Genomic DNA, 115,343 nt, shown 5'->3' with positions numbered 1-115,343 from the left:
GATATTCAGGCGCTTATAGTCGGGATAACTGCCCCCTTCTACATAACCGACCGAGCGAAACGCCAAATGCGCCGGGTTGCCGTTTTTCTCAGAGCAAGCCGCTTCACAGGCATGGCAGCCAATACAGTTATCAGCCGTAAAGTGAAACCCGTGCTGCTTGTTACGATTAGGGTTGTCACCCACAGTCGGGTTGTCGTTGATGTACATCGGCCGTTCTGCTGGCAGTTCGTTATTGGTCAGATCAAGCAGATCAATCTTCACTCCATAACGGTTTTCATCACTTACGACCGGGTCGTTAAGCTTTGCGTAAGGGCGCTCTTCTTCCCGAGTCGGGAAAATAGGCCGTGCTTCAGTATTCTTGGGTGCCGCATCTACGCCCATTTGATCAAGACGGTCACGTGCTTTTGTTAATAAATCGATCATCTTATCTCCTAGGAACAGTGCCTTAAAATGTTCTACGTTCAGCATTCAGTTGAGCAGCCAGTGCCTGGTCTACAGGTTCAATGCGCACAGCACATTGCTTAAACGCAGGTTGTCTTGAATGCGGGTCTAGCAAACCCAGCGAGACACGGTTTACGCAATCATGAAAATGAAATGGAATAAACACCATATTTCTTGGCACGCGGTGAGTCAGCTGTACCATTACTACGGCATCGCCACGGCGAGAGGCAATACGCACATAAGACTGGTGCTCAACCCCCAGATCACGCGCTGCATCAGGATTCATTTCCATATAGGGGGTTGGGCTGAACTTGTTACAGTTGCCGATTTTTCCGGTACGGGTTCGGGTATGAAAATGCTCAACCACCCGCCCACTGTTCATCCAGAACGGGTACTGCTCGTCGGGACATTCGTTATTGTCTCTGAATACAATGGGAATCAGGTTCGCTTTGCCGCTCTTGGTCTGGAAGTGGCCATCGGTATATAACCGCTGGTCTCCCTTTAAGCCTTCAGCCCCTTCTCGGAAAGGCCATTGAATACCCGCGGCCTGCTCTATTTTATCGTGACTCATACCCGAAATATCGAGGGTACGGCTATCACCTTTTGAGAGCTGTTTCATCTCTTCAAACGCACCTGCCGGGGTGTCAGGAAAGTGAATTTTTTCGCCATTCGGGAAGCGCTTGGCCATTTCTTTGAAAATCCAGAAGTCAGGCTTTGAATCGCCTTTTGGCTGAACAACCTGTCGCACGATATTCACTCGTCGTTCGGTATTAGTGAAGCAGCCCTCTTTCTCTGCCCAAACAGCTGCGGGAAAGTACATGTGTGAATATTGATTAGTTTCAACGTCTTGATACGAGTCCTGCACGACGAGAAATTCAAGTTTCTCCAGTGTTTTACGAATACGTGAGGTATTGGGCATTGAGGTCATCGGGTTGGTGGCCACCAGCCAAAGCCCTTTGATCTGGCCCGTTTCAATGGCAGGGAATATGTCAGTTTGCGCCAGACCGCGTTTTTCAGGGAAGAACTCTTTGTCGATGCCCCAAAAGTCGGCAATCTCCTGTCTATCTGCTTCATTTTCCAGATAACGATAACCTGGAAGGCCCGAGCAAGATGACCACTCTCGTGTGCCCATCGCATTGCACTGGCCGGTAATTGAGAGGCTTGTGCCCCCTGGTTTGCCGATGTTGCCGGTAATCAGGTTCAGGTTATTAATATCCACCACGCCATCTGAGCCATGAGTACTTTGGTTAATACCCATCGTCCAGATACTCATTGCCGCGCCCGCTTTGGCGTAAAGCCTTGCCACCGTGCGAATAGTATCTTCATCAATACCACAAATTTTTGAGGCCGCAATAGGGTTGTAATCTTTAACCAGCGCTTCAACCTCTTCGATGCCATTGGTATGGGCGTCTATATAGGCTCTATCTTCTAACCCTTCGTCCAGAATCACATACATCAGGCTGTTAATCAGCACCACATCCGTACCGGGTGTAATCGGCAGATGCATATCGGCAAATTGAGCCAGCATAGTGACGCGTGGGTCTACAACAATCAGCGGGAACTTGCGTTTTTCCAACGCCTCTTTAAGGCGCCAGTAAATAATCGGGTGCTGCTCAGGCAAGTTAGAACCAAACGCAATCAGACACTCGGTATGCTCAAAATCTTCATAACACCCTGGTGGGCCATCTGAGCCAAAAGAGCGCTTGTACCCAGATACCGCAGACGCCATACAGAGCGTGGTGTTGCCGTCGTAATTGTTGGTGCCTATGCAGCCGCGGGCGAGCTTGCCCAACGAATAAAACTCTTCCGTCAGCAATTGCCCGGTCGAAACAATGGCAAATGAGTCTTTGCCGTAGGTCTCTTGAATACGCTTGATTTCAGACGCGGTTTTGTCAAAGGCGGTATCCCAGTCTGTTTTCTGAAAGGCTTCATACGCTTTATCACGCATCAATGGAGCATCACCACGGCCTGCTGCGTCAAACAGTTCATGTTCAAAAATCCCCTTAATACAGAGCTTACCCCGGTTCACATCAGCCGCTGCATTACCTCGTGTCGCAACCGCTTTTCCTTCTGTATCAAGACCGACTTGAATAGAACAACCTGTTGAGCAGTAACCACAGGTGGTGTACTTCCATTCAGCAACTTGCTTGTCGAGTATTTTTATTGGTTTTCGATCTGTACGACCAAATAGCATAAATGCCCCCAGTGATAGAACGTAAAGCCTCTCAATAGTGCACGTTTACATGCGATCAATGGCCGCCTGCACCAAAATCATGCACACTATTATTTAACTTAATGTTTTATAAGCGTTTAATTTTTAACTAGGTAGCTATCAGCAATTAACGGGCCAGGCCATACGGGGCAAGGTATTTATAGAGATATCTGGCTGTAGAGACAGGTAGTAATAGACCCTGCGATATATTTGTTTCTACTCAAAACAACTGAAAAACGATAAACTAGCCGCCACATTTATTAACCATGCTGTCATGATCAACCGCAGAGTCGCATTAGGTGAGTACTATTTCTCCAGAACAGATCAATTTAGTCGTCGTACTCGGCCCTACCGCATCAGGTAAAACAGCTTTGGGGGTAAAACTCGCCCAGCGGTTCGCAGGCGAAATTATCTCGGCCGACTCAAGGCAGGTCTACCGGGGAATGGATATTGGTAGTGGTAAAGATCTTGAGGAATATGAACAGATTCCATACCACTTAATCGATATTGTTGACCCTGGTTATGAGTTTAACGTGTTTGAGTTTCAGAAGCGGTTTTGCGATGCCTTTGCTGAAATACAGCATAGAGATCACATGCCTCTATTAGTAGGGGGAACTGGCCTCTATTTAGAGTCAGTTCTCAGCCAGTATCAATTCACCGAAGTTGCAATCAATACCGAGTTAAGGGAAGCACTCGCAACTCAAAGCCATGAGTCACTGACTGCGCGGCTCAAAGCACTCAATCCCAAGCTACACAATACTACGGATTTGCTTGATCGAGAGCGTTTGGTGCGGGCAATAGAAATTGCAGAAGCAGAACGCCACTCCAAGCAACCGTCAGTCGCTCTGCCAGAAATAAGCCCCATTATTTTTGGCATTAAATGGGAGCGCGCTGTTTTAAAAAAACGAATTACTGAACGGCTCAAACAGCGCATGGAGCACGGGCTTATCGAAGAAGTCGAACGGTTACATCAGCAGGGTGTCAGCTGGGAGTCCCTGCACTTCTATGGCTTAGAGTACCGCTTCGTCGCCGCTTACCTTAAGGGTGAGTTAAATCGCAATGATATGTTTCAAAAACTCAACTCGGCGATTCATACGTTCTCAAAACAGCAGGAAAAATGGTTCAGGCGCATGGAACGTAAAGGCACAACCATTCATTGGTTAGATGGCGCATCTGATCCATACACCCAAGCCATAGAGATGCTTACTCCATAGAGCGACGGTCAACATGCAAGCCAGAGAGAACACAACCATATGCTAACCAAGATACTGATCACCCTTCTCATCATTGTTGGTACGGTGGTGTTTATTCGATATAAAAAGTCGTTAGAACAGCCTCCTCAAAGAGGAAGGACAACTCATACGATTACCATTCAACCCGAGACAGAAAAAAGCACCGACGCAAACATAAAAGTGATTGCAATTGCAGTGCTGTCGCTAACTCTGCTCACGGGTACCACAATGCTGTTTCTTAACTGGCAGGATGAGCACAGGCTTTACGACATCAAAATCGTTAACCCGCAAAGCGGCAGCACCGATACCTATCAGGCCTACAAAAAAGACCTTCACGGTAGAACGTTTATCACGATTACCGGGCAACAGATCACGGTATCGGATTTAGAGCGATTAGAGTTTATGGAAGTGGAAGATTAGTTAATCTTAAAGAAATATGTTTCCCCGCAGGCAGAAAGCGCTGTCATTATTCTGGCGGGGAAAGCGTCAAACAAAGACTATTTTGAACCCGATTCAGGGCGGTATTTAAGCTGTAGCCCCATTAAAAAATTGCGAAAGATCTGATCATGGCAATCACGATAGTGCTGATGGCCTGGCTTACGGAAAAACGCGCTTAGCTCATGCTTACTCATTTTAAGATTGGCCAAGTCCATAATCGCCAATACATCGTCACTTTGCAGGTTAAGTGCAATTTTCAGCTTCCTGAAAATTATATTATTGTTCAAACGGTTCTCTGGCACAGGCTTAGGCCCGTCTTTCTGGCCCCGCTTTTCAGTGATAAGTCCATTCAGGAAAATAGCCAGCTCTTTATCAGTCAACGGACAGAACGCTGGATCATCATCTTTCTTTAGCCATCGGGTGACCTGCGTGCCAGACACTTTATGATCAGCCAAGGCGAAAATAGCTACCATTTGGGGTTCATTAACATCCAGAGTGAAGCGCAGACGACGCAAGATATCGTTATTGGTCACAAATAAGCCCTGATTAGATTACGGCAACGTCCCCATGACCCGCCGCATAATTGAAGCGCTATTTTAGCAGACTTATAGTGGTGATTTCTCTACTTACTGTATAATGCAGCCAACGCGATTGAATAGAATTGATTACTTTAAGGTAACAGCATGAATTTAAAGCAAGAACTACAGCAACTTAATAATAAGTTAGACAAGACTCGCCGCAAATTTGTCGCTGCCGAGAAACGGTTTGATCAAGAAATCATTGCACAGAGCCGAATGGAAATTGCGGCGCTCACTAAACAGATTGAGTCACTTAAAAATGCCCAGGCCAACCAAATCAGCAGCAAAGGTGGCAAAATCAAGTCGATGGCATTTAGTCGACCGCTTACCAAAAGTGAACAGGCCGATATGGGTAAACTGAAAAAGTCGGTTAAGGGCCTGGTGGTTGTTCACCCTCTGACTGCGCTGGGTCGCGAGATAGGCGTCAGTGAAGTAACCGGCTTTGCCCCCAAGGCGTTTTAGCGCCTGGCAACCTATGCACCCTCCCCTGCCCCACACTCCGATATCGTTCTAATTTTTTACCCATATTTAACACCGCCCTTTGAACCGGTTTTGACTCAAAGGGCGCGCCCCTCTCAGGCCTAACTTTAATCATATTTTGAACATTAGCCCGCATTTCTGCACATAAAATCACATTGAATGTCATTTTTAGAAAATGTACACTATTTGCACAATTTTACTAAAAGCAACTCATGTAAAAATTGAACCCATAAAAAGAACGCACCCGTCATGAGCGAGTAGCGACCATAAAAATAAAAACAGTGTGACAAGGTATGAAAGAGACTCACTACAGTGCGTCAACTATCTATATGAATATGATGTCTGGTTATCTGAGCCGAAGTGGATTTGATTCACTTGAAAAAATCGCCTCAGATGCCAACATCCCGATAGCCAAACGAGGCAGAGTGCCGCTTCTAGAAATACTGCGGCTGGTTGATGCTGTCGCAGCGAAGACTCAGAACCCCGCCTTTGGGTTAGATATTGGCATTCAGATGCACCCCTCTGAGTACGGCATTATCTCCCATGCATTTATGAACTGTGGCAATTTGAATGAAGTCATGGATCTGACCATTCGATATACCCACCTGATTAACGATGCTTTTATATTAAACACCGAGAGAGGCAGCGGTAATGAACTGACACTGGTGTTGGAAACAGCCCATGACGAGCCCGGTCTGATACCGCTGATTGAACTGGACTTCGCGTCGATGCTGACCATGACCCGTTTTTTAGCGGGTAGCAAACACCAAGATGACGTTAAGCTATTGGAAGTCAGCTTTAAGCACCCGCCCCAAACCATGCCTGAGCATTACATTGCTCACTTCAAATGCCCGGTAAAATTCAACCAACCGACTAATTCGGTAAGCGTCGAAACCGCCGTATTAAAAACAAAAGTATATTCATCCGACCCTTATATTTTCCGCTATCTATTAAAGAAAATAGAAGAAATTGCAGAGCGCTTATTGGTGAATGTTCCGCTAAAAAGACGAGTATTTGACTACGTTGTCAAGCAGCTCCCCTATGGCGTCCCAAGCGTTGCGGATGTAGCAAAAGCATTCAATATGAGCCCGAGCACACTTAAGAAGCATCTGAACCAGGAAAGTGCCAACTTCACTGAGATCTGCGATGAAGTAAGAAAAGGCGTTGCCGTTAAGATGATCGCAGTTCGGAAAAAACCGCTAAAAGAGATCAGCAACTATTTAGGCTTTTCCAATTCCAGTACCTTTAACCGGGCATTTAAGCGTTGGACAAACATGAGCCCTTCCGAGTATCGACAAAAAAAGCAGTCTAGCGGGACAGGCAAGCAAGCACATACTCGACAGATGGAAGAGGAAGTATGACAAATATCCTCAGTATTGAATCTGTCTTACAAATGAAATATTGTAGCGATAGTGTTAGCCCCCTCCAATACATTCAAGTTGTATGTAATGTTTAAACAAATGCGACAATGGCAAAATGCCTTTACCATCACACTGATATTACTTTGTGTCGGCATTGGCATAGGCCACAATATAGAAGCGACGCTGGATTCAGACCACGGCGAGCACTGTAGCATTTGTATTTCAGGAAACAGCTCCCCTGCTGTTTCAAATCTGACCACGCCGCTGGATAACTTTGCCGCCGCCGCAATTATTAATACTGCGTCTACCTCCTCTGCGTACCAACGTCAGGAATGGCCTGGCTATGCCACTCGGGCACCACCACTGGTTTAGAGTCTATTAAGTCAGAGCAATAGGGAGCCTGGTCAAGAATTATCGCTGCTCAATATCGCGGTGTAATCAGCGACTGCATTGCTCTCTGTTGTTATTCGTTTTTAGGTCAAGAACGTTCAATGAATATTAAAAAACCAGGGTTACATCTATGAACAACCGATCAATCAGGGCACTATCCCCTGCTCTTCTGCTGCTAGCCAGTATTTCATCCACGGTATCTGCGGATGACCATGAGGAAACACACCGCCAGCACGATGCGCATGAACACGGGCACGCAACACTCAATCTGGTTCAGGAAGGCAATATCATCCAGCTGCAATTGGAGTCGCCCGCAGCGAATATTGTAGGATTTGAACATGCCCCCACCAACGAGCAAGAAAAACAAAGCCTGGAAAAAGCCATTAGCCTGCTAAAACAGGGACAAGCAATGTTTACCTTCCCAGCCACTGCAAAATGTGAGCAGGAAGAGGTAAACCTGGTGTCTGAACTCACTGAGCACGATGAGCACGATGAGCACGATGAGCACGATGAGCACGATGAGCACGATGAGCACGATGAGCATCATGAAGAAGAGTCACATGGCCATGAAGGCGAGGACGAGTCGCACCACGATGAAGCTGAGAGCCATTCCGAGTTTGAGGTGACATACCAGTTTTCTTGCGCGACCCCCGCTGCGCTTAATACGGTCAAGGTTATGATTTTCGAGCACTTCCCTCTCACCGATGAGATTGATGCTCAGATAGTGACTGATAAGCGCCAGTTCTCAGCGGAGTTGTCGTCAGAAGCCTCAACTATTCAACTTTAAGGCTTTATAGAAAGGTCTGCTTAGAGGCGTTGCACTATTTTTTGCTTCGCCTTTAACCTGTTAGGAGTCATGTGATATGCCCATTATTGAGCTAAATAATGTAAAGTACCGTTGGCCTGGTTCCTCTGAACCAGTCATCGATATTGATCATTTCTCGGTGAGCCAAGGTGATAAAGTGTTCCTTAAAGGCCCCAGTGGAACCGGGAAGTCTACCTTGCTCGGGCTCATTGCAGGTGTAAACTTGCCAGATAGTGGCCAACTCAAGGTGCTGGGCCGCAATATCAGCCAAATGAAAGGCTCCGAGCGAGACCATTTTCGAGCGGATCATATGGGTTATATCTTTCAAATGTTCAACCTGCTCCCTTACCTGTCTGTAACCGAAAATGTCTGCTTGCCCTGCCACTTTTCCAAGCAACGAAAAGGCAAGGCACTGGCCAACTCAGCAACCATTAAAGCTGAAGCGCGTCGTTTATTGCACGACCTTCAACTGGAGGGAGAGATCATTGATCGACCGGTGGTAGAGTTGAGCATTGGGCAACAACAGCGAGTCGCTACTGCCAGAGCCTTAATTGGACAACCCGAGCTGGTTATTGCTGATGAGCCCTCTTCGGCGCTGGATACCGACACCCGAGAGTCATTTATTAACCTGTTATTTAAGGAGTGCGATAGAGAGAACAGCACGCTCCTGTTTGTTAGCCATGACGACACGCTATCGCCACTATTTGATCATCAAGTTGCACTGGCCAACATTAACAAAGCCCGTTCAGGCGAAAAGGAGGGGAAATCATAGTGGCCATCATAAAACTTGCACTCAAAAGCCTCTATAACCGCCGAACAACGGCCTTGCTCACCGTCTTTGCCATCGCGATCAGCGTCAGTTTGTTATTGGGCGTTGAGCGGGTAAGGACTCAGGCGAAAGAGAGCTTCTCAAATACCATTTCCGGCACCGACTTGATTTTAGGCGCGCGCACTGGCCCAGTTCAATTATTGCTCTATTCAGTATTCAGAATTGGCAACGCGACCAATAATATTTCGTGGCAGAGCTATCAGGAGTTTGCCAACCATAAGTCGGTCAAGTGGTCAGTGCCTTTATCATTAGGCGACTCCCATCGTGGCTACCGTGTATTAGGAACCAATACCGATTATTTCAAGTACTACCAGTTTGGCCAACACCAGGCTTTGCAATTTTCTAGCGGCAAAGCATTCAGCTCACTTTTTGATGCCGTTGTTGGCGCTGAAGTGGCCAAGAAGCTCGGATATAACCTTGGCGATAAGATTATTATCGCACATGGAGCTGGGTCAACCTCATTTACCAAACATGATCAGATGCCGTTTACCATTACAGGAATACTGGCCCCCACCTCAACGCCAGTTGACAAAACGGTGCACGTAAGCCTCCCCGCCATTGAGGCTATTCATGTTGGCTGGAACAACGGCGCGCCGCCCATAGCCGGGTCTGTCGATAGCTCTCAACTTGATATTGAGTCATTGCAACCCAAAGTGATCACCGCTGCGCTAATGGGGCTCACATCCAAAATAAGGGTTTTTCAACTGCAGCGGGCCATCAACGAGTATAAACAAGAGCCTCTGCAAGCCATTATTCCGGGTGTTGCCCTGCACGAATTATGGAGCATGATGGGTATTGCAGAGCAGGCATTAGTGGTGATTTCCGGCTTTGTGGTGGCATCTGGTTTACTGGGAATGCTGACTATGATTCTGGCAAGCCTGAACGAGCGAAGGCGCGAAATGGCCATTCTCAGGGCGGTAGGTGCGAGGCCAGTACAGATTTTCTTATTGATGATCAGCGAGGCCGGTATCCTGGCATTAGTGGGGGCACTACTAGGCGTGCTAACCCTGTTTGGCCTGCTGCTGGCTGCCCAACCAATACTCCAGGCTAACTTTGGCATATTGATTACCGTATCAGCACTCACGGCATATGAGTGGCAGCTATTGGGGTTAGTCATCATGTCAGGACTTGTTATCGGGATTGTTCCCTCAATTCGGGCATACCGGATGTCTCTGGCTGACGGTATGACTATTCGGGTCTAACAAAATGAGTACATCAAATAAGCATAACCAGGGTGCAAGCGGCACCATCAACCAACATTCTAAAAAGGGCGTTATTGTGCGCAATACAAACTTATCACACATCGTAAACTACTGTCTGTGCCTGATATTAACCGGGCTGCTCACGCCACTATCAGCCAGCAGCTACGCAGACACCTTTAAAACCCTGCAATGGCAAGATTTGATTCCTGAAGAGACCATGGCAGAGATATTAAAGAGTGGCGGCGTTCGGATCAATCATAGCGGAGACGCGGCAGTGCAAGAGATGTCTCCTCTTCTTAACGCAGTGAAGGAAGAGCTCCATGGCCAGCAGGTAAGATTACCGGGTTTTATGGTGCCTCTTGGTGGAGACGAAAACAAAGTCACTGAGTTCTTGCTGGTTCCCTACTTTGGCGCTTGTATGCACACGCCACCGCCTCCCAGCAATCAAATTGTCTATGTTAACTACCCGACAGGCGTGCACCCGGACATGCTTTATGACCCGGTCTGGATAGAAGGGCCAATTAAGGTGGGTGAAGTAGAGAGCGAGCTTGCGGTATCAGGGTACAGTATGAAAGCGAAAAACGTTTCACTGTACAAAGAGACGCCCTGACAATCACTGGAGAAAATATCGCAGCGGGCCAAAGCTCCGTCACTCAGGTCATGGAAGGCTGGCTTAACAGCCCCGGACACTGCCGAAACATCATGAGCAGCCGTTATCAGGAGGTGGGCACAAGCAAAGTTGATTCAACCACAGCAGATTACCCAACCTATTGGACTCAGGTATTTGCATCACCGCGATAGGCGAGTCGGTATTCGTCATCCCTCTTGTAGCGAACTTGTAGCAAAGCCCGACTGTTCATCTCGCTATCGTCACACAAGTGTCATGTCTTGCCGTTTAAATAGATGACCTACTCTCATATTTAGGTTACACAGAAAAAATGGCAACAGAAGACACCGTTATTGAAAAAGAGATCAGTTGGTTATCCTTTAATGAGCGCGTTTTACAGGAGGCCGCTGACAAGAATGTCCCGATCATTGAACGAATACGCTTTCTGGGCATCTTCTCAAATAATATGGATGAGTTTTTCAGGGTCAGGGTCGCCAATGTTAAACGCATGATTCTGATCAATCGCGCTCATGGCGGAGATGAGAAAAAAGCGACGGCATTGCTGCAAAAAATTCAGACCAAGGTGCTCGATCTCACCCAACAGTTCGACACCATCTACCTTGAGGCCCTTAAAGGGCTAGCCCGACGCAATATATTTCTGATCAACGAACAACAGCTTACTGAAGATCAGGGCGTCTGGGTTAATAACTACTTCAAAGATGAGGTACTTAAGCACATAACGCCTATTATGTGCACCGACATTGTTGACTTAACCCAGGTGCTTGATGACGATGTGACCTACCTGGTTGTTGGCCTGTCAAACGAGCATGACACTCAATATGCGCTGCTTGAGGTGCCCTCAGAGGACGTTCCCCGGTTTGTCGAACTGCCCCGCGAAAAAGGTAAAAAGAAGCGCAGCATTATTATGCTGGATAATATTTTAAGGTATTGCCTGAATACTATTTTTAAAGGCTCATTCGAATACGATATATCTCAGGCGTATTCCATGAAGCTCACACGGGATGCGGAGTATGGCCTTTCTGATGACATAGACCAATCCTTACTTGAGAAAATGTCACTCAGTCTGAAGCAACGACTAACAGGCTCAGCCGTTCGACTGGTGCATGACCGTGAAATGCCTCCGGCCATGTTGCAGTTCATTATCAGCAAGGTGGGTATAGCCAATTACGATGCCGTTATTCCCGGTGGCCGATACCATAACTTCCGCGACTTTATAGGCTTCCCCAATATTGGTCGTTCGTATCTTGAACACGAGTCTCTTCCAGCACTGGAAAGCAAAGACTTCGAACGCTTTCCAACCGTCTATGAGGCGATTACTGAAAAGGACATCCTGCTCTACTATCCCTACCATAAGTTCCACCATTTTATTGAGTTCGTGCGGCAGTCTGCCTTTGACCCTAAGGTCAGGTCGATCAAAATCAGCATCTACCGCGTTGCCAAGAACAGCCGAATTATTCACTCATTAATCAACGCTGCCCGAAACGGCAAAAAAGTGATGGTAGTCGTTGAGCTAAGAGCACGTTTTGACGAAGAAGCAAACATCGAGTGGGCACGGCAACTAACTGAAGCCGGGATCAAGGTTGAATTCGGGATTCCAAGCTTAAAATGCCACACAAAGCTGTGCCTGGTTTCACGGCAAGAGAACGGGACTCTGGCCCATTATGCGCATGTAGGAACAGGCAACTTTCATGAAAAAACCGCTAAAATATACACCGATTTTTCCCTTTTCACCAAGCAGCCTGAAATCACCCGTGAAGTTGAAAATGTATTTAATTTTATTCGTTACAGCTACAAACAGTATGAGTTTAAGCACCTGATTGTCTCACCAAACGATACCCGTAAACGGCTTTACCAATTAATAGATCGCGAAATCGACCATGCCTCCCAGGGGCTTCGGGCTGAGATTATGATTAAAGTAAATAATCTGGTCGACAGGGGCATCGTCCACAGACTCTATAAAGCCAGCGCTGCCGGTGTTAAAACGCGAATCATCATTCGCGGCATGTGTACCTTATTGCCAGGCGTTCCGGGGCTCAGTGATAACATCAAAGCAATCAGTATCGTTGACCGCTATCTCGAACACCCCAGAGTTTCAGTTTTTCATAACAATGGTCAACAGGAGGTTTATATATCCTCCGCCGACTGGATGACTCGAAATATCGATAAACGGGTCGAAGTCGGCTGTCCTATTTATGATAACGACCTGAAACAGCGAATTATCGATATCCTGGAGATTCAGTGGTCAGACACCACTAAAGCGCGAGTGATAGACAGCCAGCAACAGAATCAGTATGTCGCCCGAGGCAATCGGCGAAAAATCCGTTCGCAGATCGCCATTTATGATTATTTGAAGAAGCTTGAATCAGCGTAATCAGGCTTAGCTGCGGGCTGCTTAAAAATAGCAACCCGCTTAGCCGCATATGATATCAACAACAAACACGGCTATAGCCAGCCCAGCTCACGAGCCTGTTGACTGAGTTCATCACGAAACTGCGGATGAGCCAGCAGAATCAGCGCCCTGGCGCGCTCAGGCAGTGACTTCCCTTTCAGGTTTACACTACCGTATTCGGTCACCACATAGTGTGTATCCATCCGGGTATCCGTTACGGCACTGCCTTTTAACTTTGGCACAATTCGGCTAATAGAGCCTCTTTTAGCCGTGGAGTGAAGCGCTATAAAGGAGCGACCATTCTCAGCCGCATAAGCCCCTCTGACAAAATCAAGCTGGCCCCCGGTACCTGAAAACGTCTGGCCATTTAGCTGCTCCGCATTAATCTGCCCTGCCAGATCCACTTCAATCGCCGCATTCACCGAGACCATATTTTTATTTTTTCGGATAATATTGGGGTTGTTAACCCATGATGCCGGGTAACCCACAACGGAGGGGTTGTCATCCATAAAGTCATACATCGCACGGTTACCAATAGCCAGGGTAAATACATGCTTATGCTGCATCCATGACTTCTTCTTGCCGGTAATAACCCCTTGCTGAATCAGTTTGGCAATCGCCGGTGAAAACAACTCAGAGTGTAAACCGAGATTTTTATGCTCACCCAGCAGACCTAATACGGAGTTAGGCACTCCGCCAATGCCCATTTGCAGTGTGTCGCCATCTTGAATATAGCCTGCTATCTGAGTAGCAATTTTTAAATCTGTCTCAGAGGTGCGCTGAGGATGTGATTCCATCAGCGGCTGATTGTTCTCAATTAAATAGTCTACTTCTGAAATATGCACCGTGCACTCACCAAAGGTTCTGGGCATATGCTCATTGACTTCAACAATAATTTTTTTCGCCTTACGAATGACGCTCGCGCCGTAGTCTGCATTGGTTCCCAAGCTAAAATAGCCATGCTTATCCATTCTGGAAACGGTCACCATAAAGCAGTCGGGGGATATATGTTCAGTCAGCATACGCCCGACCTGATGGAAGGTCGCCGGTATAAACTGCATACCATTCGGCACGCCCATCCGTTTGATGGCTTCTCGGTCATGGGCGCTCATAAAAATAGGGTGCGGGGTCACCATACTCTTCATTTCAGGCGATAGTAACGTATTCTTCAAAACCTCGGATCCATGCATGTAATAAATGCTAAGGGGCGGTATATCGTTGTTCTTAAGTGCTGCTGCAACAGCTGTCAGCAATCCGGGAGGCATCGCAACACTCATCCCTAAAATAAGATTCTTCACATCATCAAGCTGTCGTGCAGCATATAACGCACTAACGCATTTTCTGTCGTATTCCTGATAAATATTGGAGTTGTCGATAATCATTTGAATAGGCCCGGTTTGGTGTGCTCAGTAAGCGGTTATCAGCAGACTGTAGCGACCCAATACTCAAGCCCGATGAAGCTCTAGTGAACTTTTTATTAAATCGCAGATATTCAAACAGAAAATATCCTCATCACTGGCGGTAAAAAATCTGTAACCAGTGGGCATCATTTTTCATCCACACGGGTTCAGCTGTCATAAAAGTGTAATTGACTAGCGTCTATACCAAGCATATTATTTGTATATACACTTAGTAGCCGTTAAATGAGTAATTAGTTTGCTTTGAGTGATCCATACGATGACAAAAAAACAGCGCAAGAAGCCAGGCAAAAAAGACAGTCAACTGGTTATCCGTATTAATGGTGAAGAGCGGGATGAGTTTGTATCACTCTGTGAAGAATTAGATACCAGCGCAGCACGAGAGCTCAGAAGATTTATACGACAATTTGTCGCAGAACATAAAACCAGTGATTAAACCGTGCAATTCGCACACAACCCAAGGAGAATGTAAAATGGCAAAGCCGTCAAAAAAAGCAGTAGGAATCAAAAAAGAGATTAAAGCAAGAAAAGCAAAAATCGAGAAGCAGGAAAAAAAGCTGAAAAAGCTTAAAAAAGCACTGAAAAAAGCAGCATAATAGCGGTGTTCTGCCCGAATCAGGTGGAGCTAAAACACGCGTCTCCTGATTCGGCGTGAGCGACATAGCCGTGAAACTCACCTAGCCTTGGAGAACCTTAAAGTGGCAAAAAAAAACCAGAAGACACCAGAAAAGAAAATGAAAAAAGTTAAAGCAAAAGGCGATACCATGCTAAAAGAGATTAATGCCAAACTAAAATCCACTCAGAAAGATCTGCAAAAGCAAGTAGATGAGTTAACCTCACAGGTTAAGTCTCTCAGTAAAGACCCAAGCAAGCCTGCCAAAAAGCTACTCAAGAAACTTGAGAAGAGTTATCACAAAAAAGTAGCGAAGTTGCAGGATGAATTTGATGAGCGTATGGAATCTGTTCTGAAGCTGCAAGACAAGGTCATCGCCCAGCTTCCGACTGAGCTAGCCGAAAAGCTTAACCTCAAAGAGAGCCACACAGCAAAACCGGCAAAAAAAGCCTCTAAGACATCTGCGCCTAAAGCAAAGAAAAGCACCCCAGAGAGCACAACTAAAAAATCATCGCCAGCTAAAAAGGCTCCGGCTAAAAAAGCCCCGGCAAAGACTGCACCCGCCAAAACAGCTAAAGCGCCCACTATTGCTGCAATAAAAGGCATTGGCCCAGTAATTCAAAAGAAATTAGCCGCCGCTGGATTCACAAGCCTCGAAGACCTGGCAAACACACCAGCAGACAAAGCTCAGGCACTTAAAGAGTTTGAAAACACGCGCGGTTTTGAAACCTGGAAAGAGCAGGCCCAAGCGCTGTTAAACAAAAAGTAGCCTTCCAGGCAGTTACATATGGGCTAATCTGCTGAAAACTTTTGTGCGCATCAAGGCGAAGGATATACAGCAGGTTGCCACATATGTTGTTAAGAAAAAAACAATAAGATAGAGGCAATTTGAATGACCTCGCGACCTAAATTAAAAAGAAAATTCTACGAATCAGAACTCGAAAGACTCCAAATTGAGTTGGTAAAACTTCAAGAGTGGGTCAGGCATAAAAAATTGCGCGTTGTCGTTATATTCGAGGGTAGAGATGCAGCTGGAAAAGGTGGCTGCATTAAACGCATTGCCGAAAAGCTAAACCCTCGTGTATGTAGAATTGCCGCACTCCCCGCCCCCACTGACCGTGAAAAAACACAGTGGTACTTCCAACGCTACATTCAGCACTTGCCCGCTGGTGGAGAAATAGTGCTATTTGATCGCAGCTGGTATAACCGCGCAGGCGTTGAGCGGGTCATGGATTTTTGTACCGAAGAAGAGTATGTCGAATTCTTACGCTCCTGCCCTGAGTTCGAGCGAATGCTGATACGGTCAGGTACCATACTGATAAAGTACTGGTTCTCTGTCAGCGATGAAGAGCAGGAAAGGCGCTTTCAGGATCGGATATATCACCCAACCAAGCATTGGAAACTAAGCCCAATGGACTTGGAAAGCCGGGCACGATGGGTTGAATATTCAAAGGCAAAAGATGAGATGTTTGCCCATACCGATATAAAACAGTCACCTTGGTATGTCGTCGATGGCGACGATAAAAAACGAGCTAGGCTCAACGTAATATCTCACCTGCTTAATTCAATCGACTATGAAGACCTGTCACCCAAACCAGTTGAGCTACCTGAACGGCAGTCTGACATTGGCTATATAAGAAGCCCGAAAGAGAACCAAAGTTATATCCCGGATATATACTAATCCAGCACCGAATCAATTATCGGGCGCAGGGCGCCCTGGTACGAGGGTGCCCCGCGCCCGATCTCTACACTATCCCAACCAAACTGAATCCCAATGAGGATAATCGCTTATACTCTCAGCTATTCCAGCTCTTAAAGGATTCGCTACGATATAACGAGCAACATCAATCAACGCTTCATTCGTGCGAATTGCATGATCATAAAATCCGACATTCCAGATATCTAAACCCGAATATTTAGTAAACAATGATTTAATTCTTTGAGCCGCCTGAGAGATAGTGCCCTTATCAAGCTTTACCAACCAATGGATATGGTCTGGCATTACCACAAACGATAAGGTTTTGGTAAACCCCAGGTCTTCATCTGTTTTCATAATTCGAATAACAGACCTAGCGTGAGAGAAGTTACTAAAAACAGGTTGCCGACCTTTTGTCGACATCACTAAATGGTAAGCAAATCCAACTTGAGAATAGCGACCTATCTTAAGCTGAGAGTAGCCTTTTTCTGGTTTCACCGTTGAAATCCTTTTCAAGGTTTAATTATTTATCGGGCGCGGGGCACCCTCCAACAAGTGGCCCTATCCATTATGCAAGAACGTCAGGAGCCCGACGAAATTCCCGATCTTGTACGAGGGTGCCCCGCGCCCGATCAGGTCCAAGTACGAGGGTGCCCCGCGCCCGATCAAATCCCAATACGAGGGTTTCCCGCGCCCAATCAAGTCCAAGTACGAGGGTGCCCGCGCCCGAACAATTCCAAGTACGAGGGTGCCCGCGCCCGATCAAACCCAAGTACGAGGGTACCCCGCGCCCGATCAAGTCCAAGTACGAGGGTGCCCGCGCCCGAACAATTCCAAGTACGAGATGCCCCGCGCCCGACGAAATTCCCGATCTTGTACGAGGGTGCCCCGCGCCCGATCAAACCCAAGTACGAGGATGCCCCGCGCCCGATCAAATCCAAGTACGAGGGTGCCCCGCGCCCGATCAAACCCAAGTACGAGGGTGCCCCGCGCCCGATCAAACCCAAGTACGAGGGTGCCCCGCGCCCGATCAAACCCAAGTACGAGGGTACCCCGCGCCCGATCAAGTCCAAGTACGAGATGCCCCGCGCTCGATCCAAAAAAAACCAAAGTCGGTTTCCCGGCTTTGGTTTTTTGTAACGCTATAAGAGATTATGCGTTAGAGTCTAGCAGTGCATTTAACGTGTCACTTGGACGCATTGCTTTGGTTATTTTTTCAAGATCAGGGTGGTAGTAGCCGCCTAAATCGACATGCTGCCCTTGGTTAACCGTTAGCTCTTCGACAATTTTCTGCTCTTTCTCTTCAAGCTCTTTAGCTAGCTTGGCAAAAGATGCTTGCAGTTCTTTGTCATCTGTCTGCTCTGCCAACGCCTGAGCCCAGTATAGAGCCAGATAAAAGTGGCTTCCTCGGTTGTCGAGTTCACCTGCACGCCGTGATGGAGACTTATTATTCTCCAACAGCATACCTGTCGCTTTATCTAACGTTTCAGCCAGTATTTTCGCTTTAGCGTTATTCGTCTTGCCTGCAAGGTCTTCCAGCGAAACAGCAATTGCAAGAAACTCGCCTAGCGAATCCCAACGCAGGTGATCTTCTTCTACAAACTGCTGAACATGCTTTGGTGCAGAACCACCTGCGCCTGTCTCAAAAAGACCGCCACCTGACATCAACGGAACAATCGAGAGCATTTTCGCACTCGTGCCCAGCTCAAGAATCGGGAACAGGTCGGTCAGATAGTCACGCAGTACGTTACCAGTAACAGAGATGGTATCTTCACCGTGTCTCAAGCGCTCCATGGTGTAGCGAATAGCAATATCTGGCGTCATGATACGGATATCAAGACCTTCGGTGTCATGGTCTTTCAGGTAGGTCTTAACTTTCTTAATCATCTGGGCATCGTGACCACGATATTTATCCAGCCAGAAAATGGCTGGTAGACCTGTTGCCCTTGCGCGGGTAACCGCCAGCTTAACCCAGTCCTGTATTGGCGCATCTTTGGTTTGGCACATACGCCAGATGTCACCTTTCTCCAGGTTATCGTGCTGGAGCAGTACCTTGCCACTTTCATCTACCACACGAACCGATCCATCACATGGAAGTTCAAAGGTTTTATCATGCGAGCCGTATTCTTCAGCTTTTTGTGCCATCAAGCCTACATTCTGGACGGTTCCCATAGTCGTTGGGTCGAATGCATCATGGTGCTTACAGAAGTTAATCACTTCCTGGTAAATAGTGGCGTAGCAGCTATCAGGAATCACCGCTTTGGTATCTTTAAGCTTACCGTCAGTACCCCACATTTTACCGCCTACACGAATCATCGCTGGCATTGAGGCATCAACGATAACGTCACTGGGCACGTGCAGGTTGGTGATACCTTTTTCAGAGTCAACCATCGCGGTTTCTGGGCGCTCTTCATAGCAGGCTCGAATATCATCATCAATTTCATGGCGTAATGAGAAAGGAAGGCTTTCGATTTTCTCATAGACATTGCCCAAACCATTATTCGGGTTTACGCCAAGCTTCTTGAACGTCTCAGCATGCTTTTCAAACGCATCTTTATAATAAACGGTCACCGCATGGCCAAATACAATCGGGTGAGAGACCTTCATCATGGTTGCTTTAACGTGCAACGAGAATAGCAGGTTGGCTTTTCTTGCCCCTTCCATCTCCTCTTCAAGGAATTGACGCAGTGCTTTTGCGCTCATGAACATACTGTCAATGACTTCGCCTTCGAGCACCGGCACGCGCTCTTTAAGCACCTTCACATTTCCGTCATTGTCCACCAGCTCTATTCTGAGGTTACCGGCTTTTTCCATCACCGTTGAAATATCGCTGTGGTAAAAATCACCCTTGCGCATGTGAGCAACATGCGTTCGTGACGCCTGGCTCCACTTGCCCATTGAATGCGGATGATTGCGCGCATACTGTTTAACTGCTGCTGGCGCGCGTCGGTCAGAGTTACCCTCGCGCAATACAGGGTTCACCGCACTTCCCAGCACCTTGGAGTAACGAGCCTGAATCTCTGCTTCTTCTTCGGTTTTCGCATCTTCAGGGTAATCAGGAATATCAAAGCCTTGTTCCTGAAGCTCGGCAATGGCCTCTTTGAGCTGCGGGATAGATGCACTGATATTTGGCAATTTAATAATATTGGCATCAGGGCTGCCCGTCAGCTCACCCAGCTCTTTAAGAGCGTCAGGTACTTTTTGGTCTTCGCTTAATTTATCGGGGAATGCAGCCAGTATCCGTGCGGCCAAAGATATATCACTTGTTTCAACGTCAATGCCGGCTTCGGCAGTGAATCTATTAACGATTGGGAGTAAAGAGTAGGTTGCCAACGCAGGTGCTTCGTCGGTTTTGGTATAAATTATTTTTGATTTTTGTACTGTCATATTTTCCCCAATTTTATCGGTAGGATAACCAAAAAATTAATAAAAGGCGGCTTTTGGCCCCCTTCTGTCAACAGAGCGGTAATTTTCGTGGCGATAGTATACTGAAAAACGGCTCTAGACTGTAGCTTGAAGTATAGGAGTATTAACGTGCTTTTCCTACATTTTGATTACAACGCCGAATATAGGCTTTTTAAGCCCACTCAATCACATCAAACTGGTCATTGAGATGGCCGCGTCGTAAGCATTCATCGCGTAAGATCATTTAAGAAAGCAGCTTAGCCTATCACATTAGCTATCCAGCCGCTCTTTGACTTTAGTCAATAGGCCGTTGCCAGAGAGCGGCCATGGGGAGCATCCAACTATGCGGCTACAGCACACAACATCGGTGGTTTAGTGCACTTGATAGTGTTGTTGGCTCTGAGGAAGAAGTACGCCAGGCTAGAGGCCCAGCTCTACTTTATCAATGGCTCTAATTCGCGTCAGTTGCGGGCCGTCAAAGTACTGCGATCTGAGGCTGTTAAGCGATGCTTCATCAAGATTTGAAGCGCCCCCTGCGCTGGCGATCATGTTATTTAAGTCAACCCGATAAGACGCAACCAGCGCTCGCCACTGCGCCCTTTGCTGGTCTAGCGCACGAAGGTTTTCAGCCCCCTCTGCGCCATACGACCGCTCGCGTAGCGCATATATCTCTTCTTCGCTGGCCCCTTCAGCTCTCAGCGCTTTTTCTTCCGCCCGAACGTTTGAAACGAGGTTGGCGCGCTGGCTTGATTCAATAATCCAGCGGGGTGAGCTTTGGTCTAACTGGGTAAGTTGAAGATCTTTTTGTGAGGCTGATAGTGCGCTATTCGCGGAGATGCTGACCTTCGCCATCATGTAGTCGTCATACTGATCTTCTTGCTCAAAAAAACCAGTAACCGCCTCTTCTGGCAAAAAACCAAATCGAGACTCCCGGAGCACCCGCTTCATCTCTTTAACCACGTCCAGATCATACGTCTGGCTACCATAGGTATTAACAAACTGGTTTTTAATCACCGCCATATTGTTTCTATATTGCAGATAACCTTCAAGAAGGTCATTTGCCTGCGCTAATGCAATGCCATCCAACTGTTCAGATAGGTCATGCTGTATTCGGGTAATAATTCTATCCAGCGGCTCTTCACCAATTGCCGTCAAATAATACTCAAACAGGTTTTTAACCCTGTGATCTGCAATCAGCTCTTCATCTTCGTCAACGCCAAGAGCGGTAGGACGCGGCGTCCCCCTCAACGATAACGGCAACGTTTTAAAAAACAGCTCATCAGCCCCCGAGTACTCTTCTCTTTTATTAACCATCTCAGACAGCTTGGCAGGGTCAATGACTTGCTCAGCTGATTGATCATGCGTGGCGGGCTCGTCTATAACACTGTGTTCCGTCTTCTTATCGTCTGTGGCAGGTTCGCTCTGAAACGGCTGGCCATACAAAAAAATGAACGAGACCAACAATGCCAAAGTGGCAATAATTAAGGTAATCAACCCACGATACACCATCAAAACACCTCTGTTGCTCATCTTCATAACGGGAAAGGTCGTCTTTAGAACGCTAAAACAGAGGGCGTGTTAACACGCCCTCTGTCTATGGTTTGGTTATTATTGTTTATAGCCCGGCACTCTTCAGGCGGCGAGCGTGCTCAACATAGATAGGTACTGGGCTACTGGTAAACAAGCCACGCAACCCGAACATGCCGTTGATTTCATCGGCATGATTTAAGGTATAGTCATCTCGAATTACTTTACCCATATGCGATGAACAACGCCCTACCAGGCCATCATTCGCTTCGCTATGGGGGACGCCAGTCACCGCTAGAAAGGGGTCTGCCAGATCAAAAACGTTATAGTCAATCAATGGGTTATAGGTGCCACTCCAGGAGTAATAGCGAACCCCATTCACTTTGTGCGGTCCATCATTGACCGAGTAGTCTTTAACCCAGTTAGGCCACCACCACGAACCCGCGTTATATGTCGGTGTTGACTTACAAGAACCTTGTCGCAAACCTTGAGGGTGATCCTGATTAAACGCTAGCGCCCCTTCAGTATTGAGCGATTCTAAAGACCCCATCGCATTCTGCTGCTGCGACGTGTCGCCAGACAATGCCGCAAGCAGCGCGCCTACCGCATTCCCAATCGCTAACGCAGGCCCTTCAAGTGGAGAGTCTTTCAACAAGTCAGCAGTAGCAGAGCCGAAGTGAGGCGAGCCCACCGAGGTCACTGATGCGACCAGATCAGGTCTCACTGAGGCAACATAACGCGACGTTGGCCCGCCTTGGGAATGCCCAATCAGGTTGACTTTGGTTGCCCCTGTCGATGCGACAAGATCTTCCACATAGGCAAGTAGCTCTTCGCCTCGCGCCTCGTTGCTTTCATACCCGCTCACTTGAGGCGTGTATACCGCATTTGCACCGACATTCGATAACGCGCCTTTAACACCATAAAAATAGTCAGCCAGAATACTGTCAAACCCTGAAAGACCGTGAACCAATACAATGGGGTGTTTGGTTTGTCCTGAAGTATCTGCCTGAACCGTCAATGCCGCGCCAGCGATAGCCGCTGTTGCAACAAGGCCTGTGACTGCTTTTTTTATTCTCATCGTCTTATCCTTTCATTGCTGTATATCATTATTTTTATTTGAGTTTTATTGTTGATAACCCCAAAAGGGGCCGATTAGTGCCTTGAACTTTTTTTATTATTGTTCGGTCTCTGAAACAGTGTGATAGACGTAACTAACCACTAACAAAATGTAAAATATTGTTACAGCTACGATATATTAGATTGGTATTCAGGTGAGGTGAGTGCTTGAAATGTAGCTACAGAGATAACAAAAATATCTCTGCAGTCATAAAACTGATAATAGTGTCAGATTTTTCTCATCGGTTTTGCCCATTGTGGCAATGCTACGCGTGATACTCTTTCACAAATTGCTCTGTTATTTTTGCTGCCAACGCTTTACAGGCAGGCCCGGCATTTTCCATGGCCGATAGAATCAGGTAAAGCGGCAGTGACTTTCGCGCATCCATTACCAACGGGATACGCTTTAACTCGCCAGTTTTAAGTTCTTCTTCGATCAAATGTCTGGGGATAAAAGCAAACCCCAACCCTCGCTTTACAATTTTGATCGATGTAGCACTGTTACTGACTGTCCAGCGTTGCTCGGCCCCTAACCAACCTGCATCTTGCTGCCGTTTGATGCCGGTATCTCTAAAGACCACTTGCCTGTGCTGGCGCAGCTCTGGTTCAGTTACGCCATCTTTTAGTGAAAACAGAGGGTGATGTGGATGTGCGACCGGCAGCATTTCAACCTGCCCTATCGGTTTGCCAAGAAACCCGGGAGGGACTTTAGGTGACAAAACAATATCGGCCCGACGCTCCAGCAGGGCTTCATCGGTGCCCGATAGTGTCGTTTCAAGCACGACAATGCGAGTAGAAGAAGACTCTTTTGAAAAGGCCGCCAACGCCCTGATCAACGGATCAAGGTCTACCAGAAGGTCGACCGCTACCGTCACTTCAGGCTCCCAACCTTTAGCCAACAGCTGCGCAGACAACTCAACATTATCCGCCTCTTTCAACAGGTTGGTCGCTTTTCTATATAGAACCCGCCCAGCTTCTGTTAACACTGCCTTACGGCCCTGCTGTTCCAATACCGGAGTAGGCAGAAGCTCTTCCATTTTGCTAATTGTGTAACTCACACTTGATTGACTCTTGTTCAATATCTCGGCAGCTTTGGCAAATGACCCTTCATCAACCACGGCTTTAAATGCAGCCCACTGCTCAAGGGAAATTCTGGGTGCTCTCATTCTAGACTCCGGTCATTCAACTTTTATATCTAATATTTAAATCATTATCGACTAAATATCAACATATACCATCTAATTAACTAATATATTATAAACCTAATTCTTGGAGACAACTTAACCAAGCACTCCATTAATACAAACAGAGACAGATATAGGAGCCTCACTATGCACACGTTACTGCGACTCGATACGAGCATTTTTTCCGGACAAGGGGTTTCAACCCAGCTCTCAGATGCACTGCTTAGCCAGTTAAAATCGGCTAACCCGACACTCCGAGTTATTCACCGAAACTTTGCTGAACAGCCCGTTCCTCACCTTGATGGCATGTGGTTACAGTCTTTGATGGAGCCAGAGGAGACCCGTAGCGAAGCGCAGCATAAAATGGCCGACTTTTCTGACCAACTTATCAGTGAACTACAAGAGGCTGACACCCTAATCATAGGGCTACCGATGTATAATTTTGGCATTCCGTCGATGCTAAAAGCCTGGTTTGACCATGTCGCGCGTGCAGGAACCACCTTTAAGTACACCAATACCGGCCCGGTCGGTTTACTTGACGATAAAAAAGTCTATTTGGTAACAACCCGTGGCGGTATTCACAAAGACCAACCTAGCGATACTCAAATCCCGTTTGTAAAAACATTTTTGCAGTTCCTGGGGTTAACTAATATTGAGGTCATTTATGCTGAAGGGCTCAATCTGGGTGACGATATAAGAAATGCCGCGATTGCATCAGCAAAACAATCTATTGATAACCTAGTGGCTGCTTGAGCAGCCATCTCTTTCGCACCTTACGAGCGAGCGCATCGAATCTATTGTCGACCCTATTCCAGTCGCCCTTATCAAAGTCGACCATATTGAAGTTGATCGTATTAAATAGAGATGCGCTGCTCGGCGTACTCCGTTGGCGCACAATTAAACCAACGTTTAAAGGCTCTATTGAAACTGCTTTGCTCCAGAAAGCCGCAAAAACCAGCAATCTCTCCAATAGAGTGCCCTTCCTGCAATAAAAGATAGCTGGCGACATCCTTACGAACATCATCCACTATTTGCCGGTAACTCAGCCCTTTTTCAGTGAGCAGATAACGAATTTTTCTTACAGGAATCTCCAGCAGCTGTGCCACTCGATCCAAATCAGGAATTTCCTCAGGCAACCTGTCGAGGAGCGTTGAGCGAATCGCATTTTCGATATTAAGCGCTTGTACGTAATCGTCAATTAACGAGGTCGCCTGAGCTGTCATTAAGTCAGCCAATGAGTCATCACTGTCGATGAGCGTTTCATCTAACCAGGCACACGGGAAGATAATACTGTTCTCATCTGCGCCAAAGGTCACCGGGCAATCAAACAACTCGGCGTAGTCATCTTTGTTACCAAGGCATCGGTGGCTAAACGTCACCTCATGGAGTCTCTTTTGTGAAGAGAACAGCTGCTTCCCTATGCTAACCCAACCCGCGATGGCCATCTCTACTACCAGTGGTGATATGGGTATGGTGGGTCTCCAGATCAGGCGAACATATTCGCCTCTCTGCTGTTGGCAAATACTGCCTACGTCCCACACAACCGTTTCCAATTTGGCAAGACGTTCAATCGCTGCTTGTAGCGTGCTGCTTGCAGCAACCGCATACCCTATCAGCGGAAAGCTTTTTACTCGCAATCTAAATACTGCATTAATAGCCGTCAGTGGGTTTTGCTGGTGGTTATAAATAGTCTCTAAAAGACAGTTCACTTTAAAAAACGGCACACGATAATAACGGTCATTTTCCAGCCGCGTATTATCAATCATGCAGTGCTGAAGCAAACCGTTATCCACCTCTTCACGCAACGCAGAGCCCACATTAACCAGTAGCTGGTTAAGGTAAACCGCCGTAATACCATGGGGTTGTTTCATTGCGTCGGGTAACTCAATCACACTCATAGAAGCCTATAGGGTTCACTCACTATTAAATCTAGTCCAGAAACAAAACGAACGCTTGCCCGAATTGACAATATCATTTGTTCGTTAAGGCAATACCTCTGCTTAACCACATCTTATGATAACAATATCGATAACCCAACAAGATAAGAAGGTGATAACCATGCTGGGAATACCATTAGGGCTAATAACCGCCAACGCGACCGAGTGGGTGGTGCATAAATACGTGCTACATGGCTGGGGCAAAAAAAAGAACAGTTTCTGGCGTTTTCACTTATCTGAACACCATAAAAATGCCCGCAAACATCATTACATTGACCCGAGTTATAGCCGTTTCCCATTGGGAAATCATGCACAAGGGAAAGAGGCCTGGGCATTGATTGCCGGTTGCGTGATCGTCACCCCGTTGTTGCCCATCACGCCTTTTTATGTGGGTACGCTCTATTACTCCGCGTGGAATTATTACAGCAAACACAAGAAGTCCCATCAGAACCCTGAATGGGCAAAAGAGAACATCCCATGGCACTATGATCACCATATGGGGCCTAACCCTCATGCCAATTGGTGCATCACTCGCCCTTGGTTTGACCATTTAATGGGTACTCGGGAGGTGTTTTATACAAAAGATCAACAAACACCAGCTAAAGCCAAACCGGTTACCACAAACACTGCCTGACCTGAATGGCACTTACTTAAGATGCAGATTATTAAATAAATGGCTCTATACAGTGGATGTCTTGCTAATGTCTTCTAATTTTCTACTGAGCATAGAATCGGGCACAGGGCACCCTCGAACCAAGGACCTTAGTAAAATGTGTGGCTACAAAGAGGTAGGAGGGTGCCCCGCGCCCGATATAATGAATTATCATAAGCAGATGAGCAATATAGGGCTCGTAGCGGGACTGTACTGACTTAAGAAGTAACTTATTAAATTACATAAATGGTTCTATGCGATGGATGTCTTGCTAGAGATTGCAATTGTGGCAAAGCGAAAGGGGGGTAAAGGAGAATGGGCATCAGAGTAAGCTTAAGTAAGTGCCATTCCTGCCTGACCTAATACTTTTGTCGGCATCAATACGATAGAATGCGCCTCCAATCTGATAGCTCGATTAGAGGCCTTTATGGATTACGACTTTATTATTGATGAACAGTACCACCCTGTCGCACAGTTTTCGGTCGGCCATGAAGCCCTCGGCCTCTGGCTGACAGAAGAAATCGGGCGTGATAAACAAGCGATTGCAGAACTTCTTGATGTTATCCAGCAGCTTGAGTCCCGCGTTATCATGCATCATCACATCGAAGGTAAAGAGTTTCAGTTGCGCCTGAACGGCGAACAGGCTGAAGTGGTTGCGCTGGCACTTGAAATAGATATTGATGAAGAACTACCAGAAGACACCCAGCTATACGATCAGGAGTCTTACGCCGAATGCGGGATAGACGACTTTAAGCAGGCAGTATTAGACTGGCAGGCGTTTATTGGTTAAAAACGGTGATCAAGCCACTATTATTTACAACCACTCTTAGCGAGATAACAGAGATTCCAAAGTTAGGGAGCCTTTCAGCCCCCTATACAACTACTGCATTTTAGCTAATTAAACAGCCTGCCACGCAGCGGCAATTGACGTGTTGGCCTGTTCACGCTCTTCAGCTGAGAGGGTTATTTCTCCCCCGGCAGGCGCTCCAAACGAAGCCATGGCATCAACCAGCAGGTCAATACCTGCGGAATCAATCTGAGATGATGCAGTACTGACTTGATCAAGCTGATGTTGATCACCCGCAAACCAGTCATTAACGGCTATCTGGTCAGCAGAACCTAACACATCAATAACCAAACGATCCCCATCTCGACTAAACCACAGGTCTTCTTTTACAAAACCATCCATTAGCTGTAATACATCTTGGCCAGTGGCATCGTTTTGAGCAATAACATCACGCCCATCACCCGCCGAGAACAGGTAGGTGTCGTCGCCACTGCCGCCATCCAACAAGTCATCTCCCTGACCGCCGATGAGCACATCATTGGCTGCCAAGCCCAGTAACTTGTCACGAGCACTTGTGCCGGTTAGCGTTTCAGCTGAATCACTTCCCGTTATGTCGTTATAACCCGCAAAATTGAGTTGTAGCTGATCAATATTGGCACCACTGGAGCCTGTGGTGATTAACTTAATAGTGTTTTCACCTTCCAGCAGAGTGACTTGCAGTGATTCATTTTCCCAGTTAGTCCAGCTTCCGGTAGGGGCAAAAGCCAGAGTATCCACGGTTACGCCATTCACCTCCAGTTGCAGCGGCCTGTCCCCAAAGTGCAACGCATAACGAATATCCAAATCATAAAGCCCTGCGTTAGCCGTTACGTTGTAGCTAATTTCCCCTTCACCAATCATATCGACAAAGCCACTACCTTCATAACCTGCATTGTTGGTCGCTATCGCGTGACTGTTAAGCTCACCATCCTCGGCCTGAATAGTCATTGAGTCATAATTGTCTTCGGGTTGGCTGTTTACCCATACCGTAAACTGGTCGCTGGCTGTTTCTCCAGCTAAATCAGTGGCTGTTACAGTAATGTCAAGCGTTCCGACTTCCGCAGTCCCCGGTGTCCCTGTAAACGTTTGGGTTTGCGGATCAAAAGAGAGCCAACTGGGTAGAGCAGAACCATCAGCAAGTGTTGCGCTATAGCTGAGGTTGTCTCCCGCGTCGATATCGGTAAAGCTATCAGAAGGAAGAGTTAATGAGAAAGGCGCTCCCTCTACTGTAGTTGCATCAACCAGAGCCATATTGGCTACCGGCGCATCATTCACATTATCAACCGTAAGCTCAAAGGTTGTGGTGGTGCTATCAACCCCATCACTGGCGGTTACAGTGATATTATAAGTACCTACTTCATCGTTAGTCGGGGTTCCAGTAAATGTCTGTCCATCAAAACTTAACCAGCCAGGCAGTGCTCCGCTACCGGTTTCTGTTGCGGTATACGTCAGTGCATCACCATCGGCATCACTGAATGATGAGGCAGGAATGGCAAATGAGAAGGCAGCATCTTGAGTCGACGCCTGATCTGCCACGCCACCATTAACAGCTGGTGCACTATTAGCAACAACATCCATTGGGGTGAGGGTCAACTGGTCAATATTCGCGCCACTCGCCCCTGTAGTAATGAGCTTGATAGTGTTTTCGCCATTCACCAAGTTGACCTGTATTGATTCGTCAAGCCAGTTTGTCCAACTGCCCGTGGTGTTAAAGTCTAACGTATCAACTACGGCGCCATTGACTTCTAGCTGCAAAGGTCTGGAACCTGCTTCAAGCGCATAACGAATATCCAACCCATAACTGCCAGCAGTGGCGGTCACGTTATAGCTAATTTCTCCTTCACCGATCATATCAACAAACCCGCTACCTTCATAACCCGCTTTATTCGTGGCAACAGCATGGCTATTGAGTACGCCGTCTTCTGCCTGAATAGTAATAGGGTTAGTGGTTGGGGCCGATTGTTCATTAATCGTTACCGTGAATTGGTCACTGGCTGTTGCACCGGCCAAATCAGTCGCTGTTACGGTAATATCCAACACGCCCACCTCTGCAGCACCAGGAGTACCCGAAAAGGTTTGGGTTGCAGGGTCAAAGGTGATCCAACCTGGCAAAGCAGAACCATCACTAAGCATTGCGCTATAGGTAAGACTGTCACCCGCATCGATATCAATGAAGCTATCGGAAGGGATGGTTAACGAGAAAGCGGCTCCTTCAGTCGTGGTTGCATCAGCAAGAGCAATGCTAACTTTAGGCGCATCATTCACGTTATCTACGGTAAGTTCAAAGGTTGTGGTGGTGCTATCAACCCCATCACTGGCTGTTACAGTAATATTATAAATGCCTACTTCGTCGTTAGTAGGGATTCCGGTAAATGTCTGAGCATCAAAGTTTAGCCAAGAAGGAAGCTGAGAACCGTCGGATAAAGTAGCAGTATACGTAAGAGTATCGCCGTCAGCATCAGTAAACGCATCAACGGGCATAGAGACATTAACAACCGAGTCTTCTGTTACCGTCAAGTCATTCAAACCAGAAGCAACAACAGGTGCATCGTTTGTGTTTGAAACTGACAGCTCAAAGGTATCGCTGACCGCAGCTCCAAAAGTATCCGTTGCTGTCACCATTACGCTCAAGTTACCCACATTCTCATTTCCAGGCGTACCACTGAATGTTCGAGTGAAACTTTCAAAATCTAACCATGATGGTAGTTCCGAACCATCTGAAAGTGCTGCCGTATATCTAAGACTGTCTCCAGCATCGACATCTTTGAAGCTATTCTCAGGGATTGTCAGGCTGAACAACTGTCCTTCAGAAGCGGTTGCATCGAGTAATACCTGATTAACGACAGGTGCATCGTTAATATTTTCAACAGATATTTGGAACGTAGTATTAGCACTAGCCTGTCCATCACTAGCAATTACACGAACAGCTAAAACACCAACATCGTCATTATTGGGTGTACCGGTGAATGTCTGTCCATCAAAATTCAGCCATGAAGGCAGTTCTGAACCGTCCGATAAAGTAGCGGTATAAGTAAGAATATCGCCATCTGCATCACTAAACGATGAGGTTGGGATATTATACGAAAAGCCTAAATCTTGCGAAACTGCCTGATCAGCTAGCCCACCAGCAACTACTGGCGGATCATTAACAGTAACAGCAGTACCAATAACTTGTTCTAATTCCAATATCCGGCTTTCGATCAAGCCGCCATTGTCTATTTGATAACTAAATTGAGCAGGGCCGCTATAGCCGAGATCAGCAATAAATGTGAGTTGACCAACAACCATATCAATTTGCAAGTTGCCATGTTCAGCTCCACCAAAAGTGATGATTTCACCACTATCATTGGCTTTAGTAGCATCTAGGCCCAGCAACTCTTTAAAAGAGAGCGACAAAGCTGTTGACTCAGGGCGACCTTTAAACTTATTAAAATGAGCTACATCTAGTCGTGTGGTTGTTTCAACATTGGTCATATATTCTGTATCAGAGTAATTCCAGTATACGCCATCGGCAAACTGAATTCGCTCTATACGCATATCTTGGCTACGATCAAAGTGCCTGCTGACCTCTGTAGTTCCCCAAGCTCCAGCACCCAAGATAAGATTATTGACGTTTCGACCCACCGATACATCTGAGGACTTAATGCCATTCGAGTATTCTATAACATCGTTTTCTCCACTAAAGTCAGTAATTTGATCTCCCCCCGATGAAACTAAATAACGGTCAGAACCAGAGTCATCCATCATTTCATCAGCGCCTTGCCCTCCTATATAAACATCATTTCCGTCACCACCATACATTCTATCGCCAAGGTACCCAGCCACCAAAATGTCATGCCCGATTCCTCCACTAAGGCGATTTCCATAGTTACCGGTTGCTATAGGGTCTGCCGAATAGTCATAACTTACGCCAAAATCACCGTATAACGTATCATTGCCCCAACCACCATCTAGGTAGTCATCACCTCGACCGCCATAAAGAATATCATTTCCATCATTACCATAAACATCATCGTCGCCACCCAAACCATCTAGTGTTTCATCAATACTAGAACCAGCGATAACATCATTACCATCGCTCGCTTGGGAGACCAGTGATTTAATTTCGGCCGCAGAGATCACATCGCCATTGTCAAATATAAATTGATCTATCTCATCCTCTGGAGCTAACAGAAACTGCTGTATACTAATATAATCAGATGACCCGATCGAAACCCTCAAATCCCATCCAGCAGCTTTAAAACTAACGTCCGATACTTTAATTCCAGGGCCAAACTCTAACGTATTAACATCATCAGCGGTTCCTCCGCTATCATATATCCAATCTCTGGCGCCCCACTCATCTAGCCCTAAAGAATCACCTAGATTAAAAATATATTTATCGGATCCCGCCCCTCCGGACAAAATGTCTTTGCCCTTGCCTCCAATCAGTACATCATCCCCCTCACCACCATACAGGGTATCGCCCCCGCCCTTACCGTCCAAGGTACTACCGGCCTTATAGGCCCACATAACATCTTCCAGCTCTGTTCCCCTGTGTGCAAGTTCCTTAACTTTGTCTATTGACCATTCTGCACCACTAGCAAAACGTATTGTTTCAATCTGAAACCCGCTTGAGTCGTCCTCGCTAAAGTAATCTGGGATAACTACTCCCCCCCCCACCGTTGAGAGCCCATCTAGATACAAAGTGGAAACATTCGTCATCCTAACCCTAATATCCGACTCTAAAATTCCTTCGCTAAATTCAATAACATCAATATCCCCTGCCCCCTCCGCATTTTCAAAAACATAATCAATGCTAAAATTTTTATCGAACACATAGGTATCTGAACCAGCTCCGCCAACTAATCTGTCATAACCAGAACCACCATTAATGCGGTCATCTCCATTTTTACCGTAAATTTTGTCTGCACCAGCGAGACCATTAATCTGATCGTTGCGGTTGGTTCCGTAGATGGTATCATCTGCATCGGACGCACTCAGTAGCATCGCTATTATTGACTCGGTATCCCATACAGCACTTGGGTAGTCTTCAAAACGCACTTCATTAATTTGGTAGGAACCGGCGCCAGCACTTGCAGTAAAGTCATGTATTTTAATGTAAGGGACAGCACTGCCTTCCCCTACACTCATTGTCAAGGTATCGCCAGGAAGCTCAAGCACAATATCTGTTGGCGCAATCCCAGCGCCAAACACTATCTTATCGGTTTTACCTACTGCTATATCGTTATTATGTATCTCGTCAGTGTTACTCCCTAGTCCAAAATAGTATGTATCTGAGCCTTCACCGCCATACAAATGATCCCAACCGCTTCCGCCAGTGATAGTATCATCACCACCGAGGCCGTAGATCGAATCATTGCCGCCTCCCCCATCAATATTGTCCGCAGTGTCGAATCCAAGAATGGTCTCGCTACCTGCAGTTCCTCGAGTAATTTCCGATTTAATATCTGTATCTGCCCAGACTACGCCATTACCAAACTTAATAAACTCCATTATGGAGTCTCCACTTGCATCAGCAGAGAAATACGAAGGAATCTCGATTCTATCAGCAGTACCTATGACGCTCAGTATTAGAGATCCATCAGAGAGCGATGCCCTTACATCTGAGGCCTTTATTCCCTCCCCAAACTGGATTATATCAACGCTACCAATAGACGAGTCATAGTTATTGATAATATCCGCACCATCCCCCCTGTTAAAATAGTAGGTATCTGAACCTCCACCACCTTCTAGATAATCATTACCTTTACCACCATAAAGATGGTCATTACCCTGTAGCTCTGTTGGCAACTCACGGAAGAAATCTGCAACGGACTCTCCTCGAAAATATCTAGCTATAGGCCACTCACTGGCGTCAGTATGTCGATCCCCCCATAAGTGGTCATCACCGTCCTCTCCATATATCGTGTCATCACCGATCTCACCGAGAATCCAGTCATTACCTGAGCCACCCCAAACCTTGTCGTTATAAGTTTCCCCGGCAACCGTAGCAACAATAGCATTCGCCATTGGAGTCGTCATCGAATAAGCTATATCATCTTCGACCCAATGATGGCTCGCCAACTCTATTTTTGAGTCTGCATAAACAAAATCGCCTTCACTGCCTGTATATATAACATCAGCCCCATGTCCACCTCCTACATAATCAGCCCCGGAGCCTGTGCTAATCATGTCATTGTCTCGGTCCCCCGAAACATAGTCGCCACCAGCCCCACTGAAAATGATATCTTTACCATTCCCCGTCTCAGAGGGATACATATAGTCAGAGTTGGTAATTGCAGACTCTGTGTCACTAAATCCTATCCACTTACCCCCTGCGTCATAAACTAATTTGGCTTCAATGCCAAAATTTCCGGCAATATAGTCAACTCCACCTCCACCAAAAATTTGGTCGTTACCAATACCTCCATATAATGTATTGTTACCATTTTTACCATTGATAAAATCATCACCTGCTCGCCCAAAAAGATGATCTTCTCCACCTATTTGGTTAATCTCAGGATTGTCTGCAAGATATTGCTTAATCTCCGCTGGTAAAGCTGCATATGCAGCAGCCCACTCAGGAGAACTTTTGTGTACTCTGGCGCTATCGCCGCCAACTAGAATGTCATTGCCATTTCCACCCTGAAACCCAAAGTCCCCGCCTTCAATAAACTTGCCGTATTGGCGTGGAGGGATTTCTTCTAACTGATTCCATAACTCAGTGGCAACGGTAGCGTCATAAATAATTCCTTTCTGAGGGTCAAACCAGTCAGTACGGTGTTCAAACAAAGGTTGAAACACCTCGCTCGAACCTGGGCGCAACCCCAAACCGACATCAAACGCCCCATTAAGCACAGGCGGGATAGGCTCACCCGTTTCAATTCGTATACCGAACCGCTCATCCGCTAGACTCTTACTAAAGTCTTCAATAACGAGTACGCCATCTGAAGTATCACCTTTTAACGTGATATAAAGTTTGCCATCTTCAGAGAAATAGTAATGGTTTTTTTGCTCATCTTCATACAACTCCCCCTTGTCGTCTGTTTGTGTGAGCTTGGTGATCTTCTGGCCGTTTAACCTTAATTCATTCTTTCCCTGAGTGTCGCGAATCGTGTCATTGCCATCTCCGGTATTGTAGTAATAGGTGTCGTCTCCTTCACCGCCTTCAAGATAATCAACCCCTTTACCACCCGTTAAATGATCATTCCCTTTTCCACCATATAATTTGTCATGGCCATCCTTTCCATCAAACGTATCTGAACCATCTTCACCAAAGAACAAATCGTCATTAGAGCCACCTTCAAATGATTCATCCATATCATTGCCAAGATAGATACCCTTGGGTTCTCCACCCAAAATACCGGTGGTGGTAATAATTTCTAATTCGCCGTCTTCATGGTGGATAACAATGGCGTAGGAGTCATCAGTGAGCCCATTAATGTCCACTCCATCATTTTGAATGTTGCGGAATAGTAAGGCTAATGATCTTGCACTTATCCACTCTTCTGTCATGGTTCCTGTGCCCGTTTCTGGGTTATATAAATCCAGTTCACCGCTGGTGTTATGCTGATCAATATCAGCATTTAGAATAGCGAATGGGCTTAGTTCTTTAAGCGCGTGCCTGAATGCCATATTTGACTTGGCTCCGGCTACAAGATCATTTACGTAGAATGAGAATTCTTCTGAGGTTAGGGTTGGTGTTGGGCTAACTTCACCAGTCGTATCATACTCAGGGGACAGAGAAACGTACTCTAATTGTGGCTCTGCTGGGCCAGGGATTTTTGAAATGATCTCTTCTGGGGTGGTGGCATCACCGAATAACCAGTCTGAAACGACACTGCGGATCAAGTCGCGAGCCTCTGAATCAGTCGATCCGACCAAGTCTTTATAATAAGCTAATGCGCTACTCGCCCCAAAAATACCACCGGTAACAGCGCCCCCAATTGCAAATGAAGCAACAACTAAAGGAGCGCTAGTTCCTACAACTAACGCTGCAAGCGTACCCGCAATAACGCCTCCGGCTATTCCTGCAACTTCACCTCCAACAGTTTCGATTAACCAATCTTCCCAGACATCTACAGCGCCCGCAATATCACCCTTATCAGCGGCAGCCTCAGCTTCCTCCGCGGTGAACACAACACCAAGCACAGTCAATGGTAAAGCAATAGCTTTAAGGCCATTTGTCCAATTAATTCCGCTCAAAAAGCCTTTATTTGATGTCACCAAAGCTTGTATATCTGATGGTGAAGTAGCTAGGAAGTTCTTCAAATTTTGTGCTTGCTGAGCATTCAATATAGAGAGGTCTCCCGAAATAATCGGGATATCTACACCATTAACATTTTCTATGGTAATTTGAGTAGCGGCATTTGACACTTTTGTAAGAATATCCGAACGATAAAAAATGTTAGTCGCGTTGGTACTTTCAAACAACCCAGAGCCACCATTAATAGTGATTGAGTTCGATACGAAACTAGACAAAACCGCAGCATTGCTTCCGGTTTCTGCAGCTAAGCTTGCAAACTCTTCAATAGGAATACCGTCTACATTAAAACTCTGCCCGGCCTTTGTGAATTTGTTTAGCAACGCATCTAGTTCGGTTACAGAGAAGACACTTGCCGGGTCTGGCGTCTTGGGCAAGATAAGAGAAAAGTTGCCATCAGCATCTTCGATAAAGCGACGGGATGCGATATCCCAAAGTGAGTTATTACTTACGCGTGAGCCATTGACGGTATCCGTCCCGTAATAGGCCGCATCGAATTGATTGCTGTAAGCAACCTGTTGATCAATGCTCATATCGGAATAATCAATGAAAGGATCTGCTCCATTAGTTATCTCGTATTTGACAGCCATGATAATTGCTTCTTCCAACTCATCACTGTTCATTACTCTTCCAACATGGCTATCACTAATCATAATGCCATTGGGCGCTCCTCCATATTGTCCATTAACTCCTTTGGCAATATCATAGGCTTTTGTTCCATCAGGCGTAGCTCCACTGTAAAGTAGGTATGGTTGATTACCCCAACTCGAAGGATTCAAAAGTCCACCTGAAGTGCCTTCGAGTTTTACTAGAAGCTGATCAATGGTAAATGGCACGGCCCCTGGCTCACCTTTAACCACATCATCAATACGCTGCTGAATTTCATCAATCACTTTTTGGCTCAAGTCACTCATTACTTATCCTCCTTGAAGTAGTAATGGCCCCGATATAGAACTCGTATTGCTGCTTTAGCTTCCGCTATAACAACCTTTCGCTTATCTACATCTTCTATTTCGATAGGTTTTAAAACTCGACTCTTATCTTCAGTTTCAAGCACATATACTTCTCCATCAAGAAATAACACGATAGTTCTAAGTTCCAAAACATAGGTTAAGCGCGCTGCATAATAGTTGCGCTCCTTATCTATTACCCAAGAATCATCAGTCGATAACTCTCCGCGGGGGGTATTGTAATTCGTTGGGCGATCAGGTCTTGGCCCTTTCTTATGCTCTTGTATTTGCCATAATTCAGAATTATTTGGTGTTTCGTTAGCAAGATCATTTTGTATTCTTATGCAATTTTCTGGTGTTAATTTTTCTTTAACGTAACCCATTTGATTTTTCCTTAAAGGTTAATTAATTTGAGTTTCAAGCTAAGTAAAAAGCTTCAGATATATTCTCTAATGAGCTAGAAAATAGAGCTGATTCTTCTTCCCAGTCTATTATTGGCTTAGGTTATCCATTGCTTATCCTCCTTGAAATAATAACCACCTCGTAGCAGTACTTTTATTGCAGCTTTGGCTTCTTCTTTTACTCTGTCACGTTTGCTGATATCTTCTATTTGAAGAGGTTTCAAAACTCGGCTCTTAACTTCTGTTTCCAACAAATAAATCTCACCATCAAGAAACAACAAAATGCGTTTAACCTCAAAAACATATACAACCCATGCTGCATAATAATTTCGTTCACGATCAATAACCCAAGGGTCATTTGTTGATATATATCCAAAAGGTGTTTCATAGTCTTGAGGCACCCCTGGTTTTGGGCCGCGAATATGTGACTTATTCTGCCAAAGTTCTGGCATGACTGTTGGTAATTCGTTAGCCAAATCATTTTGTATTCTTATGCAATTTTCTGGTGTTAATTTTTCTTTAACGTAACCCATTTGATTTTTCCTTAAAGGTTAATTAATTTGAGTTTCAAGCTAAGTAAAAAGCTTCAGATATATTCTCTAATTTCAAAAAATAGATCTGACACTTTTTTCCTTCCCGCCATAAAGATGGTCGTTGCCATTCAGCTCCAATGGCAACTCGCGGAAAAAATCTGTAATAGACTCGTCTAGAAAATACGTAGTACGAGGCAGTTGACTCGGGTCTGTATGACGATCCCCCCATATGTGGTCATCGCCTTCCCCTCCATACAACGTGTCATCACCAACTTCACCGAGTATCCAGTCCTGACCAGAACCTCCCCAAACCTTATCATCATAGGTCTCGCCTGCTACAGTTGAAACAATTGCATTAGCCATTGGAATAGTAAACGAGGTTACAATGGAGTCTTCAATCCGTTGGTGATACGTAAACTCTATATTGGAATCGGCATAAACCAGGTCATCACCAGTCCCTGTGTAAATAATGTCAGATCCATGTCCTCCGCCTACATAATCAGAGCCGGCCCCAGAGCTGATCAAGTCATTGTCCCTGTCACCTGACACATAATCTTTTCCTGCGCCACTGAAGATAAGATCCTTACCGTTGCCAGTTTCAGAAGGGTACATATAGTCAGGATTCGTGATCGCAAGTTCTGAGTCGCTGAAACCTATCCACTTCCCCTGCGAGTCATAAATTAGCTTAGCGTCAAACGCAAAATTGCCAGAGATGTAGTCAGTCTCCTTGCCGCCAAAAATCTGATCATTTCCTATCCCCCCATACAAATAATTGTCTCCATCCTTTCCATCAATAAAGTCATCGCCAGCTCGTCCAAAAAGCTGATCGGTTCCTCCTATATAGTTTTGCCCTGGGTTATCCTTAAGGTAGTCCCTAATACTTTCGGACAGTTGGGCATAGGCAGCGTCCCATTCAGGTGTGCCTTTATATATAACTGAAGTATCTCCACCAACTAGGCTATCATTGCCATTTCCTCCTTGAAACCCAAAAGTTCCACCTCTAACGAAAAGGCCATATGGATTGCTACCATCTTTACCCCACAACCCTTTGGCCGCGTTTGCGTCATAAATAATTCCTTTCTGGGGGGCAAACCAGTCAGCACGGTGTTCAAACATAGGTGAAAACACCTCTTCCGAACCTGGGCGCAACCCAGAACCCACATCATGCGCTCCGTCAAGTATAGGAGGGGTAGGCTCACCAACTTCAATCTTTATTCCGTACTGCTCTTCCGCTAGGCTCTTGTTAAAACCTTCAACAGTGATCACTCCACCCGTAACATCGTCTTTTAACGTTATATAAAGCTTGCCATCGCCCGAAAGGTAGTAACGGTTCCCCTGATCGTCCAAATACAAATCTTCACTGTCATCAATTTGTGTAAGGTTGTTGATTACCTGTCCATTAATCTTTAATACATTCTGGCCCTGAGTGTCGCGAAGCGTGTCATTGCCATCGCCGGTATTGTAGTAATAGGTATCGTTGCCCTCACCCCCTTCGAGATAATCAACCCCTTTACCACCCGTTAAATGATCATTCCCTTTTCCACCATATAATTTGTCATGGCCATCCTTTCCATAAAACGTATCTGAACCACCTTTACCAAAGAACAAATCGTCATTAGAGCCACCTTCAAATGATTCATCCATATCATTGCCAAGATAGATACCCTTGGGTTCTCCACCCAAAATACCGGTGGTGGTAATAATTTCTAATTCGCCGTCTTCATGGTGGATAACAATGGCGTAGGAGTCATCAGTGAGCCCATTAATGTCCACTCCATCATTTTGAATGTTGCGGAATAGTAAGGCTAATGATCTTGCACTTATCCACTCTTCTGTCATGGTTCCTGTGCCCGTTTCTGGGTTATATAAATCCAGTTCACCGCTGGTGTTATGCTGATCAATATCAGCATTTAGAATAGCGAATGGGCTTAGTTCTTTAAGCGCGTGCCTGAATGCCATATTTGACTTGGCTCCGGCTACAAGATCATTTACGTAGAATGAGAATTCTTCTGAGGTTAGGGTTGGTGTTGGGCTAACTTCACCAGTCGTATCATACTCAGGGGACAGAGAAACGTACTCTAATTGTGGCTCTGCTGGGCCAGGGATTTTTGAAATGATCTCTTCTGGGGTGGTGGCATCACCGAATAACCAATCTGAAACACTTTGAATTAAGGTTCGTTTTCCTCCTTCTGTCTTTCCAACAAAGTCTTTGTAGTATTCCGTAGCAGTGCCACCGGCAAAGATTCCACCAGTTATAGATGCTCCAATCACTACAACTGCGGCTAACGGGGCGGCTACCGTTACTCCAGCAGCGGCAGCTACAGCAAGTGCAACGCCTCCTATTGAAGCACCAGCAGCCTCGCCAACCAGTGAACCAGCTGTATCAACAGCATACTCTTCGGCAATTTGGATTGCGAGTTCATGATCTCCTGCTTCTTCAGCTGCATTTGCTTCAAATGACATAAACATTAAACCAGCAATACTACCAACTATGCCCAGTTTGTTTAGAATCTTACCGCCACTTACAGCAACACCTTCACCAAAATCAAACGTGGACTTTGCCCAGTTTTTAAACTCTGTTTGTTTAGCTCCATCCATTTCACCAAGATTTGATGTAATATCGTTCAACAAACTTGGATTTGCTTGAATCCTTGCTAAATAACCGTCAGGAGTGAGGCTTAAATAATTAGAAGTATCCGTGGCTGACAAACCACTAATACTCACTTGTAACCTAGACCAAGAATTAATATGAGTAATTACATCAGCAATCTGGCTTGGAGATGATGAGGGATATTTTTCAAGAATATCACTGAGAGGAATACCATCAATTGAACCTATATTGCTGTTTGTTAAGAGCGCTGGTAATTCGCTTTGAACAAATACACTCAAATCACTAATATTATTTGGAGCAATAATTCTGAAATTGCCGACAGCCTCTTTAACATAATTTTCTGAAGCTATATCCCAGAGGGAGTTAGCGTTAGCAACCCTGGGAGCATCTGAACCTATTCCGTCTTTTCCGTGTAGAATAAGGTTTTGTTTTGTCTTTAATTCATCTAACTCCTCATATGTAGAAGGGTTAGCAAATGCATCCCCAAGAACATCAAGCTTAATTGCACGCATCAATGCTTCATTAAATACATCGCTATTTCTAAGAAGTTGACCTACATCACTACTCAGAATATCAACACCACCTCCAGTTTTTTTGATTGCCGCTGCCGCTTGCGATGCATAGACGGTGCGTAAGCGGTAATTAATTCACACCTTGCGGTAACGTTTCGTTCATGAGCAAAGTCGTTAGGTCCTGATTCCATGGCAGCAGTGCCTCCACGTCATTGACGTTTGCGACTAACGGTAACTGGGTAAACAGCTGCTTGAGATAAGCATAAGGCTCCAGTCCATTCGCTTTGGCTGTTTCGATAACACTATAAATTCGGGCGCTGGTATGGGCTCCTTTCGGGGTATCACTAAACAACCAGTTTTTACGCCCCACTACGAACGGGCGAATAGCATTTTCCGCAACATTGTTATCGATCTGTAGTTGGCCATCGTCTAAATATATGGTCAAGCGCGACCAGTATTTATCCATATAATGCAGGGCCTTTCCCAGTAAAGTGGTCGGTGGCACCGTCGAGACAGTTTTGTCTAACCATTTTCGAAGCTTGTCTATTACCGGTTTCGCTTTTTCCTGTCGCATTTGATAGCGGGTTTCCGGTTTCGCACTTTTATAAGCCCGTTCAAGTCCATACAGTTTACCGATCATGTCGATGGCAACATCAGCTTTTCCTCTGGTCTTGACTTTATTTTTAGGTTGCGCTTTTTTTGCTTCCATAAACTTGCGCCTAGCATGCGCCATACAGCAGAGCTGGGTAATACCTGGTTGTGACGCGACGGCATTATAGCCCTCATAACCATCGGTATGCAGGTAGCCTTGATAGCCGGACAACAGGCGCAGAGGTACCTGACCGGAACGACTCTGATCATAATCAAACAGGACAATACGTTGTTGTGGTGGCCCCGCAACCTGGACCCACATATAGGATTGACTACTGGCAGGTTTGTCCGGTTCTTTAAGAACCTTAACCACCGTTTCATCGCAATGAATGACGGGGCTCTCAAGCAATCGGTCACGCATTAGATTGATCAGTGGTTGCAGTAACTCACTGACACGGGTCATCCAGTTCGCTAGTGTCTGCCGAGGAAGGTGAATGCCTACACGATTGAACATGCCTTCTTGTCTGTAAAGCGGTAACGCATCCTGATACTTTGAGACCGCAACATGAGCCAACAATCCCGCACTGGCGTTGCTCTTTGGGATTGGTTGAGCTGGCTTGGTGGCTATTTTGATATTCCCCTCGCAGGCCTTGCAGGCATACTTTTTCTGAATATGCTGCAGTACGCGGATTTTGGCAGGAATGATATCAAGCTGTTCCGATGTTTCTTCACCCATTTCCGTGAGTTGACAGCCACAAGGACATTGAAGCTCAGATTCAGGAAGATCATAGATTACTTTAACGCGAGGCAGTTCAGACGGTAATGGTTTACGGCCACGAGTCTTGGCTTTAGTTTTAGTTTCAGAACTTGGGGTAGCTTCCGCATCGAGTTCAATAATAGGATCTTCTGCGGCTGCTTCAGCCTCATCAAAGAGTTCACCCTGACCCGGCGCTTTCTCGCTTTGCGAGGCAAATTTACGATGTAGGAACAGACGCCACTGCTCCTCTAGATGCTCCACACGAGCCTGCTTTTTATCCAACAGCACTTGTTGCTCTTGTACTAAAGCCTTAAGGCTTTCAACGTCGTCAGGTAGGTTGTCCGGGGTGATTTTCATGCCTGGTATTATACCCAAAATCGCTTAGATAACCGACTGATAATTCAGGGTTTGGTGAGGTCTATTGTTCCAAAGATCAAAGCCGTCCAGCAGCCAATTTAGCTCCTGGCCTGTCAGGTTAATAACATCTTCCCCCAGTTTTTTAGGCCACTTAAATCGCTCTTTATCCAAGCGCTTGTACCAGAGACAGAATCCATTACGCTCCCAGTACAGTATCTTAATTTTATCTCGCTGACGATTGCAGAACACAAATAGGGCTTCCTCGAATGGGTTCAGGTTCATCTCAGCCTCCACCAAAACTGCCAACCCATTGATTGATTTACGGAAGTCCACTGGCTCTCTATGCAGATAGACGGTAACCGACGAGTTATCAGGTCTCATCATAACAGCGGGCTACCCATCGTCATTTGTAATCTGAACTTGCCCCAGACAACAGAGCAAGAAAAAACGGGGGGTGGTTGCTTGCGAGGGACAGACTTTTGCGGAAGCGTGACGGTGGCTTTTGCAAAAGCAGCTGATGACGGCTCTGTTCGAATAACGCCCTTGCGTCGAAGCTCGTGTTTATAGCTATGAAACTGTGATACTTTTAAGTCATGTTGATCACAGTAGACCGGAGCTGTTAGTTTCTGCTGCTCACATTGTTGGATGTGATTGAGCCAGTAAGTTTGTTTCTCTGTTAATGCTGGTTTGCTCATGGTTTACCCCATCATTGGTGAGGTTTGAGCGTAATTGAACATCTGAGCTGATGTTAGATGGGGTTTATTGATCGCTTACGACGGTGCTGGGATCATCCAATATTGTTCCTGAATAAAGCAAATAAGTACTATCACTAGTAACGCCGTTAACGTTTGCTGATACATTTTTTACTATATCGATTAAATCGTCTAAGGTACGAGTATCGCCACCTGTAGCAAGTAGTTCTTCAACCTGATTAAGAGATAAAGACATTATCAAACCTCCCAATTGAATTCAGGAATTATTTCAAACTCAGGTTTACCAAACTCATTCAATGGTCCCTTACCAAAGCGCCCATAAACGACGAATGCTTGCATAAGCTCTTCTTCAATTTCCCCCCGCAGTTCAGCTACTAAGTTTGCCCCTCCTTTAATTGCAGCCTTATTTCCAAACAAACTATCAACATAAACTTCAAACCAACTCCCATCAATAAGCACAAAAAATCTAGAATACATTGTATCTGTACGTACAATTTCTGGAACTAAAAATAGATAATTGCCTACCTTCTTGTTAATAGCCCAGTTTTTTGAAAATTGGCCTTCTTTTCTTAAAAAGCTTAACAAGCTAAGCTTTTCAGGATCACTAATCGCGTCATCAATAATTTTATTCTGGTCTTCCAGTGATATAGGTTCTAATACGTAAGTCATCCTTCTCTCCACACTCTTCATAAAGTTGTATTTCAAATTAAGCAAAAAATCTCAGCTATATTCTCTGGTTAAAAAATAGAGCTGACACCTTTTTCATACAAGAGCTTTAAGCTGCTCAATCGTAAACTCTCTTTCAGATAATGCTTTTATTGCTTGATCATAAGTTATCGACATTAGCCTTTCCCCTCAATAAATTCAGGAGAAAACATATATTCAGGTTGACCACATTCGTTCAATGGGCCTTCACCGAACCGACCATAAACCTCAAAGGCATTAGTAATTTTTTGTTGTAAACTCGACAGTAACTCATGATTTAATCCTTCTAACCCACTAATGGTTGAGGGGCCAAACATGTTATCTAGCACAAAGCTATAGATTTCGTGATCGACAAAAATGCAAAATCGACAATTTTGCTTATCATCTCTGATTTGGTTGGGCGCTAAGAATAAGTAACTATTTGATTCATAATCTACGGCCCAGAATTTAACAAAGCGTTGTTCTTTCATTGCATGCGAAAATCGATTCTTGAGCTCCAAGTCCAAACTAAAGTCATCAAGGATCTTCTTTTGATCTTCTGCGGTTATAGGTTTTAGTTGGTAGGTCATCCTTCTCTCCAGATTCCAAATCAAATTACAAGTTAAATAAAAAATTTCAGATATACTCTTTTTACGCAAAAAAACAAATCTGAAATCTTTTTGCCTGTTGTTGAATTTCCGCTATAACTTGTTGACTTAAGTTACCCATTACATATCCTCCTTGAAATAGTAGCTGCCGTCATACAAAGCATCTATAGCTAATTCAGCTTCTCGTTTAACGTTTTTGCCCTTTTCAATGCCCTCAATTTGAAGCGGCTTTAGTACTTGACTCATAGGCTCGGTTTCAAGCAAGTGAATCTCACCATCAAGAAATAACACTATGCTTTTTACTTCCAATACATATGTCAATCGAACAGCATAAAAATTACGCTCACGATCAAACACCCAGTAATTATAATCGGACACAACCCCTAGCGGAGTTTCATAATCCGTTGGGACACCAGACATTGAACCTCGAACGTGTGCTTTCTTTTTCCAGAAGTCAGGTAAACCCTTTGGCACCTCATTCGCCAAATCATTCTGTATTTTTATGCAATTTTCTGGTGTTAATTTTTCTTTAACGTAACCCATTTGATTCTTCCATAAAGGTTAATTAATTTGAGTTTCAAGCTAAGTAAAAAGCTTCAGATATATTCTCTAATTTCAAAAAATAGATCTGACACTTTTTTCCTTCCCGCCATAAAGATGGTCGTTGCCATTCAGCTCCAATGGCAGCTCGCGGAAAAAATCTGTAATAGACTCGTCTAGAAAATACGTAGTACGAGGCAGTTGACTCGGGTCTGTATGTCGATCCCCCCATAAGTGGTCATCACCGTCCTCTCCATATATCGTGTCATCACCGATCTCACCGAGAATCCAGTCATTACCTGAGCCACCCCAAACCTTGTCGTTATAAGTTTCCCCGGCAACCGTAGCAACAATAGCATTCGCCATTGGAGTCGTCATCGAATAAGCTATATCATCTTCGACCCAATGATGGCTCGCCAACTCTATTTTTGAGTCTGCATAAACAAAATCGCCTTCACTGCCTGTATATATAACATCAGCCCCATGTCCACCTCCTACATAATCAGCCCCGGAGCCTGTGCTAATCATGTCATTGTCTCGGTCCCCCGAAACATAGTCGCCACCAGCCCCACTGAAAATGATATCTTTACCATTCCCCGTCTCAGAGGGATACATATAGTCAGAGTTGGTAATTGCAGACTCTGTGTCACTAAATCCTATCCACTTACCCCCTGCGTCATAAACTAATTTGGCTTCAATGCCAAAATTTCCGGCAATATAGTCAACTCCACCTCCACCAAAAATTTGGTCGTTACCAATACCTCCATATAATGTATTGTTACCATTTTTACCATTGATAAAATCATCACCTGCTCGCCCAAAAAGATGATCTTCTCCACCTATTTGGTTAATCTCAGGATTGTCTGCAAGATATTGCTTAATCTCCGCTGGTAAAGCTGCATATGCAGCAGCCCACTCAGGAGAACTTTTGTGTACTCTGGCGCTATCGCCGCCAACTAGAATGTCATTGCCATTTCCACCCTGAAACCCAAAGTCCCCGCCTTCAATAAACTTGCCGTATTGGCGTGGAGGGATTTCTTCTAACTGATTCCATAACTCAGTGGCAACGGTAGCGTCATAAATAATTCCTTTCTGAGGGTCAAACCAGTCAGTACGGTGTTCAAACAAAGGTTGAAACACCTCGCTCGAACCTGGGCGCAACCCCAAACCGACATCAAACGCCCCATTAAGCACAGGCGGGATAGGCTCACCCGTTTCAATTCGTATACCGAACCGCTCATCCGCTAGACTCTTACTAAAGTCTTCAATAACGAGTACGCCATCTGAAGTATCACCTTTTAACGTGATATAAAGTTTGCCATCTTCAGAGAAATAGTAATGGTTTTTTTGCTCATCTTCATACAACTCCCCCTTGTCGTCTGTTTGTGTGAGCTTGGTGATCTTCTGGCCGTTTAACCTTAATTCATTCTTTCCCTGAGTGTCGCGAATCGTGTCATTGCCATCTCCGGTATTGTAGTAATAGGTGTCGTCTCCTTCACCGCCTTCAAGATAATCAACCCCTTTACCACCCGTTAAATGATCATTCCCTTTTCCACCGTATAATTTGTCATTTCCATCCTTGCCATCAATTGTATCGCTTCCTCCACGAGCATATAGATTGTCATCGAACTCCTCTCCCTCAATTGTATTGCCATCAGCGTCTCCAAAAATAACTACTCGATCATGAGTCGTATGGCCTGGTGTTATATTCCCCACTTTTAATTCACTCTGCGAGAATTCATCCCAGTACAGTGTGATTTTTTCTTGGCTAGGATTATGTACAGTATCGCTTAAACTATTGGCTAAGTTTGCCTGTAAAAAAGCGGTTAAAAAAACAGCCTTATCAGTCAAGTATGACTCGCTATAGTTCTCTAGCGAAAGCTGTCCATCGCTGTTATGCGCATCGTACAAGTTACCCGTCGATATTATTGCAATAGGTAATGTATTCTCTAACGCATATCTAAACGCTAGGCCTTCATTGTTATCTAGCTTCGCAAGATCAATAATTTCTGACACTGAAAGGGAAGATAGGTCAATAATCTCAGCGATGCTACTGGACGCCCCCATGTCAGCTAAATAAATATTTAAAGCTGTCATTCGGTCAACATAATTTTGTTCGTTGCTTACAGGTTGAGGGTTTTCAACATTGAGGAAGAGTCTTTCCATTGACTTTAGGAAGCCTTCTATCCCCTTGTCTTCTTGGTTTGAGTAAAGAGATACTATTTGTTCTCGATCATTAACGCTTATGCCATTTGCCACATCCAGCAGTTGTATTTTATTGAGTATTTCTTGATGATAAAGAACCATATCAGAATTAATATAAGAGCCATTATCTAGAGCATGGGCCTGAAATACATTTGGGGGCACCTGATTTTCTAAAAACTCTGTATGTGCTGGCTGATTTGATTGAGTAAAGGCCCAAAGTGCTTCACGCGCTGCATACGCATCAGAGTCTGGAGACAGTCCGCTAATATAGTTTTCCTCCCCAAAACCGGGCAGGATAGAGAAAGGTAAATCTGGATCCATATCTTGTATGAACACTAAATGCCCAGTACTTTTGTCAAAAACTTTTAAAACCCCATCAGTAGACCCGTCGTCCTTAATATAATTTAACTCATCGAAATCATCATAGCGCTTACCTAGCTCCAGAGCTGAATATATTTCTGCGGATTCAAATGGACTTAATTCAGTAAAACCAGCCTTAAAGGAGTTGTAAGTTCCTTCACTCCATATATCATTCCAGCGCTCTAAGTATAGCAACGGCTCAGTGATGAATTGGATATTTCCAGGGAACAAGGAACCCATGAGTTTGCTGTCCCAAACTCCATGATCAGCCTCTTTCATATCCGTTTCGTTTATTATTCCGGTTCCGTCCCCTACAATATCATTTATTACTGCCTCTAATGTTGCTACGACAATATCCATAGAGAACTGGTCTAAAGTTAACTGATAGTGCTCAGAGTCTGCCAACTTAGCCAAATAATTACCTGTAACAGCCATCCCACCCCAGACCCCACTATAAGTGGTAATAGCTGCTTGAATAAGGACTTGCTTCTCACCGGTTAGCTCATATAACCTTAAGTAAAACCCGCCCCTATCTCCATCAGCAATAAAAGCAGAAAGTTCTTGAATGTGTTCTTCAGTAATTTGCTCTACAGGCATTATTTAATTCCATTTATTGTAAAAATTTACTAATTTCTAGGCGGACCAAATTGTCAATTAGTCCCCATTCGTTGTATCGCTCTTCAGTAATGCCAAACTCATAAGATACTGTTTGGTTAAATGAAGATCGAATCGAGCATTTTCCACCCTCAACACAGGCAATAAGGTACGGGAACTCCTTATTTTTTATCCAAAAGTGGTAATCGTAATAGCTCAAATCGGATTTGCCGTACTTTTCAAAATGAGAGTTTTCTTCCAGAAGTATTCCTGATAAATAATTTCTAGAATTTAAGTTGTTTTTACTGATAGGGGCCGGTGCTCCATAGATATTCAAAGTTAAAACTCTATTCTCGAGCGCTGTATTAATCTGGCTAATATTTCTAAATTTTTCTGACAGTTCATTTCTAAGTTTTTTGTAATGAGGCTTTAAAGGCTTCATTTCAGGATACAGATATTCCAATTCGATCTCCCTATACCCAAACAGTTCTTTGTTAAACGCTTCCCGGAAATAGGCATCCGGAATGCTAAAGGTTGAGGTATAACCGCCCCTCCCTACCTCCATAGTAATATTTCTTTCTGTGTAGAAGTGTACTGAAACAATAAGCCCAACGACCACTGCTAAGGTAATAATGAAACATCTATTTTTCATAATTTGATCCCTATACCTCCCCAGGCCCCATATAAGTCGTTATTTGAAAGGGCTTGAACTGAACTGAACCGGTCAGTTCATAATATTTATAATAGGCTTGGCCTCGATCCCCTGCATTTAAGTATCCTCTTATTTCATTTACATCTTCGATATTTAGGTCATTGACAGGCATTATTCCGAGTCCTTTTTGCAAACAAATGTTTCAATTAAAGATTGAATATCATCATTCAGTCTTTTGAACTTTTTAAGATGATTTCGTGAAAAGTTAAATTCAAACGTCATAGATTCACTATAAAACGTTTCTAGGGTACATCGATGACTAGTATTGCATTTGAAAACAGAAGAGTAGTTCTCTGGATTTGGGCTAACAAAATAATCGTCGGACTGGGGTAAAGCTTTACTATCCCCTGTATATTGCCATAACCCACTTTCATATTTTTCGAATACACTAAATTCACTTTGTCTCTTGAGTTTATCCTTACCAAAAAAATCCGAGTCCCAAAACTGATGAATAAAGTCTTCGCCATGAAGCGGTCTAAGGGTTAATAGTGATTTTTCGACCAACCATTCACGTTGCTTTTTCCTAGACCAATTTTTGTAATCAGGGTTTTTCTTGACAAACTCTTCTGCGTAGATATTCCAAGGCTTTAAGCTAGGGTAATGAAGTAGTAGGGTGATATCAGATTTGACGCCTCGACGAATATCTTTAGAGTAAAGGAAATAAGCCTCTGGAACGCATAAGTCTGTACGGCCAGCCTTTGGGCTATAAATAAAGAACTCAACGATATCCGTATCCTCACTATAACTTTTAGATATACCGGAGCTTGTAGGATAAAAATCTACTATAAAAAGGTTACCTATTAAGTAAATAATCCCACAAAGAAAAACTAATGCGCCGACAACTATTTTAATTTTTGAATTGCTAACCATGTTTACAGTTCCATATTTGTTATAAAGGCGTCAGATCTACTTGTCATAATCCTACCGCTCCCTCACACTCTCTTGCTTATACCTGAGTAACGGCGATAAAAAGTACTCTATCAGTCGGCGCTTGCCGGTCTTAATTTCACTAACGGCTGACATACCGGGCGTTAGTTTGACCCATCGGTCTTCTACTTGCAGGCCATCTTGATGTAGTTTGATTCTTGCACTGTAGACTAGACCGAGGTTTTCATCTTGTATTGCGTCATCTGAGATGGTCATTATCTCTGCATCGATCAAACCGTATTTGGTGAAGTTAAAGGTATCAATCTTCACTTCGGCTTTTTGGCCTTCATGCACAAAACCAATGTCTTTATTGAGTATGAGGACTTCGGCTTCCATTTCACTTTGTTCGGGTACGATCACCATTAACGGTTGTGCGGGTGTGACCACACCACCAATGGTATGTACGGCCAGTTGCTGTACTTGACCACTGATTGGCGCGGTAATTTTTTGTTGTTGATTGCGTTCAGTCGCTTTGATCAGCTCTTGCTGTAAACCCGCGATTTGCAGTTGGGTTTCTTGTAGCTGGGTGAGGTTGTTTTTACGTTGTTCGGAAATAAGGGTATCGATTTGGTTTTGGGTGGACTGTATCGAGGCTTCCAGCTGTTTATAACGGGCTTGCTGGACTAACAGGTCTTGCTCTTCTTCGATCAGTTCTTGTCGGAGTTCCAGGTATTGCAGTTTAGAGCCGTATTCTTTTTTACGCAGGGTATCAAGGGCATCAACCCGTTCTTGCAGTACTGGCAGTATACGTTGTTTTTTGGTGACTTCGGCCTGGGTCATCTCTTGCTCCGCGCTCTGTCTTGCTTGTTCACTTTTTAGTGCGTTGAGCCGGGCGGTGAGCTCGGCGCGTTGTTGATTCAGTAGGTTTTGTTGGGATGGGGTTAATGGATCTGGCTTCTGATCATTGGGTTTGTCGTGGTTGGCTAACCACTGCTCAAACGCTTGCAGGCGTTTTACGGTGGCTTGTTGTTCGTTCAGTTCATGGCTCAAACGCTGTACGTCGGCTTCTGTTTGAATTGATTCCAGGGTAATAAGTGGCTCACCCTGCTTTATGTACTGCCCTTCCCGCACATGGATCTGTTCTATTTTGCCGGCATCCAGCGGTTGTATCTGTTTGATATGTTCACTGGGGATGATCTTGCCACTGGCAACCGCGACGATATCCACTTTACCAAAGAAGGCCCACAACGAAGCAAGGGTAAATAAGATCACAATCGCCCAGATAATGGCTCGACCTGCGGCTGACGCGGGGGTTTGTTCGACTTCGATAGCGGCGGGGAGAAATTCCAGCATCTCTTTATCTGAGACTGTGGCCTCTTTGTTAAACAGGGACCAGCGGGAAGGTTTGGGCGCGCTGGCCGTTGAGATATTGGCAAGTTCAGCCATCAGGCGATCCCCCCTTCTGTTTCTTCTATTAATGGGGTGCTCGGTGTCACCGTTTTGGCCTCTTGGTTATCTGTTCTAATCGAGGGGATATGGCTTTGATGGCTATGCAGTTTGGCGTAGTAGCCTTGTTGATCGATCAGTTGGTCATGATGGCCACTTTCTACAATGCGCCCTTGTTCCACCACAATAATACGGTCTGACATGCGTACCGTTAAGAGGCGATGAGCAATCACAAATACCGTTCGGTTTTTACAGATGTCGCGCATATTGTCTTGAATAATCCGTTCAGACTCATAGTCCAAAGCACTGGTGGCTTCATCAAAGATAAGGATTTTAGGGTTGGTGATCAGTGCTCTGGCAATGGCGATACGTTGCTTTTGACCACCAGACAGGGAAGCCCCCTGTTCACCCACCACGGTGTCGTAGCCTTCGGGCAGCTGTAAGATAAAATCATGAGCACCGGCCAGTTGGGCGGCTTGAATGACTCGTTCCATGGGCAAACTGGGGTCAGCGAGGGCAATATTCTCTTTTACCGAGCGGTTAAACAGCACGTTCTCTTGTAGCACGACCCCGATTTGGCGACGTAACCAGGCGGGTTCGACCTGGGCAACATCGACCCCATCCACCAGCACTCGGCCTGCTTCCGGCACGTAGAGCCGCTGAACCAGTTTGGTGAGGGTGCTTTTACCGGAACCGGAACGGCCGACTATGCCGATAATTTCACCGGGGTTTACATCCAGCGAGAGGTCTTTGAGGATTTCAGGACGGTCGGGTTGGTAACGAAAGGTAATATGTTCCAGCGTAACCCGGCCTTTTAGTTCAGGCAGTGTGGTGCGGTTGGGGTTATGACCCGGTTCGGAGGGGGTGTTGAGAATGTCCCCCAGTCGGTCAATGGAGATGCTGGCTTGTTGAAAATCTTGCCAGAGTTGCACCAAACGTAATATGGGGGCGCTGACTCGACCGGCCAGCATGTTAAAGGCGATGAGCTGACCAACACTGAGTGAACCGGCGATCACCAACGATGCCCCGACCCAAAGAATCAGTACCGTCACCGCTTTGTTGATAAAACCTGCAGTTTGGCTCGCCACATTCCCCAGATTGGTGGCTTTGAAAGAAGCAGAAACATAGGCCGCTAGTTGCTCTTCCCAACGGCGTTGCATTTGCGGTTCAACCGCCATGGATTTGAGGGTTTCAACACCGGAGATCGATTCCACCAGAAAGGCCTGGTTTTCAGCCCCGCGTTTGAATTTTTCGTTGAGTCGGTTACGCAATATCGGGGTAATGGTAAGCGATAAGATGATGTAGAGCGGTATCGACCCGAGAACGATCCAAGTCAGGGTTGGGCTGTAATAATACATGACCGCGAAAAAGATCACTGTAAAAGCCAGATCAATTACGAGTGTGAGTGCAGAACCAGTAATAAATTCACGAATGGTATCCAGCTCACGGACGCGCGCCACGGTATTGCCGACCTGTCGGCTATTAAAGAAGGCAATAGGTAAACGCAGCAAGTGATTAAAGAGTTTTGAGCCGAGGGTGACATCCACTCGATTGGTGGTGTGCGAAAACACGTAAGTTCGCAGGCCATTAAGTACTACATCAAACAGCGAGATAACAATCAGGCCAAAACAGAGTACATCGAGTGTAGTTAAGCCTTGGTGGACGAGCACTTTATCAATAATGACCTGAAAGAACAGCGGCGTAATCAGGGCGAACAACTGAATAAAAAACGAAGCAATTAACACCTGGCCGAGTATTTTTTTGTATTTAATAATCGCCGGCACAAACCAGCTGATATCAAACTTCCCCGTCATCCCCGGCAACACTGAACGGCGTGTGACCATTAGCAGTCGCCCACTCCAACGCTCATTAAATTCTTCCTCGCTGAGCATTTCCGGTTTACCCACCAGCGGGTCTTGAATCAGCACCTTGCCTTCGCCCGCACGGGCTAGTACCACATATTGGCCGTTCTGATCTTCGGCAATGGCGGGCAGTGTGAGTTTGTCGAGTTTATCAATGCGGGCGGTCACCGCTTTGGCTTTTAGTTTGAGGTGACGGGTTGCGCGGATAAGAGCGGTTTCGTCGAGTGGTTTGTCGTGAGTACCAAACTGGTGATGGATTTGAGCAGGATCGGCGGCCACTTGATGAAAACGGGCGACCATGATGAGACAAGCCAGACCCGTATCGACGGATCGCTCATTTGAGTTCTGAGGCACAACAACATCCTTTTAATACCCTGTCCAAGCATTCTAGAGCCCTCTAGAACATCGCGCGGAACGGTAACAAAGAATGACGCACCGCTCAATAACACAAATCAAGCGACTGCTAGATCGGTGTAGCATTTTTTGATTTAAACGCCGAAATGCTGCATGGATGTCGCAGTTATTTTTCTAAACCATCCTGTTTTATGATGTAGGTCTCACTTGCATGTCAATCAGGCTATCCTCCCTCACAAAACCTTCACTCTGTTGAAACCAGTTTGTCATACTCTCTGGGCAAACTATTCCATTATTGGAGAGACGTTAAGCAGAGATGTTTATATGATCATTAAAGAACTAGAACTTAATCCCAAAACCGTTGCCGCGGTAATGAGAATGGAAGGCTATAAACAAAAAGATATTGCAAAAGCCATTGGCGTGACGACCCGAACGATTCAAAAGTGGTTTAAGTAGGGTTTTACACCACTGGGCTGTTACCCCACCAGTTTACCCCATTTCCGTAATCTGCCCATGCCAGCGTTAATGGTATAAGGTTGCAGCCCTATTGTTCGCTCATTCAAAAGGGAAAAAAGCAGCAGGCATGCGCCAATATCAGGTAAAAATAGATCGGCATTTTTTACTTTCTTCTTTGACACTTTGTTTGAGGTGATGCGTTATAGTGTGTACTACTGACTACAGCGAGATAATAACATGTCTACCACTATGACCATTCACCTCGACTCGGAGCTTAAGCAGGGTCTTGATCAACTTGCCGAAGCAACTCATCGCTCTAAATCGTTTCTGGCTGTTGAGGCACTTCGCGACTTTGTAGAGCTAAATGAATGGCAAGTTCAGGAAATAAAGTCTGCACTTACCGAAGCTGATAACGGCGATTTCGCTTCCGATAATGCGGTGCTTAACACACTCAATAAATGGGGAGTTAATGGAAGTTAAATGGCTAAATAAAGCCATTAAGAATCTTAATGATGAGGCTGAATACATAGCCAAAAGGCCCCTCCGCTGCTCAACTTGTAGTTAAACGTATTATCGCCGGAGTTGAAGCTTGCCTGAAAACCCCGCACCAGGGCATTCTGGGCGAATTCATGGCGCACGAGAGTTAGTCATTCCCAATACTCGCTATATAGTTCCTTATCGTGTCAGGCCGCGTTTGCATCGAATTGAAATCCTGAGAATTTTCCACACTTCACGCCGCCTTCCCAGGGGGGGGGGTGATAAACAAACGACTCAAAATATCCACTCATTGGCACTTTACCCTAACCACAGCCAAAGCGTGACCACCTGGCCGATCAACAACACACCACTGGTTATCTGCCAAAAGAGCATGGGGTTTCTCTCAAGAAAGGGCTGATTTCTCAGCCGCATAAACTGTTGGTTTGGGTGCCTCAAATCAAACACAAATTCCGACAGTGACTCGTAGCGCAATTCCGGCGATATATGCAGCGCTTTTCGCAGTGCGCCATCCATCCAGGCGGGTACCATTGGGTTGTAGCGATAGGCAGGCTCATACCTGAGACGTGAAAAATCCTGTGCACTCTCACAGCGTTCAAACGCTTCGCCAAACGGTAAATGGCCGGTGAGCATTTCATAGGTAATCATCGCGATTGAGAACAGGTCTGAGCGCACGCTGCCCGCCCGGCGCAATTTATACTCCGGCGCGGCATAAGTCGCGGTTCCTAATATGGTATCGCGTTCGAAGGGCGTGGCTATTTCGTTTACTCCTGCAACCAGGCATGAGCCAAAGTCGATTAACTTCGCTTCTCCCTCTTCGGTCAACACAATATTATCAGGCTTCAGGTCTTGGTGGAGGGTCTCCTTACGGTGCAATGACCTAACTCCTCTAACGACCTGCTCGATAATATCAAGCACCTGAGGCACGTCTCGACGAGAGGTATTTTTTATCCAGTCTGCCAGCGTATCGCCTTCTACATACTCACAGAGATAATACAGACATTGTCGCTTTCGCTCCTCTACTGGCACTTTCACCACATTGGGGCAGTCTATGCGACGCCCGATCCACTCTTCCATGATAAATCGTTCGATGTAGGCCGGGTCGTCTTCATAGTTTACGGAAGGCGTTTTCATCGCCCACTTTTTGTGGCTTTCGATATCCTCAACAACGTAGAGCTGACTGCGGTTACTAGCGTAGATTTCACCGAGCACACGATAGCCGTCTATCGACATACCCTTTTCTAAAAATGGGGGAAACGGCAGATCACTCAGTTTTTTATAAACATCAGCCGAGTTTGCATCAGCCAGTTGCTCAATGCGAATGATCTGGCAACTTAAGTTGTCATCACTCCCCGCCTCTTTAGCCATATCAATAAGCTGCTGGCAGGTTATCTCGACGTTAGTATCGGCTGTTTGCAGAGCTTTCTTAATCACTTTGGGAGACAAAAAGTCATGCACACCATCAGTGCTCAAAAAAAACAGGTCACCCTCTTCGACGGCTTCTGTTCGATAATCCACATCAAGCCGAATGTCCATTCCCATCGCTCGGGTAAGATAGGCTTTGTCTTTACTCACATGCGCACTATGATCACTGGTAAGCTGTTCAAAGTCGCCCCCCCTTAACCGATAGATACGGCTATCGCCAATATGAAAAAGGTGCGCCATCCGCGACTTGATTACCAAGATAGAGAGGGTGCTGATATAGCCCCTGTGCGCTTCAATAAACCGCTGCCCTTGTCCATATAACCAGCGATTTAACGCCGTCAGGACTTTTTGAGCTGAGGTTTTAACGGTCCAGGAGTCCGGGGTCGAGTAGTAGTCGTTGAGAAAGTTTTTAACACAGGTTTCACTGGCTTCTTTGCCTGCCTCAGCACTGCTAACGCCATCAGCAATAACCGCGACCATGCCCTTAATCGTCAGCGCTGGATCGTCAGGCATCATAATACCCAGACAATCCTCATTCTGATGCTTAGGGCCTTTATCCGTCGCCTGTCCTATTGCTGCGTTTAAACGACTACTTAAATGCATCAAAACTCCTCGGAATACAGTTCTATAAATTCAGCTCTATCAATTCTTCCCTACCAGCTCTGCTCTATCGACTCTTCCCTACTAGCTCTGCCTCTATCAACAGAGCAACCCCGGCCACCTCTCAGCGACAGGGGTTGTGACAGGCGTGATACCTTATTGACTAGGTCACTTCTATCAACTGTACCGAGCCATCTTCCATTACTTCTGTCATATGGCCTGAGGGCTCATCCAGGAACTGCACAAAGATGAAACAGACGGCTGCGGCTCCGGCAATAAACATAAAGAATGTCGATGCATCTACAAACGAAAGTACCGTTAAGAAGATCACTGCACCTACATTACCATAAGCGCCAGTCATACCTGCAATCTGACCTGTCATGCGTCGCTGTACAAGAGGCACCATGGCGAACACAGCCCCTTCGCCCGCTTGCACAAAGAAAGAGCAGCACATCGTCGCCACAACCGCTAACGGTATCAACCAGGCGCTATCAATCTGGCTAAGCACCATATAACCGATCGCCAGACCACAGATCAAAATTGACAGCGTTTTCTTACGACCAAACCGGTCACTTAACCAACCACCACCCGGCCGTGCAACCAGGTTCATAAAGGCAAAACCTGACGCCAATAAGCCAGCAGTCACAGCGGTTAACTCAAAGGTTTCCATAAAAAACAAAGGCAACATCGAAACAACGGCCAGCTCAGAACCAAAGGTAACAAAATAAGCCCAGTTCAATACTGCAACCTGCTTAAATTTATACTGCTGTAGTTCTGGTACACCATTTTTCAGATTCTCTTTGTTCACCTTGTAGATTTGGCTGGTCTGGAAAACAAACAGTGCAGCTAACCCAAAGTATATGGCATTGCTTGCAAAGTCACTGAGCAAGTTGATCTTTTCTGGCCCCAGCTTCCAGGTAAGCACCGCTAAAGCGATATACATTGGAATATTCATAGCCAGGTAGAAATAGAAATCTCGCTTGGATGTAACCTCTAAACCACCGGTCTTTTTAGGCTTAAAATAAGTTGACCCTTTAGGCGTGTTTCTAGCCACTTTATAAAAGAAAATACCATACAAAAATGCAACAGCGCCGGTGCACATTAGCGCATAACGCCATCCATCTTCACCGCCAATCAGTAGTGCCAGCGATGGCAGCAACATGGCGGCAGCAGCAGAACCGAAGTTACCCCAGCCGCCGTAGACACCTTCTGCAACCCCAACCGTTTTAGCTGGAAACCACTCACTGACCAAGCGAATACCGATCACAAAACCGGCACCGGTAAAGCCCATTAAGAAACGTAATAACGCCAGCTGCTCGTAAGTTTGAGCCAGCGCAAATGCGGTACAGACGACACCTGCGGCCATTAACAAACCGCTATAGATAATGCGGGGGCCAAATTTATCTACCAGCATTCCGATAAGAATTCGCGCTGGTATCGTCATCGCAACGTTCAAGATCATCAGCGCTTTCACTTGCTGACTGGTCAGATCAAATGCTTCCTTCATAAAAGCCAATAGTGGTGCATGGTTAAACCAGACCACGAAAGTAATAAAGAAAGCAATCCATGAAACATGCAACATGCGGATTTTTTTATCCGCAAAATTTAGTAGGTTGAGGCCGTCACCAGACATTGGGGTTCTCCATGTATTTATAAAGTAATAGGCACTTACCTACAAAATAGATGCCAATAACAAAATACGCTTAAGCTTCAAAGAGATACCCCTTATTAGATACTCCCAACCACTCCCTTATATCTATTCAAAGACCAGTTTGGTGCACCGAGTAAACGCGCCAAGCCCCAAAAGAGCGCAACCAAAGTGTGCGCGCTTACCTTCTTAATAATTATTTGCCCACATCAATCAACTCAACCGTGCCATCAGGCAACACTTCAGCGATCTGGCCTTTCGGCTCTTCCAGAAAAAGAATGATTAAACCAGCCACCACCGCACAACCAATAGCAATAACGGTAAAAAATGTCGTAGCATCTGACAACGAATAAACTAGCAGGAAGCTGGCCGCACCAACATTACCATAGGCACCAGTCAAACCTGCAATCTGCCCTGTTAAACGACGCTTGATCGTAGGCACCACACCAAAGGTTGCGCCGGCTCCTGCCTGAACGAAGAACGAGCAAAAAACCACGACAGCCATGGTAAGCCCCAGGCTCCATTCTGAATTAATTAGGCTCATACCCGCATAACCAATCGCAGAGCCAATGACCGTTATCAGCAGTGACTTCTTCCGCCCCACTTTATCACTAATATACCCACCCCCAGGTCTAGCAATCAGGTTCATCGCCATGAAACTGGAGGCCATTGCAGCCGCTATAGCAATCGAGACTTCAAAAGTATCAATAAAGTACAGTGGTAACATCGATACAACCGCGACTTCCGACCCAAACGTCACCATATAGGCCAGATTCAGCAGCGCAACCTGTTTAAACTTATAACGATGAATTTCCGGGATCTCGGTACGCAGGTTGTGTTTATTAACATTGTATATCTGGCTTACCTGATATAGATACCAAGCCCCCAACCCCAGCCAGATCATTTGAGCCACACTTTCAGAAAGCAGCCCAACGCCCGCGGGAGACAAGCGCCAGGTAATCACACCCATTGCCAGGAACATAGGCGCACACATAATCAAATACAGATAGAAGTCACCTTTGCTGGTCACTTCCATTGGGCCGAGCTTCTTCGGCGAAAAATAGGTCGATCCTTTGGGTGTATTACGAACTTTAATATAGAAGAATACCGCATACAAAATCGACACCACACCCGCCGAACCTGCCGCAGCGCGCCAGCCATCTTCGCCACCAAAGAAAGCCGCTAACGCGGGCAATATAAACCCGGCTGCCGCTGCACCAAAATTACCCCAACCGCCATAAATACCTTGTGCTGTGCCTGCTTGTTTTGCCGGAAACCATTCGGTAATCAGGCGAATGCCGATCACAAACCCTGCCCCCGCAAACCCTAACAAGAACCTGAACATCGCTAACTGTTCGTAGGTTTGCGCCAACGCAAAGCCGATACAGAATAACCCGGAAATAACTAACAACCCACTAAACATCAGCCGGGGGCCGAATTTATCCACCAGCATTCCCACTAATGTTCGGGAAGGAATCGTTAAGGCCACGTTTAGAAATAACAGCGCCTTCACTTCAGCACCAGTAAGACCAAACGCTGATTTAATCAGTGGCATTAGTGACGAATGACTAAACCACATAAAGAAAGTTATAAAGAAAGCGACCCACGAAAGATGTAGCGTCACGTTTTTTCGATCTGAAAAATTCAGAATATTTAGCTTATCAGCAGACATTCAGTACTCCTGCACCCAATAGTTTAAGTACCTGGGTATGAGCAAGCGCAGTGCCAGTTCCTGCAAGTCATCCAATAATATTTATAACTACCAACAAGGTAATATCAAAATATACTTCTCAATAAATATCTAAATAACCCCAAATCAGTGCAAATAGAAATTAAATCGTGCCCCACAATAAAAAATGCTCAGCGCACCAAAAAGGAGCATGCACTATTTTAGTGCTTACGCTTCATAATCGAGCTTTTTATTAGCTGTACCACACCATAAAAACCACCTGATAATTACAGCTTATTTATTTACTTTCAATAACTTAAAGGCTTTTTTATTTTACTGGCACAACTTGTGCAGTGAGTCTTTGCATTACATTTATAAATAGTTTCCAAAGATTCTGGAGAGACGAATGAGAGAAAAGCTGGTCGTAATCGGAAATGGTATGGCAGGTATGCGTACTGTAGAAGAACTACTCAAAATCGCACCTGAGAAATACGACATTACTGTATTTGGTGCTGAGCCATATGGTAACTACAACCGCATAATGCTCTCTCCTGTTCTTACCGGAGAAAAGACGGTTGAAGAGATCATGATCAATGATCTTGACTGGTATAAAGAGAACAACATTACACTTTATGCCGGTGCAGATAAAAAGGCTGTCGATATTGATCGTCGCAATCAAAAAGTCATTGCTGCTGATGGCACAGAAGCAGAGTACGACCGCCTTCTTCTTGCTACCGGTTCTAACCCTTTTATTATTCCCCTGCCCGGCCATGATCTGGATGGAGTAATCGCATTCCGAGATATCGCCGACGTCGAAACGATGCTTAATGCGGCCAAAGAGAAAAAGCACGCCATTGTGATCGGTGGTGGCCTGCTGGGGCTTGAGGCCGCGAACGGTTTGATGAAGCAAGGAATGGATGTCACGGTTGTCCATAACCTTGAAGTACTGATGAACCGTCAACTCGATGAGCCTTCTGCCAAGCTGCTGGAGCAGTCACTGGTGGAGCGCGGCTTATCATTCAAAATGAATGCAAACACCTCTGAGCTTAAAGCTGATGAAAACGGCCATGTTAAAGCTATTGCATTTTCCGACGGTGAAGAGTTACCGGCTGACCTCGTAGTAATGGCGGTCGGCATACGACCTAATATTGAATTAGCACAGAAAGTCGGCTTGCACTGCGAACGCGGTATTGTGGTTAACGACACACTACAAACCTTTGACCCTAAGATATACGCGATAGGCGAGTGTATTCAGCATCGTGAAGAGCTGTTCGGTTTGGTTGCACCTATTTGGGATCAGGCAAAAGTGGCTGCAAACCACCTGGCGGCATACGGCATTGGTATTTACCGCACTCAAGCGACATCAACAAAGCTAAAAGTAACCGGAATTGATCTATTCTCTGCTGGCGACTTTACCGGTGACGACGAAACTGACGAAATCGTCTTTCAAGACCCAAAGCGCGGTATCTATAAAAAAGTCGTATTGAAAGAAGACAAGATCATCGGTTCTGTGATGTATGGCGATACCATTGATGGCTCATGGTACTTCCAGCTGATGAAAGACGGCACCAATGTTGCCGACTTCCGCGACTCTTTGCTGTTTGGCCAGGCCCATATGGGAGACTCAGGCCACGCAGGCGTAAATGCTGCTGCGGATCTACCTGATTCAGCCGAGATATGTGGCTGTAACGGCGTCTGTAAGGGCGACATCGTAAAGGCGATTACAGAAGAAAACCTTTACACGCTAGACGAAGTTCGTGCGGCAACCAAAGCCTCTGCGTCATGTGGTTCTTGTACCGGTTTGGTAGAGCAGGTTATCTCTTCTACGCTGGGTGGTGACTACAACCCAAGTGAAAATGAAAAAACAATCTGTGCATGTACCAGTTATGGTCATGACCAGGTACGTGACGCAATTAAGCCAAATAACCTTAAGTCATTCCATGAAGTATCCGAATTCCTTGAATTTAATAATGCAGATGGCTGTCATGTATGCCGACCAGCCATTAACTACTACCTACTGGCAGCATGGCCTGGTGAGTACGAAGATGACATGACATCACGCTTCACCAACGAGCGTATGCATGCCAACATCCAGAAAGACAACACCTATACCGTCGTACCTCGAATGTTTGGCGGTGTAACAACAGCAGATGACCTGCGTGTTATTGCCGATGCAGCCGATAAATACGAAGTACCTATGGTTAAGGTAACCGGTGGTCAGCGTATCGATTTGGTTGGCGTTAAGAAAGACGACCTTATCCCGATGTGGAAAGATCTCAACGATGCAGGCATGGTATCCGGTCATGCATACGGTAAAGCACTTCGTACCGTTAAAACCTGTATCGGCTCTCAATACTGCCGTTTTGGTACTCAAGACTCAACCGGCTGCGGTATCAAGCTAGAAGAGATGACATGGGGCTCCTGGACGCCAGCCAAGTTCAAGATTGCAGTGTCAGGCTGCCCACGAAACTGTGCTGAAGCGACTATTAAGGATTTGGGCGTTGTAGCGGTTGATTCCGGCTGGGAAATCTATGTGGCAGGTAACGGAGGCATCAAAGTACGGGTATCAGACTTCCTGGTTAAGGTTTCAACCGAAGAAGAGGTTATCGAATACACCGGAGCCTTTATGCAGATGTACCGCGAGCAAGGCCATCACAACGAACGTACTGCCCCATGGATCGAACGCGTAGGACTTCAGTATATCAAAGACGAAATTGTCGAAAATGCAGAGAAGCGCAAAGCCTACTATGAAGGCTTCCTGTACTCGCAGAAATTCGCGCAAGTTGACCCATGGAAAGAGCGCGCCAGCGAAGGCGTTGATCAGCATAACTTTATTCCACTCGCAGAAGTGTAACCATTAGGTCAATTGATAGTCGGAGGCGATACACCTCCGATGCGACAAAACAGATTTTTTAGACTTTTCGAGAGATTACTACAATGAGTCAAACCATCGAAATAGGTAAATTAACCGATATTCCTAAACTCGGTTCACGTGTTGTTAAGACAAAACAGGGCGACATTGCTGTGTTCAGAACAATGGAAGATGAAGTGTTTGCACTACACGATCACTGCCCACACAAACAGGGTGCCCTATCCCAAGGTATAGTGCACGGCAAGTCTGTCACCTGCCCGCTCCATAACTGGGTCATTGGCTTGGATGATGGCGAAGCAAAAGGTCATGACACGGGTTGCACCAAGACGTTTGAAGCACGACTTGAAGGTGGCATGGTTTACCTTCTTCTGGAAGACGCTGAAAGCCAGTGCGCCTAGCAGATAAGCACCCTTTAAGATAAAAAATTCCGACCGCCCCTCTTTTGAGAGCAGTCAACGATCCCCCCGCCGACAGGACTCCTTGAGTCCTACGAAGCTCACACTCTCTTTGCTCCCAACTCTGGGAGTGTGACGCTTCACTCCAACCGGCCTGACAATAAACTCATGTAGATCAGTTATTTGTTATGATAGCTATCTATAAACTTTTGTAAGACAGAAGTGTAGAGTGAGCATTATGCAAAAAAAAGCCAAACAAACCACTGAGCTTAAAACAGCCGAGCTGAAAGAAGTCAGAACCACCTGCGCTTATTGCGGAGTGGGCTGCGGCATAAAAGCAACCGTTAAGGATGTTGAAAACCGCATCATTACCGTGAGCGGAGACGAGGAGCACCCATCTAACTATGGCCGTCTCTGTTCAAAAGGAACCGCACTGGCCGACACCCTCTCACTCAACGAACGGTTGCTCACGCCTATCTACCAAGGCGCTCAAGTAGGCTGGGATAAGGCAATCCAGAAAACTGCTGAACAATTTAGCGCAGTTATCGACCAACACGGGGCAGACGCTGTCGCTTTTTATATCTCGGGTCAATTGCTTACCGAAGATTACTATGTCGCTAATAAGTTGATGAAAGGATTTATTGGCAGCTCAAATATCGATACCAACTCCAGGCTGTGCATGGCCTCGCCAACCACGGCTCAAAAACGTGCTTTTGGCACCGATACGGTTCCCGGCTGTTATGATGATTTTGACCATGCAGAGCTCATTATTCTGACCGGCAGCAACACGGCCTGGTGCCACCCGATCATTTATCAGCGAATTAAAAAAGCCAAAGAAAATAACCCTGCATTAAAAATCGTCGTGATTGACCCCAGGGTCACCGACACCTGCGCAATAGCTGATTTGCACCTGCCCATTCATTCGGGCACCGATGGTTTTTTATTTACCGGTTTACTGTCTGCACTTGCCAGCAATAAGCAGTTAAACGAAGAGTATATAGAGCAACATGTCGATGGTTTTACAGAGACCCTGTCTGCTGCGCATCACAAGGCTTCAGAACATTCTAACGTTGCAAAAACCTGTGGCATTGATGAGGCCGATCTGGCAACGTTTTACCAGTGGTTTGGGGAAGCCGACAACGTCATCACTGCTTATTCTCAAGGTATCAACCAGTCAAGCTCAGGCACAGACAAGGTCAATGCCATTATTAACGTTCACCTTGCCACCGGTAAAATAGGCCGCGTAGGTGCTGGCCCGTTTTCGCTTACCGGGCAACCCAATGCCATGGGAGGGCGAGAAGTTGGTGGCTTGGCAAACCAGCTGGCCGCTCATATGGATTTCAGCGACGACAATGTTGACCGCGTATCACGCTTCTGGCGAACAGATGACGTATCTTCAGCTCCAGGGCTTAAAGCGGTAGACCTGTTTGATGCGATGGCCGATGGCAAAATAAAAGCGGTATGGATTATGGCCACCAGCCCGGTCGATAGCCTGCCTAATGCAAACAAAGTCAAAGCGGCATTAGCAAAGTGCGAGTTTGTTGTGGTGTCAGATTGCATGCAGCATACCGACACCACTCAGTATGCCGATATGCTGCTTCCCGCTCTGGGCTGGGGTGAAAAAGACGGCACGGTTACTAATTCTGAAAGACGCATTTCGCGGCAGCGCGCCATCCTCCCGGCCCCGGGCGACGCCAAGCCGGATTGGTGGATCATCACCCAGGTTGCCAGGGCAATGGGGTTCGAAGCGTCATTCCAGTTTCAATCAGCACACGACATTTTTAAAGAACACGCCCAACTGTCCGCATTTGAGAATACGCTTGATGCAAACAGTAAAGCGCTCAAGAAACGTGACTTTAATCTGGAACAGCTCGCTAACTTGAGCCACCAGCAATACGACGAGCTGACACCTGTTCAATGGCCCGTCACCCAGGCCGCGCCTAACGGCACCTCACGCATGTTTGAAGATGGTCACTTCTTTACCTCTACCGGTAGAGCACAAATGGTTGCCATCAATCCCAAACCACCGGAGGCACCGCTAAGCAAAGCATATCCTCTGGTGTTGAATACAGGCCGTATCAGAGACCAGTGGCACACCATGAGCCGTACTTCACTGGCCCCCCAGCTGAACAATCACAAAGCAGAACCGTTCGTAGAAATTCACCCGGAAGATGCTAAACAGTATTCGATCACCGATGGCGAGCTGGTGTTAACCAAAACGAGCTACGGTGAGATGATTGCCCGGGCCGAAGTAACCGATAACCAGAAACAGGGCAATGTATTCGTCCCGATGCACTGGACGGAACAGTTAAGCTCAAAAGGACGAGTCGGAGCCTTGGTCAACCCTGTAACCGACCCTCTATCCGGTCAGCCGGAAAGCAAACACACCCCCGCAACGATATTGCCTTACAAACCCCAGTGGTATGGTTTTTTACTCTCACGCCGCGCACTGGAGATCAACGGAGTTCAGTATGTGGTGAAAATTCGGGGTCAAAAGTTCTATCGTTATGAACTCGCCGCAGAAACGATGATCGATGATCTGTCTATCTGGGCCAGAACCCTACTCTGCGACAACAAAAAAGCAGAAACCGAATGGGTTGAGTACTCCGATATCAAACAACGTAAATATCGCGGTGCCCGCTTTTTGGGTGAGATGTTGGAGAGTTGCCTGTTTATATCCCCTAGCCTGGATCTGCCGACAAGAGGATGGCTGGCGGAGTTATTTAATAAAAGTCATGTTGAAGTTGATGAACGCATGGCCATGCTATCAGGTTCACCACCCGCTGGTAGAGAGGACTGCGGAAAAACAGTATGCGCCTGTTTCGGCGTTGGCGAAAACACCATTAAATCGGCAATAGCAGACAATGGGCTAACCACCGTACAGGGCATTGGTGAATGCATCAATGCTGGCACCAATTGCGGCTCTTGTATTCCTGAGCTTGAGAAGATATTGTCTAGCGCAACATAAAACATATCACTCAGCAGGTGCCTTTATGAGAGTCCTTCATACGATGCTACGGGTCGGTGACTTAGACCGCTCAATCGCCTTTTATACCGACGTATTAGGCATGCAGCTAATACGCAAATCAGAAAATCCGGAATACAAATATACCCTGGCATTTGTGGGTTACGGTGATGAAAGCCAGGGTGCGGTGATTGAACTGACCTACAACTGGGGGCAAAGCGACTATGACCTAGGCAACGCATACGGCCATATCGCGCTGGAAACCGACGATATCTATGCCACCTGTGACGCTATTAAAGCCAAAGGCGGACAAGTCACCCGTGAGCCCGGCCCGGTAAAAGGCGGCACAACGATAATTGCCTTTGTTAAAGACCCTGATGGTTACAGCATTGAGCTGATCAATAAAAAAGATGCAGGCAAGGGACTGGGGTAGTTTATACGCACATAGCATCTAGGAAAGCAGATGAAATTTAACCATATAGGCATACCAACCAAACAGAAGTTCGATGGTGAGATAGACCTGCCTCACTTAAAAATGACTGTGTCCGACCATGAAAACAACCCGTACGGCATTCAGTGGCAGAGGTATTGGGACAACGCGCCATACCCTGAACTTGTTAAAACCGTTCCGCACGTTGCTTTTGTGGTCGATGACCTGCAAAAAGAAATAGAAGGGAAAAATATAATTATTCAACCCAACTCGCCAAGTAAAGGTTTAATGGTTGCATTTGTAGAGGTAAACGGTGCCCCTATAGAGTTGATGGAGTATCAGGAAAAGTAAATGACCAAATGATGGAGAGGCTAAAATAACGCCGCCCGCTTGGGCGACATGCACCAGTGCCCCCTTGTCGATGGCAAAACCCGCCATAAGGGAGGCCCCACTGCCACCGGCTCATCAAACGTTTTCATTAATGGCCAACCTGCCGCTCGCGTAGGCGATATGGCTGTTTGCAATGGCCCGCCAGATACCATTGTCCAAGGTTCTTCAACCGTATTCATTAACGGCATGCCCGCCGCGACCATGGGGAGCGTAACCGCCCACGGTGGTATTGTTATCGGCGGTTCCGGTGATGTTTTTATTGGCGATGTCACGCCAGTGGAACCCTCACCTGCAGCTGAAGCGTCCTTTATTGATACACTGGTTGGCGGGGCCAAGGAGCTGCTTAATCAGTTTCTCAGAGAGAATGCGGCAATTCACGCGGAGTGGATGGCTGGCAGCGGCATTATTCAATATCAGGATCAGGCCACAGGCGAAATACTAAGCGCTGAGGAGGTTGCCTATCGCTATAAAACCGAAGGCCGGGATATGATTCCACTCAGCAATGAAACAGAGCAGGCAGCAGCAAAGAGCCTGCGCAACCTGCCGCAAACACCGGCGGTTGTATCTGCCATTACGGCGCTGGGTAGTCGGGGCAAATCACTGCTGCGCAAGCCTGATCAAATAATACTGGATATTGAGCAAGCCTTGCTAAACAGCCGCTCCAGCAGTGAGGCACTGGGCAAAGTAGGGATGGAGCAGGCCAAAAAACGTCAGGGTATCACCACAGACCCGCGCTATATTGACCGTTACCATGGGCCAGATGACCTTGCACTGGACAAAAGCGGTAAACTAGTTGAAATAGAAGCCAAAGGGAATAATAGAGACAGCCTGGCAGTCGCTAAAAACACCAATTTGGAAAGGCAAAGCTCGGAAAAGAAAAATAAACGCAGAGCTAAACTAATGACCAAACAAAAGCATAAAAAGGTCAATCAGCCATCCAATAGGCAAGGTGGCCCCTATGTCAATAGTGAAATTGAGCTCTGGAGTGAGATTATTCGTAGCAAAGGGCAAAAACGCCATTTGTCGACCCATACCAATACAGAGACCGGGCGGGTGCGAATACTGGAGCGGGACTCAAGAGGTAATGTCACAGATACTCTGGATGATTTTAATATAGAGAGCTTTGACAAAGTCAAACAACTGGTAATGGAGGCGTTTAAATAATGAAAAAAGCAGATCAGGAAGATATTGATTATTGGATTGAGGGTGATTTAAAAACCATTCGACAGTCTGAAGATGATTACAAAAGCGGGTGGTACAAGGAGCAGGATATCTCCTTGCAGAGTGTTTATTCTGGTACAGCTATGGATTATGCCGGTTTAGGCCGCGCGCGTTTTTTAAATGGCGAATCTCCGGAAAGGTTCAGGTACGAATTCTCAACCGCTGGCAAGTGTATGCTTAAATGCTTCAAAATGGCTTATGACGTCACAGACCCGGATTATGTCGGTGATACATCCCCCCCCCCGAAAGCGCCCAGCGCAGGGTATGGACAGGTAAACTGGGCGGCGGTCATGGAGACCAATGCCATTGACGGTTTTAACTACGCCTTAATGGGGGCTGACTTTGAGACCGCCAGAGCACTGGCCTACTGGTATCAGGACAGTAAAGATGGCAAAAAAATGGATGCAGTGGTCAACCGGTACACCTATGCCTACAAGCATGCCTTGCTGAATGAGCTGCAAAAAGGCCAGCGATTGTTAGAGAAAACCCTTCAGGAGTATGCCGAAAAACCCCCAAAAACGGGAGGGGATATGCACTATTTTACCCTTAGCATGACCTTGTACGGTATACTGAAACGGGATGAGGTTGTATTTAATGAAGGCCTGGCATTACAACTGAAGTTCTATAAAAAATCATACATCCCCGCAGAGGATTTATGGGGAACAGCAGAAGAGTTTATCTGCGACTATGCCGTTGCCCTCTCCAATCTGGCGCTTGATGCCGGGTTACGGGTCACTGTTGAACACGACCTTTTACCGAAGGGGCTGTTAATCGGTGGGCTGAACAAATCACAGGAAGAAGGCTAACGCAGTACTGCGCGCTTTTTCCACCAAACTGTAGCCTTGTATGCAGTGAGAAACGAACGGAATCAAGGTTTTCTTCTTAGCGCCTGAAATACCACTGAGGATAATCAAGATTCAGTGAATGACCTTGATTCCAGTCGTACCTCCTTTCATGCAAGGCTACATTAGCAATGTAGCTCTCACACCTGCCGCTGAGCAGGCAACACAGTCGCAACGGGATAGCGGCTACTCGCTTGTAAATTCCTGCCCCCCCTTCTACTATTGTGATAGAAAAGCCATCGCCTTGCTGTTTCGTGTTCCTCGAAAAGGTTCTCCCAACGAAAAAATGCGAGGAGAGTCATGAACGATGAAATCATACAACTTGCTACCGGCGCTTTTTTGGTCGCTTTATATTCATTTCGCCGATACAACACTCCTGAGTCAAACCGATACGCAACAACCATAACTCGCTTCAACCTTGTCTATCTTTGTTACCTGACGATTACGCTTACCGTATTTTTAGGTTTGTACCTCTGTGTTGATAATCTCAATAAATTAGATCCATCCCTTAGTAAACTGATTCCCGGCTTCCCTTCTATTTCAGCCGCACTCGAAGGCATCCCCCCGGCGATTGGCGCCACACTGATTCTAACGACAATGCTGCCGAGCATTCCATGGCTTTCTAAATTTGATAAGCGAATTCTTGAGCGTATGTGGGATCTGGGAAAAATACCTGCCTACATGATTGTTCGCATCGAAAAACTAAAGCGCTCCCACATCACAACGACCAGCCCATACCAAAAAGAGCAACTATTGAAGCTGGCTGATGAATGGGAGTATAGGCGCGAGTACTTGGTCTTTGAGCCGGACTCATCGGTCAATTATCAATGGGTTAAAGTTTCGCTGCTATTGCTAGAAATACGCAAACGCAACAACTCAAAATACCCTCGCTATAACCGCTATATCGAGATGCATAAGTCCGAATACGAACGGCTGTTCTTTGATATGCAAAGCCTGACCAAGAAGATGTCCAGCTATTTTCAGCTAATGGCGGAAGACCTGCCGGGCAATACCCGCTCAAGAAAAATGCAAAGGAACCTGTTTAGCACGATTGAAGATCGCCTCGACCAAATTGAAAAGTGGGTCATTGAGTTTTTGGTTCTGATGATTAACAGCTCAGAATTGAGCGAGAAGAAACGCGTCGAAGTCACAAGACAGATAGGCTTCGATGATGGCGGCGAGTCGATAAAAGACATCACGTTCTTTCAAATATTACAGCTTATGGTGTTGATTTTTGGTGGCTACTTTGGCCTGTCCATGCTTGATAATCTGGTAAGGGACCAAAGCCTATTATCAACATCAACCCTTTTTCAAACGCTGATAATGGCAACAACCTATAACATAGCCGTTTTTGCAGCGATTTACATGAATCGTAATTTTCGTAAACGATTTATTGTGAGTGACAGCTTTGCATTTGTTACTCGATTTTCTGCGGGGGTGCTGTCAGCACTTGGCTGGGTTATTTCAGTATTCGCGCTACGGACTCTACAGGCGTCTATCAATGACAGCGTGACCGACATAGCTGGCGCGATGGCAAGAACTTACCCATACGCCATTCAAAATTTCATACTAGGGTTTAGCTTAGCCTGGCTACTGGAGCTTGCCCATAAACCAGAACCATTAACTGAAGCCGTTCGACTCAGTAAATTCAGGGTCACGTGCTGCCTCAAGCTAGGCGCAATTATGACGCTGCTTTCGTTGCCTATCGTGTTTATGCTGTATCACGCCAAAGACCCCGGCTTCAGGCAGTCTTATATCGAATCGCTTAGCTGGCTGATGGAGATTATAAAAGCTGGCTCCATTGGCCTTCTGATAGGTTACTTTATCCCCTATTGGTATCAACTGAACAAATTGAACTCACCAATGCAGAGCCTGTTCAGTTTTCTTCGCTATTACCATGACAATATCTGCAAGGAAACCCGTCAATTGGAGCGAGGACAGTTAGAAACCATTCTGGTCAAAAACGCCCTGGTCGTTGCGCAGTGTGATGATCATCTACACCCGCTTGAGCTAAAAATCATTAGACAGCTTATCTTCCATCTGGACAGTTCACTAGACGATTTTTCAGGCAATATTGCTGAAGACATACTCAATAAAGTAATGGGCACAGAAGACAACGTTGCGGAATACGAGGCACCGGAAAGCAGCCTGAAAAGCCTCCATTACCTGCCGCATTTAAGACAAGTCATCATCTATTCGTTAGAGTCTGTGGCCTGGGCTGACGGCGTAGTAGAACACGAAGAAAGGGAGGTTTTACATGATATCTGCTCAGGCTCTATGAGGCACGCCTAGTCGATGCGAACCTGAGGCAGGTCGCGGCTATTGTACTATACTGACAACAACTGAACTGAAAACATCTGATGGTCGATTTCGGTACACAGGTTTGAGCGTCACAGGCAGTTCCTTATCACGCTATTCGCTAAGAGGAACCCAAAATGAAAGGTTACAATAAAAGAATCGTTATTTGCTGTGATGGCACCTGGAATGAGCCAGACAGTGAACCAACAAACGTGGTTAAGATTTTAAGAGGAATCCTCCCCGCATCCAACAACCATCATCAAGTCGTCTTCTACGATCAAGGGGTCGGCACGCAAGGCGGACTGGACAAGTATGCAGGCGGTGCTTTCGGCATTGGCGTGGCGAAGAATATCCTCGATGCATATCGTTTTCTCACCCACAACTACCAAACGGGTGACGATATTTATTGCTTTGGCTTCAGTCGAGGCGCTTATACCGTTCGAGCGCTAGGGGGGCTATTAAACACGATAGGCCTGTTGCCCAAGAATCAGTTGGAATCTCTGCCTCAAGCCTACGCATATTATCGTACCCCTCCTTCAGAGCGTGGCGTAAACCCGTACAAAAACAATCAACGGCCAGAGATTCTTATGATGGGGGCCTGGGATACGGTAGGTGCACTTGGGGCACCCACACCGTTATTGGGACGCCTGGTCAAGCGTCGCTGGGTTGGCTTTTTCGATACCAAACTCTCTAAACCGATTAAAAATGCCTACCAGGCGCTCGCCGTTGATGAAAGGCGTCCTCCATTTAAAGCAGATTTATGGACCGGCGAGATTGACGACGACCAGTGCGTTGAACAGCGATGGTTTGCAGGTGTTCACTCCAATATCGGCGGCGGTTACCCAAATACGGGGCTATCAGACCTGGCTTTACTTTGGATGATTGAAAAGGCCAAAAATCTGGGGTTGGCATTCGACGAGTCAAGCTTGAAGAATCTAAAGCCGAACAGCAATGGGAAGCTCTATAAGTCATATAGCGGATTTTACCGCTTATTGGAGAATATCAATGGAGAGTCAGGTCGCCGGGTACTTGATGGCGATGAAAATAATCCGCCGATCAATGTTCGCATAGATCAATCGGTATTTGATCGCCAGAGCAACAGAGAGGACTATGAACCAAAGAACCTGCTGCCAATTCATCACGCTCATCAAGATCACTACACCCGAGCCGTCGCTCGCCGTGAGTTCAACCGCGCGCTAACACCGGGACTGGTCGCAAATATTGAGTTTGGCACATCTTCTTCTCAAGGCGATGTGGTCGATATGTCTGAGGGCGGCATTCAACTTATCTACGATGGTGATATGAAAGGGCCGGTATCGGTTAGTTCACCTAAGTTCGACAAAAAGAGAGCCACCATCGCCTGGCATGAGGATAACCGGTATGGCCTTGCTTTTGCGGCATAACCCGTTTGCCCCAAGGTGTTGAAATGGCAACTTGCTAGTCAGAGCTTGCTAGTCATATAGTGGCTGAGAGGTAAGGTCTCGCCAGGCAGAGTAGTGGCTTAGGTAGAGGTTTCCTGTTAATTGCTGCAAAAAGTCACTGCGCTTGATTCTATCTAACACAGGCCCCTTCACTTCAGACAGGTGGAAGGTCATATCCGCATCTTTAAGGTACTGGTTGATTTCAAACAGACTTTCCAGTGCGCTTGCGTCAATATCATTAATCGCGCTGCACATCAGTATCAGGTGATTGGCTTTGGGGTTAGAGGCAACCAGCTCATTAACCCTGTCTTCAAGAAAACGCGCATTGGCAAAATACAGGCTTTCGTCAATTCGAAACGAAATAATTTCAGGGTCGGTAATAACTTCATGTCTCTCAATGTTTCTGAAGTGTTCTGTCTCGGGCACTCGCCCTAAAACCGCCACATGAGGGTGACTTGACCGGTACAAATGAAGCGCGATAGAGAGCAATACCCCACTGACAAGCCCCCACTCCACACCATTCAGTAAAGTCAGTAGCATCGTAAGCAGCAAGGCTGAAAAGTCCTTTCGGTTAAACGCCCAGGTACGTTGCATGGCTTTAAAGTCAAACAGTGACAGCACCGCCAGAAAGATCATCGATGCCAGCGTCACAATGGGTAGGTAGTAGAGATAAGGCGTTAAGAACAGACAACTGATCGCCATCCCTACGGCCGTAAATGCACTTGTAGCAGGCGTTTTGGCCCCTGCATTAAAGCTGACCGCGGAGCGGGAAAGGCTGGCCGCCACCGGAAAGGCCCCGGAAAGCCCTGCGGATAAGTTGGCAACTCCCAGGCTAATCGCCTCTTGGTCGGGGTTAATGCGCTGTCTCTGTTTGGTCGCAAAAGCCTGAGCAGCGGACAATGAACTGACAAAACCGATAATGCTGATCAGCAGTGCCGAGCTGAGAAGGCTTTTCCAGGTAGCCTGGCTCCACTCCATCTGATTGAGGTCAGGTAGTTGTATGGCGGGTAAACCTTGTGGAATCTGCCCCAGCAAGGCAACACCCTGGTGTTCAAGATCAAGCAATACTACAACCAGTATAGACCCCAGCATGGCCAGTATTGGGGCCGTTTTACTCAGGCTATCAGCTACAAACTCCGACGAGGAAAACCTCAACACCAACGCCCTGATTATTTTAGGCATAATAAACAGGAATGTGATCGAACAAAGGCCTAACAACAGGGTTGCAAGATGCGTTTGATCAACCAGCTTAACCGTCGACGCAATGACATTAAAAAAGCTTGCATTGTCGACCTCAATACCTAGCAGATTCCCTAGCTGGCTCGACGCGATAACGATAGCCGATGCCGAAATAAAACCAGTAACTACCGGGAAGCTGATAAAGTTCGTCAGAAAGCCTAGTCGGAAAAATCCAAACACCAGCAAAAACATGCCTGACATAAATGCCAACACAACGGCCCCCACAACCTGCTGAGAGGTAAACGGCTCAGGAAACGTCGCCGCTAACGCCGTAGCTGTCATAATCGAGGTGATCGCAAACGGCCCTACTGAAAGCGGCCCACTCGCCCCTAATAGCGCGTAGGCAAGCAGCGGCAATAAACTGGCGTATAAGCCCATCTGAGGCGGCAAACCGGCCAGCAGTGCATAGGCCAAAGACTGGGGGATCAGCATGATGGTGATAACCATTGCAGCGATACTATCTGCTACAAAGGTTGTTTTGTCATAGCGTTTAGCCCATTTCAGAAAAGGCAGACGCCGACTTAAGTCAGAATAACTCATGATGCATGACATAAACCTTGTTCGGTTTTAGCAAACTTATACAGGCCCGCTTCGCCTGCTATTTAAAATACATTATTTCTTTTTCGGTAAGATAGCGCCACTGGCCCACATCAATATCCAGCGTAATCTCACCCACCTTCTGTCGATGTAACGATACAACCCGATTTCCCACCGCTGCAAACATGCGCTTTACCTGATGAAATCTTCCTTCGGTGATCGTCAGTAGCACCTCTTTTGAGTTTATCGTTTCTAGCTTAGCAGGTCGTGTGATGGACTTTTCGCCTTGTAGTTGAATCCCCTGCTCAAACCTTAGCGCCACATCGTCTCTTATAGGGTCACGCAGGCCAACCCGGTACTGCTTTTTACACGCCTTCTTTGGGGTAATAATATTATATGACCAGCGACCATCATCGGTGAGCAATACCAGACCTGTGGTATCGGTATCCAGTCGACCCGCAATATGAAGGTCGAGCGCCCGCTCAACCTCAACGTAACGAAATACCGAAGGGTATCCTTCATCTACGTTTGAACAAATAGTATTAAGCGGTTTGTTAAGCATAATATAACGCGACGGCCTTGGCGTAAGCCGAACCCCATTAAGCGTTATATTATTGTTCTCATGCACCTGGATAGCCTCGTTTATTACCACACCGCCATTAACCTGCACGTTACCTTGATGAATCAGTGCAGTCGCTTCGGGGCGCAATAAATCGGTACTTTTACAGAGGAATCTATCTAAACGCATGTATTGGAGGGGCGAAAACGGTCGCTCTATCTGGACATTCTCTACCCGGCTTATGAACAGAGTAGAGAATAAACATGGGGAAAACGATCAGGTGAGTGCTTTATAGCTCTACGTTGTGATAAACGTTTTGAACGTCATCAACATCGTTCAGCATATCCATAAACTTTTCAAACATTTCAACATCATCACCTTCAATGGTCATGGTGTTGTGAGGCAGGAATTGAATCTCGTCCACATCAAAATCAACCCCTTCAAACGCATCCATTAATGCTTGCTTGGCCTTAAAGTAATCGGTATGAGGGGCAATAACGGTGATTTTGCCGTCTTCGTTTTCAATATCGATGACATCAACATCCGCTTCCATCAAGGCTTCAAGTGCTGTTTCTTCGTCCTCACTGGCGAACACAAAAATAGCCCCATGATCAAACATGTGACTAACACTGCCCTGAGTGCCGATTTTGCATTTTGTTTTTGTAAAGCACTGTCGAACATCACCAAATGTTCTATTTGGGTTGTCGGTCAAACAGTCAATAATGACCATGCAGTTGCCTGGACCATAGCCCTCGTAACGTGCAGGAGAGAAGTCTTCGCCACCACCCCCTTTGGCTTTATTGATTGCTTTTTCAATAACATGGCTGGGCACCTGATCTTTCTTGGCCCGCTCAATCATACCACGTAGCGCCAAATTGCCTTCCGGGTCTACGCCACCCGCTTTAGCACAGACATAGATTTCTCGACCATATTTACTATATACCTTGGCTTTAGCATCAGAGGTCTTAGCCATTGACTCTTTACGGTTTTGGTAGGCTCTGCCCATTAATCTGCTCCATCAAATAGTTTATTACGAACGCGTAGGGACACGCTGCACTCAAAATTTGCAACATATTAACATGTTTTAGCATCAAATCATGAGCAGGAAACAACCCCCCATTAATTATTGATCCCTAGTCAAAGCCCCTACTAATCAAATCCCCTAAAAGGTAACAATAAGACTTTTACCCTACCCCACCAGGCTAACTTCCTCGCTCTGAAGCTCTCGACTTTCCCCTACAGCGAGCCGAGGGTCTAGCAATAGCGGCCCAATACTTAGTCGATGCAACGCTAAAACCGGGTTTCTAAACCGGCCAAACATCCGCTTAATTTGATGGTAACGTCCCTCAGTTAAACTGACGTCTGCAACATAGTCGCTCACTATCTCAAGCTTCGCGGGTTTGGTGGTAATGTCTTCGTAAGCGAAGTACATCCCTTCATAAAATGCAGAGATATAGGCGTCAGACAATGGTTTTTCGAGTGTCACCCGATAGCGCTTTTCGACCTTGTTCTCGGGCGCCATTATTTTTCTGGACCATCGGCTGTCATTGGTCAACAAAAGCAAACCTGATGAGTTAAGATCAAGCCGTCCGACAATATGCAGGTCTGAGCCTGTAGCTTTATCCAGCAGGTCAATCACCGTTCGGTGCTGCTCATCCTTAGTCGCGCTGACGACGCCAGCGGGTTTGTTCATCATCAGGTACTTGGGCTTATTGGCCTGCAACACTTGTCCATCTAACGTTACATGAGAGAACTCATCAATAACCTGCTGGCTATCATTGATGGCAATTCCATTGATCGCTATGCGCTTTTGCGCCAACATCAATTTAACATCACGTCGATTGATCTCAAGATGAGCACTTATAAAACGGTCAATGCGTGTGCGCTTGGAGCGACGCTCAGTGATCAAAGGGTTTGCCCCGTAGCGCTTTTATTTTGCCGCGCAGCGTTTTACTGTCCATTCTCCGTGTTTGCGACCCTTTGCTTGGCTTGGTCGGACGCCTTGCTTTCTGCACAATACCGGCACTTCGAACTAGCGCCTGTAAACGCGCCAACGCATCTTCGCGGTTTTTTTCCTGGGTGCGATACTGCTGTGCTTTTATAATAATCACCCCCTCTTTGCTGATTCGCCGGTCTCGTAACGCCAATAACCGTTCCTTATAGAATTCAGGGAGGGATGAGTCATTAATATTAAAACGCAGGTGAATAGCTGAGGAGACCTTATTCACGTTCTGACCTCCGGCACCTTGCGCCCTGATAGCAGAAACATCAATCTCGTCATCAGGGATCGATATATTTGGGGTAATTTCTAACACTATAACGGCCCATGAAGTCTGGTTATCGTATACACTCTATTAAGCACATATGCTTTTAATGGAAGGCGCTGACTCCGACAATATAAAGAGCTGCGGCTTAACCTTCTTATCATACCAGCAGATTCAATTATTTTTACCTTAATTAGTTTATCTGGTAAATTTCGGCCTTATAAATCCTTCAGGAATAACAACACTGCCTATGTCGGTTACAGGACAATCAAAAGCCAAACCTTTACTTCATGGTAAGCGCGCCATTGTCATCGACGATATGGGGGCCGCCGTCGCTATCGGCCGTAATATGTTAATGTCGTTGGGTGCTAAACAGGTGGATACAGCCAATGACTACCAGTCTGCTTTCATGCTGCTGGCGCGAAAAAAGTACGACTTGGTATTGTGTGATTTCAACCTGGGGGCGGGCCTGAATGGTCAGCAACTGTTGCGAGACTTGAGACACATTGACCGGCTCAGCTATACCACCCTGTTTGTCGTGGTATCTGCGGAACGAACCAAAGATATCGTTCTGGGAACCATTGAGTGCGAGCCGGACGGTTATATCGCCAAGCCATTTACACAGGGCGACTTTATTCAGCGTATTACTCGCCTGGTTAATCAGCAGGCGGCCTTTAAAGCCTTCAACCAGGCGCTGGATAACAAGCAATATGCCGAAGCGTTTGCCGAAGCTGACCGAATACGGGCAGAGCAACCCAAATACAGCAATATGGCTTTACGCAAGAAGGCCGGCACACTTTATGAGTTAAAACGCTACGAAGGCGCATTGGAGCAGTTTGATAAAGCGCTGGAAAAGCATCCGTTAACCTGGGCGCAAATTGGGCGTGCCCGCTGTATCGCCGAAATGGGCAATACGGCACAGGCGATTGAAGAGTTTGAAGCCATCATCCAGAACAATGGCCTGGCGGTTCCAGCGATTGATAGCTTAGCCACTTGCCTGCTGCGTGAAGGGCGCAAAAAAGATGCTCAGGAAACGGTTGAGAAAGCGATTTCGCTCTCACCCATGAGTATTGAGAGGCAGCGCTGGCTCGGTGAGTTAAGCACTGATATTGGCGAACTTGAAACCGCCGTCAAAGCCAACCGTTCAGTACTTAAGCTTGCTCAGGGAACACTTAAGGAATCAGTCAAACAGTACGAAACATTTTCACGCACGCTGAGAAAAGCAATCGAAGCTGAGTCAGATAGCAAAATCATCAGCGAACGAATTCAGGATGGCCGACAAGTCATTAAAGAAGGTCTTCAGAAATTCGAAGACGAAGAATCATTAAAGCTTAACGATACCCTCTACAGGTCGCTCGACAAGTTCAAGCAAGGCGACAATGAAGAGACGATCGCCATTGTTGATGCGGCGATTGAACGTCACAAAGACTTGCTCACTCAAGAACCTTCATTGGTTATCGATATCGCTGAAACAAAGCTGTTAGCAGGCGACCGCCCCAGCGCAGAAGGTATGCTGAGAAAGCTTATCAAAGACCATAGTGGCAACAAGAATCTGGTCGATCAGGTTCAGTCTATCCTGGATATCCCGCTCCCCCACCATCAACGGGTGTTAATTACAGAAAAGAATCGTGAGGGCAAGCACCAATACGATGCTGGTGATTACGAAAAAGCGTTGTCGTCATTCCGAGACGCACTGACGCTATATCCTAACCATCCCTCTATTAACCTAAACGCTATTCAGGCAACGCTAAAGTTGATTGAATCAGGAGAGCGCAGCGAAAAAGCGCTGTATGAAGCACTGGAATACCTGAATGCCAGTGTGCCACTGGAGAAAGACCATCCTGAATATAGCCGTAAAGAGGCATTTCAAAACTATTTGGAAAAACGCACAAATAAGTAACGCCCTATTCGCACCATCTTCGCTTTAAGGATCCTCATTCCAACCCATGACCTACCTGTCGCTGTTTATCTCCTCATTTATCGCCGCAACACTGCTGCCTTTCTACTCTGAGGTCATACTGAGTGTTATGCTGGCAAATGGTGCTGAGCCTCTTTGGTTGTGGCTTAGCGCCACCTGTGGCAACACGCTGGGGTCACTGCTTAACTGGGCGTTGGGGCGTTACTTGCTCCATTTCCAGCACAAAAAATGGTTCCCGTTTAAAGCAGGCAGCCTTGAGAAAGCCCAAAACAGCTTCAACAAATATGGTTTATGGAGCCTACTGTTTGCCTGGTTACCTATTGTCGGCGACCCGATTACATTTGTTGCAGGCATCATGAAGGTTCGGATGCTGCCGTTTATAACTCTGGTATTTATAGGCAAAGGCATTCGCTACGGCGTTGTTATCTCCCTAACAAACAGCGTCATAACCTAACTTGCCCTTTTCCTGTGTACGTTTATTCATTGCAACCTATAAAGTAAAACAGACAGTCACTGGCTGCAATTTCCGCATTCGTTGTCACCATAAAGAGCTTGATCGGGTTTATAGAAAAAAGCTGATCTCCCCTACACTCAAAATACTCATGCAGCCGTTCATTGCCGTCATGATCTTTTGCTGTCAGCACGCTGAGCCCTTTATCACTCAGATAAGCCAACGGTTCTTCATGTGGCACCATACCATAGTTCAGCCGCTCTGCATTTTCGGGCAACGTGATATCTGCATCTAACTGTTTAACATTGGCGTACGCCGCATAGCTACCAGCTTCCAGTTCAAGACGTATAGGGTTGCGGAAAATATTAACCCGGTAATCAAGTCCGGGGTCAGCATAAACCGACTCTGCGGCGAGGTAGCGTGAGATACCCTCCTGTGCGACAAACTTTGCAGAGGCGTCAGACGCACCACCGCACTCAATGGTCACGGTAGGCACATCCGCCTCGCTGATCTCCATAATCGCCCCCAGCCTTAAGTCTGTGACAATCAGGTCATTAGTAAAGAGGGAGGTCAGCGCCAGGTGGTCAGCATCATCATTAATTGACACCCCAAACGCAGGGCCTGAGCCTGATGTATTGTGAAGATCAATTAACGCCTCGGGCTTAACCGAGTGAATAAGCTGTAATATGGCCCCAGCCACTTCACCTTGCTGGTCTTCAAAAGGCGGCTTAAAACAGCGATTAAGGTCTCGCATATCTGGTAATGTACGGTGGCTAAATACGGGCTCGGCCAGCGCAGCCTTAACTGAGCCAATAATAAACAAGGCATTCACCGCAGGCGTAGTGCCCGCTAAAAGATACTGATGAATGGCATAAATCCCGGAAGGTTCATTGCCATGTAATAGTGTGCATACCGCGCGCGTTCTGGAGCGATCCTTGCCTTCAACAAAGATCGCTGCTGGCCCTGATAGCCGGTGTAAAAATGACTCTACAGAAGAGCCAAAAAGTGATTTATCAGGGTTATGGATAATCTTTAACATATGACGTTACTTCACCCCTATTACATTGTCTCTGAATAAAACTCATTTTATCGGGCGCGGGGCGCCCGATTATTCTTTATAACCACTCATTTTGCCAAGGTCTTTGTAAGAGGGCGCCCTGCGCCCGATTCTATGTTCAGCAGAAAACTAGAAGATAACAGCAAGGCAGCCATTCGCCTATGATCCTATATAGTCTCACTCCATTCATGAACAGGCTGGTTGTTTCGGCTGTTATGGTAGTAGCGGTCTACCAACTCAATCAACGCTTGTTTTTTATCACACTGTTGTGACAGTTTTTCAAACATGTTGAGTTGCCATTTGGCCCCATTCACTCTTGCCTCCAGGCCATCTCTGATAACCCCGAGGTAATGATTTATATCGCTCTCTGCTACGCTAATACTGTGCAAGCCTTCTTCCGCCAGCACCAACATTGACTGGAGAATATCAACAACCGGCAGTTCTTTGAGGGTTCCCTCTGATGGTTCTGGCCAAAATAGCCTGGCCTCCAGCCCGTGCTTTGCCGCACGATAAAAATTATGTTCTGCGTAGCGAAACGGAAGGCCCGGCAGGATTTTATCTATATGGGGTTTGAGGCCTTCGATTAACCCGGTCATTAATGCGGCATTGGCAATCATATTCTCTACACTTGGCCCAGCGGGGAGCGATCTCATTTCAATTCTTAAATGACCGTCACCCGCAGGGTCATAGATCGGCCTGTTCCAACTCCAGACACTCCCCTGATGGAGCCTCAGTTCATCCAACGTTGGTGTTCCGCCTTGCAACACCTGTTGATGATTGTTTTCTGAACTGCAAATAGGCATCAATGGCTCAAACAAGTAAACATTTTCTGCAAACAGTTCGTAAATGTCTTTTCGTATCCAGCCATGCCCAAAAAACACTCTCGAGGGCAAACGCTGTGACAGCGGGTCGTCCATACGACAGTCAACCGATTGCTTGAACAGGGCAATTCGGGTCTCATGCCACAACCGTTGACCAAAAAAAATCGGGGAGTTGGCACCCAGCGCCAAGGCCAGAGGCGTGACTAACTGCGCAACATTGAATGCCGAGGCAAATTCATCGGGGTTAACACGGTAATGATATTGAAATGACGTATTTGCCCCCTCTAGCGTAACATCCTCCCAACTCAATTCGAGCGCGTCCTGCCCTGATATATTGATATGGAAGTCACTGCCACGCCTGTCTCTTAACGCATTTGCCAAAACATGATAACGGGGAATATCGGTGATCGCATCCATGCCAACATGCCGCTTTTCAAGTGTCGGCAGAATGCCAATAGGCAAGATACGCGCTTCATAAGGCTCTGCTGCCGCTGAGACCTTTTCGATAGCCGCGCTCATTGCCCGGCTGAGGTGCGAAAAAGGTTTGTCGCTACTTAAGACAGGAGGCAAATTATATTCAAGATTGAAACGATTCAACTCTAGCGTCAGATGAGGGTCTTGCAGTTCGTCTTGAAGTATCCTGTTGAGCGGCAGAGGCTGGCCTGACTGATCAATAATATACAGTTCAAGCTCTGCGCCATAAGAGCGGACACCCAGGCCAAAGCCCTGCTGATCCAATAGCGTTCTGAAGGCTGAAAGATTGTCAGCCAGGCGTTCATTAAACCGGGCATATTCTTTAGGGCTAAACTCACTTTTATCAATCCACTGTCCCATCTGCGAGATTCCTCAATAGCCTGCTTATAATGCTCCCTGCATTTAGTGTAGGCACTAATCTATGGCTGCTACTAGGTATTGCGTCAATTTTTCCTATAATTTTATAACCACCCCTTAACGTAACTCACAAAACACTGACGAAGCATGAATAACGCACAGGATAACTACACCACGCTGGCGACCTCCGTTGCGGTGTTAAAACAGGCCGTGCAGAGCTACGGCTTGGACTTTGATGCTATCTCGCTAAAAGCCGATATTCCCCCTTCTACCGTTTATGAACCGGGTAGCCGACTTCCAGTCAATAAGGTTCAGAAGATCTGGAAAGAAGCCTACAGGCAAACGAAAGATGATGCTTTTGGACTGACCTACGCGTCCTATTTTCAGCCCGCAGTACTGCATGGTTTAGGGCTCGCCTGGTTAGCAAGCTCTACACTGAAAGATAGCCTTAATCGCCTGGTTCGCTACCAGCGGGTCATATCAACACTCTGTCATTTCTCTATGAATGAGAATAAGGATAGTTACTGTATTGTCTTTGATCACCAGCCTCTCAATACTGAGCTGGAGTATATTTCAACGGATGCAGCTATCTGTAGCTTCTTTAAAATGTGCAGAATCAGTATGGGGCCTCAGGTTGCTCCCGCCTCCGTCACCATGAAACGCCCAAAGCCCTCGTGCCGGGATCGTTTTGACACTTTTTTTGGCATCAAGGTAGCGTTTGACTCACAGTGCAACAGTATCGTACTGGATAAAAAATACATGGAAACAGTACAACCTGCAGCAAATGCAGAGCTGGCAAGGATGAACGACCAAGTCGTCATTGATTACCTTAGAAAACTTAACAGCGACGATATTGAAGTTCAGGTTCAGTCAACACTTATAGAGCAGCTACCCAGCGGTGTTCCCAACCAGAAAGATACCGCATCAGCACTGAATATGAGCATCAGGAACCTGCAAAGACGACTTCATGAGCGCGGATCAAGCTTCAAACAGTTGTTGAACAAAACACGTGAAGAGCTGGCAGTTTACTATCTCAAAGGGTCAGAGAAGCCCATTATTGAGATTGGGTTTCTGCTTGGTTACGTCGATGCGTCCAATTTTGCCAGAGCATTCCGACGCTGGCAGGGCGTTTCACCACAGCAGTACCGCAAGGATCAGTATCAGAAAGACCACTCGGTGGCTCACCATGCTTAATAAAACAAAATAACCTATTGATAGTATGACGGTTGTCGTCAACTGACTGGCGATTGGCGCCTGGAGACCCGCACTCTTCTAACCCTCTTTATATGATATTCAAAGATCAAAAAGAGGAGATATATGATGAGTTCATTAAAATCCCGTTATCAAACCACGATAGACCGAGCCATTAGTTTTGTCGGCATAGGCCTCCACTCTGGCGAAGTCGTGATTCTAAAACTCAAGCCAACAACAGAGACTCGGGGCATTGTATTCAGGCGAATGGATCTGCCACGCCCCAAAAGAGAGATTCTTGCTCGTCAATACAATGTAAGCAATACCACTCTCTCTACAACGCTCTGCAACGACTTTGGCGCATCAATATCTACAGTAGAGCACCTTATGGCGGCACTGTATGGGTGCGGCATTGACAACATTATTGTTGAGGTTGACGGCCCTGAAATACCCATCCTTGATGGCAGTGCAAAAGATTTCGTTGTTAATATTGAACAAGCAGGAATAAGATTCCTTAAGAAAGAACGCTCGATATTATGGGTGCAACGCACCGTTGAGGTTCACGATGGGGATAAATCAGCGACGTTTGTGCCTAGCTTTACCCCCTCTTTTTCGGTCAGCCTGGACTTCCCTGATACCGCAATAGGTCAACAATCATACAGTTGTGATATGGGGTTCTCAGAGTTTAAACACCAGGTTGCCAATGCTAGAACCTTTGGTTTTGCAGAGCAGATAGACGCATTAAAAGCCGCGGGGTATGCCAAGGGTGGGCTACTGAGCAATGCCATACTGGTTGATAAACATAACATTATCAATAAGGAACCATTGCGATATAAAAATGAATTTGCCCGTCATAAAGTATTGGATGCGATGGGAGACCTGGCACTATCAGGCTACCCTATTATCGCCCGTTATCAATCACATAAAGGGGGTCATGACTTAAATCACAAATTAGTGTCAGCGTTGATGGAAGACCCAAGAAATTGGCGTCTCATGACCTATACCGAGTATACAGACCTTGTTGGACCAAGGCTCGTTGCGGAACGTAACTGGCAAGATTCCAGCACTCAGGTTGCTAGCAAAATGACAGGGAGAAGTAAGGTTTTACAGCATAAAATTTAAACACCAGAGAGTAAGAGGGAGTGCACGGGTTATGCAAGCGCTAAAGCAACTTGCATAACCTAGCTATCAGGATCATTTAACAGCACTTTCAGCTTTTCAATCCCGTCCAACCGGGTCACATCATCTCCCAATAGTTGCTCTAGTGCACTCACATCACAGCAGTGATTAAAGCCAACTGACTGTAGCTGAGTCGCAACTGATTCGGCCAGCGCATGAGGAATCCACTTTATCAGGCCTGGCAACCACACTGGAATCGGTAACGACTTGACCCGGTTTGTAATATTCTTTTCAGACCTGATCGCTGAAAACATTTGATTAAACGAAACAGGCTGTCGATAGGCTATATTGAGCGCACACCTGACCGGCTGCTCAGTCGCGTCATGTGAATTAACTTTTAAGCTAAGTGCCACCACGATTCGAGCATAATCTTCAACCGTAATCACCGAGTACTGCTGCTCTCCCCCGCCGACTCTAACCCCAAAACGGGATAACCACAGCAACCCCTGCATTAACAACGAATCAGCAGGCCCCAATATAAATCGGGGCCTTAAGCAAAATGCCCATTTGTTATCTCTCGACATCGCTTCTGTGATTAACTGCTCAGCTTGAGCCCTGGAGCGCTCTAGCGCTGTTTCAGGCTGAACAAGTTCCGATTCCAAGACCCGCTTGTTTGAACTGTTGCCCTGAATCGACAGCGTGCTTCCGTAAATCACCCCCAAAGTATTGGCATTACACTTTGATAATAAGTTATGGGTTCCAAGCACGTTCGTTTCATAAAAACCGGTTTTTAGGAAATCAACCTGCTTGATACCAAAATGAATAAGCAGATGAGGTTCTTCAAAAAACAAATTATCAGGAATATCTGGTAGATTACCCTCGACTACTTCAACAAAGTCTCGGGCGGAAAACGCCTTATCTTTTTTAACCAATGCACGAACAGCGACCGTTCCCGCTGGCAGCATAGCCAGCTGATCGAGAATAGCTTGACCGACATACCCCGTCGCACCAGTTAATACAACTCTTAGCATCTTAGAATTTCACTTTTTGTATTTATTTTTAGGGCTGTTTTAATAACGGATATACAAGTAGGCTGAAGCCTATTTGCACGATCAGCCTAGCTGACTATCGGCCTACCTGTACTATTATAGCCCTTTAAACCGGGTCAAATAAGGTTGCAGAATATTCCGTCCATTAAATTCAGCGCTTAAAACAGATATAAAGGTATAAACACCGACGAGCTTTCGGTTGAGAAAAACAAACTCTTTTGGCGGGATCTTAAAATATCGGTTAATCGCCGACATCGCTGCCCGCTTGGCAATCCGCGTCGGTAGATCACTTTGCTTCCATCGATACTCGCCCTGATCGTTCAGAGCATAGTCGGGGACTTCAACATCACCATCAGCCAAGGGTTCCAAAACAGCCATACAAACGCCGCCAAACTCTTTCAGCACTTTTTCCGGCCAATCATCGTGCATAAAATGTAGTTTAACACCACCAGAGACCACCCTGTCGAGATCCCGAATATACGACGCATAAATCATGTCACATACAGGGTCAATAAATGAGTCAGGGTATTTTTGCACGGCACCAAAATCGAGAAGAACGATTCTGTCATTGGCATGCTCTTCGTCTGCCAGGCGAATACGGTAGTTACCAAAGTTCGGGTCAGTTTGAATCTCTTTCCAGATAAACAGCTCTTTCAGAAACAACTCTAACGCGCCTTGTGCCAGCTTGTTCCGCCTATCTTGAGATAGCGACAAGACTTCATCACTTGATACCGACAGCCCAGGTTCATAAGATGTTGCCATTACATGAGGCGTTGAGTATTCGAGTAATATTTCTGGAACGATAAAGCGGTCGTCATCTTGCAGCATCTTACCGAATCGACGGGTGGTCTCTGCTTCGAGCGTATAGTCCACCTCGCGGTGCATCATCACTCTCACTTCTTCCAGCCATTCATCAAAATCCTGGCTGAACGACACCAGTTTTGCCAGCTTTAATAACTGCGCAACTGCATCCAAGTCTGAGTCAACCGCATCGGCAACGCCCGGATACTGTATTTTCAAACAGATTTGTTTTCCATCAGCCTTTCGTGTGGCCCGATGAACCTGCCCTAATGAGGCAGCCCCTATGGGCTCTCTGTCGATCTCCAGCTCAGTCAGGGTCTCTTCGCCTAGCTCAAAACGAAGCACCTTTTCGATCGCAGACCACTCCAGGGCAGTGGTCTGGTCTTCCAGTGTGTGCAGCGCTTCCGTCACTTCTACTGGCAAAAAGTGCTCACCATACAGCGCCATTACCTGGCCAATTTTGACCACGCTGCCTTTCAGCTTGCCAAGCTCCTTTACCAAAAAGTCAGCCTGCCGGGAGAGCATCTTTTTCCGGCGTTCCATCCGTTTGTCTTTACCCGTGAAAACATTCGCGGCAACATGTCCAGCCATTCTGGTGCTGGCAAAAAGACCTGCTTTGGTAAGGCTGAGCCGTCGTTCGAAACTCCCCGTTTTTATACGGGATACAGTGCTATTGGTTTTATCGTCTACCATCATTAACTAACTTCAATTATGTCCATCTATTAAGTAAGCGAAGGTCTCTATTAACTTACTTTCTCTCCATGAGCCTGTTTATCAGCATGGTAGGATGAGCGAACCATGGGCCCACTTGCAACATGCTTAAACCCCATCGCACGGCCTTTTTCAGCCAATAAGTCAAACTCGGCAGGCGTGACAAACCGTTCCAACTTGAGGTGATCTTTACTTGGCTGCAAGTATTGCCCCAGCGTCAGCATATCAACATCATGACGTCTCAGGTCTTCCATAACCTGTTCAACTTCAGCGATTTCTTCTCCGATACCCAACATTAATCCTGACTTTGTCAGTACCTGTGGCGCGCGCGCTTTATACTCTTTAAGTAGCTTGAGCGACCACTCATAGTCTGACCCGGGGCGCACTTTGCGATAAAGGCTAGGAACCGTTTCAAGGTTATGGTTAAACACATCAGGAGGGGTCTCTTGCATAATATCCAGCGCGATATCCATGCGCCCTCTAAAGTCAGGCACTAAAACCTCTATCTCAATGTTCGGACTCGATGCGCGGGTTTCTCTAATGCAATTTGCAAAGTGCCCTGCACCCCCGTCTCTAAGATCATCCCGATCAACAGAGGTGATTACCACATACCTCAGCCCCATATCCGCAATAGCTGTTGCCAGCTGAGTCGGCTCACTCTGATCTAATGGTTTTGGGCGACCATGGGCGACATCACAGAAAGGGCAGCGACGAGTGCAGATATCCCCCATAATCATGAACGTGGCAGTGCCACCACCAAAGCATTCCCCAAGATTGGGGCACGATGCTTCTTCACACACGGTGTGTAACTTATGCTTTCGGAGTTTTTTCTTTATATCATCAATTTTTGGCGTAGCCGGAACACGCACTCGTATCCAGTCAGGTTTACGTGGCATTTTGTCTGTCGCGATAACTTTAACAGGTATGCGAGCGACCTTTTCTGCGCCTCGCATTTTGACCCCCGTCTCGACCCGCCGTTTGTTGACTGCTTCGGCTTTCTCAGACGAAGTGGTTCCCGCGCCAGTACTATTTTCCGACTCTTTCATTGTTCAACTCGTTTGTTTGTTCTTGAGATTTAGACTGATCTTGAAACTCTGGTAACGTTTGGGCATGGCTCACTGACTCATAACCAAAGGCCGAAGCAAGCTTCAGTTGCAACACCTCTGCTACGGAGTCGACAAATTCTGAGCCTCTTTCGGAGCGTGAAGCCGTTGACTCAACTCTCTCCGCAACGCCATCCAGCTTACTAAGTTGCACCACCTCCATGCCTTTGTAGCCGCATGGGTTGATGCGTGAAAAGGGCTCCATATCCATATCAATATTTAGACTCAATCCATGAAAAGAGCGGCCTTTTCTTATTCTTAAACCCAATGACGCAATCTTCGCCCCTTCCACATACACGCCGGGTGCATCCTTACGCGCAGCAGCATTCACTCCATAAGCAGAAAGGGTGTCAATAATTGCATCTTCAATCAATGAGACCAAAGCACGAGCCCCCATATTCCGTCGTTTAATATCGACCATGATGTAGGCAACTAATTGTCCGGGGCCGTGATAAGTGACTTGCCCGCCTCTATCAACCTGCACGACAGGAATATCACCGGGCACCAAAATATGTTCAGCTTTTCCTGCTTGACCCTGAGTAAATACAGGAGGATGTTGTAACAGCCAGATTTCATCAACTGTGTGATCATTCCGGCTATCTGTAAACGACTTCATTGCATCCCATGCCGGTGTATAGTCGACAAGGCCCAAGCTGCGTACAAGAAGCTGTTTATTTAGCGAGACCAGGCTATTTTTATCAGACGCGTCAGAACTCATTCATTCACACCTAAATAACCATCGTCACTCGGCCGCTGGCTTTCAAATCCTTAAACAGGTTATCAAGCTGTTCTTTGCCCGTTGCGATGATCGATAATCTGACGGAGACAAAATTTCCATTGCGACTGGCGTTAATGTCTACTTGTTCAATATCCAGGTCAGGCGCGTGAACCGAGACCGTTTCAATCACAAACTCTTTGAAGTCAGGTGCAGCTTTGCCGATCACTTTTATTGGATAATCACAGGGGAATTCTATTTTAGGAGGTTCAGGCTGACTCATATCACTACACCTATATCTAATCAATCATGCTAACTTAATGGGCATTGTTACTGCCAATAACAAGTACGGTCTATAACAAGTACCGCTCTAACACACCGTGCGCTCAACATGTACTACAGTTAAGTATGGCTCGCTTTTGGCCTAACCAAATATCCGTTTTTTGTTGTCTTGGTAGCACTCGGCCATCTGTTGCCACAGTTTGCCGGGGCTCCCATTACCAATCACTTTGCCATTCAGCTCAATAACCGGCACCACTTCACGGGTGGAGCTGCTTATCCAGATTTCATCGGCATCTTCCAGAAATGCGGGCTCCATTACCATCTCTTTTAACGGCATACCGTGCTCCAATGCAAGTCGGATAATAATATCCCGGGTTATGCCCCCCAAAATATGCTGATCTTTTTCTGGCGTGTAGATTGTACCATTTTTAACAACAAAGACATTCGCCGCAGCACACTCAGTAACACGATTTTCCCGAATGAGTATGGCCTCTTGAGCCCCGGCATCACTTGCTTGCTGTTTTAAAAGGATATTTGGGAGCAATGAAATAGATTTTATATCACACCTATCCCATCGCGTATCCAGCACTGTAATCGCTTTGATACCCTTCGCCTTCGTGGCATCCGCTGCGAGCGGCGAATCAATTGGGCTTACCATGGCAAAAATAGTCGGTTTAACCTCTGAGGGGAACCCGTGATCCCTTTTCGAGTAAGCGCCCCGCGTGACCTGAAGATAAACAGAGACATCTCCCCCCCCATTGTTCTCAACGAGCATAGTTACCAAACTCTGCCACGCTGCTAAAGACATATCTACCGTCAGCCGAATCGCGTCAAGGCTTCTCTGTAAGCGTGCCAAATGACCATCTAGCCCAAATGATCTACCGCTGTAAAACGGTATGACTTCATAGACTCCGTCTGCAAACAGAAATCCTCGGTCAAGCGGAGATATTCGAGCCTCTTCCAATGGTAAAAACTCACCATTCAAAAATGCAACACTCATTATTTAACTCCTGGAAAACAAAAAGAGAGACCCTAGGGTCTCTCTGATACTCGCTACACGGGATACTACCAAAGTGACTAAGAGAAAAGCCCGATAAAGAATAGTTTTATCATATCCCATATCCGCTTGAAAAAGCCGCCTTCTTCAACAGGCTCTAGTGCAATCAGTGGCTCATCAACTACGAGTTCGCCATTAAGCATGACCTTAACTCGCCCAAATTCTTGGCCGGTACTCACAGGCGCCTTGATAACGCTATCTACATCAAGTACCGCTTCAAGGTTACCTTTCTGCCCACGAGGGATTGTAACAACAACATCTTTCGCTACACCAAGGTTAAGCACGTCAGTTTGGCCGGCCCAAACCTTGCTGTCGAGAAGCACTTGCCCAGTTTGGTATAGCTCATGAGTTTCATAGTAGCGGAAACCATAATTCAGTAGTTTTTGCGTCTCTCTTGCTCGCGCTTCTTCACTGGTAGTCCCCATTACGACGCTGATGAGCCGCATATCATCTCGTTTTGCCGAGGCAACAAGGCAGTATCCCGCTGCATCAGTATGGCCTGTTTTCAGCCCATCAACCGACTTATCTCTCCATAGCAAACGGTTGCGGTTCGGCTGACGAATATTATTGTAGGTAAAGTACTTTTCGGAGTAGAGCCCATATTGTTCTGGAAAATCCTGAATAATCGCTCGGGCCAAGCGAGCAAGGTCAAATGCAGACGAGTAGTGATCTTCAGATGGCAAGCCAGTGGCGTTTACAAAATGGCTGCCGCTCATACCCAGAATCTGGGCATGCTGGTTCATAATGTCCGCAAAAGCCCCTTCACTCCCTGCAATGTGTTCCGCAACAGCAACACTGGCATCATTTCCTGACTGAATAATAATACCTTTCAAAATGTCTTGCAGAGGCACTCGAGTCCCTTCTTTGATGAACATTTTTGAGCCACCCGTGCGCCACGCCTCTACACTAACGAGGACGTCATCGCTGGGTGAGATATTGCCTTGCGCCATCTCATATTCAACGATATAAGCAGTCATCATTTTTGTCAGGCTGGCAGGAGGCAGCTGCTCTTGGGAGTTCTCTTCAACAATGATCTCTCCGCTATTGGCATCCATCAGAATATAGGACTTAGCGGCAATTTGAGGCGGAGCAGGAATTAGCGCAGGCTGTGCTGTAGAATATCCGCTGACGGAGAGTAAAGCGGAGAACACAAAAATTAGAGGCCAGAGCAAGTTTGAAGTTTTCCGGGATAACATAGAACAGACTCAATTAGTTTAGTTTGACGTGAAGGTTTGCACCTCAACCCTGAAGTGCATGAACAACTGGAATGAAATACTACCCTATCCACGTATAGGATTCACCCCGTTCGCGTGATTACTCTTTTCTTACTAACGTATCACCCTTACCAACGAACGCACTAGCCTTACCAGCACGTTGATTGCTGAAACACTCGCTTATTTAGACATTATGACGAGGTAGGGCGTGTAATAATCATCGGAGAGCCCAGGTTGGACATGTTAAGCTGCTTTAACAGTTGCTCTGCTTGTTCCAGTTCGTAAAAAGGCCCCAAGCGCACGCGATGAAAAACCTTTGTTTCATCCGACGACGTTCTGACACCCGAGGAACTTACACTCGACGTACTGGCAAAGACGCCGCCTTTGGTCTCGGCATCAACACGTTGCTTAAGCCTGTGAGCGGCGGACGCAGTGGAAAACGCACCTACCTGAACGAAATAACCATAACCATCTGCCAACTCACTCTGGCGAACTACTTCACTGCCTGATGAGTTCGGGTCAGTCGGTGAGCTAACAGCCACCGGGGTGGAAGAAACGGGCGTAGTTTTGGCAGGGTACTTTGCAACAGATATCGCCTCGACCTCTACATTTGCGACGCCTTTATCGTAATAACCCAGCTTTTTTGCCGCCGCATAAGAGAGGTCAATAATTCGGCCTTCGTGAAACGGCCCGCGGTCATTAATTCTAACAATAACACTTCGCCCGTTATCAAGGTTTGTCACCTTGGCATAAGTCGGTAGCGGTAGTGACTTATGAGCCGCAGACATTTCGTACATATTGTACGTTTCACCGTTAGAGGTTTTGTGTCCGTGAAACTTGGCGCCGTACCAGGATGCCCCACCTCGCTCCCGGTATCCTTCCGCAGTAGGCAGTACATAATAGGTTTTACCCCAGACTTTATAAGGCGACTTGTTTCCGCCTCGGCTTTTGGGTTCATAAACCGGAATCGGGTCTGGGAGATCACTGACATCAAGCTCCACATCGGGAGCTGCATCACGATCCATACTGTATCGAGAAGGTGTAGAACACCCGACAACAAACAGTGCAACTAACAATACACTCAGCGCTTTAACGCTTACCCCGGCTATTCGCCCCTTTACAAGCACATCCATTAACAAAGTCTTCATCGCTATCAATTCAATTACTTCAACGCTTCTGACAACTGGTATACCGCCATTGCGTAAAGGTGACTATGGTTATACCGGGTGATCACATAGAAGTTATGCAGGCCGAGCCAGTACTCGGTACCATGTTTGCCTTCCAGTTTGAGTAACTTTCCTTTGGCAGCAGGATCAAAGTTATCCACTGGAGTAACACCCCACTTGGCCATCTCTTCAAGGGTATACTTTGGTTTTAGTCCTTTATAAAGCGCTTTTTCATAATCGGCACCGCTCACTTTCGCCAGCCCTGTAACCGGCTCTCCTTCAACCCATTTATGCTGTTTAAAATAGTTCGCAACACTACCGATTGCGTCAACAGGGTTATTCAGGATATCTGCCACGCCATCACCATCAAAATCCACAGCATAATGACGGTAGCTGCTCGGAATAAACTGGCCATACCCCATCGCTCCGGCATAGGAACCTTTGAGTTCTATAGGGTTAAACTTCTGTTCACGCGACAACAGCAATACATGCTCAAGCTCGCCTCTGAAAAATTTACTTCTTGGGGGGTAATCAAACGCCAACGTCGATAGCGCATCGATGACTCGATATCCACCACGGTTTTTACCGTAACGGGTCTCAACCCCAATAATGGCTGTAATGATGTTTTTCGGTACGCCAAACTCTTTTTCAGCCCGCTCCAGCGTCTCTTTGTGCTCAGCCATAAAGGCCTTACCCCGAGTAATTCTATCTTCAGTCAGGAAGATCTTGCGATACCCCTTCCATTCAAGACGCTTTTCTGCAGGTCTTGCGATTGCGTCCAGAATACTCTGTTTTTTCTCTGCCTGGGCAAACAGTGCTTCGATTTCGCGTTTGTCGAAGTTGTGCTTTTCAACCATTTCAAGCACAAAGGGTTTCACTGCCTCATGCTCCAGATAGTTGGCATTTGCCATGCCGGTCATTGCTACTGATGCCAGCAGCCCCAACACCGAGGGCTTCCAGGTTACCTGGAAAAGGTGAGTTAAATATTTATTCAACGTATCAATTCCTTTTTGTTGTTTTATCAATTAATTCAGGCGGCCAATCCATCAAAGTGGGTCTCAGGGACGAGCTTATCAGGATATTTAAACGAAAACGCTATTTATCGAGCATTTTCTTGTGGGTGTGGATAGACATTAGAACACCAAAGGCTGCCATCAGCGTCACGATCGATGTACCACCATAGCTTACCAAGGGTAACGGAACACCTACAACAGGCAAAATACCACTTACCATGCCTATATTGACAAATACATATACAAAAAATGTTAACGTTAAGCTACCTGCGAGCATTCTGCCAAAAGAGTCCTGTGCTTTTATCGCAATGTATAAGCCTCGTGCCACTATCAGCACATAGAGCGAAATCAGCAGCACGACACCGACAAAACCAAACTCTTCGGCGAGCACGGCAATAATAAAATCAGTATGGCTTTCCGGGAGAAAGTCTAGCTGGGACTGAGTGCCTTCCAGCCACCCTTTGCCAGTCATGCCCCCTGACCCTATGGCAGTCTTAGACTGAATAATATTCCAGCCGGAGCCCAGCGGGTCTTTCTCAGGGTCGATTAACGTCAGCACCCGCTGCTTCTGGTAGTCCCTCATGACAAACATCCACATAACAGGTACCAGTGCAGCTATCGACGCGATAAAGCCACCTACAAGCTTTCCACTAATGCCAGCCAACAGCAACACAAAGATGCCAGAAGCAGCTATCAGCAGTGAGGTACCAAGATCCGGCTGTTTAATAACCAGAACAACAGGCATAAAAATAAGTACCAAGGACCCCAGTACATGTTTGAATCGGGGCGGCAAATAGCGCTCGGATAAGTACCAGGCCACCATCATCGGAACCGCAAGTTTCATGAATTCTGACGGCTGAAAACGAGGTAAACCCGGCAACTGTAGCCAGCGCTGGGCTCCTTTTGCTCCCGTCCCCATCACCAAGACTGCCGCCAATGCAATCAGCCCCATAGCAAACAGCCAGGGAGCCCAACGGCGATACACGCTCGGGTCCAATTGGGCAAACACGATCATCACCACAAACGCGAGCATAAAACGCATCGCTTGCTTCTGTACATGAACCGCGCTCTCTCCACTGCCGCTATAAAGAACAAAAAGACCAACTATGGAGAGTATTAAAATAAGCACCATCAATATAGGGTCAATATGCAACCTGAATAACAAACTAGTTCTGTTTTTCAGGTGATAGTCCCCGCCAGGGAGTTGACGCAGAAATTCTTGATTAGCCATGATTATGAAGGCTCTCCGACGATACCAATTGAGGCTCTAACCGCTCATGGGCAGGGGCGAGGTCAAGCGTTGCGTCGCTAGCCGCACGTTCTTCCTGTTCTTGTTCAGGAAAGCCCAACACCCAGGCATCAAATACTTTCCGCGCTACCGGAGCCGCTGCACGACTTCCTCCTCCGCCATTTTCTACTATCACAGCAACCGCTATTCTAGGCGCAGTAACAGGGGCAAAACCAACAAACAACGCATGATCACGATGGCGTTCTGCCAATGCCTCGGCATCATATTCCTCGCCCTGCTTTATTCCGACCACCTGCGCGGTGCCTGTTTTCCCAGCCATTCTGTAGGGAGCATTTCTCGCACTGCCTCTGGCGGTTCCTTTTTTGCCATGCATAACGTCTTCCATCGAACCCAGAATGTAATCCCAGTCATCGGGGTTATTCAACATAACATCAGGCGGATCATTTTCATGCATGCGAGGAATTTCAATCTGCTCGTCCGGGTTAGTTCCTTCGGAGATTTTCAGTGCCAGATGGGGACGATGCCACCGCCCCCTATTAGCTAATACTGCCGTTGCCGTCGCGAGTTGCAGCGGTGTTGCAAGCATAAAGCCTTGCCCAATCCCCATATTTAAGGAGTCACCCGGAAACCATGGTAGCCCTTTGGTGCCCCTCTTCCATGCACGGCTGGGTAAAATCCCTTTCCGGTCTTCATCGATATCCACGGCTGTGCGACTGCCAATCCCAAACTTATCAAGGTAGAGTTCCATTTGGTCGACGCCTAGTTTAAACGCCATGCTATAAAAAAAGGTGTCGCACGACTGTACGATGGAGTCGTATAAGTCGACGATTCCATGACCGTATTTTTTCCAGTCACGATAGAAGCGCTTATCATTTTTTAGCTGATACCAGCCTGGGTCTCGAATCTTGGTCTGCCGATTAACCGTTGCAGTATCCAACCCTGCCAAACCAATAATGGGTTTGATAGTTGAGCCCGGTGGATACTGCCCTTTGAGCGCACGATTAAACAGGGGAATATCAAGCGAGTCGCGCAGGGCGGCATAGGACTTATGATCAATGCCTGTTACAAACAAGTTGGGGTCAAAGCTTGGTGTACTCACCAGCGCAAGAATGCCCCCAGTTGACGGTTCTATCGCGACCACCGCCCCCCGCTGACCTTGCATTGCATCGATCGCCACCTGCTGGAGACGCACATCAATACTCAGCGTAATATCCCGCCCCGGCACCGATGGCTGCTGGTCCAATACTCTTAACACTCGCCCTCGTGCGTTTGTTTCAACCGTCTGATGCCCCACTCTGCCATGTAAAACATCCTCATAGAACTTTTCAATACCGAGCTTTCCGATATAGTTAGTAGCAGAATAGTTGGTGGCATCAACCCGCTTGAGTTCTTTTATATTGATCCGTCCAACATACCCAAGCATATGGGCCATCATCTCACCATGCGGGTAATGTCTTACCAGCTCTGCTTCAACCTCAACCCCTGGCAAAAGGTGCCTCTGCACCGATAGTTTAGCGATCTCTTCTTCTGTGAGCTTGGATTTCAGCGGGACGGGTTCATAAGGCTTACGACGGTTTTTCAGACGTTTGTCAAAGTTCTTAATCTGTTCTTCGCTAAGCTCAATAATGCTGCCGATCTGTGCTATCGTCTGATCCAGGCTCTCAACTCTCTCTTTGACAATTGAGACACTGAAAACCGGCTGATTATCAGCTAGCAAAACGCCATTCCGATCATAAATGAGCCCTCTAGTAGGCGCTACGGACTGGAGCTGCATTCTGTTTTTGTCTGAGAGAGTCGTATAGTGGTCATAATCAACCACTTGAAGATAATAAACACGAGATACCAGGACGACCGCCAGCACGATAATAAAGAACATCGCGAGGATTGCACGGAAGGTGAATATCCGTTTCTCCTTGATGGGGTCCTTTAACATTCTACTAGTGTTCAATGTTTTGACCTGCGATGTTTAAACCTGTGATACTTCAGCGCGCTATTTTTCAACCGGGTAGCCTTTTGACCATTATTGTCTGTGGTAGGGGTGATTGCGCGTAATGCTCCAAGCACGATAGAGCTGCTCAGCGAGTAGTACTCGTACTAACGGGTGAGGAAGTGTTAAGGGAGATAACGACCATTGCTGGTCTGCCCTCGCCCGACAAGCATCAGACAGACCGTCAGGTCCCCCAACCAGCAACGCGACATTGCGCCCCCCCATTTGCCAGTTTTCTGCCTGTGAGGCTAACTTTTCAGTGCTCCAGTTCCGGCCATTGACCTCTAACGCAATAACATAGTCAGACGAGTCAACGGATGCAAGCATCTGCTCGCCTTCACGCTTGATAACCCGCTCAATATCAGCATTTTTTCCGCGCTGGCCCAAGGTTACCTCAATCAACTCAAGCGAAAACTCAGCCGGCATGCGGCGTGCGTATTCTGCATACCCTTCATTGACCCATGAAGGCATTCGAGTTCCTACCGCTATTAGTTTTATTTTCATGAGTCGACTACTTAATAGGTATTCAGGCTTGGGCCGCTATATCACTAAAACAGGGCTCATTCCGCAACAGCATCAGGCGCATCAATCCAAAACCGCTCAAGGTCATAGAATTCACGAGCGGCAGGCATCATCACATGAGCGACAATTCCGCCCAAGTCAACCAATACCCAATCGGCGCCTGCCCCACCTTCAATTCCGAGCGGCCGAATACCGTTGCTTTTGACCTCATCAACAATGTTATCAGCAATTGATTTCACATGACGGTTAGATGTTCCAGAGGCCACTATCATATATTCCGTAACGCTGGTTCGTTCTCTGACATCAAGTACATTAACGTCTTTGGCCTTCATATCATCCATCGCTTTTACTACGATGTCTTTTAACTGTTCACTTTGCATATAGTTTTCGTCTGGAAGAATCTTGTAAGCCCTATACTCACTGGACCAATCTCAAGTTCGACAGTTTACGTCCTCTGGGAGGTTAATATTAATTACTTGGTTTTCTAACCGTGATAGCCATACAGCTGATTATCACAAATATAACGCCAAACACGATCGGGTACCCAGTACCTGGCTGAATGCCCTTTCGCTATTGAAGTTCTGACTTTTGAGCTTGAAATATCGAGCTGAGACAGCTCTAGCGGCAATATATACCCCGCAGCACATTCAAACAATGATTCAATTTTTTCGGTTCTACAATTATTAACAAGATTATTCAGCTCACCGGAAGTGGATAACCTCCAGCCAGGCCGGCTTAGAACAATTATATGGGCTAGCTTTGGAATTTCCAGCCACTGGTGCCAACGGGCAAACCCGTTAAATGCATCTGCGCCCATCACCAGAACAATCGGTTCGTCATCGCCAAATTGCTGCCTCATCTCTTTCAACGTATCAACAGTATAGGACGGCCCCTGCCTGGTGATCTCACGCTGATCAACAATTAACGCTGCATCGCCATCAGTCGCCATAGTTAACATCTCCACACGTTGCTCAGACGTTGCCCCCGGTTCACCGCGATGAACCGGTTTATAACAAGGAAGCAGGTGAACATCCGCGCCTGTCACTGCCTCAACAGTCTGACAGTCTGGATTATTCACAGATGTTTGACAGGAACCAATGAGTTCGCTTAATTCCAGGGCCATTCTCAAATGCCCATGGTGCACCGGATCATAAGTGCCGCCCATAATAATCTTCATGGCAGGCTCTTATAACCAGGAGAGCGCAGTATCAAGCGACTCATATAGATAGCTAACTCTTAGTGCGCTCACTGGCGAATATGACCATCACCGAACACGACATACTTTTGCGATGTCAGACCATCCAAACCAACAGGTCCACGAGCATGGATTTTATCAGTTGAGATACCTATCTCAGCACCTAAACCATACTCAAAACCATCAGCAAAACGAGTCGATGCATTGATCATCACTGAGCTGGAGTCAACCGCAGTAATAAACTGACGACCACGAGTGTAGTTCTCAGTAATAATCGAGTCAGTATGGTGAGAGCCATACTTATTGATATGAGAAATAGCTTCTTCCATACCGGAGACGATTTTGATAGACAAAACCGGGGCCAGGTATTCAGTCGACCAATCATCTTCTGTTGCTGAGTTGATATCAGTCAGAATTCGTCGCGTTGCATCACAACCTCTCAGTTCAACCCCTTCCTGCTGATATTTATCTGCCAGCATGGGTAAAACAGATTCAGCAACGGGCTCATCGACCAGCAAGGTCTCCATCGTATTGCAGGTGCCGTAACGATGAGTTTTTGCATTGAAGGCAATATTCAGAGCTTTTTCGCTATCGGCATCACGGTCAATAAACACATGGCAGATGCCGTCCAAGTGTTTAATTACCGCAACCTTGGCTTCTTTGCTCACTCTCTCAATCAAGCCCTTACCACCACGAGGTACGATAACATCAACATACTCGGGCATTGTAATCAGTTCACCGACAGCAGCTCTATCTGTTGTTTTGATAACCTGTACAGCGTCTTCGGGCAAACCGGCTGAGCTCAACCCCTGACTGATGCAGTCTGCCACAGCCTGATTAGAGTGTATCGCTTCAGACCCTCCCCGCAAAATGGTGGCGTTGCCAGATTTTAGGCACAGGCTGGCTGCTTCAACCGTCACGTTGGGGCGCGACTCATAAATAATGCCAATAACGCCAAGGGGTACGCGCATTTTGCCTACCTGAATACCCGATGGCATGTATTTCATATCATCAATAATACCCACAGGGTCTGCAAGGGAGGCTACCTGCTTAAGCCCTTCGATCATGGTATCGATACGTGCTGGCGTCAACTCCAGGCGATCAAGCATTGCCGGTTCCAAACCATTCGCCCGACCGTTTTCCAAATCAAGTTCATTTGCCGTTGCGAGTTTTTCCCGAGCATTATCCAGTGCTTCAGCCATTGCAAGCAGCGCACGATTTTTTGCGTCTGTGCTAGCCTGAGCAATTTGAGCTGATGCTATGCGGGCCTTTTCACCCACTTCCACCATGTATGCTTTTACATCCATCGCCTGTTTTCAACCTATAAAGCTGCTACATTAAACGGTATCGGATAAAAATTAAGGTCTTAGACGTGTTCTGAGAGCAACAATCATTTATACGATACGCCAAAAGAGGTTATTATAACCTTCTGAACCGATGACACCAACGTTGAATTAAGGAACGGCGCCTGCATCCTTAATTGTTAAAGGATAATAACAAAGATTAATATGCCTCAGACTGACTTAAGTTACACCATGCGCACCAATAACTACATCACGCGCACCAATGCCTACCTATGTGGAGCAGCGATCACCATACTGTTGGCGCTTACCGGGCTTTTTAGCGGGCAGATTGAAGGTGCATCTGCTGCCTTGGTTTTTTCTGTCTTGCTTACCATGAGCGGCCTTACTGAAAAACGTCGCTCGCAGGAAAAAGAGAGCCAGAAACTTCCAAGCGGCAACCCCTGGGTTCACCTTACAACGCTGTTTTTAGCGGTAGTCACTTTACTAAGCACCGTTCAAAGCGAATACTCTGCCAGCTCGTGGAGCTACATTTTTCCTATGCTGCTGTTCTTCTTTTACCCATTAAAGGCAGCCGCTATAGCCGTCTCGCTCTACAGCATATGCTTAATCATTCTGCTAACCCAAATGAGTGAGGGCACAGCCAAACAGGCGCTACTGTTCAATTACCTGCTATGCTTGGCGCTCACTGCCGGTTTTGTTTTTCTTCGCGAAATAAAAGATCGCCAGTTAAAACCTCTAAGACGCACAGATAACCTCACCCAAGCCTCTACCAAAGAACATCTGAATGATGATCTCACCAAAGAAATTCAACGTAGCGAAAGAGAAGGAACAGATCTGACAGTCATGGCGCTTGCCATAGATGATAAAGGTTTTGATCAGGTCGATGCTGCCGACCATGACGCACTGCTAAACAAGCTTGGGCATGTACTGCACGAAAACCTTCGCGCATTCGATAGTTATTATCGCTGGCAAGACCACGAGTTTCTGATCGTATTTCCGTATACCAATACGCAAGACGCAATGAAAACAGCTGAAAAACTGCGACTGAACATCAAAGATTCATTAAGCGATGCGAAAATGACCATTACTGTCAGCATCGGAACCGCGAGCCTAAATGTTGGGGACAGTGCGGCGTCAATGCTTGAAAAGTCACTCTCTGCCCTCCATCAGGCACAAAAAAGTGGGCATAATAGAGCCCGCTCCTACATAGACTCAGACATTGACATCATTGATAAAAAAAATAATCCAAATAAAATCGATAATTAGAAACCACAAGGCATATTAAGGATGAGCGACTTCCAGCTTAAAAACATTACTCGAGCCGTATCTTATGGCCTCACGGCTGTGTTTATGTTTTTTTTGGCAATTCAGAACTACCGTTATGGGTTCTATGAGCTCGTCTATACCGCTGCACTTCTGGTTCCCCTGTTTGGCTTTGGCATTGCGTACACATTTGCACAGCGATATTTTGAAATAAAAGACTACGCTCACCTCATTCTTCTTGGCCTAATGGTGGTTTTAGTCGCATCAAATATTGATGCACAGTCAACCGATGCGACACTCTGGATTTACCCTGTTGGTTTGTTAAGCTATCTGATTCTGCCATTTCGTGACTCCAATATATTTAATGGTGTCGTGCTAGCATCCGTCACCCTGCTCGTTGCATACCAGCAGAACATCTACAATGGCCTGCTGTTTTTTACCAGTTACCTTCTGGTTAGTAGTGTTGCCGGCATTTTTGCCTATCTTCACCATCACAAAAACCGCACACTTATTGAGTTATCGCTTCACGACCCGCTCACGGGTGCATACAATATGAAGCACTTGGACGACACACTCACAAAAGAGATCAGCCGCTCTGAGGTTACAGGAAACACGCTGTCACTCATTGCCGTAAGGGTTGATTACTTTGATCAGTTTACAGATGTTCATGGGAATAATGCGGCAAAGGAGCTAACCATAGAACTTTCCAAGCTGCTCGGGGGCATCATTCGCGCGGGTGATAGTCACTATTATTGTGAAGGCAGCCTGTTTTACCTGCTCCTTCCCAACACGCCACAGGAAGGCGTATTGATCATGGCCGAGCGTGTACGCAGAACGGTTGAAGAGACTCAGTGGCAAACCATCGGAACAATGACCATTAGCCTTGGGTGCACGACCTCAAACAATAGTTCCACGACCCCAAACAATAGTTCCACGACCCCAAACAACAGTTCCACGACCCCAAACAACAGCTCCACGACGGCAGAAAGTTTAAGAGAGCAAGCCCACGTCGCACTCAATGATGCGGAAACCAACGGACATAATCGAGTTAGCCACCACACTCAGTAATGGACATTACCAGTATTCAACCTCTGATTGATGCACTGCAGGCCCATCAAAACTGGGTCGCGTTTGCGATATTCATCATCTCATTCATCGAGTCTCTGGCTATCGCAGGGGTTATCGTACCCGGCGTCATGCTTCTTTTTATGGTTGCCGCTATCGCTGGGGGCAACGTTCTATCCATCGAGGCGTCCCTTTTCTGGGCATTTTTTGGCGCAGTATGCGGTGACGGACTGAGCTATTATTTAGGTCGTCATTTCAAGGATTCAATTGCCTCTGTATGGCCTGTTCGCAGCTACCCCAAACTCCTCAGTAATGGACAGGTTTTCTTCAAGAAGCATGGCGGGAAGAGCGTATTGATTGGCCGCTTTGTCGGCCCTATTCGTCCTGTACTGCCGTTGATTGCCGGCATGCTTAACATGTCACCCAAACGATTTTTTATATTTAATGTTATTTCTGCAATTGGCTGGGCGCCTGTTTATATATTGCCCGGCTATCTTGTAGGGGCATCCATATCGCTGGATATTCATCTCCCACCCCACTTTTACCCGGTGTTGCTGACCGCACTTGGAGTGCTTGCATTCACTTATCTGTTGTTTATCCGCCTTCAATGGGAGCTACAGGACAAAAGCCGCAGCTATGACTATTTGAAAAAGTGGGTAACCCGCTACAACATAACACACCAGTTTTGGAGAGCATTTTCCAGCAAACGAGCAGATGGAGGGGAGTTCCCACTGCCTTCGCTAGTCCTTGCAATATCAACTCTGGCACTGTTTGTTCTTCTAGCACTGGCCGTTACAAACACACAGTGGTTTGATGCTTTCAACCACCAGACATCTACTTTTTTTGCACTGCTTAGAAATCCCTTTTACGACCCGGTGGTAATTGGGATTACATTGCTTGGGGATCCAAAACTTCTCTATATTTCGTTTCCTATCTTCGTGTCATTGTTATTTTTCAGAGGCTACTATGCCGCCGCCATCCACATAACCTTGGCGGGTATTGCAACCTCTTTCGTGACTATCGGATTGAAGGACTATTTTGCTGTCCCCAGACCCGACTTGGTAGTTAGTGGGCCTTCTTCTTACGCATTTCCAAGCGGTCATACCAGCGGAGCCGTAGTTTTTCTCGGGCTCATTGCCGCGTTTATTGCTCAGGAAGTTCAGCAAAGAAAACGTTGGATGGTCTACAGTTTATTCAGCATCCCCATGTTAATGATAGGTATTAGCCGATTATATATAGGGGTACACTGGATGAGCGACGTTCTGGGGGGGATATTGCTGGGGTTATTTATCTGCGCGCTAACCCGGGTCAGTTATAGTCGCTTTGACAGACAACCGATCTCTATCGATTTTTTCACTATTTTAGCGGTGGCCGGATGGCTGATCTCAGCAATGCTATACGTTAGTATCAATCTACCTGAAGCACTTAGTAACTATCAACCTCTTAGTAACTAGCACCCCCTTAATAACTGGCAACCTCTTAATAACTGGCAACCTCTTAATAACTGGCAATCTCTTGATAACTGGCAATCTCTTGATAACTGGCAACCTCTTAATTACTAGCCATCTATCAATAATTAGCAACCGCTACAAACGAGTCTCTGATTAATCCGCTTATTGCTCCATCAGCGTTAACAAATACTCTATTTGCTTTAAGCGCTCAAACGGATCTGTCAGCTCAAGTAAAAACTGTTTCTCTTGTTTTGACAGTGGCAGTAGCTCAACTAATCGCCACCCAACTTGTCGACCATCAGCATAATCGATATCCATATTCAGCGCTTTAATAGCGGGGTGCCGTGTTAGCTGTTCCAGTAACGTAGCTAGCTCCAGATACTCATCCGGCAGGCTTAGATACTCTTCTTCCATCAAGTGTTCTATCCGGCCACTGTATAGACCATCCGTGCCTTGAGAGAAATGAGTTAAAAACACCTTGGATGTCCCTTCAACGGTAATACCAAGTAAGCCACTTTCGAGTTTTTGGAAATCAATCAATCGAACGTAGGTGCCAATATTATAAAAATCACACGACCCGCTAACTTCGTCCCCTTCTTTAATCAGCACCACGACAAACCCCCTATCGGTTTTCATACACTCAGATAGCATATCAAGGTATCGGGGCTCAAATAGCTGAAGGGGTATTCTACCCTTTGGGCACAACACTGACTTTAAAGGGAACAGGGGTGTTTTCATTAACTTGATCGTTTTTCCAGTTGCTCAATAAATCCGGCCGGAATGGCCGCACTCTTACGCACAGCATAGTCAAAAAACACAATCCCTGTTTTTGCCACGGCAATAGTTTCGCCACTTTTTACATTATTATGTACAGTACTGCCACTGCCTGCATCACAACTCACACCACTGCGATCATCTTCACTCTTTTCAGTTTTCGCAACCGTCACAGTGCGTATCACCTGGTATATAAACTGGCAACTTTTCCGGGAAATATCCTCTACCGCAATATCAAATTTGAGATTGTCACCATAAAAAGCTTCATTTCGATAGCTAATGGCCAAATCCGCTACCAGCGTGCCAACACCTTCAATATCTAGCTCGTCATAACCCAACGAACGAAAAAATTGAATACGGGCTTCGTGGAGCATAGTGACCATACTGTCATGTCCGAGGTGACTACCTTGATTTACATCTCCTATTCGCACTGGCAACTCAGTACTAAAGTGGGTGAATTCCGGGAAACTGATCTCAACTCGTGACATATTTTCATCCTGTTTATAATACTTCAAACCACTCAATACTATATTTTTCAAGCGCTTTAGTCTTTCGAAAACACTAAACCTTCCAAAAATCCTACGCGTCCCAAAATACCAAGCCTTCCAAAACAGCGAAAGAATATTCTGCTACCATTATAAAAACAAACCTCTTATATGACCCTAGTTAATTAATGAACAATCAGTCTTTTCCAAGAGTTATTGGCTTAGCGGGTGTAGATCGCAACGAAACATCAGCCGCCCTAAAATATGCAGGGCACCTTGAGTGGCCCATGGTACTAATGGCGATTTGGATCGTTATCGAATGGTATCTTCAGGCTAAAGGCGCGGTTCCCCCCAATTTTGTTCTCATAACCGACTGGATTATCTGGGGCTTTTTCTTATTTGAAACCGTGTTGCTTACGACCCTTGTGCGAAACAAGTCTTACTACCTGATCGGCAACTGGGTCAACCTGGTCATCATTATCCTGGGGTTTCCTGTTCTGTGGGAGGAGTTCCCCGCTGCTGGCGTGCTTAGGTCGCTTCGCCTCATCGTCATGGCTGGTATTCTTATCCATATTTCCAGTACGGCCCGTCGAATCCTGGCAAGGAACCATCTTGGTACAACGCTGATGATTGGCTTTGTCATCACCGTCATGGCGGGGTTTCTCATTGCAGGACTAGACCCGGCAATCGACACTCCCTGGGACGGTATATGGTGGGCATGGGTCACGGTGACCACTGTAGGTTACGGGGATGTCGTTCCGGTCAGTACCGAAGGCCGATTATTCGCCTCATTCCTGATATTGATGGGAATCGGTATATTTTCTATGCTGACCGCGAGCTTTTCCGCGTTTTTTGTTTCTCGCGACGAAAAAATGGTTATTCAGAGAGAGCAACAGATTCTCGCAAAGCTTGAGCTTATCGAGATGAGACTGCATAAAATAGAAAAAGAGGTCAGCCATGTTGCAAAAGCGCAACAGGAAACCAGCGGCAAATAACCCTTAGTCTACCCTGAAGTCATCCCCCAGCACATGCTGAATCTCTTCAATTTTGTGCCGCGCTTCAACCATCACCTTTAAGCTTCTCTCTGGAGTAAGCCCCCCACTTGCCAGTTTCCGAAACGCTGGCACCTGGCTGAAAGGAGGGAGATCATTGCGCTTAGGGCAACCAATTAATGCATGCATCTGTGCGACAATAATGATGTCTGCGTAGCCCGGCTCATCGCTCCCGGAATCATACGTCCACTCTTCTGCTTTCGAAACAACTTCGATCAGGTCGTTAGGAAACCCCCAATGCTCAAGAATCGTGCACCCGATTTCGCCCCTTAACTCATCAACAGCATCTTTCAGCGCCGTTTCATCTGCGTACAGTTCGGGAAAATTCTCCGCATAAGAGATGACCGGTATAGCGCCAATATCATGTATCAAACCAGCGAGCATTGCATGGTCTTTGTTTAAACCCGGCGTCAGCTCAGCCAACACATAGGCAACCGATGCTACCTCTCTCGAGTGCTGCCACAATGCAGTCATTGCTTGCTTAAGCTCGGCCTTTTTACTTCTAAATAACTCCCTCATTGAAAAGACGGTTACCAGCTGCTGTGTTGTTTGCACCCCTAAGCGAACCACCGCATCCCGGCACGACGACACATCATTGAAACCTCGGTAAAGCGGACTGTTACATGACTTTATAAGCTTCACCGCCATCGCCGGATCAGCATTAACAACCCTGGCAATATCATCGGCAGATGTTTCATCCTTATCTGCTATCTGCCTTATTCGGTAAGCAACATCGGGCAAGCTGGGCAGCGTGAAGTTGTTTGACTTTAAGTCGTGGTAAAAACTCATCAGCACTTTATAAGTGCCCTCGTCCTCTTCAGAGCTTTCATCGGAAACCGAAAAGTCATCCCCGGCCTCATAACTATTTACTGGAGCCTCTTTAAGCAAAATATTGAGGACATCCTGCTCAATCACCAAAAAATCAACATCAGTAACCGCCTTAACGGTATATTGACGAGGCTGAAGGTGAGCGATAGCGGCATCTGCTTTATCTGACCCCGCCTCAATCGTTCTTGTTCTTCCATCTGGCGCTTCCAGTTCTATCGTCCCGCTCAACAAAAAGTAATCATGATGATCCAGGCTTCCTCGCTCCAATATAACTTTTTTCTTTTTAAACGATGAAAAGTGGGCTTTATGCGCGAGCAGTATCCTCTGGTTTTCAGATAACCGATCAAGAGGACGAAACTTTTTTAAAGCATCAGCATTGAGTTTGATCGAAGCGTGCATTAAATGAACCTATTCCTTAGATATTGGTATGCCTAATCCTGAAATCAGGGAAACATGTCTCAGCCATATGGATGTATTAACCACATCTAGCAACGAACGTCGTCATGCTATCGGCTCAGTCGTGCCATTAACTTTAGTCAGAGTAACAAAGGGTTACGCAGAAGTATTGCCGTTTTCTGACGTAAAAGGGATTATCCAAAAGTTTAACAGGTATTCCATTGATTGCATCAAAGTATTCACATTGCTGTGGCAATAGAGAGTTAAATCCGCCGAATATCTCTGGTATGCTTGCTAGATATAAATATTCACTGAGATCTTTGCTCGGCGTTACGAGCGCAGCATAGACAAGGCAAAAAATGACGAAAGAGCGCAACTTATAGGTAATAAGTCCCGGTCGACCCAGGAGAGCGCACAATTTTGAGCCATTTTTTAACGCTGTATTTGTAAGCGCAGTAGCCGTGCAGAAATCTCAAACTATTTTATCGACCGTTTTACTGGAAGTGTCTAATGCCAATATATCGCTCAAAAACCTCTACCGCAGGCCGAAACATGGCTGGCGCACGCGCTTTATGGCGTGCCACAGGAATGAAAGATGATGACTTCAAAAAGCCAATCATTGCTGTCGCCAATTCGTTCACTCAATTTGTTCCCGGACACGTTCACCTAAAAGACCTTGGACAACTGGTGTGCAAAGAGATTGAAAAAGCCGGTGGTGTCGCAAAAGAGTTCGACACTATTGCGATAGATGACGGTATAGCAATGGGCCATGACGGCATGCTTTACAGCTTGCCGTCGCGAGACCTGATCGCTGATTCAGTCGAATACATGGTCAACGGGCACTGCGCCGATGCACTGGTTTGCATCTCGAACTGCGATAAGATCACACCGGGAATGGTCAACGCAGCGCTGCGGTTGAATATTCCTACCATCTTTGTATCTGGCGGCCCAATGGAAGCGGGTAAAACCAAACTATCTGAACACAAGCTCGACTTGGTTGATGCGATGGTTATTGCCGCTGACCCTGATGCCGATGATAAGACGGTTGAAGAGTATGAGCGAAGTGCCTGCCCGACCTGCGGCTCATGCTCCGGTATGTTTACTGCAAACTCAATGAACTGCTTAACCGAAGCCATCGGCCTTTCGTTGCCTGGCAATGGAACGGTGCTCGCCACACACGCTGACAGAGAACAGCTATTTCTGGATGCTGCCCGTCATATTGTCGATATCACACGCCGTTATTATGAAGAGGATGATGAGTCTGTATTACCCCGCTCCATCGCCAGTTTTAAGGCATTCGAAAACGCAATAACCCTTGATATCGCAATGGGTGGCTCAACCAATACCATTCTTCACCTGTTGGCCGCAGCTCAGGAAGCGGAAGTTGACTTCACGCTTAAACATATCAACGAGCTATCTCAGAAGATCCCTCAATTGTGCAAAGTTGCACCTAACTCTCCAGATTACCATATGGAAGACGTTCATCGCGCAGGCGGGATAATGGGCATTCTTGGTGAGCTTGATCGTGCCGGCCTTCTCCATTCAGATTTACCAACAGTGCACTCCAAAACCATGGCCGAGGCGCTTAACAAGTGGGATATTATGCGCAACAATGACCCTGCCATTGCTGAATTTTATAAAGCAGGCCCGGCTGGTATACCCACTCAAACGGCGTTTAGTCAAAGCACTCGCTGGCCAAGCCTTGATGGCGACCGGGAGACCGGATGTATTCGTTCCAAAGAGAACGCCTACTCTCAGGAAGGCGGGCTTGCCGTTCTCTACGGAAATATTGCCGAAGATGGCTGCGTTGTCAAAACCGCCGGTGTTGATGAGTCAATCCTGCTATTTAACGGCAAGGCACGGATATTTGAGAGCCAGGATGCGGCGGTTGAAGGCATACTCAATGATCAGGTACAGGAAGGCGATGTTGTCATCATACGCTACGAAGGCCCTAAAGGCGGCCCTGGTATGCAGGAAATGCTTTATCCAACAAGTTATCTGAAGTCAAAAGGCTTGGGTAAGGCTTGCGCATTGCTAACAGACGGGCGCTTTTCTGGTGGCACCTCAGGTTTATCCATTGGCCATGCATCACCTGAGGCTGCATCTGGTGGTGCAATAGCATTGATTGAAGAAGGGGATGGCATCACAATCGACATTCCTAATCGTACAATCAATGTGAATATTAGTGATGAGGAGTTGGCCGCCCGACGCACCGCGATGGATGCCAAAGGCAAAGATGGCTGGAAACCCGCCCAACCAAGAAAGCGTAAAGTATCAGCCGCGCTAAAAGCATACGCCATGCTGGCCACCAGTGCTGATAAAGGCGCTGTTAGAAATCTGGATATGCTGGATTAACCTCCAGCCTGCCTGATAGTCGTGATGAAGTAAAACGCAATCAACGATGCCTTTAGAGACCAGTATCCGCTATAAGGCTACTAGGTATTCTATAGATAACACCCTTGATTTCGGTCGTACCTCCCTTCATCACGGCTACAAACATAGGTTAACACCCTACTTTCTTATCACCCTACTTTCGATCATAAACAATAAAGCTATAATCGTAAGGGTTTGGGTCCTCGGCCATAAAGTCCTCTCTGGCGGACTCTTCCCACTGATCCCAGTCCACATCGGTAAACCAGGCATCGCCATCAACTTCAGCATGCACTTTGGTCAGATAAATTCTATCGGCCAGGCTCAATGCCGTTTGGTAAATTTGATCCCCCCCAATAATCATTACTTCATCAACACCATCAATCAGTGCCGTTGCCTCTGCTTTAGAAAACGCATCTTCAATCGTATGCACCACGGTAACACCTGGGTGACTCCAGTCAGCATTACGCGTAATAACAATATTCAATCTACCCGGCAGAGGCTTACCAATCGATTCAAAGGTTTTACGCCCCATAATAACGGGCTTTCCCATAGTAACGGATTTGAAATATTTAAGATCATTCGGCAAATACCAAGGTAGCTTATTGTTTCTGCCAATGACCCGGTTTTCAGCCATCGCAACGATAATCGATTTTTTCATTGTAGTGAGTAAGCCCCTATAGATTTGTGGCAGGTGATGTTTTCATAACTATTAATTTATATTCGTATTTTACCTTACCAGACGGGGCAATAAACCTCGCACATCAGAAATTTATGTCTATTCTTAAACTAATTCCTTACATAGACAAAAAGTACAAACGGGGCTAAGTGGGCCAACCATCTTTGCCCCCGCGGACGTCTAGTATAGTTTGAAAATTAGTTAGGCTCAGGAGCCAGGTCACATGAAAATCAACATGCCGGTCACCGATAACGAGGTTAATTTCGATGAAGGTGACACCCTTGTATCAACGACTGACCTTAAAGGTACTATCACCTACGTTAATCAGGAGTTTATTGATGTCAGTGGTTTCTCCGAGGCAGAGCTGATAGGCCACAACCATAACATAGTCCGTCATCCAGATATCCCACCTGCTGCATTTGAAGACTTATGGGGCACGCTTAAAGAGGGAAAGCCCTGGGTTCAGGTACTGAAAAACCGCTGTAAGAATGGCGATTTTTATTGGGTAAAAGCCAATGTAACGCCGGTTTGGAAAGACGGTAATATTGTTGAGTACATGTCTGTTCGCTCGAAGCCGACCCGAGAAGAAATTAAAGCGGCAGAAATAGCTCTCCAAAAAATTAAAGATGGAAAGCTCGGTCTAAAGAATGGCAACCCGGTCAAGACCGGAATCGCATCGGTTTTGGCTAAATTTGGCAATATTAAATTGGCTCACCAGTTCATCGTACTGGGAGTCATTTTCGCTTTTTTAGTAGCGGTTATCGTCGCAAAACTGAGCATTCAAAAGGAAAACGTAGACTTTTCATCAAAAGAGCTGTTAGGTGTGGAGTACGTAAAGCCTTTACGATCACTGCTTGAGCTAGCACCACAACATAGAGGCATGACCAACGCCTATCTCAAGGGCAATACCGGTTTTGAAAGCCAAATAAAACAGCGACGAAAAGATATCGATGAGGCGTTTTCACAAGCATTTCAGGTTGATAGCCAGCTCGGTGAGTCACTCAACACAACGCAGCACCTGAATGCTCTCTTCGAAGAGTGGAAGTCCATTAAGTCATTGGCTTTTTCACTCACACCTGGACAGAGCTTTGCCCGCCATACTGAGTTTATTGATGATATTCTGCAACTGATTATCTATGTGGGCGACACATCAAATCTGGTCCTGGATCCCGACCTGGACAGCTCTTATAACATGGAGCTCATCATCAACCATATACCTCAATTAGTTGAGTTTATGGGGCAAGCCAGAGGGTTAGGAGCAGGCATCATTGCAGAAGGCGGCGTGCCTAGTGCGGCCCAGCAGCAACGAATAGATGAGCTTACGATAGCATTAAATATCACATTCAAAGCTGTAACAAAGTCCTACAAAAGTGCCGCTACAGCAAGCCAGGAGGTCGCCAGCGCCCTTGGAACCCAGGAAGGCGAAGCAGAGGCAGCCATCACTGAATTTATTACTGCCATCACTGCGGTTCGTGATGGCCGTTTCAGGGGCGACTCGCAGGCATTATTTCAAGCAGGCACCCGAGCGATAGGCGAATCGTTCGCACTCTATGACCAATCGGCCAACTTATTGGAAGCACTACTGGAAAGACGTGTAGATAGTCTTTCGTTCACATTCTACCTGCTTTCAACACTTACGGCTTTGTCAGTGCTTCTAGTCACGCTAATTGGCATTACAGTGAGCCGAAAAACGCTCAACACCATCAAAGACAGCTTAACCAACCTGGCTGCAATCCGTAATGGAGACTATAGCCAGACACTTGAGATGAACGGCAACAACGAGCTGTCTTCGCTCACCCGTTCCATTACCACCATGCGGATTAAGAATGGCTTTGATGTTGAAGACAGTGCCAAGCGAGCAGCTGCCGCGACCCGCGTGCGTCAGGCGCTGGATGTATGTAATACCAACGTGATGATGGCTGATTCTAACCTGAATATTATCTATATGAACAACGCGGTTAAGCGCATGTTCAAAGACGCAGAAAAAGACCTTCAGAAAGACCTAAGCGAATTTGACGCCGAGAAATTAATGGGTGCCAATGTCGATATATTCCATAAAAACCCGACACATCAACGGCAAATGATGGCGGCACTCACAGACCCGTATGAAACAACGATTAAAATCGGTGGGCGGACTTTCACTCTGGTTACAACGCCTGTGTTTGGTGACAATGGCAACAGACTCGGAACGGTTGTTGAGTGGGAAGACCGAACCAATGAGGTGGCGATCGAAAAAGAGATTGATGCGATTGTTGAGTCAGCATCCCAAGGCGATCTATCTAAACGCATTTCACTTGATGACAAAGAAGGGTTCTTCAAAAAACTCAGTGTTGGGCTCAACGAACTACTTGAAAGCTCTTCATCCTTTGTTTCAGATATTGGCCAACTATTCGCGCAGTTAGCCGAGGGCGACCTGACAAAATCCATCGAACAAGAGTACGATGGCGACTTTCAGCGCATCAAGGAGGATGCCAATAGCACAATCAGTAAACTGACTGAGATCATTACACAAATCAGAGAGGCTGCAAATACGGTACATACTGCCGCAGATGAAATAGCCCAAGGCAATACTGACCTCAGCCAGCGAACAGAAGAACAGGCCAGTTCGTTGGAAGAAACAGCCTCCAGCATGGAAGAGATCACCGCTACGGTTAAACAAAGTTCTGATAATGCAGGTGAAGCCAACCAACTTGCTACCGATGCAAAAAACAAAGCCGAGCACGGTGGTGCAATCGTTCAAGAAGCCGTTGAAGCCATGAAGGAGATACTCACGTCGAGCAATCGCATTAATGATATTATCGGCGTTATCGATGAAATTGCATTTCAAACTAACCTGCTCGCCTTGAACGCAGCCGTAGAAGCAGCAAGAGCCGGAGAGCAAGGCAGAGGGTTTGCAGTGGTGGCAGGTGAAGTTCGCAACCTGTCAAAACGCTCAGCTGATGCCGCGAAAGAGATTAAAAACCTCATTCGAGACAGTGTTGTTAAAGTAGAAACAGGCTCAAATCTGGTTAATGAATCGGGTGACACGCTGGGGGCAATAGTTAACGCCGTAGACCGTGTTGCCAGCATGATCAACGAAGTAAACAATGCTGCGGCAGAACAAACCTCTGGCATCGAGCAGATTAACCAAGCCGTTGCCCAAATGGATGAAATGACGCAACAGAACGCAGCATTAGTGGAAGAAGCCTCTGCAGCCAGCGAGGCAATGTCTGAACAGGCGTCGGGAATGAACAGGTTAATTGGTTTCTTTAAAGTGGGCGGGTACATATCAGCAGAGCCCATTGAGAACACATCACAGCCCGAAGCGATAAAGTCCTACCAACCACGGTCTTACGAGAGTAAAACAACCGGTAACGGAAACGCAGCATCATTTTCAAATGATGATGACTGGGAAGATTTTTAACAGGGATATCAGTAGAAATCTGTAAAAAGGGAGCCGCATTACGCAGCTCCCTTTTTTATTATAATTTTAAACGACGGTTTGCAATACGACACCGCAAATACTACACCGCAATCGGTGCTCTGATTAAAGAGTCTGGGTCATAACCTTCAAATTCAAAGTCCTCGAACTCATAGTCAAATATCGTATCGGGCTTACGTTTAATCACTAGTTTGGGAAGCGATCGTGGCGTTCTTTTGAGCTGTTTAAACACAATATCATCATTCAGGTGGTTCTGATAAAGGTGACAGTCGCCAAAGGTATGAATAAACTCACCAACATCCAGCCCGCACTGGTCTGCAATCATATGGGTCAACAACGCATAACTGGCGATGTTAAAGGGCACTCCCAGAAATAGATCTGCACTACGCTGATATAGTTGACAGGATAACTTTCCGTCCAACACATAAAACTGAAACAAGCAGTGACAAGGGGCCAGCGCCATTCGCCCCTGTTCGACATTCGCCTGAGGCCCTATAGACTCATCGGGCAGCTCTGCCGGATTCCAGGCAGAAACAATAAGGCGCCTGGAGTCGGGTTTTGTTTTTATCTGCTCAATAACCTCTGAGATCTGATCAACCGTTTCACCATTTGGCCCTAGCCAACTGCGCCACTGTTTGCCATAAATCGGCCCCAGGTCACCCGTATCCGTTGCCCAGGCATCCCAGATAGAAACACCGCGTTCTTTAAGCCAGGTATTGTCAGTTGACCCCTTTAGAAACCAAAGCAGTTCATAAATAACACTTTTTAAGTGAATTTTTTTAGTCGTGACCAGCGGAAAACCTTTGGATAGGTCAAAGCGAATTTGTCGACCAAACACAGAGCGGGTGCCCACGCCTGTTCTATCGCCTTTGTCAGTTCCGCTATCAACTACATCTTGCATTAAGTCCAAATACGCTTTCATCTAACACTACCTATAATTTACGTCATCATTCTTAAACTTTTTCTGGCGAGGATGTGCCAGCAACACTGTTCATACGATAAGCCCAAATCATCATCCCGATACCAATAATCACCATCGGTAACGACAATAGTTGTCCCATCGTCAACCAATCCCAGGCAATATAACCAAGATGCTCGTCGGGCTGGCGGAAAAATTCAACAACAATGCGAAACGCCCCATAGCAAAGTAAAAATAGACCTGAGATAGCCATTTTGGGCCGCTGCCTGGAAGAAAACCACCACAACACAGCAAATAGCGCCACACCCTCTAACGCAAACTGGTATAGCTGTGACGGGTGCCTAAGCAGTTGTTCAGGGTCACGGGGAAAAATCATCGCCCAGGCGACATCTGTTTGTCTTCCCCACAACTCGCCACCAATAAAGTTGCCCAGTCGCCCCATTCCTAACCCTACCGGCACCAACGGTGCGACAAAGTCAGATATCTCAAAAAACGTGCGGCCCAGCTGACGCCCAAACCAAAACATCGCCAGAATGACCCCAATTAGCCCACCATGGAATGACATCCCTCCTTCCCATACCATGAAGAGCCACAACGGATCATCCAGAAAGCGATCGAAGTTATAGAAAAAGACATAACCAAACCGCCCCCCCAGCACGACACCCATCGCGCAATAGAAGATAAGGTCGCCCATCTGCTCCGGTTTTATTGGTGACCATGGTTTTGTCGCACGTTTCTTACCTAAGAACCATGCCGTAGCAAACCCTATTAGATACATCAGCCCATACCAATGAACCTTAAGAGGCCCGATTGAAACCGCCACGGGATCTATTTGAGGGTATTTCAACATTTAGTTATTCCTTTACGCCGCTTTTTATGCCGCTTTGAAGTTGCCAT

General features: G+C 46.4%; 98 protein-coding genes (1 of these 98 cut by a window edge). 41 read left to right on the top strand and 57 right to left on the bottom strand.

Going from position 1 to position 115,343, the window contains the following annotated elements; genetic code table 11:
- On the bottom strand, window positions 1-423 hold the start of the coding sequence (locus MY523_RS00970; protein ID WP_250656942.1) for a DmsC/YnfH family molybdoenzyme membrane anchor subunit. It extends 1,494 nt beyond the left edge of the window; 423 of the gene's 1,917 nt are visible here — the first part of the coding sequence; the start codon lies at window positions 421-423; its stop codon lies off the left edge, out of view.
- Between the two features lie 22 nt (window positions 424-445).
- Complete coding sequence (locus MY523_RS00965) at window positions 446-2,635, bottom strand: molybdopterin oxidoreductase family protein (protein WP_250656941.1); 2,190 nt, start codon at window positions 2,633-2,635, stop codon at window positions 446-448.
- A gap of 317 nt (window positions 2,636-2,952) precedes the next feature.
- Between MY523_RS00965 and miaA the strand changes: the two genes are divergently transcribed.
- Window positions 2,953-3,867 (top strand): tRNA (adenosine(37)-N6)-dimethylallyltransferase MiaA, encoded by a 915-nt coding sequence (gene miaA / locus MY523_RS00960; RefSeq protein ID WP_250656940.1) that lies wholly within the window; start codon window positions 2,953-2,955, stop codon window positions 3,865-3,867.
- 39 nt (window positions 3,868-3,906) lie between these two features.
- The gene (locus MY523_RS00955; protein ID WP_250656939.1) at window positions 3,907-4,305 is read left to right on the top strand and encodes a hypothetical protein; all 399 of its coding nucleotides are present in this window, start codon (window positions 3,907-3,909) and stop codon (window positions 4,303-4,305) included.
- A 77-nt stretch (window positions 4,306-4,382) separates the two neighbouring features.
- On the opposite strand, the gene MY523_RS00950 is transcribed toward MY523_RS00955, so the two are convergent.
- Window positions 4,383-4,856: a YehS family protein gene (locus MY523_RS00950; protein ID WP_250656938.1), complete on the bottom strand. Its 474-nt coding sequence runs from the start codon at window positions 4,854-4,856 to the stop codon at window positions 4,383-4,385.
- 150 nt (window positions 4,857-5,006) lie between these two features.
- Between MY523_RS00950 and MY523_RS00945 the strand changes: the two genes are divergently transcribed.
- The 9 genes from MY523_RS00945 (at window position 5,007) to ppk1 (ending at window position 12,967) form a co-directional block, all read left to right on the top strand.
- On the top strand, window positions 5,007-5,363 hold the full coding sequence (locus MY523_RS00945) for a YibL family ribosome-associated protein (protein ID WP_250656937.1): 357 nt from the start codon (window positions 5,007-5,009) through the stop codon (window positions 5,361-5,363).
- Window positions 5,364-5,674: 311 nt separating this feature from the next.
- The gene (locus tag MY523_RS00940) at window positions 5,675-6,742 is read left to right on the top strand and encodes an AraC family transcriptional regulator (RefSeq protein WP_250656936.1); all 1,068 of its coding nucleotides are present in this window, start codon (window positions 5,675-5,677) and stop codon (window positions 6,740-6,742) included.
- Between the two features lie 87 nt (window positions 6,743-6,829).
- Window positions 6,830-7,114 (top strand): hypothetical protein, encoded by a 285-nt coding sequence (locus tag MY523_RS00935; protein ID WP_250656935.1) that lies wholly within the window; start codon window positions 6,830-6,832, stop codon window positions 7,112-7,114.
- A 148-nt stretch (window positions 7,115-7,262) separates the two neighbouring features.
- On the top strand, window positions 7,263-7,919 hold the full coding sequence (gene zrgA, locus MY523_RS00930) for a zinc uptake protein ZrgA (protein WP_250656934.1): 657 nt from the start codon (window positions 7,263-7,265) through the stop codon (window positions 7,917-7,919).
- Window positions 7,920-8,001: 82 nt separating this feature from the next.
- A complete protein-coding gene (locus tag MY523_RS00925; protein WP_250658752.1) occupies window positions 8,002-8,709 on the top strand; it encodes an ABC transporter ATP-binding protein in 708 nt (235 codons plus the stop codon).
- Window positions 8,709-9,968 carry an ABC transporter permease gene (locus MY523_RS00920; protein ID WP_250656933.1) on the top strand — a complete coding sequence of 420 codons (1,260 nt, stop codon included), beginning with the start codon at window positions 8,709-8,711 and terminating at the stop codon, window positions 9,966-9,968. The genes MY523_RS00925 and MY523_RS00920 overlap by 1 nt, the downstream gene beginning before the upstream one ends.
- A 4-nt stretch (window positions 9,969-9,972) precedes the next feature.
- A complete protein-coding gene (locus tag MY523_RS00915; RefSeq protein ID WP_250656932.1) occupies window positions 9,973-10,578 on the top strand; it encodes a DUF3299 domain-containing protein in 606 nt (201 codons plus the stop codon).
- Entirely contained in the window at window positions 10,524-10,769 is a 246-nt protein-coding gene (locus MY523_RS21890; RefSeq protein ID WP_370301508.1) for a CAP domain-containing protein, read from the top strand. The genes MY523_RS00915 and MY523_RS21890 overlap by 55 nt, the downstream gene beginning before the upstream one ends.
- Before the next feature lie 137 nt (window positions 10,770-10,906).
- Complete coding sequence (gene ppk1 / locus MY523_RS00910; RefSeq protein ID WP_250656931.1) at window positions 10,907-12,967, top strand: polyphosphate kinase 1; 2,061 nt, start codon at window positions 10,907-10,909, stop codon at window positions 12,965-12,967.
- A 71-nt stretch (window positions 12,968-13,038) separates the two neighbouring features.
- Here the strand turns inward: ppk1 and MY523_RS00905 are convergent, their stop codons facing one another.
- Window positions 13,039-14,367, bottom strand: coding sequence for an acetyl-CoA hydrolase/transferase family protein (locus MY523_RS00905; RefSeq protein WP_250656930.1), 1,329 nt, complete (start codon window positions 14,365-14,367; stop codon window positions 13,039-13,041).
- A 295-nt stretch (window positions 14,368-14,662) separates the two neighbouring features.
- Here MY523_RS00905 and MY523_RS00900 point away from each other — a divergent pair, with 295 nt between their 5' ends.
- The 4 genes from MY523_RS00900 (at window position 14,663) to ppk2 (ending at window position 16,697) form a co-directional block, all read left to right on the top strand.
- Window positions 14,663-14,839: a hypothetical protein gene (locus MY523_RS00900; protein WP_250656929.1), complete on the top strand. Its 177-nt coding sequence runs from the start codon at window positions 14,663-14,665 to the stop codon at window positions 14,837-14,839.
- A 37-nt stretch (window positions 14,840-14,876) separates the two neighbouring features.
- Window positions 14,877-14,999, top strand: a complete 123-nt coding sequence (locus MY523_RS21785; RefSeq protein ID WP_256469594.1) for a hypothetical protein — start codon at window positions 14,877-14,879, stop codon at window positions 14,997-14,999.
- A 102-nt stretch (window positions 15,000-15,101) separates the two neighbouring features.
- Window positions 15,102-15,785: a helix-hairpin-helix domain-containing protein gene (locus MY523_RS00895; RefSeq protein WP_250656928.1), complete on the top strand. Its 684-nt coding sequence runs from the start codon at window positions 15,102-15,104 to the stop codon at window positions 15,783-15,785.
- A 123-nt stretch (window positions 15,786-15,908) separates the two neighbouring features.
- Complete coding sequence (gene ppk2 / locus MY523_RS00890) at window positions 15,909-16,697, top strand: polyphosphate kinase 2 (RefSeq protein ID WP_250656927.1); 789 nt, start codon at window positions 15,909-15,911, stop codon at window positions 16,695-16,697.
- 69 nt (window positions 16,698-16,766) lie between these two features.
- Here the strand turns inward: ppk2 and MY523_RS00885 are convergent, their stop codons facing one another.
- The 5 genes from MY523_RS00885 to MY523_RS00865 all read right to left on the bottom strand — a co-directional run bounded on the left by MY523_RS00885 (window position 16,767) and on the right by MY523_RS00865 (window position 23,926).
- Window positions 16,767-17,210, bottom strand: a complete 444-nt coding sequence (locus MY523_RS00885) for an REP-associated tyrosine transposase (RefSeq protein ID WP_250656926.1) — start codon at window positions 17,208-17,210, stop codon at window positions 16,767-16,769.
- Between the two features lie 654 nt (window positions 17,211-17,864).
- Window positions 17,865-20,099 carry an NADP-dependent isocitrate dehydrogenase gene (locus MY523_RS00880; protein ID WP_250656925.1) on the bottom strand — a complete coding sequence of 745 codons (2,235 nt, stop codon included), beginning with the start codon at window positions 20,097-20,099 and terminating at the stop codon, window positions 17,865-17,867.
- Window positions 20,100-20,537: 438 nt separating this feature from the next.
- Window positions 20,538-21,653 carry a lipase secretion chaperone gene (locus MY523_RS00875; RefSeq protein WP_250656924.1) on the bottom strand — a complete coding sequence of 372 codons (1,116 nt, stop codon included), beginning with the start codon at window positions 21,651-21,653 and terminating at the stop codon, window positions 20,538-20,540.
- A gap of 79 nt (window positions 21,654-21,732) precedes the next feature.
- The gene (locus MY523_RS00870) at window positions 21,733-22,722 is read right to left on the bottom strand and encodes an esterase/lipase family protein (RefSeq protein ID WP_250656923.1); all 990 of its coding nucleotides are present in this window, start codon (window positions 22,720-22,722) and stop codon (window positions 21,733-21,735) included.
- 304 nt (window positions 22,723-23,026) lie between these two features.
- Window positions 23,027-23,926: a LysR family transcriptional regulator gene (locus MY523_RS00865; protein ID WP_250656922.1), complete on the bottom strand. Its 900-nt coding sequence runs from the start codon at window positions 23,924-23,926 to the stop codon at window positions 23,027-23,029.
- Between the two features lie 165 nt (window positions 23,927-24,091).
- Here MY523_RS00865 and MY523_RS00860 point away from each other — a divergent pair, with 165 nt between their 5' ends.
- A complete protein-coding gene (locus MY523_RS00860) occupies window positions 24,092-24,697 on the top strand; it encodes an FMN-dependent NADH-azoreductase (RefSeq protein WP_250656921.1) in 606 nt (201 codons plus the stop codon).
- 101 nt (window positions 24,698-24,798) lie between these two features.
- On the opposite strand, the gene MY523_RS00855 is transcribed toward MY523_RS00860, so the two are convergent.
- Window positions 24,799-25,836 (bottom strand): AraC family transcriptional regulator, encoded by a 1,038-nt coding sequence (locus tag MY523_RS00855; protein ID WP_250656920.1) that lies wholly within the window; start codon window positions 25,834-25,836, stop codon window positions 24,799-24,801.
- A 166-nt stretch (window positions 25,837-26,002) separates the two neighbouring features.
- Between MY523_RS00855 and MY523_RS00850 the strand changes: the two genes are divergently transcribed.
- Window positions 26,003-26,515 carry a sterol desaturase family protein gene (locus MY523_RS00850; RefSeq protein ID WP_250656919.1) on the top strand — a complete coding sequence of 171 codons (513 nt, stop codon included), beginning with the start codon at window positions 26,003-26,005 and terminating at the stop codon, window positions 26,513-26,515.
- 445 nt (window positions 26,516-26,960) lie between these two features.
- Entirely contained in the window at window positions 26,961-27,323 is a 363-nt protein-coding gene (locus tag MY523_RS00845; protein ID WP_250656918.1) for a YacL family protein, read from the top strand.
- A 108-nt stretch (window positions 27,324-27,431) separates the two neighbouring features.
- On the opposite strand, the gene MY523_RS00840 is transcribed toward MY523_RS00845, so the two are convergent.
- The 16 genes from MY523_RS00840 to MY523_RS00765 all read right to left on the bottom strand — a co-directional run bounded on the left by MY523_RS00840 (window position 27,432) and on the right by MY523_RS00765 (window position 53,261).
- A complete protein-coding gene (locus tag MY523_RS00840; RefSeq protein WP_275975283.1) occupies window positions 27,432-36,518 on the bottom strand; it encodes a putative Ig domain-containing protein in 9,087 nt (3,028 codons plus the stop codon).
- Window positions 36,518-36,937, bottom strand: a complete 420-nt coding sequence (locus MY523_RS00835) for a hypothetical protein (protein ID WP_250656917.1) — start codon at window positions 36,935-36,937, stop codon at window positions 36,518-36,520. Before MY523_RS00835 ends, MY523_RS00840 begins: the two co-directional genes overlap by 1 nt.
- A gap of 116 nt (window positions 36,938-37,053) precedes the next feature.
- Window positions 37,054-37,488, bottom strand: a complete 435-nt coding sequence (locus MY523_RS00830) for a hypothetical protein (RefSeq protein ID WP_250656916.1) — start codon at window positions 37,486-37,488, stop codon at window positions 37,054-37,056.
- Between the two features lie 72 nt (window positions 37,489-37,560).
- Window positions 37,561-40,611: a calcium-binding protein gene (locus MY523_RS00825; RefSeq protein WP_250656915.1), complete on the bottom strand. Its 3,051-nt coding sequence runs from the start codon at window positions 40,609-40,611 to the stop codon at window positions 37,561-37,563.
- Between the two features lie 130 nt (window positions 40,612-40,741).
- Window positions 40,742-42,316, bottom strand: coding sequence for an IS66 family transposase (gene tnpC, locus MY523_RS00820; protein WP_250655122.1), 1,575 nt, complete (start codon window positions 42,314-42,316; stop codon window positions 40,742-40,744).
- Window positions 42,317-42,340: 24 nt separating this feature from the next.
- On the bottom strand, window positions 42,341-42,700 hold the full coding sequence (gene tnpB / locus MY523_RS00815; RefSeq protein ID WP_250655121.1) for an IS66 family insertion sequence element accessory protein TnpB: 360 nt from the start codon (window positions 42,698-42,700) through the stop codon (window positions 42,341-42,343).
- A complete protein-coding gene (gene tnpA, locus MY523_RS00810; protein ID WP_250655120.1) occupies window positions 42,697-43,011 on the bottom strand; it encodes an IS66 family insertion sequence element accessory protein TnpA in 315 nt (104 codons plus the stop codon). The genes tnpB and tnpA overlap by 4 nt, the downstream gene beginning before the upstream one ends.
- Window positions 43,012-43,075: 64 nt before the next feature.
- The gene (locus MY523_RS00805; protein ID WP_250656914.1) at window positions 43,076-43,264 is read right to left on the bottom strand and encodes a hypothetical protein; all 189 of its coding nucleotides are present in this window, start codon (window positions 43,262-43,264) and stop codon (window positions 43,076-43,078) included.
- Between the two features lie 2 nt (window positions 43,265-43,266).
- On the bottom strand, window positions 43,267-43,698 hold the full coding sequence (locus MY523_RS00800) for a hypothetical protein (protein ID WP_250656913.1): 432 nt from the start codon (window positions 43,696-43,698) through the stop codon (window positions 43,267-43,269).
- 173 nt (window positions 43,699-43,871) lie between these two features.
- On the bottom strand, window positions 43,872-44,303 hold the full coding sequence (locus MY523_RS00795) for a hypothetical protein (protein WP_250656912.1): 432 nt from the start codon (window positions 44,301-44,303) through the stop codon (window positions 43,872-43,874).
- Window positions 44,304-44,441: 138 nt separating this feature from the next.
- Complete coding sequence (locus MY523_RS00790; protein WP_250656911.1) at window positions 44,442-44,864, bottom strand: hypothetical protein; 423 nt, start codon at window positions 44,862-44,864, stop codon at window positions 44,442-44,444.
- A 72-nt stretch (window positions 44,865-44,936) separates the two neighbouring features.
- The gene (locus MY523_RS00785) at window positions 44,937-48,023 is read right to left on the bottom strand and encodes a hypothetical protein (protein WP_250656910.1); all 3,087 of its coding nucleotides are present in this window, start codon (window positions 48,021-48,023) and stop codon (window positions 44,937-44,939) included.
- A gap of 13 nt (window positions 48,024-48,036) precedes the next feature.
- The gene (locus MY523_RS00780; RefSeq protein WP_250656909.1) at window positions 48,037-48,672 is read right to left on the bottom strand and encodes a hypothetical protein; all 636 of its coding nucleotides are present in this window, start codon (window positions 48,670-48,672) and stop codon (window positions 48,037-48,039) included.
- 171 nt (window positions 48,673-48,843) lie between these two features.
- Entirely contained in the window at window positions 48,844-49,602 is a 759-nt protein-coding gene (locus MY523_RS00775; protein ID WP_250656908.1) for a hypothetical protein, read from the bottom strand.
- Window positions 49,603-49,653: 51 nt separating this feature from the next.
- On the bottom strand, window positions 49,654-51,045 hold the full coding sequence (locus MY523_RS00770) for an HlyD family type I secretion periplasmic adaptor subunit (RefSeq protein WP_250656907.1): 1,392 nt from the start codon (window positions 51,043-51,045) through the stop codon (window positions 49,654-49,656).
- Window positions 51,045-53,261: a type I secretion system permease/ATPase gene (locus tag MY523_RS00765; protein ID WP_256470511.1), complete on the bottom strand. Its 2,217-nt coding sequence runs from the start codon at window positions 53,259-53,261 to the stop codon at window positions 51,045-51,047. The genes MY523_RS00770 and MY523_RS00765 overlap by 1 nt, the downstream gene beginning before the upstream one ends.
- A 324-nt stretch (window positions 53,262-53,585) precedes the next feature.
- Between MY523_RS00765 and MY523_RS00760 the strand changes: the two genes are divergently transcribed.
- From MY523_RS00760 to MY523_RS21885, 3 genes are all read left to right on the top strand, one after another.
- Complete coding sequence (locus tag MY523_RS00760) at window positions 53,586-53,717, top strand: helix-turn-helix domain-containing protein (RefSeq protein WP_250656906.1); 132 nt, start codon at window positions 53,586-53,588, stop codon at window positions 53,715-53,717.
- A gap of 237 nt (window positions 53,718-53,954) precedes the next feature.
- A complete protein-coding gene (locus MY523_RS00755) occupies window positions 53,955-54,197 on the top strand; it encodes a CopG family ribbon-helix-helix protein (RefSeq protein ID WP_250656905.1) in 243 nt (80 codons plus the stop codon).
- A gap of 109 nt (window positions 54,198-54,306) precedes the next feature.
- A complete protein-coding gene (locus tag MY523_RS21885; protein ID WP_370301278.1) occupies window positions 54,307-54,612 on the top strand; it encodes a type II toxin-antitoxin system RelE/ParE family toxin in 306 nt (101 codons plus the stop codon).
- On the opposite strand, the gene MY523_RS00750 is transcribed toward MY523_RS21885, so the two are convergent.
- From MY523_RS00750 to MY523_RS00740, 3 genes are all read right to left on the bottom strand, one after another.
- Complete coding sequence (locus MY523_RS00750; RefSeq protein ID WP_250656904.1) at window positions 54,513-56,240, bottom strand: bifunctional protein-serine/threonine kinase/phosphatase; 1,728 nt, start codon at window positions 56,238-56,240, stop codon at window positions 54,513-54,515. The two genes, MY523_RS21885 and MY523_RS00750, sit on opposite strands and share 100 nt — an antisense overlap.
- 160 nt (window positions 56,241-56,400) lie before the next feature.
- Window positions 56,401-57,870: a NarK family nitrate/nitrite MFS transporter gene (locus MY523_RS00745; protein ID WP_250656903.1), complete on the bottom strand. Its 1,470-nt coding sequence runs from the start codon at window positions 57,868-57,870 to the stop codon at window positions 56,401-56,403.
- 211 nt (window positions 57,871-58,081) lie between these two features.
- The gene (locus MY523_RS00740; protein ID WP_250656902.1) at window positions 58,082-59,557 is read right to left on the bottom strand and encodes an MFS transporter; all 1,476 of its coding nucleotides are present in this window, start codon (window positions 59,555-59,557) and stop codon (window positions 58,082-58,084) included.
- A gap of 403 nt (window positions 59,558-59,960) precedes the next feature.
- Between MY523_RS00740 and nirB the strand changes: the two genes are divergently transcribed.
- The 10 genes from nirB (at window position 59,961) to MY523_RS00690 (ending at window position 72,370) form a co-directional block, all read left to right on the top strand.
- Window positions 59,961-62,408: a nitrite reductase large subunit NirB gene (nirB, locus tag MY523_RS00735; RefSeq protein WP_250656901.1), complete on the top strand. Its 2,448-nt coding sequence runs from the start codon at window positions 59,961-59,963 to the stop codon at window positions 62,406-62,408.
- A gap of 83 nt (window positions 62,409-62,491) precedes the next feature.
- Complete coding sequence (gene nirD, locus MY523_RS00730) at window positions 62,492-62,824, top strand: nitrite reductase small subunit NirD (protein ID WP_250656900.1); 333 nt, start codon at window positions 62,492-62,494, stop codon at window positions 62,822-62,824.
- Between the two features lie 235 nt (window positions 62,825-63,059).
- Window positions 63,060-65,789, top strand: a complete 2,730-nt coding sequence (locus MY523_RS00725; RefSeq protein ID WP_250656899.1) for a nitrate reductase — start codon at window positions 63,060-63,062, stop codon at window positions 65,787-65,789.
- A gap of 25 nt (window positions 65,790-65,814) precedes the next feature.
- Complete coding sequence (gene gloA / locus MY523_RS00720; RefSeq protein WP_250656898.1) at window positions 65,815-66,219, top strand: lactoylglutathione lyase; 405 nt, start codon at window positions 65,815-65,817, stop codon at window positions 66,217-66,219.
- Window positions 66,220-66,249: 30 nt separating this feature from the next.
- Window positions 66,250-66,567, top strand: a complete 318-nt coding sequence (locus MY523_RS00715) for a VOC family protein (RefSeq protein ID WP_250656897.1) — start codon at window positions 66,250-66,252, stop codon at window positions 66,565-66,567.
- A 48-nt stretch (window positions 66,568-66,615) separates the two neighbouring features.
- Window positions 66,616-67,770: a PAAR domain-containing protein gene (locus MY523_RS00710; RefSeq protein WP_250656896.1), complete on the top strand. Its 1,155-nt coding sequence runs from the start codon at window positions 66,616-66,618 to the stop codon at window positions 67,768-67,770.
- Window positions 67,770-68,633, top strand: a complete 864-nt coding sequence (locus MY523_RS00705) for an Imm49 family immunity protein (protein WP_250656895.1) — start codon at window positions 67,770-67,772, stop codon at window positions 68,631-68,633. The genes MY523_RS00710 and MY523_RS00705 overlap by 1 nt, the downstream gene beginning before the upstream one ends.
- A gap of 118 nt (window positions 68,634-68,751) precedes the next feature.
- Window positions 68,752-68,973 carry a hypothetical protein gene (locus tag MY523_RS00700; RefSeq protein ID WP_250656894.1) on the top strand — a complete coding sequence of 74 codons (222 nt, stop codon included), beginning with the start codon at window positions 68,752-68,754 and terminating at the stop codon, window positions 68,971-68,973.
- Entirely contained in the window at window positions 68,970-70,961 is a 1,992-nt protein-coding gene (locus tag MY523_RS00695; protein WP_250656893.1) for a TerB family tellurite resistance protein, read from the top strand. Before MY523_RS00700 ends, MY523_RS00695 begins: the two co-directional genes overlap by 4 nt.
- 143 nt (window positions 70,962-71,104) lie before the next feature.
- The gene (locus MY523_RS00690) at window positions 71,105-72,370 is read left to right on the top strand and encodes a phospholipase effector Tle1 domain-containing protein (RefSeq protein WP_250656892.1); all 1,266 of its coding nucleotides are present in this window, start codon (window positions 71,105-71,107) and stop codon (window positions 72,368-72,370) included.
- Between the two features lie 48 nt (window positions 72,371-72,418).
- Here MY523_RS00690 and MY523_RS00685 read toward each other — a convergent pair whose 3' ends face one another.
- From MY523_RS00685 to arfB, 5 genes are all read right to left on the bottom strand, one after another.
- Window positions 72,419-74,167, bottom strand: coding sequence for a SulP family inorganic anion transporter (locus MY523_RS00685; protein WP_250656891.1), 1,749 nt, complete (start codon window positions 74,165-74,167; stop codon window positions 72,419-72,421).
- Window positions 74,168-74,225: 58 nt separating this feature from the next.
- Window positions 74,226-74,912, bottom strand: a complete 687-nt coding sequence (locus MY523_RS00680; protein ID WP_250656890.1) for a pseudouridine synthase — start codon at window positions 74,910-74,912, stop codon at window positions 74,226-74,228.
- A 100-nt stretch (window positions 74,913-75,012) separates the two neighbouring features.
- Entirely contained in the window at window positions 75,013-75,729 is a 717-nt protein-coding gene (locus MY523_RS00675; RefSeq protein ID WP_250656889.1) for a YebC/PmpR family DNA-binding transcriptional regulator, read from the bottom strand.
- A 183-nt stretch (window positions 75,730-75,912) separates the two neighbouring features.
- On the bottom strand, window positions 75,913-76,632 hold the full coding sequence (locus tag MY523_RS00670) for a pseudouridine synthase (RefSeq protein ID WP_250656888.1): 720 nt from the start codon (window positions 76,630-76,632) through the stop codon (window positions 75,913-75,915).
- Complete coding sequence (gene arfB / locus MY523_RS00665) at window positions 76,622-77,038, bottom strand: alternative ribosome rescue aminoacyl-tRNA hydrolase ArfB (protein ID WP_250656887.1); 417 nt, start codon at window positions 77,036-77,038, stop codon at window positions 76,622-76,624. The genes MY523_RS00670 and arfB overlap by 11 nt, the downstream gene beginning before the upstream one ends.
- 199 nt (window positions 77,039-77,237) lie before the next feature.
- Here arfB and MY523_RS00660 point away from each other — a divergent pair, with 199 nt between their 5' ends.
- Both MY523_RS00660 and MY523_RS00655 read left to right on the top strand, forming a co-directional pair.
- Window positions 77,238-78,887, top strand: a complete 1,650-nt coding sequence (locus MY523_RS00660) for a response regulator (RefSeq protein WP_250656886.1) — start codon at window positions 77,238-77,240, stop codon at window positions 78,885-78,887.
- 46 nt (window positions 78,888-78,933) lie between these two features.
- The gene (locus MY523_RS00655; RefSeq protein WP_250656885.1) at window positions 78,934-79,359 is read left to right on the top strand and encodes a YqaA family protein; all 426 of its coding nucleotides are present in this window, start codon (window positions 78,934-78,936) and stop codon (window positions 79,357-79,359) included.
- A gap of 22 nt (window positions 79,360-79,381) precedes the next feature.
- Here MY523_RS00655 and MY523_RS00650 read toward each other — a convergent pair whose 3' ends face one another.
- Window positions 79,382-80,395, bottom strand: coding sequence for a M14 family metallopeptidase (locus MY523_RS00650; RefSeq protein WP_250656884.1), 1,014 nt, complete (start codon window positions 80,393-80,395; stop codon window positions 79,382-79,384).
- A 185-nt stretch (window positions 80,396-80,580) separates the two neighbouring features.
- A complete protein-coding gene (locus MY523_RS00645) occupies window positions 80,581-82,068 on the bottom strand; it encodes a glutamate-cysteine ligase family protein (RefSeq protein ID WP_250656883.1) in 1,488 nt (495 codons plus the stop codon).
- 144 nt (window positions 82,069-82,212) lie between these two features.
- On the opposite strand from MY523_RS00645, the gene MY523_RS00640 reads away from it, so the two are divergent.
- Together MY523_RS00640 and lpxC are read left to right on the top strand one after the other, a co-directional pair.
- Window positions 82,213-83,259 (top strand): AraC family transcriptional regulator, encoded by a 1,047-nt coding sequence (locus MY523_RS00640; protein ID WP_250656882.1) that lies wholly within the window; start codon window positions 82,213-82,215, stop codon window positions 83,257-83,259.
- A 123-nt stretch (window positions 83,260-83,382) separates the two neighbouring features.
- Window positions 83,383-84,378, top strand: coding sequence for a UDP-3-O-acyl-N-acetylglucosamine deacetylase (lpxC, locus tag MY523_RS00635; protein ID WP_250656881.1), 996 nt, complete (start codon window positions 83,383-83,385; stop codon window positions 84,376-84,378).
- A gap of 59 nt (window positions 84,379-84,437) precedes the next feature.
- Here the strand turns inward: lpxC and MY523_RS00630 are convergent, their stop codons facing one another.
- The 15 genes from MY523_RS00630 to MY523_RS00560 form a co-directional block, all read right to left on the bottom strand.
- Window positions 84,438-85,406 (bottom strand): NAD-dependent epimerase/dehydratase family protein, encoded by a 969-nt coding sequence (locus MY523_RS00630; RefSeq protein WP_250656880.1) that lies wholly within the window; start codon window positions 85,404-85,406, stop codon window positions 84,438-84,440.
- Window positions 85,407-85,520: 114 nt separating this feature from the next.
- Window positions 85,521-86,921, bottom strand: a complete 1,401-nt coding sequence (locus tag MY523_RS00625; RefSeq protein WP_250656879.1) for an ABC1 kinase family protein — start codon at window positions 86,919-86,921, stop codon at window positions 85,521-85,523.
- A 47-nt stretch (window positions 86,922-86,968) separates the two neighbouring features.
- Window positions 86,969-87,889, bottom strand: coding sequence for a lipoyl synthase (lipA, locus tag MY523_RS00620; protein WP_250658750.1), 921 nt, complete (start codon window positions 87,887-87,889; stop codon window positions 86,969-86,971).
- Window positions 87,890-87,962: 73 nt separating this feature from the next.
- Entirely contained in the window at window positions 87,963-88,757 is a 795-nt protein-coding gene (gene lipB / locus MY523_RS00615) for a lipoyl(octanoyl) transferase LipB (protein WP_370301273.1), read from the bottom strand.
- A 10-nt stretch (window positions 88,758-88,767) separates the two neighbouring features.
- Window positions 88,768-89,037, bottom strand: coding sequence for an HP0495 family protein (locus MY523_RS00610; RefSeq protein WP_250656878.1), 270 nt, complete (start codon window positions 89,035-89,037; stop codon window positions 88,768-88,770).
- A gap of 141 nt (window positions 89,038-89,178) precedes the next feature.
- Window positions 89,179-90,036: a D-amino acid aminotransferase gene (locus tag MY523_RS00605; RefSeq protein WP_250656877.1), complete on the bottom strand. Its 858-nt coding sequence runs from the start codon at window positions 90,034-90,036 to the stop codon at window positions 89,179-89,181.
- A gap of 77 nt (window positions 90,037-90,113) precedes the next feature.
- On the bottom strand, window positions 90,114-91,289 hold the full coding sequence (locus tag MY523_RS00600) for a D-alanyl-D-alanine carboxypeptidase family protein (RefSeq protein ID WP_250656876.1): 1,176 nt from the start codon (window positions 91,287-91,289) through the stop codon (window positions 90,114-90,116).
- A 209-nt stretch (window positions 91,290-91,498) separates the two neighbouring features.
- Window positions 91,499-92,455 (bottom strand): septal ring lytic transglycosylase RlpA family protein, encoded by a 957-nt coding sequence (locus tag MY523_RS00595; protein WP_250656875.1) that lies wholly within the window; start codon window positions 92,453-92,455, stop codon window positions 91,499-91,501.
- Between the two features lie 14 nt (window positions 92,456-92,469).
- Window positions 92,470-93,468, bottom strand: a complete 999-nt coding sequence (gene mltB / locus MY523_RS00590) for a lytic murein transglycosylase B (RefSeq protein WP_250656874.1) — start codon at window positions 93,466-93,468, stop codon at window positions 92,470-92,472.
- 100 nt (window positions 93,469-93,568) lie between these two features.
- The gene (rodA, locus tag MY523_RS00585; RefSeq protein WP_250656873.1) at window positions 93,569-94,717 is read right to left on the bottom strand and encodes a rod shape-determining protein RodA; all 1,149 of its coding nucleotides are present in this window, start codon (window positions 94,715-94,717) and stop codon (window positions 93,569-93,571) included.
- The gene (mrdA, locus tag MY523_RS00580) at window positions 94,710-96,668 is read right to left on the bottom strand and encodes a penicillin-binding protein 2 (RefSeq protein WP_250656872.1); all 1,959 of its coding nucleotides are present in this window, start codon (window positions 96,666-96,668) and stop codon (window positions 94,710-94,712) included. Before mrdA ends, rodA begins: the two co-directional genes overlap by 8 nt.
- 87 nt (window positions 96,669-96,755) lie before the next feature.
- Window positions 96,756-97,226: a 23S rRNA (pseudouridine(1915)-N(3))-methyltransferase RlmH gene (gene rlmH / locus MY523_RS00575; RefSeq protein WP_250656871.1), complete on the bottom strand. Its 471-nt coding sequence runs from the start codon at window positions 97,224-97,226 to the stop codon at window positions 96,756-96,758.
- Window positions 97,227-97,282: 56 nt separating this feature from the next.
- Entirely contained in the window at window positions 97,283-97,624 is a 342-nt protein-coding gene (gene rsfS / locus MY523_RS00570) for a ribosome silencing factor (RefSeq protein ID WP_250656870.1), read from the bottom strand.
- A gap of 104 nt (window positions 97,625-97,728) precedes the next feature.
- Window positions 97,729-98,421, bottom strand: a complete 693-nt coding sequence (gene nadD, locus MY523_RS00565) for a nicotinate-nucleotide adenylyltransferase (RefSeq protein ID WP_250656869.1) — start codon at window positions 98,419-98,421, stop codon at window positions 97,729-97,731.
- A 68-nt stretch (window positions 98,422-98,489) separates the two neighbouring features.
- Complete coding sequence (locus MY523_RS00560) at window positions 98,490-99,746, bottom strand: glutamate-5-semialdehyde dehydrogenase (protein ID WP_250656868.1); 1,257 nt, start codon at window positions 99,744-99,746, stop codon at window positions 98,490-98,492.
- 201 nt (window positions 99,747-99,947) lie between these two features.
- Between MY523_RS00560 and MY523_RS00555 the strand changes: the two genes are divergently transcribed.
- The 3 genes from MY523_RS00555 to MY523_RS00545 are packed head-to-tail and all read left to right on the top strand — an operon-like array spanning window position 99,948 to window position 103,525.
- On the top strand, window positions 99,948-101,009 hold the full coding sequence (locus MY523_RS00555) for a GGDEF domain-containing protein (protein ID WP_250656867.1): 1,062 nt from the start codon (window positions 99,948-99,950) through the stop codon (window positions 101,007-101,009).
- 21 nt (window positions 101,010-101,030) lie between these two features.
- The gene (locus MY523_RS00550; protein ID WP_250656866.1) at window positions 101,031-102,074 is read left to right on the top strand and encodes a GGDEF domain-containing protein; all 1,044 of its coding nucleotides are present in this window, start codon (window positions 101,031-101,033) and stop codon (window positions 102,072-102,074) included.
- Window positions 102,074-103,525, top strand: a complete 1,452-nt coding sequence (locus MY523_RS00545) for a bifunctional DedA family/phosphatase PAP2 family protein (protein WP_250656865.1) — start codon at window positions 102,074-102,076, stop codon at window positions 103,523-103,525. The genes MY523_RS00550 and MY523_RS00545 overlap by 1 nt, the downstream gene beginning before the upstream one ends.
- Window positions 103,526-103,684: 159 nt before the next feature.
- Here the strand turns inward: MY523_RS00545 and MY523_RS00540 are convergent, their stop codons facing one another.
- Window positions 103,685-104,260: an LON peptidase substrate-binding domain-containing protein gene (locus MY523_RS00540; RefSeq protein WP_250656864.1), complete on the bottom strand. Its 576-nt coding sequence runs from the start codon at window positions 104,258-104,260 to the stop codon at window positions 103,685-103,687.
- A complete protein-coding gene (locus MY523_RS00535) occupies window positions 104,260-104,784 on the bottom strand; it encodes an acyl-CoA thioesterase (protein ID WP_250656863.1) in 525 nt (174 codons plus the stop codon). The genes MY523_RS00540 and MY523_RS00535 overlap by 1 nt, the downstream gene beginning before the upstream one ends.
- A gap of 185 nt (window positions 104,785-104,969) precedes the next feature.
- On the opposite strand from MY523_RS00535, the gene MY523_RS00530 reads away from it, so the two are divergent.
- Complete coding sequence (locus tag MY523_RS00530; RefSeq protein WP_250656862.1) at window positions 104,970-105,776, top strand: potassium channel family protein; 807 nt, start codon at window positions 104,970-104,972, stop codon at window positions 105,774-105,776.
- Window positions 105,777-105,779: 3 nt separating this feature from the next.
- On the opposite strand, the gene MY523_RS00525 is transcribed toward MY523_RS00530, so the two are convergent.
- Window positions 105,780-107,060 carry an HDOD domain-containing protein gene (locus MY523_RS00525; protein WP_250656861.1) on the bottom strand — a complete coding sequence of 427 codons (1,281 nt, stop codon included), beginning with the start codon at window positions 107,058-107,060 and terminating at the stop codon, window positions 105,780-105,782.
- Window positions 107,061-107,567: 507 nt separating this feature from the next.
- Between MY523_RS00525 and ilvD the strand changes: the two genes are divergently transcribed.
- Window positions 107,568-109,412: a dihydroxy-acid dehydratase gene (gene ilvD, locus MY523_RS00520; RefSeq protein ID WP_250656860.1), complete on the top strand. Its 1,845-nt coding sequence runs from the start codon at window positions 107,568-107,570 to the stop codon at window positions 109,410-109,412.
- A 172-nt stretch (window positions 109,413-109,584) separates the two neighbouring features.
- Here ilvD and MY523_RS00515 read toward each other — a convergent pair whose 3' ends face one another.
- Entirely contained in the window at window positions 109,585-110,088 is a 504-nt protein-coding gene (locus MY523_RS00515; RefSeq protein ID WP_250656859.1) for a dihydrofolate reductase, read from the bottom strand.
- A gap of 241 nt (window positions 110,089-110,329) precedes the next feature.
- Between MY523_RS00515 and MY523_RS00510 the strand changes: the two genes are divergently transcribed.
- A complete protein-coding gene (locus MY523_RS00510) occupies window positions 110,330-113,509 on the top strand; it encodes a methyl-accepting chemotaxis protein (RefSeq protein WP_250656858.1) in 3,180 nt (1,059 codons plus the stop codon).
- A gap of 100 nt (window positions 113,510-113,609) precedes the next feature.
- On the opposite strand, the gene MY523_RS00505 is transcribed toward MY523_RS00510, so the two are convergent.
- Together MY523_RS00505 and lgt are read right to left on the bottom strand one after the other, a co-directional pair.
- The gene (locus MY523_RS00505; RefSeq protein WP_250656857.1) at window positions 113,610-114,449 is read right to left on the bottom strand and encodes a thymidylate synthase; all 840 of its coding nucleotides are present in this window, start codon (window positions 114,447-114,449) and stop codon (window positions 113,610-113,612) included.
- A gap of 31 nt (window positions 114,450-114,480) precedes the next feature.
- Window positions 114,481-115,296 (bottom strand): prolipoprotein diacylglyceryl transferase, encoded by an 816-nt coding sequence (gene lgt / locus MY523_RS00500; protein ID WP_250656856.1) that lies wholly within the window; start codon window positions 115,294-115,296, stop codon window positions 114,481-114,483.
- Between the last annotated feature and the right edge of the window lie 47 nt (window positions 115,297-115,343).

The sequence above is a fragment of the Alkalimarinus coralli genome (assembly GCF_023650515.1).
GTDB lineage: Bacteria > Pseudomonadota > Gammaproteobacteria > Pseudomonadales > Oleiphilaceae > Alkalimarinus > Alkalimarinus coralli.
The sequence above is the reverse complement of the archived record's forward strand: the minus strand, read 5'-3'. Positions and strand labels throughout refer to the sequence as shown.

Coding starts and splice junctions, on each gene's coding strand:
- MY523_RS00965 (WP_250656941.1), bottom strand. CDS start 2,635: ATGCTATTTGGTCGTACAGATCGAAAACCAATAAAAATACTCGACAAG.
- MY523_RS00955 (WP_250656939.1), top strand. CDS start 3,907: ATGCTAACCAAGATACTGATCACCCTTCTCATCATTGTTGGTACGGTG.
- MY523_RS00945 (WP_250656937.1), top strand. CDS start 5,007: ATGAATTTAAAGCAAGAACTACAGCAACTTAATAATAAGTTAGACAAG.
- MY523_RS00940 (WP_250656936.1), top strand. CDS start 5,675: ATGAAAGAGACTCACTACAGTGCGTCAACTATCTATATGAATATGATG.
- MY523_RS00935 (WP_250656935.1), top strand. CDS start 6,830: ATGTTTAAACAAATGCGACAATGGCAAAATGCCTTTACCATCACACTG.
- zrgA (WP_250656934.1), top strand. CDS start 7,263: ATGAACAACCGATCAATCAGGGCACTATCCCCTGCTCTTCTGCTGCTA.
- MY523_RS00915 (WP_250656932.1), top strand. CDS start 9,973: ATGAGTACATCAAATAAGCATAACCAGGGTGCAAGCGGCACCATCAAC.
- ppk1 (WP_250656931.1), top strand. CDS start 10,907: ATGGCAACAGAAGACACCGTTATTGAAAAAGAGATCAGTTGGTTATCC.
- MY523_RS00905 (WP_250656930.1), bottom strand. CDS start 14,367: ATGATTATCGACAACTCCAATATTTATCAGGAATACGACAGAAAATGC.
- MY523_RS00900 (WP_250656929.1), top strand. CDS start 14,663: ATGACAAAAAAACAGCGCAAGAAGCCAGGCAAAAAAGACAGTCAACTG.
- MY523_RS21785 (WP_256469594.1), top strand. CDS start 14,877: ATGGCAAAGCCGTCAAAAAAAGCAGTAGGAATCAAAAAAGAGATTAAA.
- ppk2 (WP_250656927.1), top strand. CDS start 15,909: ATGACCTCGCGACCTAAATTAAAAAGAAAATTCTACGAATCAGAACTC.
- MY523_RS00880 (WP_250656925.1), bottom strand. CDS start 20,099: ATGACAGTACAAAAATCAAAAATAATTTATACCAAAACCGACGAAGCA.
- MY523_RS00875 (WP_250656924.1), bottom strand. CDS start 21,653: ATGAAGATGAGCAACAGAGGTGTTTTGATGGTGTATCGTGGGTTGATT.
- MY523_RS00870 (WP_250656923.1), bottom strand. CDS start 22,722: ATGAGAATAAAAAAAGCAGTCACAGGCCTTGTTGCAACAGCGGCTATC.
- MY523_RS00865 (WP_250656922.1), bottom strand. CDS start 23,926: ATGAGAGCACCCAGAATTTCCCTTGAGCAGTGGGCTGCATTTAAAGCC.
- MY523_RS00860 (WP_250656921.1), top strand. CDS start 24,092: ATGCACACGTTACTGCGACTCGATACGAGCATTTTTTCCGGACAAGGG.
- MY523_RS00850 (WP_250656919.1), top strand. CDS start 26,003: ATGCTGGGAATACCATTAGGGCTAATAACCGCCAACGCGACCGAGTGG.
- MY523_RS00845 (WP_250656918.1), top strand. CDS start 26,961: ATGGATTACGACTTTATTATTGATGAACAGTACCACCCTGTCGCACAG.
- MY523_RS00840 (WP_275975283.1), bottom strand. CDS start 36,518: ATGAGTGACTTGAGCCAAAAAGTGATTGATGAAATTCAGCAGCGTATT.
- MY523_RS00835 (WP_250656917.1), bottom strand. CDS start 36,937: ATGGGTTACGTTAAAGAAAAATTAACACCAGAAAATTGCATAAGAATA.
- MY523_RS00830 (WP_250656916.1), bottom strand. CDS start 37,488: ATGGGTTACGTTAAAGAAAAATTAACACCAGAAAATTGCATAAGAATA.
- MY523_RS00825 (WP_250656915.1), bottom strand. CDS start 40,611: ATGCGTGCAATTAAGCTTGATGTTCTTGGGGATGCATTTGCTAACCCT.
- tnpC (WP_250655122.1), bottom strand. CDS start 42,316: ATGAAAATCACCCCGGACAACCTACCTGACGACGTTGAAAGCCTTAAG.
- tnpB (WP_250655121.1), bottom strand. CDS start 42,700: ATGATGAGACCTGATAACTCGTCGGTTACCGTCTATCTGCATAGAGAG.
- tnpA (WP_250655120.1), bottom strand. CDS start 43,011: ATGAGCAAACCAGCATTAACAGAGAAACAAACTTACTGGCTCAATCAC.
- MY523_RS00805 (WP_250656914.1), bottom strand. CDS start 43,264: ATGTCTTTATCTCTTAATCAGGTTGAAGAACTACTTGCTACAGGTGGC.
- MY523_RS00800 (WP_250656913.1), bottom strand. CDS start 43,698: ATGACTTACGTATTAGAACCTATATCACTGGAAGACCAGAATAAAATT.
- MY523_RS00795 (WP_250656912.1), bottom strand. CDS start 44,303: ATGACCTACCAACTAAAACCTATAACCGCAGAAGATCAAAAGAAGATC.
- MY523_RS00790 (WP_250656911.1), bottom strand. CDS start 44,864: ATGGGTTACGTTAAAGAAAAATTAACACCAGAAAATTGCATAAAAATA.
- MY523_RS00785 (WP_250656910.1), bottom strand. CDS start 48,023: ATGCCTGTAGAGCAAATTACTGAAGAACACATTCAAGAACTTTCTGCT.
- MY523_RS00780 (WP_250656909.1), bottom strand. CDS start 48,672: ATGAAAAATAGATGTTTCATTATTACCTTAGCAGTGGTCGTTGGGCTT.
- MY523_RS00775 (WP_250656908.1), bottom strand. CDS start 49,602: ATGGTTAGCAATTCAAAAATTAAAATAGTTGTCGGCGCATTAGTTTTT.
- MY523_RS00770 (WP_250656907.1), bottom strand. CDS start 51,045: ATGGCTGAACTTGCCAATATCTCAACGGCCAGCGCGCCCAAACCTTCC.
- MY523_RS00760 (WP_250656906.1), top strand. CDS start 53,586: ATGATCATTAAAGAACTAGAACTTAATCCCAAAACCGTTGCCGCGGTA.
- MY523_RS00755 (WP_250656905.1), top strand. CDS start 53,955: ATGTCTACCACTATGACCATTCACCTCGACTCGGAGCTTAAGCAGGGT.
- MY523_RS00750 (WP_250656904.1), bottom strand. CDS start 56,240: ATGCATTTAAGTAGTCGTTTAAACGCAGCAATAGGACAGGCGACGGAT.
- MY523_RS00745 (WP_250656903.1), bottom strand. CDS start 57,870: ATGTCTGGTGACGGCCTCAACCTACTAAATTTTGCGGATAAAAAAATC.
- MY523_RS00740 (WP_250656902.1), bottom strand. CDS start 59,557: ATGTCTGCTGATAAGCTAAATATTCTGAATTTTTCAGATCGAAAAAAC.
- nirB (WP_250656901.1), top strand. CDS start 59,961: ATGAGAGAAAAGCTGGTCGTAATCGGAAATGGTATGGCAGGTATGCGT.
- nirD (WP_250656900.1), top strand. CDS start 62,492: ATGAGTCAAACCATCGAAATAGGTAAATTAACCGATATTCCTAAACTC.
- MY523_RS00725 (WP_250656899.1), top strand. CDS start 63,060: ATGCAAAAAAAAGCCAAACAAACCACTGAGCTTAAAACAGCCGAGCTG.
- gloA (WP_250656898.1), top strand. CDS start 65,815: ATGAGAGTCCTTCATACGATGCTACGGGTCGGTGACTTAGACCGCTCA.
- MY523_RS00715 (WP_250656897.1), top strand. CDS start 66,250: ATGAAATTTAACCATATAGGCATACCAACCAAACAGAAGTTCGATGGT.
- MY523_RS00710 (WP_250656896.1), top strand. CDS start 66,616: ATGCACCAGTGCCCCCTTGTCGATGGCAAAACCCGCCATAAGGGAGGC.
- MY523_RS00705 (WP_250656895.1), top strand. CDS start 67,770: ATGAAAAAAGCAGATCAGGAAGATATTGATTATTGGATTGAGGGTGAT.
- MY523_RS00700 (WP_250656894.1), top strand. CDS start 68,752: ATGACCTTGATTCCAGTCGTACCTCCTTTCATGCAAGGCTACATTAGC.
- MY523_RS00695 (WP_250656893.1), top strand. CDS start 68,970: ATGAACGATGAAATCATACAACTTGCTACCGGCGCTTTTTTGGTCGCT.
- MY523_RS00690 (WP_250656892.1), top strand. CDS start 71,105: ATGAAAGGTTACAATAAAAGAATCGTTATTTGCTGTGATGGCACCTGG.
- MY523_RS00685 (WP_250656891.1), bottom strand. CDS start 74,167: ATGAGTTATTCTGACTTAAGTCGGCGTCTGCCTTTTCTGAAATGGGCT.
- MY523_RS00680 (WP_250656890.1), bottom strand. CDS start 74,912: ATGCGTTTAGATAGATTCCTCTGTAAAAGTACCGATTTATTGCGCCCC.
- MY523_RS00675 (WP_250656889.1), bottom strand. CDS start 75,729: ATGGGCAGAGCCTACCAAAACCGTAAAGAGTCAATGGCTAAGACCTCT.
- MY523_RS00660 (WP_250656886.1), top strand. CDS start 77,238: ATGTCGGTTACAGGACAATCAAAAGCCAAACCTTTACTTCATGGTAAG.
- MY523_RS00655 (WP_250656885.1), top strand. CDS start 78,934: ATGACCTACCTGTCGCTGTTTATCTCCTCATTTATCGCCGCAACACTG.
- MY523_RS00650 (WP_250656884.1), bottom strand. CDS start 80,395: ATGTTAAAGATTATCCATAACCCTGATAAATCACTTTTTGGCTCTTCT.
- MY523_RS00645 (WP_250656883.1), bottom strand. CDS start 82,068: ATGGGACAGTGGATTGATAAAAGTGAGTTTAGCCCTAAAGAATATGCC.
- MY523_RS00640 (WP_250656882.1), top strand. CDS start 82,213: ATGAATAACGCACAGGATAACTACACCACGCTGGCGACCTCCGTTGCG.
- lpxC (WP_250656881.1), top strand. CDS start 83,383: ATGATGAGTTCATTAAAATCCCGTTATCAAACCACGATAGACCGAGCC.
- MY523_RS00630 (WP_250656880.1), bottom strand. CDS start 85,406: ATGCTAAGAGTTGTATTAACTGGTGCGACGGGGTATGTCGGTCAAGCT.
- MY523_RS00625 (WP_250656879.1), bottom strand. CDS start 86,921: ATGATGGTAGACGATAAAACCAATAGCACTGTATCCCGTATAAAAACG.
- lipA (WP_250658750.1), bottom strand. CDS start 87,889: ATGCGAGGCGCAGAAAAGGTCGCTCGCATACCTGTTAAAGTTATCGCG.
- lipB (WP_370301273.1), bottom strand. CDS start 88,757: ATGAGTTCTGACGCGTCTGATAAAAATAGCCTGGTCTCGCTAAATAAA.
- MY523_RS00610 (WP_250656878.1), bottom strand. CDS start 89,037: ATGAGTCAGCCTGAACCTCCTAAAATAGAATTCCCCTGTGATTATCCA.
- MY523_RS00605 (WP_250656877.1), bottom strand. CDS start 90,036: ATGAGTGTTGCATTTTTGAATGGTGAGTTTTTACCATTGGAAGAGGCT.
- MY523_RS00600 (WP_250656876.1), bottom strand. CDS start 91,289: ATGTTATCCCGGAAAACTTCAAACTTGCTCTGGCCTCTAATTTTTGTG.
- MY523_RS00595 (WP_250656875.1), bottom strand. CDS start 92,455: ATGAAGACTTTGTTAATGGATGTGCTTGTAAAGGGGCGAATAGCCGGG.
- rodA (WP_250656873.1), bottom strand. CDS start 94,717: ATGGCTAATCAAGAATTTCTGCGTCAACTCCCTGGCGGGGACTATCAC.
- mrdA (WP_250656872.1), bottom strand. CDS start 96,668: ATGTTAAAGGACCCCATCAAGGAGAAACGGATATTCACCTTCCGTGCA.
- rlmH (WP_250656871.1), bottom strand. CDS start 97,226: ATGAAAATAAAACTAATAGCGGTAGGAACTCGAATGCCTTCATGGGTC.
- rsfS (WP_250656870.1), bottom strand. CDS start 97,624: ATGCAAAGTGAACAGTTAAAAGACATCGTAGTAAAAGCGATGGATGAT.
- nadD (WP_250656869.1), bottom strand. CDS start 98,421: ATGAAGATTATTATGGGCGGCACTTATGATCCGGTGCACCATGGGCAT.
- MY523_RS00560 (WP_250656868.1), bottom strand. CDS start 99,746: ATGGATGTAAAAGCATACATGGTGGAAGTGGGTGAAAAGGCCCGCATA.
- MY523_RS00555 (WP_250656867.1), top strand. CDS start 99,948: ATGCCTCAGACTGACTTAAGTTACACCATGCGCACCAATAACTACATC.
- MY523_RS00550 (WP_250656866.1), top strand. CDS start 101,031: ATGAGCGACTTCCAGCTTAAAAACATTACTCGAGCCGTATCTTATGGC.
- MY523_RS00545 (WP_250656865.1), top strand. CDS start 102,074: ATGGACATTACCAGTATTCAACCTCTGATTGATGCACTGCAGGCCCAT.
- MY523_RS00540 (WP_250656864.1), bottom strand. CDS start 104,260: ATGAAAACACCCCTGTTCCCTTTAAAGTCAGTGTTGTGCCCAAAGGGT.
- MY523_RS00535 (WP_250656863.1), bottom strand. CDS start 104,784: ATGTCACGAGTTGAGATCAGTTTCCCGGAATTCACCCACTTTAGTACT.
- MY523_RS00530 (WP_250656862.1), top strand. CDS start 104,970: ATGAACAATCAGTCTTTTCCAAGAGTTATTGGCTTAGCGGGTGTAGAT.
- MY523_RS00525 (WP_250656861.1), bottom strand. CDS start 107,060: ATGCACGCTTCGATCAAACTCAATGCTGATGCTTTAAAAAAGTTTCGT.
- ilvD (WP_250656860.1), top strand. CDS start 107,568: ATGCCAATATATCGCTCAAAAACCTCTACCGCAGGCCGAAACATGGCT.
- MY523_RS00515 (WP_250656859.1), bottom strand. CDS start 110,088: ATGAAAAAATCGATTATCGTTGCGATGGCTGAAAACCGGGTCATTGGC.
- MY523_RS00510 (WP_250656858.1), top strand. CDS start 110,330: ATGAAAATCAACATGCCGGTCACCGATAACGAGGTTAATTTCGATGAA.
- MY523_RS00505 (WP_250656857.1), bottom strand. CDS start 114,449: ATGAAAGCGTATTTGGACTTAATGCAAGATGTAGTTGATAGCGGAACT.
- lgt (WP_250656856.1), bottom strand. CDS start 115,296: ATGTTGAAATACCCTCAAATAGATCCCGTGGCGGTTTCAATCGGGCCT.